This window comes from Aurantimonas sp. A3-2-R12, from assembly GCF_036016755.1.
GTDB classification, from domain to species: domain Bacteria; phylum Pseudomonadota; class Alphaproteobacteria; order Rhizobiales; family Rhizobiaceae; genus Aurantimonas; species Aurantimonas coralicida_A.
In genome coordinates, this window is the sequence record NZ_JAYXIH010000012.1 from 1 (window position 1) to 100,744 (window position 100,744).

Below are 100,744 nucleotides of genomic sequence, written 5' to 3' on the forward strand. Positions count from 1 at the left end.
ATCCGCGCCATCTGGCGCTTGCTCAACAAAAACAAATCACCCATCAAAGCCTCCTTCAATGGAGACCGTGAATCACAGATCAAGAGAAATTAATAGGTCCTGAGCCTAGAGCATCGGGGCCGCGAGGCAGCAGAACGGCGACACCATCGCCTGACTTTGACAGAATCGCGCAAATGGCGGAGGAGACCCCGCCGCTGACTTCACGCCTGCGCGCTTTCGACCGGGGTGATCGCCACACGGTGAGGAGAAGCCCTACCCCCCCTCCGCGTAGAGCACCCGGTGATCCAGCAGATAGCGCGCGAAGAGCGGCAGGCTGGCCGAGCCGATCTCGCGGGCGCTGGAACCGATCGTGCCAGGCCGGATCTCCAGCGGCGTCAAGCCCTTGCGCTTGAGGTTCGCCATCGCCCGTTCGGTTGTCGCGACCAGGCGCGCGCGCACGGCCGGCGGAAAGCCGCCGTCGATGACCGCACATTCGAAATCATAGATCGAACTCGCCGCGACGAAAGCATGGGCGAGCCCCGCCCCGGCGATCGCCAGCCAGCGATCGAGGATGGGGCCAAGCTCGTCCCAGGCCGCGTTGCTTCGCCAGATCGCACTTGGGTCGCCGCCATCCTCGGCGATCATCTTCTCCAGGACAAAGATCGAGGCGACGTTGATCAGTTGGTCGAATCCGCCCGTGTCGGAACCCGTCGCCTTGGCACGGGGCACCGGCATCGGCCCAAGCGCCGCGGCATTGCCGGTCCGACCGGTGACGACATCGCCACCGATGACAAGCCCGCCGCCGACGAAGGCTCCGACGAAGACGTAGAGATAATCCGACGAGCGCGTGGCGCCGAAGACGTTCTCGGCGGCGCAGGCGGCGGTCGCGTCGTTGGCGAGATGAACCGACAGGCCGGTCGCTTCGCCCAAGAGCCCGACAATGTCGGCGCTGCGCCATTCGTCCATAATCGTCGCCGGCGCATCGATTTCGTCGGCCCACGACCACAGCTCGAAGGGCATGGCGACGCCGAGGCCGACGATCCGCGTTCGCAATTCCGGCTCGATCGCGGCGACGACGCGCGCCGCGGCGGCGGCGACGAAGTCCAAGACGGCGTCGAGTTTGGGATAGGCATAGGTGCGGCGCTCGCGCGCTCGTATAGCGCCGACGAAATCCATCAGCACCAGCTCGACCGAGCGCCGGCCGATCTTGACCCCCAGTGAGAACACCCCGTCGGGGTTGAGCCGCATCGGCACCGAGGGCTGGCCCACCCGGCCGCGACGAGGCTTTTCGCGCAGCACCAGATGTTCGGCCTCCAGCGCGCGCATGATCACCGACGCGGTTTGCGGCGACAGGCCGGTGCGCCGGGCGATATCGGCCTTGGCCAGCTCGCCGTGGCGGCGGATCAGCGTCAGCACGGCGCGCTCGTTGTGGGCCCTCAGGCCGGCCTGGTTCGAGCCGCGCATGCGTTCGTCGTGGCGCGTCGGCGCAAGCGTCTCGATAGCGGTAATGTCGTTCATGCGTTCCTCCCCAATCCCGGAATCGATCACGATTCCAAGGACGGCGTCCGCCGCTCTGCGTGCCAACGCGGAGGCAACTGTTCCACTCCAAGGCACTCCGGTCAATAAATAAATCCATCTGATTTATATTCATTGACAAGCCGCGAACCATGGTGTTTCGTGATGGGCGATCGGGCTGTCGAGGAGGCTGCCCGGCCCGCCGACCGGGCGCTACCCGGCGCATTATCATTCAGTTTGGGAGGGTTTGTCCGTGACAATCCGCACGCTTCTCGCATCCACCGCCATCGCCGTCGCAGCCGCCGGCTTCGCCGCTCCAGCCGCCGCGCAGGAAGGCACCAAGGCCTGCCTGATTACCAAGACCGACATCAACCCGTTCTTCGTCAAGATGAAGGAAGGCGCCACCGCCAAGGCCGAGGAGCTCGGCATCGAGCTGTCGACCTTCGCCGGCAAGGTCGACGGCGACCACGAGACCCAGGTCCAGGCGGTCGAAAGCTGCATCGCCGCCGGCGCCAAGGGCATCCTGATCACCGCGTCCGACACCAAGGCGATCACCGACGTGGTCAAGCAGGCCCGCGACCAGGGCGTTCTGGTCATCGCGCTCGATACGCCGCTGGAGCCGATTGATGCGGCCGACGCGACCTTCGCCACCGACAATTTCAAGGCCGGCGAGCTGATCGGCCAGTGGGCCAAGGCAACGCTGGGCGACAAGGCGGTCGACGCCAAGATCGCCCTGCTCGACCTGTCGCCGTCGGCACCGTCGGTCGACGTCCTCCGCGACCAGGGCTTCCTCAAGGGCTTCGGCATCGACATCAAGGACGAGAAGAAGATCGGCGACGAGGACGACCCGCGCATCGTCGGCCATGACGTCACCGCCGGCAACGAGGAAGGTGGCCGCACGGCGATGGAGAACCTTCTGCAGAAGGATCCCGACATCAACGTCGTCTACACGATCAACGAGCCGTCGGCCGCCGGCGCCTACGAGGCGTTGAAATCCTTCGGCAAGACCGAAGGCGTCCTGATCGTCTCCGTCGACGGCGGCTGCCCGGGCGTCAAGAACGTCGAGGAGGGCGTGATCGGCGCCACCTCACAGCAATACCCGCTGGACATGGCGTCCAAGGGCATCGAGGCGATCGCCCAGTTCGCCAAGGACGGCACCGTGCCCAAGCCGAGCGAAGGGCTCGATTTCTTCGACACCGGCGTCAATCTGGTGACGGACAAGGCCGTCGATGGCGTCGAGTCGATCGACGTCAAGGAAGGCACCGATCGCTGCTGGGGCTGATCTTCCAAGTGGGCGGCCCTTCGCGGGCCGTCCACTTGACCCCGCCCGTCCCTCGCGCGTTGATGCGTTAGCGGCCCTGGCCTTCCGGAGCGACACGCCATGACTGAAACCACCGACAAGGGGGCGGATTTCGAATCCTCCCTGAGCCAGAGCGACAGCGCCGTCGCCGCCTTCGGGCATCGCCCGCGCGGCCCGCTCGGCAACCTGCAGCATTTCCTGCACGGCAACCCGACCATGGTGCCGGTCATCGTGCTCTTGCTGTCGGTGTTGGTGTTCGGTCTCGTCTCCGACAATTTCTTTTCCGCCTTCAACCTGTCGCTGATCATGCAGCAGGTGGCGATCGTCGGCATATTGGCGGCGGCGCAGAGCCTCGTCATCCTCACCGCCGGCATCGATTTGTCGGTCGCCGCCGTCATGGTGATGGTTTCGGTGATCATGGGCCGGCTGTCGACCGAGTTCGGCCTGCCGGTGCCGCTGGCGATTCTGGTCGGCCTCGTCGTCGGCGCGCTCACCGGCTTGCTCAACGGCATTTTGGTCACCCGCGTGCGGCTGCCACCCTTCATCACGACGCTGGGCACCTGGAACATCTTTCTGGCGCTGAACTATTATTTCTCCAATCGCGAGACCATCCGCAGCCAGACGCTCGACGCCGACGCGCCGCTCCTGAAGCTGTTCGGCGAACGTTTCACCCTAGGCGGCGCGGTGCTGACCTGGGGCGTCGTCCTGATGATCGCGATCTTCCTGATCCTTTGGTACGTGCTCAACCGCACAGCCTGGGGACGGCATGTCTACGCCATCGGTGACGACAAGGAGGCGGCGGAGCTCTCCGGCATTCGCACCGACCGCACGCTGGTCTCGGTCTATGTCGTCGCCGGCTTCATCTGCGCCATCGCCGCGTGGGCCTCGATCGGCCGCGTCGGCTCGGTCAGCCCCACGTCGTTCTTCGAGGCCAATCTGGAATCGATCACCGCCGTGGTGATCGGCGGCATCTCCCTGTTCGGCGGCCGCGGCTCGATCCTCGGGCCGATGATCGGCGCCCTCATTGTCGGCGTGTTCAACTCCGGCCTGCGGCTCGGCGGTGTCGACGTCTTGTGGCAGGTCTTCGCCACCGGCTGGCTCATCATCATCGCGGTCGCCATCGACCAGTGGATCAGGAAGATCTCCGCATGAGCGCCTCCCAGACTCCCGTCCTGTCGGCCCGCGGCCTCGTCAAGAACTACGGCCGCGTCACCGCTCTCGACCACGCCGATTTCGACCTCTATCCGGGCGAGATCCTGGCGGTCATCGGCGACAACGGCGCCGGCAAGTCGACGCTGATCAAGGCGCTCTCCGGCGCGGTCGTCGTCGACGAAGGCGAAATCCGGCTGAACGGCGAGCCAGTGCGGTTCACCGCGCCAATGCAGGCCCGCGACGCCGGCATCGAGACGGTCTACCAGAATCTCGCGCTGTCGCCGGCCCTGTCGATCGCTGACAACATGTTCTTGGGGCGCGAGATCCGCAAACCCGGCCCGCTCGGCAAATATTTCCGGATGCTCGACCGCGCCGCGATGGAGAAGATCGCCCGCGACAAACTCTCCGAACTCGGGCTGATGACCATCCAGAACATCGCCCAGGCGGTGGAGACCTTGTCCGGTGGTCAGCGCCAGGGCGTCGCGGTTGCAAGGGCCGCGGCCTTCGGCTCCAAGGTGCTGATCCTCGACGAGCCGACGGCGGCGCTCGGCGTCAAGGAATCGCGCAAGGTTCTGGAACTGATCCAGGACGTGCGCTCGCGCGGCATGCCGATCGTGCTGATCTCGCACAACATGCCGCATGTGTTCGAGGTCGCCGACCGGATTCACATCCACCGGTTGGGACGGCGCTTGTGCGTCGTCGACCCGAAGAACGCGACGATGAACGACGCGGTTGCGCTGATGACTGGCGCCAAGCAGCCGGAGCCGGAGATGGCAGCGGCATAATTTCAAGCCGAGATGGTGGCGACCGGCGGCGCGTGACGGGCCGCGGGTCGCTCGCCGTCAGGCCGCGATCATGCCGTTCCTGCGAAGGCCTCTTTCGAGGGTCTTCGCCCGCTGGCGAGCCGGCCCTGAATGAGCCGAATTGCCAGCGTCGCCATCGGCGGTCGTGCGGATTTCGGCCATCATTCGCAACAGCTCGGAGGCCGTGTCCCTGAGCGTGACCGCGACTGCGGCCGCCTGCTCGACCATCGCCGCGTTCTGCTGGGTATGCTGGTCCATCTGCGCGACGGCGGTGTTCACCTCCTTGATGGCGATGGCCTGTTCACTGGACGTGTTGGCGAGATCGGCCACGCCAGCGGTGATCTCCGTGGAGCGTTCGACGATCTTGCCGAGCGCCTCGCCCGTGCCCCCGACCAGCTCGACGCCGCTCGCGATTTCCACCGAACTTGCCGAAATCAGCGTCTTGATCTCCTTGGCGGCCTCCGCCGAACGCTGGGCGAGCCCGCGCACCTCCTGGGCGACCACGGCAAAGCCGCGACCGGCCTCGCCGGCCCGCGCCGCCTCGACCCCGGCGTTCAGCGCCAGAAGATTGGTCTGAAAGGCGATCTCGTCGATCACCCCGATGATCATGCCGATTTCTTTCGACGACTGCTCGATCCGGCCCATCGCCGCGACCGCCTTCTGGACGATCTCTCCGACATTCCGGGCTTCGTTCATCGAACTTTGGACATTCGCCGAAACCTCGGCGGCGCGGCTCGATGCGCCCTGAACCCCAACGGCGAGCTGCTGCAGGGCGGCGGCGGTCTCTTCCAGGCCGGCGGCTTGCTGCTCGGTGCGGCGGGCGAGATCCTCCGATGCGCTGGCGATCTCCCGCGCGCCGGTTTCCACCGCCTCCGCCGATCCGCGCGTTGACGCGACGGTGCCCCCGAACGCCGTGACGGCCTGATTGAAATCGTCCTTCAGCGCCTGAAACTCTTCAGGAAACGCCGCCGTGATCGGTTGGGACAGATCGCCCTCGGCCATCCGCTTCAGCGCCTTGCCCAGTTCGTCGACGACGATGCCGCGAGCCGCGCCACGTTGCAGCTCTTCCTGGATGCTTTTCTCGGACGCCTGCCGAGTGAGGATATCCAGATAGCTGGAGATCGTGCGCTCCATGTCGAGGAGCGCGACTTGGATCAGAGCGTCGATCGAGCCTGTGACCTCCTCTGTCTTGCCTTTGACGAAGAGGCCCTTCGGCCAGAGCTGTGCCAGGGTTCGGCTGGCGAGCGCTCCGAGCAGCGACCCGTAGCCAGCGATGAACTCTTTCGGCTCGAGGCCGATGCGCGCATGGGCCGTGCCGATGCGCTCCGTTCGCGCGACATGGGCGGCTCCGATTTCCCCCTTGGCGAGAGCCAGCCAATGCTCCTTCTGCTTGTCGTAGGCATACTGCAAATGTCGTTCGTCGGTGAAGAACGCCTTCATGGATGAATTGCCACGGATCACCGTGTAGAACTGGTCAAGCGCGCCATCCAGCACGCTCGTGAGAATGGGTTCGATGCGTCGCAACGCGGCGAGGCTTGCGGTGTCCAAGCCCGCGGAGGAGGGCTCATTATTTTTCTGGGAAGTGCTGGCGTTCATATTTTGAGCCTTAGGAGAGGAATTTCTGCCGCGATTGGCTTCCTGACGTTTCCAGCCGGAATCGAACGTCGAATCACGCTATCGCCTCGATATACGTAGCCAGACATCTTTATGAATTCGTTTACCTTGGGGCCCCGGTCGGCGTTTCACTTGAAGATGAGAGATCGACCAGGACACTCGCTATCGCGCTGGAAATCCCGTCCGATTCCATTGGCATTGCAGCGAATTTTTCCTGCTCCGAACGCAATTCGCCAAGCCGGTCCGCGCAGCGGTTTCATCGTCGGACAAGGCATGCGACAATTTGTCGCAGTATTAATGGGCGGAAATCCTTTGAGGAGGGGCGCAGCGAGTTGCCACCGCTTCATCATCGAGACTTCTCAGTCTTTTGCCTATTGCCTCGGATGACATTTCGTCCGTCGACAATATAAACGCCACCTTCGTCTGGCGCTGAATTCCCCCGAACGCCGCCACCTCTCCCGTCCGCTATGAAGCGGCTCTGAAGGAGCGTGTATGACCTACGATCTCTATTATTGGCCGATGATTCCGGGCCGCGGCGAATATGTGCGCCTCGTCCTGGAAGCGGCTGGAGCGCCCTATCGCGACGTGGCGCGGCTGCCGGAAAGCGAAGGCGGCGGTATCGGCGCCATGATGGCGTTTGTCGCCGGCCGCCATGGCCATCGCACCCCGTTCGCGCCGCCTTTCCTTGTGGATGGAGATCTGCTGATTTCGCAAACTACCGAGATTTGTGTCTTTCTCGGCGAGCGTCATGGGCTTGCGCCGAAGGACGAAGCCGACCGGCTGTTTGCCCGCTCGATCGCGCTGACCGCCGCCGATTTCGTCAACGAGGCGCACGACACCCATCATCCGGTCGGCATCGAGGACTATTACGAGGATCAGAAAAGCGAGGCGAAGCGGCGCGCGGCCGGCTTTCGCGACAAACGCATGCCGAAATATCTCGGCTGGTACGAGCGCCTGATCGCCGCCAATCCGGCTGGCTCCGGCTTTCTCGTCGGCGCTGATTTATCCTATGCCGATCTCGGCCTGTTCCAGACCCTTGCCGGCCTCGCCTACGCCTTTCCAAGGCGGATGACGGCACTCGCAGCGGACTGTCCGAAAACCGAGGCGCTGGCAGCGCGGGTCGCCGCGCATCCGGCGGTGGCGGCCTATCTGGCGAGCGAGCGGCGCATCGCCTTCAATGAGGACGGCATCTTTCGCTATTACCTGGAACTCGACGCCGACTGACGCCGGCCCGACGCGCAAACGCCCCGGTACAAGCCCGGGGCGTAAAGCTGCACCACAGCGGAGCGCGGAGTGGGGTGCCCTACAACCTCATCAGTTGGCGAGCTTGGAGGCGAACAGCGCCAGCGCCTTCTGATAGACACCGGCCCGATTCCAGTCGCGCAGCACCGAGAAATTCGGCTGCCCCTCCTGGTATCCGGCGCCCGGCCGCCAGCCATGCTGACGCAGGAAGTTCGCGGTCGAGGCCAGCACGTCGGCCTTCGAATTGATCAGGTCACGCCGGCCGTTGCCGTCGCCGTCGACGGCGAAGCGCAGATAATTCTTGGCCAGGAACTGGGTCTGGCCGATCTCGCCGGCCCAGGCACCACGCATATTCTCCGGCCGCATATCGCCGCGATCGACGATCGCCAGGGCCGCCAGCAGTTCCTCGGTGAAGAAGGCCGAGCGGCGGCAATCATAGGCCAGCGTTGCCAGCGAGCTAAAGATGTTCATGTTGCCGGAATTCGCGCCGAAGCCGGTCTCCATGCCCCAGATCGCGACAATGACTTCCTTCTGGACGCCGTAGCGCTGTTCGATGGAGTTCAACAGGCCGGCATTCTGCTGGATGATCCGCTTGCCCTTCTTGACGAACGAAGCCGGCGCCCGGCGCTGCATGAAGGCGTCGAGCGACAGCTTCATCGAATGCTGGTTGCGATCGAGGCTGATGACCTTGTTGCTGTATTTCGTCGGCATCAGCGCCGAATTGATCGTGCCCCCCGAAATGCCCGCCTTCTGCGCCTCCTGGGCGAATTGCTGCTTCCATTGATCAAACCCGCCGGCCCCGTTGCCGCACTGGGCGGCGAGCGCCGGAGCGGCGGTTACGCCAAGCACCAGTGCCAAAGTCGCGGCGAGCGCCCGGATGGATATCAGTCGAGCCTTCATGGGGTTTTCCTTGTTCAGATGCATTGAAAGCGACAGCCTGGGCCGGCCGCGTCGAGGTTGCGGGGTTGGACGGACAGCGATCCGCCGCTAACGCAAGTGGAGCGCCAAACGGGATTCCGCCGCTATCGTCGCCAAGAAACGTGAAGCCATTGGGTTTCTTACCCTATTAGGCCATCCTTGCGTAGTGCAGGGATGCGACAATGTCCGTCGGCGTAACACTTTGGGTAAACGGATCGTTCCTGCGACACCCGTCCGGGTGATGCGCCCGCGTGCGATTGCGGCTTCGGGAGCAGCGATCGGGCACCGACCGGCGAACGGTCGGCATTGGTCTTGGCGGCGATGGATTGATCCGTCGCCCTTAACGATTTTTTGCCTGACAGTCGGGCATATTGGGCGCATGAGCGACGCCGGCACGCACCCTCCCTCCCCATCCCTCGACGCCCTGCCCGACAGCAAGGAGGCGGAACGCTGGCGTTTCGCCTTGGAAAGCGCCGGGTCTGGAGTCTGGGACGCCGATCTGGTCGCCGGGACTTGCTATTACTCGCCGAGTTGGAAGCAGATGCTGGGCTACGCCGACGACGAGCTCGACGGCGATCCCGATTTGTGGCTGGCTTTGGTGCATCCAGCCGACCGGCAATTGGCGATCGACAGCGGCGAACGCCACATCGCCGGCGACACCGCACGGATCGAGACCGAGTTCCGATTGCGGCACAAGGCCGGCCATTGGGTCTGGGTTCTCGACCGCGGGCAGGTGGTGGAACGCGACAAGCACGGCCGACCGACGCGAATGATCGGCGCCCAGACCGACATCACCGCGCAAAAGAACGTGGAACGCCAATTGGCGCTGCTCAACGAGCGCATTCAACTGGCGCTCGATGCCGGCCGGGTCGGACTGTGGCAGTTTGAGACGGAGAGCGGCCGCCTCCTCTGGGATCAGCGCATACGCGACATCTATGGCATCGGCCCCGGCCCTGCCGAAGTGCCGCGATCGACCTGGCACGATCGCCTTCACCCGGACGATGCTGCCGCGGCTGAGCGCGCCATCGCAATCACGGCCGAAACCGGCGAGCCGATGAAGACCTCCTACCGGATCGTCAAGCCAAACGGCGAGGTGCGGCATCTGCACGCGCTGGCCCGGTTGGTGCACTACGCGGACGCGCCGCCGCTGCTGGTCGGCAGCATCTGGGACATCACCGAGCAGGTGCAGAACGCGGCCGCGCTCGCGGCCGAGAAGGAATGCCTGCGCATCACGCTGCAGTCGATCGGCGACGCGGTCATCAGCACCGACGTCGGAAACCGCATCACCTTTGCCAATCCCGCCGCTGCGCGTTTGCTGCGCAGCGCCCAGTCGACGCTCGTGGGAGCCAATATCGACGACGTCTTTCCTCTGGTCGACGAAGAGACCGAGGCACCGCTCGCCTCCTCGACCCACCGGGCTGTCCTGTCGCGCCGCACCGTCGACCGTGAAGAGAATGCGATGTTCGTGCGAAGCGACGGCAGCGGGCGGGCGGTCCGCGATCTTGCCTCGCCGATCATCGATCCCGACGGTCAGGTGGTCGGCGCGGTTCTGGTAATCCAGGATATCACCAACGCCCGCACGCTGCAGCGCCAGCTCGCCTACGCGGCGCGGCACGATTCCCTGACCGGACTGTTGAACCGGGTGGCGTTCGAGGAGAACCTCCAGGCCGCCATTGGCCGTCGCGACTGCGCGCTCCTCTATCTCGACCTCGACCGTTTCAAGATGATCAACGATACGGTCGGCCATGCGGCGGGCGACGCATTGCTGAAGATGGTCGCGCGCACGCTGACGGGATTTTTGCCGCGCGAGACCGTCGTCGGACGTCTGGGCGGCGACGAATTCGCCGCCGTGGTTCCGGTCGCCGATATGGACGACGCGACGACGATCGCCTCGGGACTGCTCGCCGAAATCCGCACCCGGCGCCTACATTGGGCCGGCAAACACCACGAGATCGGAGCCAGCATCGGTATCGCGGCGATCGATGATCCGGGGCTGGATCTCGAAACCGCCACCGCGCGCGCCGATGCCGCCTGCTACGCCGCGAAATCCGCGGGGCGCAACCGCGTATCCGCCTATTCGGCAAGCGTCGGGGCCGCGCAACGCAACCTGGCTCAGATCCAGGTCGCATCGGGATTGGCCGACGCTCTCGCCGAGCGCCGCCTGGTAGTCTTCGGGCAGGAGGTTCGCGATCTCGAGGCGCCCTCCCAACCGGGTCGCCATATCGAGATCCTTTGTCGAATGATGGCCGCGGACGGCTCGATCATTCCGCCCGGGCAGTTCATTCCGGCCGCGGAGCGATTTGGCCTGATGGGCTCCGTCGACCGCTGGATCATCGAGCATACGCTCGAAACCCATGCCGCCAGCCTGAGGGCGAACGGCTTGTCGGTCGCCATCAATCTGTCGGCCAACACCCTGAGCGACCCCGAGCTTTGGCCGTTCGTCCAGACAATCATCGAACGCACCAAGGTCGAGCCGGCCTGTCTCGTCTTCGAGATCACAGAGACGGCAGCGGTCGACAATTTCGTCGCGGCCGAACGCTTCGTCCGCGACGCCCGCAGGGCCGGTTGCCGCATCAGTCTCGACGATTTCGGCGCGGGCTTGAGTTCCTTCGCCTATCTCAAACGCTTCCGGGTCGACAGCATCAAGATCGACGGCGCCTTTGTCCGGAACCTGGCGAAGAGCCGCTTCGATCGGGCGGTCGTCGCTTCGATCGGCACGATCGCCCACGAGTTGGGCGTCGATGTCATCGCCGAGCGGATCGAGGATGCGGAATCCGTCGCCATTCTGCGATCGCTCGGCATTGGCTATGGCCAGGGATTTTTCTTCCACCGGCCGCAGCCGCTCGACGAGCTCCTTCAGGCGCGACAAACCACATGCGTTCGCAAAGCGAGTTGACGGCCCATCTCGCAGCCGGGATGCGAGGGAGGTGGGCGAACTGGACGGTGGAAGGGATGGTCAACGCGGCGATCGAACCGTCGCACGACCGCATCCCTATGGTCATCATGCTCTAATGCGCGATCAGGACCGGCACGGTGGCCTTGGTCATGATGTGACGCGTCGCGCCGCCGAAGATCATCTGCCGGAGGCGGCTTTGGGTGTAGGCGCCCTTGATCAGGAGATCGCCGCCGAGCGCCTGCACATGCTCTAGCACGGCTGGGCCGGGCGAGGATTCGCTGCCGCGCGTGGTGGCCTCGGCCGGGATCCCCGACCGCGCCAGATTGCGCGCCAAGCTGTCGCCGCTCGGCCCGTCGACGTCCCATCCCTCGACGCTCAGGACGATCACCCGCTGCGCCTTTCGAAGGATCGGCATGGCCAGCGCGACGGTCCTGGCGGTTTCGGTGCTGCCGTTCCAGGCGATCACGACAGTCTTGCCGATCGTCGTCGCCCCCGACGGCGGCACCAGCAAGAGCGGGCGGCCGCTTTCGAAAAGCGCCGCCTCGATAGTCGCGACTCGGGTCGGCTCTCCGGCTACGTTCGGGCGGCCCAGCACAATCAGGTCGAACAGCCGCCCGTAACTGCCGATGTGCATGTCCGTCGCCAAATGCCGACCGGCCCAACCGAAAGAGGGCGCGTTCGAACCGTCACTGTAGGGCGGAACGCCGGCCTGGTTCATGAACTCATCGAATGCGCGTTGCGCCTGGTCCATGAGCTTCTGTTGCGAATCGAGGTCGAGCGTCGGGGCGGCGACGATGAATTCCGCCGAAACGACCTCCGGCAACTCGGGGCGCTGCGCGATGCCCTCGATGTAGCCACCGAACATATCGGCCACGAGACGCGCGGTCTCCAATACCGGCCACATCCGCCCATCCGAATTGACCGGAACGAGAAGGTTCCTCATGGCGCTTGCCATTCAACGCTAGAGCATCGGACCAAAAAGTGGGATCGGTTTTTGGATAACTCCGATGCTCAATCAAGATGTTAGCGCGTCCCTTGTGCGCCCGGATGGACGCACGGCGCGCTAGAGAGCGGGCGAGGTTTGGAATTCGCGGACCATCGATGCCGTCCGACCGGCACGGTTTACCAAAGCGAGATCCAGGAGTGGCTAGGGAGAGCCTTCTACGACTTTAGCGGCTCATCAGCCACTCCCGGAGACCTGTCAGTGAGAAGCCGCTACGCGGGGACCCGAACATCAGCCCCGGCGGTTTTCGCGGCATCGTACATAGGTGGTTCCATGGAGACCTCCCCGGCGTCTTATACGCAAGGAAAGACTACGCCCGCACCTCGCGGCGTCAAGGGAATTTTTCGTCGTTCTGCGCCAACCCGCCACGGCCGATCGTGAGGGCGCCGCGATCCCGCACTCCGGCGCCACATCGCACCATTGGCGAAGGGACGGCCCTCGACCGCGTCGCCGTGGCTGCCAAAATTGCAGCGCATCCCCCATTTGAGGGATGCGACAAAACCATGTCGGTCGTAAAAGAGAGAAGTTCTTCGAGGGGTCATCGACCCCGCGAAAAACTCATCGCTCGCCGTCAACTGCCCCAATAAGCGGCGAGCGATGATTTTGATTTGTGGGTCCGCTCCCGATGGCCGGCCGGGCTCGCCGCCCACCGGCAATGCTCGCGCTCCGATACACATTCAACGACGGCCGCAGCTTCTGGCGAGCGTTGGCGTTCCGGACCGGCTCGCCAGCGTCAGATCATGCGACCGTGAATTGTCCGGCCGCCCGGCGACGCGTAGGATCGCGGCACCGGATTGTCCGGCATGGGGGCTGGGTTCCCATCGCGTTGCGCCTGGCCCCTCCCGACAAGGGAGGTCCGTCGAGATGAAATTCCTCGTTCTTGCCACGGCGGCGGCGATCGGCTTTGCCGCCCCGGCCTTCGCATTCCAGTGTCCCGCCGACATCGCGACCATCGATCAGGCGCTGGCGACCAAGCCGGTGAGCGACGCCGACCGCGCCAAGGTCAACGCGCTCCGTCAAGAGGGCGCACGACTGCATGCGGCCGGCTCGCACGCGCAATCGGTGCAAAAGCTCGCGCAAGCGAAGCAGATCCTGGGCGTCCGCTAGAGCGCCGTGCGTCCATTCGGACGCACAAAGGACGCTCTACCGCTTTGATTGAGCATCGGAATGATCCAAGAACCGGATTCCACTTTTTGGTCCGATGCTCTCGAAACGAGCACGTCCGAATACGGGCGATCGCCCCCGCGGAAAGAGCGGCGCGATACCCGCCATGATCGGAACCTGCGATCGCCTTTTGAGGAAGTTCGCCCGCCGGGCGTATCCGCCGCGCGTCCGCCTTACAGCGGTATCATCCGCTTGTGCTCCAATCGCATGCCTTCCCGCAGCACTTCGATCGGTCCGGGAAACGCGATGACAAAGGCCAAATCGACATTCAGGAACCGCCGGCCGTCGGAGACGGTCTCATAGACCTGGATGTCGAGATCGTCGTCGTCCCCAAGGAAGTCCTTACGGACGAATTCCGCGATCGTGGCCTTGTCCGTGACGTGCTTGACGAGCACGAAGCGCTGCACGTTGTTGGCGGCATGTTTCAGGTCATTGTCGAGGTAGCCGACATAGCCGAAGCCAAACAGGCCGAACACCATCAGGAAGAACGGTACGCTCACCGCCGCGAACTCGATCGAGGTGGTCCCTTGCCGACCCTCGAGGAAACGCCTGACTGGTCCGGCGCGCGTCCCGCTCATTGAACCTTCACGTCGATCTGAGCGCCAAGGTCGACCGCTCCGGCGGTAAAGGTATCGATCCGGTATGAGCCGGCCAGGCGGAGCCACTTCTCCGGATCGGCGCAAGCCGTCTCGCCGCGCCCACCCACCTGCATGACGCCGCTTTCGAAACATGCTTCCGTCGGCTGCACCTCGAACTGCAACACGCCCGTTTCGGCGGCAGTGGTGGTTTTGGGCGAATCGCTCGAAGAAAACGTGGCCATTGACGCGGAATAGCCGTTCTGATTGAGAAATTCGGCCACGCCCTTGGCATCGTCGCCGAGCCGGATAGCGCCCTCGACGGCAATGCGAAGGGCGTCGTCGAGCGAGGCTTGCGCCTCGAAGCGAAGCGCGTAGTCGGCGGTTCCGATCGCCGCGATCGCGAACAACGGCGCCAGAATCGCAAATTCCAGAGCGGCGATCCCAGACTCGTTTCCGCGAAAGCGTTTCGGGCGAAATGCCATCGCTAGTCCGTGATCCATGCGGATCGGTTGACGACCAGGTCGGCCTGTCCTTCGCCGCCGCCGACGCAGGTGCTGTCGAAGAAGCTCGAGCCCTTGTAGGCGATTGACCCGCCGATGATCCGCGTGCAGCTGGCGGCGCTGGTGGCATTGCCGTTGATCTTCACCTCGGACGAAGGGAAATAGATGATCCCTGACAGCGCCACGTCCGCGGTGCCGTTGTGCGTAAAGCCGTCACTGTCACGGCCGAACAGCAGAATATCCTTGAGTGGCCCGGTCTTCGGGGCCGTCAGCTCGACCCGGGCATGACCGTTGATGGAGAGGCTGGCGTTCTTCTCGAAGACCAGCGTCACGCCGTCGCCAGTGACCTCGGTGCCCGAATTCAGCTTGAGATCGCTGGAAAACACGTAGGTGCCGGGCTTGAGGCGCACGGTTCCTGAAAAATCCGAGGCCGAGCAGCGGCCGGGGCGGATGGTCTTCACGATATTCTTCTTCGTGCCTGAAACGCTGATCGAACACGTTCCCGAGACCTGGGGCGTAGCCACGAAAGCCAGCGGGTCGGCGATCGGGGCAATGCCGGTCTGTTCTGCCTCGCACACCGTCTGGTTCGGGTTCACACCCTGGATGCCGCCGACGGTGACCAGGCATTCCATATCGAGCGAAGCGGAGCCGAAACGGTAGATCGAGTTCGTCGCGCGCGAATTCGACGCGGCGACGCAATTGCGCAGCCGCACCTGACCGTTGCCTCCGAAGGAGAGCGCCGGGCCGGTCTGATTGAGCGCGACGAGACAGGCGGACGAGCCGGCGGTGGCTTCCGCCACCGCGCTCTTGGCGATGTCGATGTCCGCATTTCCGAAAACCAGCGAGAAATAGCGCTGCTGCTTCTCCGAGATCTGCACATTCGTCTTGCCGGCGGAATCGAAATCGACATCAACCGTGACAGTATCGGCCGGAAACCCTGCCAGAATGGCTTGCGCGCGGGCACGTTGCCGCACTGTGTCGAGACCGACACCGTCTTTCCTGAGCAGGGCAGAGGAATATGCGACGGCGTCGGTCACCGTCGTGAGCTTCACCTGCCGGGCACGCCACATCGAGGCTTCCACGCCAATAGCCATCATGCCGACCGCCGCGGGCAGAACGAGCGCCCCGATGATGGCAATGGTGCCATCCCGGTTCCCGGCAAAGCGTCGGATCAGTCCGCGCAGCGGCTTCACGTCTATCTCCTGTTTAAATTCAATTCCTTAGCGTGCCAGCAAATTCCTTCCACTCCGTTGACAGAAAGAGTGGCATTTCACCGCAGGGCATGGAGTGAGCGTTAGATCGCCCGCCGCCGCAGCCGCCACCCCCTTGGCGCCAGCGGTCTGCCAGCCGCTACAGCGGAGGAAGCGACACGGCGCGCCGAAGCGCCACGCGACTTTGTCGCAGCCGCTGGCCGCTTCGGTCTGTACCTGGAGCCGGGAGTTTACTCGGGCAATGGTCTCGTCCGCTGACGGAGAACGGCCGATCAGCCGCCGAACAGGCGCCGGAACAAGGACCGGTCGCTCGACCGGCCGGGATTGACGCGGCCTTCCACCGTCACGCCCGGCGGCGGCGGTCCGTCATAAATGACGACACCCTGCCCGCCGACGTCGGCGGGCGGAAGCGGCGCGCCGGCCTGATTGTAATATTGATCCTCGCCGGCTGGCATCTCGGAATCGTAATAGCGGTCCTCACCATAACCACTGTCTGCGGTGAGCGGGGCTTCCGCCTCGCCGATCCGGTAGTCGCCGGGCAGCGGCACGGCCGGCAGGCCTTCATGGGCGGCGGTCATGAAATCGTGCCAGGCCTGCGCGGGCAACGACCCGCCGGTGACCTTCTGCATCTTGGCGCCGTTGTCGTTGCCGAGCCAGACGCCGGTCGTCAAATTAGCCGTGTAGCCGAGGAACCATGCGTCCTTGTAGTCCTGGGTCGTCCCGGTCTTGCCGGCGGCCTGCCATCCCTCGATCGCCGCCTTGCGGCCGGTGCCGCCGGTGACGACGCGGGTGAGCATCGCGTTCATCATCCCGACGATGTCAGCGGAGACGATGATCGGCGGAACCTCGGCGCCGCGCTCCCATAGCACTTTGCCGCTCTCCGTGGTGATGCGGTTGACGAGGTGCGGAGTCGCCCGATAGCCGCCATTGGCGAAGGGCGCGAAGGCGCCGGTGAGTTCCAGCAGCGAGACTTCCGAGGTTCCGAGCGCGATCGAGGCATTGTCGACCATCGGCGACTCGATACCCATGCGCTTGGCGGTCTCGATCACCGCCGGAGCGCCGACATTGTCCACCAGCCGCGCCGCGACCGTGTTCAGCGACTGGCGGAGCGCGTCGGCGACGGTGACCGGGCCACGATAGCGGTTGTCGTAGTTCTGGGGCGTCCAATTGCCGATCTGGACCGGCGCGTCGTCGATCACCGTCTCGGGACGCCAGCCGTTTTCAAGCGCCGTTTCATAGACGAAAGGCTTGAACGATGAGCCCGGCTGACGCTTGGCGTCGACGGCACGGTTGAACTGGCTCTGGGCGTAGTCGCGGCCACCGACCATGGCGCGGATCGCGCCGGTTCCGTCGACGGCGACGAGCGCGCCTTGCGAGACATTCTGCTTGGCGCCGTCGATGGTCTGACGGATGACCTTCTCGGCAGTCCTTTCGAGTCCGAGATCGATCGTCGTCTCGGCGATGACGTCCTCGGTCACATCACCAATGAGATCGCGAATGTCCCGCATGACGAGGTCGGCGGCATAGTGCTCCGCGCCGGTCCAGTAGCTCTTGGCGGTGGTCGGCTGCTGCGCCTTGGCGGCCGCGTATTCGGCCTCGCCGATGAAGCCCGCCGAGCGCATCGCCCCCAGCACCACCTCGGCGCGCGCCTTGGCGGCAGCCGGATCGCGCGCGGGCGACAGACGCGACGGCGCTTTCAACAGCCCGGCGAGAAGCGCCGCCTCACCCAGATCGACCTCGGAAGCCGTTTTGTTGAAATAGCGCCGCGCGGCCGCCTCGACGCCGGTCGCGCCCGAGCCGAAATAAACCCGGTTGAGATACATCTCCAGAATCTGGTTCTTGGTGAACTTGGTCTCCAGCCACAGCGCCAGGATCGCCTCCTGGATCTTGCGCTGAATGGTCTGTTCCGGATTCAGGAAGATGTTCTTGGCCAGCTGCTGGGTCAGGGTGGAGCCGCCCTGCACCGTTTCGCCCGCCGCCAAATTCTCGTTGAAGGCGCGGATGATGCCGACCGGATCGATGCCCCAATGCTCGTAGAAGCGCCGATCCTCGATGGCGATCACCGCCTGCGGAATGTACGGGCTGACTTCGTCGAGCGAGACCGCCTTGCCGCCGGTCAGGCCGCGATTGGCCATCAGTTCGCCGCCGACCGAAACGATTTTGACGTTCGGCGGGCGATCCGGGATCGCCCAGGCTTCCTGCGGCAGCTTGACGGCGAAATAACCGACCACCGCGGCGACGGCGAGGCCGCCGACGAGGCCGAGCATCAGGAACAGCCGGAAGATGTGGCCGAGGAAGCCGCGCCGGCGCCGTCCACCCCCCGACCCGCCGGAACCACCGCCTTTCGACCGCCGCGCGGTCGAAGCCGGCTTGGCCGTGCGGGTTTTGGCACGGGTGGTCTTGTCGCGAAGCTTGCGGCGCGCGTCGTTGCTCGCCATCGGCACGGTTCTGTCGTCGGCGCTGACGTGGAAATCGTCGTCGCCTTCCGGCCCGTCGAAGGTCGGTTCGATACGCTCGTGCCGTCGTGCCATTTAGCCCAAAGCCCTTTCGGCGAAGAGCATGCCGCCGCGGCGACGGCCCACCCTCAATCATCCCCTTACCAGCGGGAATGCAGTCTAATTGCGGCGATTTAACGGGGCGTTAAGCAATTGAAGTCGGGCTCGGACCCCGGCGTCGGCGTCCTGCGGCCTTGCAGCATCGGATCAAAAAGTGGAGTCCGGTTTTTGGATAATTCCGACGCTCAATCAAACTGTTAGAGCGTCCTTCGTGCGTCCGGCGCTTTAGAACAGGTCGAGCGAGAAACGGCGCGAGATGCCGAGACCGAAGGTGTACTGGTTCTCATCGCCGGCCTTGACGATCGGCGAATCCTTGGCGTCGCCGACCAACCGCTCATAGGAGGCGTCGGCATTGAGGAACCAGTCGGGGACCACCTCGTAGCGCGCCGAGGCCGCGACGCCGACGCTCTTGAAGCCGCCTTCGGGCGCATAGGTGGTGAACCGGCCGCCGGAGGCAAAGGCTTCCGACGTCGTGACCCCGAAATAGGCGTCCATGTAGTCGCTGGAGGCAAAGCTCGCGGTCGGACCGGCCTTGAGGATGATCCGCTCGGTCGGCCGCACGATCAGATTGGCGCCGATGTCGCCGACGAGGCCCTCGCCGCCACCGAAGGCGTAGCGCGCAGCGCCATAGATCTCGGCGTTCTCCCATTCATAGCTGGCCTTGAGGCCCAGCTCGTAGGTGGCGTCGACATCGTTCAGTCCGGCGAGTTCGGGGTAATCTGACGCTTCGCGCTCGCCGGTGTAACCGAAGGACGGACCGATGGAAAAACCGCGACCATCCTTGCCGCCGAAGGCGCCGATGCCGGGAATGCTCAGATATTCGACGCTGACGATCGGCACCGGGGTGATCTGATATTCGTCCGAGCCGTCGTATTCCGGCGAGACGAAACCGGAAATGCCGAGCTCGAAAACAAAATCCGCGTCGCCGTAATCATAGGCGGCCGGGGCGAGCGGCGCTGGGTTCGGATCGTAGGGACCGGCGACGTGATCGGCCGCCGTGACAGCGAGGCTCGAGCCGAGAAGAAGGGCGAGCGCCGCAACGCCGGTACGCACGATCATGTCCTGATACTCCAGCCATTCGCGCCTCATTTTGCCGTGGTGGCACCGGGCACGTTATGCCCCTCGTTCATACCCGAAATCCGGCGAGCGACAATGATCTTTGGCCGGTTTCGCACGCCCCCGCGCAGTTTCCGTCGGCGCCGTTGCTGAGTGACCACAGCGGCGGTTCGTCGCGACTCGCTTGATCGGCTCAGCCGCATCCACCACACTCGCGGCGTTCAAGGCGCGGAGACCGATGCGAAGCGAAATTTGCGAAAAGCTGGCGGTCTTCTGTACTGCCCTGTTCGGCTTAGCGACCGCCTCCGCCGGCCCCGCTGCCTTGGCGCTGGGAGGCGCCGCGGTTGTTTTGACCCTGCCCTCGATTCTGCAAAAGCTGCGGCAAGGCGGGCCGGAGCCCCAGGCGATGATGAAGCGGCTTGAACGCCGGATCGCAGCGAACTACCGCGATTGGGCGCGCAATGGCGGCGACATCACCGACGATCAGATTCCACCGATGGAGGCGGCGCTGGCCGCCGTTCTGCCACGGCTCGCCCTTGACCCTCGCCGGGTGATGGACGCCGGCCGGGACAATTCGGGCCTCGCGACAATCGTTCTGACGGAGGCCAGCATTGCGGCTCCGGGCGACCTTGGTTCGGAGATCGACCCGCAACAGAGGATCAACCGCCGCGCGCTCCACGGTCTCGTTGTCCAGACGCTTGCCGCCCTCGACGGCGACCAGGCCTTCGAAGCGACGATGCAGCCCTGGTTCCAGCGCGAAGTGTTCACGCGCTTCGATCGACTTGAAGCCACAATCGAAAGAGTCGCGCTGTCGGCATCTCAGCAAGCTGAACTGGAGGCAGCCAAGGCGCGGGCGGAAACCGAACTCGGGTCGACCCGATCGCTGATCGATGCCTTCCTCCAGACGATCCTCGATCGGAATGTTCCGCCGGATCAGTGGCCGGTAACTCTGATGCGATTGGCGGCGGACTGGAAAAACGCGGGCCAGCGTATCGACGCCCTGTCCGCGTCACAGAACCTCCTGCCCGAACTCGGCGAACTCCGCGAACAGGCTCTGGAGGCCTATCGACAGGAAGACGTTGACCGCGTCTGGTCCATCCTGTCCGAAATCGAAAGCAAGGAAGCCGAGGCCTACGAACGCCTCCTCGCGCACCGGAGCGAGATCGACGCGGAGTTGGATTTGCGCCGCGAAGGTCTGGTCGAGGCGAAACACGGAAAATTGGCGATTGCGCTGTCGACGTTTCGGACCGAGGAGGCGGCGCATCTGCTGGTCGAAATTCTCGATCTCGAAACCGCCGAAGCCGACCGCTTCACCGCCCTCCGCCGCCTGCAGGACGAATGGTACGTGCGCGGCCGCGACAAGGGCCTCAATCTCGATCTCGATATATCGATCGAACTGGCGCGGATCGCGGTCGAGCGGGCCACGAATAGCGATGAACGCGGCGCGGCATTGAGCAATATGGCGATTGCACTTGCCAGCCTCGGCGAGCGTGAGCGCGGCACACAGCGCCTCGAACAGGCCGCCGACGCCTTCAAAGCCGCCCTAGAGGGACGACCCCGCGATCGCATGCCTCTCGGTTGGGCTGGGACCCAGAACAATCTCGGCAACACACTGGCAATCCTCGGCCAGCGCGAGACGGGCACAGAGCGCCTCGAACAGGCCGTCAACGCCTTCCTCGCCGCCCTCGAAGAATATTCCCGCGACCGCGTCCCCCTCGACTGGGCCCGAACCCAGAACAATCTCGGCACCGCGCTCCGGAGTCTCGGCGAGCGGGAGAGCGGCACCGAACGCCTTGAACAGGCCGTCGATGCCTACAACGCCGCCCTTGAAGAACACACCCGCGATCGCGTGCCCCTCGACTGGGCCATGACCCAGAACAATCTCGGCGGTGCGCTAGCGAGCCTCGGCAAGCAGGAGAGCGGCACCGTGCGCCTCGAACAGGCCATCGACGCCTATCGCGCAGCGCTCGAAGAACGCACCCGCGACCGCGCGCCATTCCTGTGGGCACAAACGCAGGAGAATCTGGCCATCGCGTTTTTCTCGCTTTTCCAGAAACCCAACGAGCAAAGCCGATTGCACTCCGCGCTCGACGCCGTCGACGGCGCGCTGGAGGTTTACCGGGAAGCGCAAGCAGCCTTCTACATCGAGAAAGCCGAGCGCCTGCGGGCCTACATCATCGACGCAATGGACAGGGCCGACGACTGAGAGCTGGACGCCCCAACGAAAAGGGCGCGGCACCCCCTCGGCGCCGCGCCCTTCGTCTGTCCCCGCTCGTCACATGGAGCAATGCGCTCCGCGAGTGCGGTATCCCCGTGATCGATTAAAATAGAGCCATTTCGTTAACGGCTCGTTAACCCGCCGCCCCGCCGAGCGCCGCCAGCACCCTCGCCCAGGAGCGCTGGCCCTTGTGGAAAGAGGTCATCTCGTACTTCTCGTTCGGCGAATGGATGCGGTCGTCGCCGCAGCCGAAGCCGATCAACAGCGACTCCATGCCGAGCCTGTCCTTGAACTCGCCGACCACCGGGATCGAGCCGCCCATGCCGATCATCACCGCCTTGTTCGGCCATTCGTCCGACAAGGCGGCCCGCGCCTTTTCGAGCCATGGCGAATCGAACGGCAGCTGGATCGCCGGCGAGCCGCCATGCGGCGAAAATTCCGCCGTGCAATCGGCCGGCAGGCGCGACGTGACGAATTCGCGGAAGGCGGCGCGGAGCTTTTCCGGGTCCTGACGGAACACCAGCCGGAACGAGACTTTCGCGCTCGCCTCCGCCGCGATCACCGTCTTGAAGCCCTCGCCAGTGTAGCCGCCGGACATGCCGTTGAACTCGGCGGTCGGCCGGGCCCAGACCTGCTCCAGCACCGTACGGCCCTTTTCGCCGGCCGGCATCGACAAGCCGACCTGGCCGAGGAAGTCCGTCTCGGAAAAATCGAGGTCGTCCCAGATCGCGCGGACGTCGTCCGGCAGTTCGTCGACGCCGTCGTAGAAGCCGGGGATCGTCACGCGGCCATCGTCATCGTGGATGTCGGCCAGGATTTTCGCCAGCACGCGGATCGGGTTCTGCGCGGCGCCACCGAAATAACCCGAATGAAGGTCGCGGCTCGCCGCCTTGATCGTCACTTCCTCGCCGACAAGGCCGCGCAGGCCGGTCGAGATCGCCGGCGTCTGCCGGTCCCACATATTGGTGTCGCAGACCAGCGCAACGTCGGCCGAAAGTTCCGCCCGGTTGGCGTCGAGAAAAGGGTTGAGCGAGGGCGAGCCGGATTCCTCCTCCCCCTCCAGGAAGATCGTCACCTTGCAGGGCAGCCCGCCGGTCTCGGCCTTGTAGGCCCGGCAGGCCTCGATGAAGGTCATCAGCTGGCCCTTGTCGTCGGCCGAGCCGCGCGCCACAATCCGCTTGGTCCCGTCCGGCATCTCCCGGATCGTCGGCTCGAAAGGCGGGCTTTCCCACAATTCGAGCGGGTCGACCGGCTGGACGTCGTAATGACCGTAGAACAGGACGTGCGGAGCGCCGGAAGGCCCGTCGTGATGGGCGACGACCATCGGATGGCCGTTCGTGTCGCGCACCGAGGCGTCGAAGCCGATCGCGGCGAGATCGCCGGCCAGATACTCCGCGGCCCGCCGGCAATCGGCGGCATAGGCCGGATCGGTCGAGATCGACGGGATTTTCAGAAGGTCGGTGAGGCGCCCGAGCGCCCGGTCGAGATTGAGGTCGAGGCAGGCGAGCACACTGTCGAGATTGGCCATGAGGGGTCCCGTCGTTGGAGAAAGCGCCACGCGGGCGGCTGCCCCTTTCAGGTCACAGCCGGGCGTCGGACGCGGTCGTCTCGGCGCTATCGTTAAGGGAGCGGGACGGTCGGGATCAAGGCCTCAGCCGGAAGCGGCGTCGGGCCTCACTCCACCATCGCGCCGGGGCCGGGCGTCGCGCCGGGCGGGCATTTGCCGAGGATGATCATGCCGAGCACCTCGTCCTTGGTGACATCGCCGGTCTTGGCGCCGCCGACGATCTGGCCGTTCTTCATAACGATCACCCGGTCGGCGAGATCGAAGACGTCGTGGATGTCGTGGCTGATCAGGAAGATGCCGATGCCGTCCTTTTTCAATTCCTTGATCAGTTCGCCGACCTGCGCGGTCTCCTGCGGCCCGAGCGCGGCGGTCGGCTCGTCCATGATCAGGATCTTGGCGTTGAACAGGATCGCCCTTGCGATCGCGACGGACTGCCGCTGGCCGCCGGACAGCGCTTTCACCGGCTCCTTGAAGCGGCGGAAATTCGGATTGAGCCGGCCCATCACCTTGCGGGCCTCGGCCTCCATCGCGGCGTCGTCGAGCGTGCCCCAAGCCGTCAGGATCTCGCGGCCGAGGAAGAGGTTGGCGGCCGCGTCGACATTGTCGGCGAGCGCCAGCGTCTGGTAGATCGTCTCGATGCCGTAGGCCTTGGCGTCGCGCGGGTTGGAGATCGCGGCCTCCTCGCCGCGCACATGGATCGTGCCGGCATCGCGCTTGTAGGCGCCGGAGAGGATCTTGATCAGCGTCGACTTGCCGGCGCCGTTGTGGCCGAGCAACGCAACGACCTCGCCGGGATACAGGTCGACCGAGGCCCCTTCGACCGCGTGAATGCCGCCGAAGGCGATCGAGATGTCGCGCATGTCGATCAGCGCCGGCCCGCTGCGATCGACGGCGCCGGGGTGGCCGGGGCCGTGGTCGGTGATGGCCTCCATCGTCGTGCTCATGCGGCCCTCCTGCGGTAGGTGGTGTCGATCCAGACGGCGATGACGAGGACGATGCCGACGACGATCGACTGCAGCGGCGAATCGACGCCCAAGAGCACCATGCCCGATTGCAGCGACTGCATGACGAGAGCGCCGAGCATCGCGCCGATGATCGTGCCGGCGCCGCCGGCGAGCGAGGTGCCGCCGATCACCGCCGCGGCGATGACATAGAGCTCGTCGAGCGTGCCGAGGGCGTTGGTGGCCGCGTTGAGGCGGGCCGTGGAGATCGCCGCGCCGAGAGCGGCGAGGCCGCCCATCAGCATGAACACCTTCATCAGCACCCAGCGGGTGTTGATGCCGGCCAGTTCCGCGGCTTCCGGATTGCCGCCGATGGCGAAGACATAGCGGCCGAAGCGGGTGCGGCGGGCGACGAAAGTCATGACGATGCCGACCACGATGGCGAGCAGCACCGGCACGGCGACGCCGTAGCCGATCTGCAGTCCGCCCTCGGGCATTTCGATGCCGTTGGCGGTGGCGTAGCGCCGGGCGATCGCCGACGGCCATTTATAGGCATTGACGATGGCGGCGGCGCCGATAATGGCCACGAAGACGATGGCGCCGATGGTCGCCTCCGCCCAGATAGGCCTGAGTGGGAAGCCGAAGCTGAGGCGGCGGCGCCGCGCGAGGACGAGCGAGACGGCGACCACGACGCAGGCGACGAGAGCGAGCACCCAGGTCCAGGTCTCGCCGAGCGAACCGGTGGCGCCGCCGCCCATCAGCCGGAAGGTATCGTCGAGCGGCGCGACCGTCCGGCCGGAGGTCAGCCACCAGGCGCCGCCGCGCCAGACCAAAAGGCCGCCAAGCGTGACGATGAAGGCCGGCACGCCGAGATAGGCGATGACGTAGCCTTGCAGGCCACCGATCACGACGCCGACGAAAATGCCGCCGAGAAGCGTGATGATCCAGACGAAGGGGCTGTCGAAACCGAGGAGACCGGGCAGGATCTGCGCCTGCAGTGCCGCCATCGCCATGCCGGTGAAGCCGAGGATGGAGCCAACCGACAGGTCGATGTTGCGGGTGACGATGACCAGCACCATGCCGGTCGCCATCACCGCGATCGATGAGGTCTGGACCGTGAGATTCCACAAGTTGCGGGGGGTCAGGAAAATGCCGCCGGACAGGACGTGGAAGACCAGCCAGATGACCAGCAGCGCGCCGACCATGCCGAGCATGCGCGTGTCCACCTCGGTGGCGCGGATGAAGCCCTTGAGGCCACCGCCGCCCGGCGTTGCCGCCGCTCCGGCTGTCGTCCCCGATGTCGCTTGGCTCATGGCCGCCTCCCTCGAGCGGCGCCCTGTCGTTGGTCCCTGATGGACACATCGAGGGCTCGGCTCTGCCGAACTGTGCAACGAATTGCGATGGATAGAAAGCTTGGCGCGGCTTTGCCTTGCGCCTTGAACGATCCTTCGAATGGATCGGAGTGGCCGCCGCCCTCACGGGCCGCGGCCACAGGTCGTTTTAGCCGCAGGCCGGAGTCGAGCCGGCTTCGACACCCTGGCAGACGACGTCCTTCGACACCCAGCCGGCATCGATGATCGTCTGGAGGTTGTCCTTGGTGATCGCGACCGGCTTCAGGAAGATCGACTGCATCTCGACCCCCTTCGGTCCGCCGCTGAACGCCTCGACGTCCGCGACTTCGTTCATCGCCGTCCCGTTCGCGAGGTCGAGCGCGATTTCCGCCGCCCGCTTGCCGAGTTCGCGGGAGTCCTTCCAGACCGAGACGGTCTGGGTGCCGCGGGCAATGCGGTTCAAGGCGGCGTGGTCGGCGTCCTGGCCGGAGACCGGAACGGAGCCGGCCAACCCTTGGGCCTCGAGCGCCGCGACGGCGCCGCCGGCGGTGCCGTCGTTGGAGGCGACGACTGCGTCGACCTCGTTGTTGTTGGCGGTCAGGATCTGTTCCATATTCTGCTGGGCGTTGGCCGGCAGCCAGGCGTCGGTATAGGCCTCGCCGACATTCTTGATCATGCCCGAGTCGATGGCGTCCTTGAGGACTTCCATCTGGCCGGAGAACAGGAAGTCCGCGTTGGGATCGGACGACGAGCCCTTGATGAAGGCGTAATTGCCTTCCGGCTGCGCTTTCAGCACTTCCTGGGCCTGGATGCGGCCGACTTCCTTGTTGTCGAAGGTGATGTAGAAAGCGTCCTGATTTTCGATCAGGCGGTCATAGCCGACCACCGGAATGCCGTTGTTGACGGCGCTTTCGACAGCCGGCGCGATGGCGTCGGAATCCTGCGCCAGGATGATCAGCGCGTCGGCGCCCTGGGAAATCAGCGACTCGACGTCGGTGAGCTGCTTGGAAGCCGACGACTGGGCGTCGGCCGAGATGTAAGTGGCGCCGGCAGCTTCCAGCGCTGCCTTGATGGCCGCCTCGTCGGTCTTCCAGCGCTCTTCTTGGAAGTTGGACCAGGACACGCCGACGGTCTTGCCTTCCTGCGCGGAAACCGCGCCCGCGGCAGCCATCGAGAACACCGCGCCGGCTAGCGCGAGCTTCAGAATTTTCATGAAATCCTCCCGGCGCATCGGCGCCCCACGATCAGACCGACCGGACCGTTCTCCCGACCGGTCGAGACTTTTTCCAAGCCTCGTAAAAAATCGTGACAGCAATTCTCATCCGTGTCAACGTGCCATTCGAGGGACCGCACGATCCGACCAAAAGAGCGGAGGCGCGGCTGGGAGGACAGGCAGGAACATGCTCGCGAAAACCGATGCGGACGACGTGCGGGCGCACAATCGCCGCGCCGTCATCGACCATCTTCGACGGACCCCGGTCTCGACGCGCAAGGCGATGAGCGCGGCCACGGGCCTGTCGGTCTCGGCCGCCTCCGCCATTGCGACGACGTTGCTGCGGGCCGGGCTGATCGTCGAAATCGCCGAGGACGAACGCGCCGCGCGGCGCGGCCGGCCGGGCCGAAGTCTGGCACTCGATGGCTCGGCCGCCAGTGTCGCGGTGGCGAAAATCGCCGTCGGCGAGGTGGCCGTTCGCGTTTGCGACTATCGCGGCGAGCTGCTCGGGGAAGCCCGGCGGGAGTGCGATCTCGCCGCTTTCGGTCAGGATGAGATCGTGCGGCTTCTGGCCACGCTGCTCGGCGAAGCAATGCTCGGATTGGCGGGCAATAGGATGCCGCGAAACCTCGTCGTCGCGGTCCAGGGAAAAACCGACAGCAACGCCCGGCGCATTCTCTGGTCGCCCGCCCTGAAAGCCCGCGACCTCGACATCGCCGGCCCGCTCACCGCCCTGACCGGGGTGCCCGTCGGCGTCTTCAACGATTGTTCGCTGATGCCCGAGGCGTTCCGCTGGAAGCCGGATTTCGCACGGCGCGATTTCGCCACGCTTTTCATCGGCGTCGGTGTCGGCATGGGGCTGCGGCTTGGCGGCACCACTTTTCAGGGCCAGCGCTCCTCGGCGGTCGAGTTCGGCCATATCAACCACATTCCCGGCGGCGCCCTCTGTCGCTGCGGCAATCGCGGCTGCATCGAGGCCTATGCCGGCGACTATGCGATCTGGCGGCGAGCGAACGGGCGGCCGGACGAAATCTCGGCGGGCCGGGTCAGCGATGCCGACATGCATCGTCTGGCGGCACTCGCCCGATCGGGCGAGCCCGCCGCGACTCGGGCCTTTGCCGAGGCGGGCACCGCGATCGGTTACGGTCTCGGGCGCATGTTCACGCTGGTCGATCCCTTGCCGGTCGTCTTCACCGGCTCCGGTGCCCACGCCATGGACTTGCTGGAGCCGGCGATCCGCGCCGGCATCCGCGACAGCGCCATCGACGGGGTCGGCGCCGACATCCCCTTCTCGCTGGCGGACGACGTCGACGAACTGATCTTCGGGGCCGCCACCGCCAAGGGGTTGGCGGCGTGCGACGATGAATTCGCCCGTGCCGGCAACGCCGAAACGAGGGAGGCCGCCTGATGCGATCGACGCTTCTCGCGCTGGGTCTGTCGATCGCCTTGGCCCTCCCCGCCTTCGCTGGCGAGCCAGCCTGGCGCGAAACCGCGATCAAGCAGCGGATCGACCCGGCGAGCCTGGCCGGCCCCCTCTCCGCAAAGGCCCTGCGCGACCTTGTGCAAAAAGGCCGCGACCTGTTCGAGGCGCGCTTCACCATCCTCGACGGCGCCGGCCGCCCGAACGCCACCCAGGCGATCGTCCCGACCACCTCCCGTCGTCCCGCCGAGCAAGCCTTTCAACGGCTCGCCGGCCCCGACGCCAATGCCTGCGCCTCCTGCCACAACGAGCCGGTGACCGGCGGGGCCGGCGGTTTCGTCACCAATGTCTTCGTCTCCGAAGGCTTCGAAAGCGCCGATTTCGACACGCTCGATCCGCAATTTTCTAACGAACGCGGCACCAATCATCTGTTTGGCGCCGGCCTTGTCGAGCTGCTCGCCCGCGAGATGACGGCCGACCTCGTGGCAGCGCGGGCGGAGGCACTGCAACAGGCGCGCGCCTCAGGCGAGCCGGTGCGCATGGACCTCGCCTCGAAGGGCGTTGCCTTCGGCCGGATCACGGCGCTTCCCGATGGCTCGGTCGATCTCGCGGAACTCGACGGCGTCGACGCCGACCTCGTCGTGCGACCCTTCACCCAGAAGGGGGTGATGACGTCGCTGCGCCAGTTCACCGTCAATGCGCTCAACCATCATCATGGCATGCAGCCGGACGAGCGCTGGGGCGCCCGCTGGACCGGGTCGGCGGATTTCGACGGCGACGGCGTCGCCGACGAGATCGGCACAGGCGAGGTTTCGGCGCTGGTCGCCTTTCAGGCGAGCCTGCCGCCGCCGCGCGAGACGGCACCGAACGATCCGGCGTGGCGCAAGGCCGCCGCGATCGGACGTCAGCGTTTCGCCGATCTCGGCTGCGAGACCTGCCATCGCCCGACCCTGCCGCTGGAAAGCCTTGCCTTCGCCGACCCCGGCCCGGTGGATATGGCCGGCACGTTGCGCCAGGGCGATGTGGCAAGCCCGGCGGTCTACGATCTCGCGTTGCTCGATTGGGCGAAAACCCTGCCGCGCAACGACAAGGGCGAGATTCAGGTGCCGCTGTTCGGCGATCTCAAACGCCACCGCATCGCCGACACGAGAACCGCGGCGCTCGGCAACGAGACGCTCGCCCAGCGCTTCGTCGAACGCGACGTGTTCATGACCGCCGAGCTTTGGGGGATCGCCGATACGGGCCCTTACGGCCATCGCGGCGACATGACGACGCTGGACAACGTGATCCGCGCCCATGGCGGCGAGGCGGCGGACAGCGCCAAGGCCTATCGCGACTTGCCCGAGGCGGAGCGCTCGGCGCTGATCGCCTGGCTGAAGACCTTGAGGATCGAACCGTGAGCCGCCGCCTCCGGCCCTCGGTAAATGGCCTTGCGAGCGTCCTCGTCGGGTGCCTCCTCGCCTTCCCCGGCCGCGCAGAAGAAGGCACCGCACTCCCCTTTGCGGGCGATACGCCGGTGTTTCAGGAAGAGGCGAAGGCCGCCGGCATCGACCATGTCTATGGCGGGCCGTGGGAGTTCTTCGTCGGCGGTGGCGGCGCGGCCTTCGACTGCAATGGCGACCGCTTCCCGGACGTCTTCCTCGCCGGCGGCAAGGGCGAAGGCGCGTTCTACGTCAACCGATCCGAGGCCGGCGGTCCGCTTTTGTTCGAAAAACGCGCCCAGGATATCGACCCGAAGGACCTTGCCAACGTCACCGGCGCCTATCCGCTCGACATCGACCAGGATGGCCGCGAGGATCTCGTGCTCTTGCGGGTCGGCGGCAATATCCTCTTGAAGGGCGGCCCCGACTGTCGTTTCGACAAGGCGAATTTCGACTGGAAATTCGACGGCGGCCGCGCCTGGACGACGGCGTTCTCCGCGATCGTCGAGCCGGGCGCGCGGTTTCCGACGCTCGCCTTCGGCAATTATGTCGACCGCTCAGCGCCCGGCTCGCCCTGGGGCACCTGCGCCGACAACGTCCTGCTGCGTTCCAAGCAGGGCGAGGCACCGGACTATTCCGAGCCGACGGTTCTGACGCCGGGCTATTGCGCCCTGTCGATGCTGTTCACCGACTGGAACCGCTCGGGCGAGCCGGCGCTCAGGATCACCAACGACCGGCAATATTATCGCGGCGGCGAGGAGCAACTGTGGCGCGTCGAGCCCGGCCGGGCGCCGCGCCACTATCGCAAGGCCGATGGCTGGCAACATTTGACTATCTGGGGCATGGGCATCGCCGAGGGCGACATCGACGGCGACGGCACCCCGGAATACGCCCTGACCTCGATGGGCGACACCAAGCTGCAATTCCTCGACCGCGAATTCGAGGACGCCCCGACCTATCGCGACGAAGCGTATGAGCGCGGCGCGACCGCGCACCGGCCCTACGAGGACGACGCGGGCAAGCCGTCGACCGGCTGGCACGCGGGCTTTGCCGATTTCAACAACGACACCGCGCTCGATCTCTTCATTGCCAAGGGAAATGTCGAGGCGATGCCCGATTTCGCCACCTATGACCCGGACAATCTCCTGATGGGCGGCTTTAACAGCCGCTTCACCGAGCGCGGCGGCGAGGCGGGCCTCGCCCTGCCGACCAAGGGGCGCGGAGCGCTGATCAGCGATTTCAACCTCGACGGCGCGCTGGACCTCCTGGTCGTCAATCGCGGTGACCCGGCGAGCCTGTTCCGCAATCTCGGGGCGAAGACCGATTTCGGCCAACGGCCGCTGGGCAATTTTCTTCAGATCGCGCTTGGCCAGGAGGACGCCAACCGGACAGCGCTTGGCGCGAAGCTCGCGGTCCGCGTCGGCACGAAGACGATCAACCGCACGATTCAGGTTGGCGGCGGCCATGCCGCAGGTACGTCCGGCTTCGTCCATGTCGGCCTCGGCACCGCCGAGCGCGCCGAAGTGCGGGTGCAATGGCCGGATGGCGAATGGAGCCATCCTTACCGGGTCTTCGCCAACAATTTCGTGTTGATCGACCGGGGCGCTGCGGACGCCCGCTATTGGTATCCCGACGCCGACCGCCCGGTCACGCGTCCGGCAAGGGCCGCCGACATCCGCTGAGGAAAACCCTCATTTGCCGAGCGACGGGGCGGTGGCCAGCGACACCGACTTGATCTGGGCAAACAGCTGGTCGCCGACGGCAAGGCCCAGCCGCGCCGCCGAGCGCCGCGTCACCTTGGCGACGAAACTCAACTCCGGCGCTCCGTCGAGGGCGAGCACGAAAGCCAGGCTGGCGGCCGCGGCGGTCGGCTCGACCGCGACGATCCGCACCGCAAGCGTGTTGAGGATGGTCGAAAGGGTCGGGACCTCGCGCGACAGGCTGACGTCGCTGGCCTCGATGCGCAGGCGCCGCAGCCCGCCGATGTCGTCCGGCCCGCAGCCGTCGACGAACACCCGCTGGCCGCCGAGATCGAGTTCGGCCAGCGCGTCCGCCGCGTCAAACGCCACCACCCGCGCCGGCAGCACCGAGGCCGCGTGCGGATCGCGCACGAAGCCGAGACCGGCGTCGGTCAGCGCCATGTTGAGCGGGCCGCTGGCGCGGACCCGGCCGGCTTCGAGCACGACGATCCGGTCGGCGAGACGCTCGACCTCGGAGATATCGTGGCTGATATAGAGGATCGGGATTCGCAGCCGATCGTGCAGCGCCTCGAAATACGGCAGGATCTCATCCTTCGCCATGCGGTCGAGGGCTGCCAGCGGCTCGTCCATCAACAACAGGCGTGGCCGCGACAGGATCGCGCGCCCGAGGGCGACGCGCTGGCGTTCGCCGCCTGACAGCGTCGTCGGTGAGCGGGCGAGCAGCGGACGCAGGCCGAGCAGGCCGACGATCTCGGCGAACCGCCCTTCATCGAGGCCGCCAACGCTGCGTCGCGCGCCATAGACGAGGTTTTTGAAGACCGTCAGATGGGCGAACAGGCTTGCTTCCTGGAAGACGTAGCCGATCTCGCGCCGGTGCGGCGGGCGAAAGGTTCGGGCATCCTGCCAGGTCTCGGAGCCGACCACGACGCGGCCCGTAAGCCGGGTGAGGCCGGCGATGGCCCGGAGCACCGTGGTCTTGCCCGAGCCGGAGGGTCCGAACAGGGCGGTGACGCCGGAGGCGGGCAGATCGAAGGCGACGTCGAGCGCGAACTGCCCCAGCCGGCCCGCAAGCGCGATGTCGATGCGGGGTGTCTCCGCTTTGGAGCCATCATGGGTCGTCACGGCTGCGGTTGCCCCATCCGCCGGCCGATCAGCGTCATGGTCAGGATGACGAGGAAGGAAAACACCAGCATGCCGCCGGCGAGGATATGCGCCTCGGTCCAGCGCAGGGTCTCGACGTAATCATAGATCGCCACCGACAGCACCTTGGTCTCGCCGGGAATGCTGCCGCCGATCATCAGGACGACACCGAACTCGCCGACGGTGTGGGCGAAGCCGAGCACCGCGCCGGTGAGGAAGCCCGGCCGCGCCAGCGGCAGCGCCACCGTCAGGAACCGGTCGAGCGGCGCGGCGCGCAGCGTCGCCGCGACCTCCAGCGGGCGCTCCCCGATCGCCTCGAAGGCGTTGCGGATCGGCTGCACGACGAAGGGCATGGAATAGACCACCGAGCCGATCACCAGCCCCTCGAAGCTGAAGGCGAGCGTTCTCACGCCGAGAAGCCCGCCGAGACCGTCCGGCCCGAGCGCGATAAGAAGATAGAAGCCGAGGACGGTCGGCGGCAGCACCAGCGGCAGCGCGACGAGCGTGCCGACGATCTCTTTCCACCGCGCCCGGGATCGCGCCAGCCACCAGGCGAGCGGCGTGCCGATCAGCAACAGGATCAGCGTTGTCGCGGTCGCGAGCTCGAGGGTCAGAACGACAGCACTGAGGATTTCACCACCTTCGAACACCGCGTCAATCGCCCGTGTCGTAGCCGAACTGGCGAATGATCGCAGCCGCTTCCGGCCCCTTCAGGAAATCCAGAAACGCTTTCGCGGTTTCGCTCTTACGACCGGTTTCGAGCAGCACCGCGTCCTGCCGGATCGGCGGGTAAAGATCGGCTGGAACCTCCCAGAGAGAGCCGTTTTCGTTGCCGGCGACCTGCGCCAGGGCGACGAAGCCGAGTTCGGCATTGCCTGTCTGAACAAACTGGAAGGTTTGGGCGATATTGGTGCCCTGGACGAACTTCGGCTCCAGCGCGTCGTAGACGCCGAGTGCCCGCATCGCCGCAACGGCGGCAGCCCCATAGGGAGCGGTCAGGGGATTGGCGATGGCGATCCTGTCGAAATCCCCGGCTTTCAGCGTCTCCTCGCCGGTGACCCGGTCCGGATCGGCGCTGTAGAGCACAATTTTGCCGATGGCGTAGGTGAAGACCGTACCCGGAACGCCCAGCTTCTCCGCCACCGCCTTTTTCGGTCGCGCGTCGTCGGCGGCCAGAAACACCGCGAACGGCGCGTTCTGGGAAATCTGCGTATAGAGCGTACCGGTCGAGCCGAAGCTGAGTTCCGCCGTGTCGCCGGTCTTCGCCGCAAAGGCGGTGGCGATCGCCTTGGCCGCCTCGGTGAAGTTCGCCGTCACCGCGACGCGCACCGTCGCGGCATGCGCAAAAGACGGCACGCACAGCACGACGAAAAGACCAGCGACGGCAAAAAGGCAGTTCCAGCGACGCAAGCGACATCCTTTGCTTGGGCATGAGGTCAGCCGGACCATAAACGCCCGAACCGCGGCCCGCCAGAGCGCCCGCGCCCTCAGCGAGTGGCGAGCGCCTGGTCGATCTCGGCCGCCGTCGGCATCGCCGATTGAGCCCCGACCCGGCGACAGGCGAGCGACCCCGCGACGACCGCACGTTCAGCCGCGGCTTCGGTCGACAGCCCCTCGCCGAGACCCGCGGCGAACACGCCGACGAAGGTATCGCCGGCACCGGTCGTATCGATCGGCTCCACCGCCAGTGCCGGAATCGGGTGAATGGCTTCGCCCTCGGCGACCAGCGCGCCCTTGGCTCCCAGCGTGGCGATGACAACGAGGTCGAAGCGGGCGGCGAGAGCGGTCGCCAGCGCGCCGGGCTCGTCCCCGCCGATTCCGGACAGTCCGGCGGCGGCGGCAAGTTCGCTCTCGTTGACGATGAGATAGTCGGCCGGCGCCAGCAGCCGCGCCAAATCGTCGGCATCGAGTTGGGCGGGCACGGGAGCCAGATTGACCACCACGCGCCCGCCTTTGGCTCGGGCTCGCTCCGCCGCCACAAAACTCGCGGCGAGCGGCGTTTCCATTTGCAGCACCAGCACGCTGGACGGGTCGAGCAGACCGTCCGGCAGCGCCGACGCGTCGAGACGGGCATTGGCGCCGCTCGCCACCGTGATGGCATTTTCGCCGCCGCTGTCGATGCTGATGAAGGCGCAGCCGGTCCGAGCTGGCGCCGTCTGCAGGCCGGTAACGTCGATGCCCTCATTGGCCAGATTGCCGGTGACCGCCCTGCCCAGTTCGTCGTCCCCGACTGCGCCGACCATCGCGACGCGGTTGGCCGCGCCGAGAACGCGCGCGGCGGCGACCGCCTGGTTGGCACCCTTGCCGCCGAACAACTGTTCGTAGTCGGGGGCAAGCACCGTCTCGCCCGGACGCGCGATCGCCGCGACCCGGCAGACCAGATCGACGTTCAGCGAGCCGAAGACGAGGACGGACGCGGCTTTTAAATCCCGGTCAGCTTGATCGGCCATGGCCTGTTCCTTCGCTCGCATCGTTCGAGGAAACGCCGAGAGAGGCAAACGCGTCACCCATCAACCGGTAGCCTGAGCCGCATGGGAAAACCCGCCGCGTCATGCCGGGCTCAGTTCCCGCCCCCGGGATGCCGGTGGATCGGATCGACCCAATAGACCTCCTCCGGCCGCTCGACCGGATCGACGTCGGTGATGTTGACGACCACCGCCTCGTTGTCGGAGCGCACGAGCACGCATTCGAGCGGATTTTCGGGATCGGCGTTGATCTCCTGATGCGGCACGTAGGGTGGCACGAAGATGAAGTCGCCAGCGGCCGCTTCCGCCACGAATTCCAGCCGTTCGCCCCAGCGCATGCGGGCCTTGCCGCGCAAGACGAAGATGACGCTTTCCAGCGCACCGTGATGATGGACGCCGGTCTTGGCGTCGGGCTCGATGGTGACCGTGCCAGCCCAGATTTTCTGTGCTCCGACGCGGGCGTGATTGATGGCAGCTTGGCGAAACATGCCGGGCGTCTGCGCCGTATTGGAATCGAGTTGATCGCCCTTGATGACGCGGACCCCGTCATTCTTCCAGCGGGGCTCGTCGGAGAGATGTGGAGTATCGGTCATACGGCTCGCCATCGAAAGTGAGAAAAGGCCATCTGCCGACGCTAGCGCGAAGCGGGCCGGCGCAAAAGCCTCTGGCCAAGGAGAAACCGTTGGTCCGGATTTGAATCGAAAAGTACCGGCCGAGACCAGACGCGGTCCCCCGCCGGTGCTTGAATGAGCGCCTCGGCTCAGGCGGCGAGCTTGCCGCGGATCGGATAGTCGTTTTCGAGGATGAAGCCGAGCCCCTTCTTCAAGCCGTCCAGCGTCGGGCGGGCAAAGGGAATGCTCTGGAAATGCAGCGCATAGATCGTGCCATCGGGGTAGATCATCGCGATGCCGGGCTCGGCGAAACGCGCCGGCTCGGAATCCTTCTCCTTGGCGGAAATGAACAGCCCCCATTCGCGGGCGCTTTCCTCGGTCAGACCGTAGCCGATCGGCAGATCGGCGATCTTCCACTCCTGCTTCTGCCGTTCGGCCCGCTCCTTCGAATCCATCGACACGGCATGAACCGAGACGCCGATCGCCGCGAACGCGGCGCGCTTTTCGTTCAGTTCTTCCATCTGCGTCTTGCAGATCGGGCAATGAACACCGCGATAGAAGAACACCAGCGACATCTTTGCGGGTTTATCGGCGGCCAGATCGAAGGCGGGACCGCCAAGAACCTCCACAGCCAGCTTCGGAGCCTTGTCGCCTGGAATGGGGGTGGTGTGTCGCATGATATCGTCCTTCGGTTTCAGATGAATCTTGGGATTGTCGTCCCCAGGAATGCCGCCGAAGCGCTGGGGTTGCGTGTCACTTTTTCGTGCGGTCCGGTTTAAGCCCCGCGGCGCCCCGCTCCCGCGCTGTTCGATTTCGGCATCGTAGGCGACCGTCCACCCCGTGAAGGGTGCGGCGAATTAATTTTCCCCACCTCGACGTTACAAATCTCGCCCCCGCCGCGAAGAACCATCGAGCGTGCAGGTTTCTTGCCGCGCCGAACACGTCGGTGCGGCAAACCGGGCTGGCACCGCTCGCACGATCTTTCGGGGATCGGCCTCGGAGTCGGAAGAAGGTGGAGGAACTCATGAAATTTCGTTCGAAGCTGGTTGGAAGCCTCGTCGTCGCCTCGGCGCTGACCATGGCTGTGGCCCAGGCGCAGACCCCGCCGTTTGGCCAGGAAGAAGACACCGCCTATGCCCAGAAGGTCTGGGCGGCGATGGAACAGCTGAATCTCGCCGGCGACGGCGCCATTCACGCCTTTCCCTATGCCGGCACCGACCCGCACGGCATGATGCTCGAGACCTTCTATCTCAACGCCGAGATCGACGGTCAGGCCGGCTCGCTGGTGGTTAAGAACAATTACGGCCCCGAAGGCGTGACCGCCGACCAGGTCCTGGCCGACCCGGGCGGGCATCTCGGTGCGGTCACGGTCATGTTCAAGCGCGAGGCCGGTTACGACGCGGAGAACAAGGATTGGTTCTACGCCAAATATCTGCCGGACGGTTCGCTGGACAAGAACCCGAAGGGGATGGAACTGGCCGGCCGGGTCGCCAAGGGCAACGCCGAGGCTGGCTGCATCGCCTGCCATTCGGGCGCACCGGGCGAGGACTTTCTGTTCACCACCGACCGCACCGACTGGTAGCAAGCTAATCCCGAAGCGCGATCACCGTCAGCGGTTCGCGCTTCGGCTTGCCCCGTCAGCCCTTCGCGGACGCTGGTTCGGTCAGCCCGAACTCGGCGAGGACCCGCTCGGTGTCCTCCCCGAGGGCCGGCACCTTGCCGAATTCCGGAAGCGTGTCGTCGATGAGGAAGCCCGGCGCCAGCATGGTGACCGGGCCTGTCGGCGTATCGACCGTCACCGTCCGGTTCTGGGCGTGGTTCTTCAAATCTTCCATGTCGGACAACCGGCCATAGGCGATCTGCGCCGCCTCGAGGCGCGCGGCCATGGCGTCGCGATCATGGCGAGCGAAGATGCACTGGATGATCGCCTCCAGCGCCGGCCGGTTGGCGACGCGCTGGTTGTTCGAGGCAAACCGTTCATCGGTGGCCAATTCAGGTTGCTCCAAGGCCTTGGCGCAGAGATTGACCCATTCGCGCTCGTTCTGGATCGACAACAGGATGGCGCGGCCGTCGGAGCATTCGTACACCCCGTAAGGGGCGATGGTCGGGTGGCGGAGGCCGTTGCGGGGCGGCGTCAGGCCGCCATAGACATATTGCAGATAGGGGACATTCATCCAGTCGGAGAGGGCGTGGAACAGCGACAGCGAGATGTGCCGCCCGGCGCCGGTCCGCTCGCGGGCGTAGAGCGCCTGCATGATGCTGGATAGCGCGGTCATCCCGGCGGCGATGTCGCAGACCGAAACGCCGACCCGCGCCGGCCCGTGTTCGTTGCCGGTGACGGAGGAAAGGCCCGTCTCCGCCTGCACCAGAAGGTCATAGGCCTTCAGATGTGCGAGCGGGCCGTCGTCGCCATAGCCGGAAATCGAGCAGGTGATCAGCCGCGGATAACGCGCCCGCAGTTCACCCACGTCGAAGCCGAGCCGCGAAATCACGCCGGGGGCGAGATTCTGGATGAAGATATCGGCCTTACCGATCAGCCCGGCGAGGCGTTCGCGATCTGTCGCATCCTTGAGGTCGAGCCGGACCGATTCCTTGCCGCGATTGAGCCAGACGAAATAGGCGCTCTCGCCGTGGACGAAGCTGTCATAGCCGCGAGCGAAATCGCCCTCCGGGCGCTCGATCTTCAACACCCGCGCACCGGCGTCGGCGAGTCGCCCCGAGACATAGGGCGCGGCGACGGCCTGCTCGACGGAAACGACGAGAACGCCGGCGAGATCATTGTTCATTCAGGGGCTCCGCTTCGCTGCGTGATGGCCGGGTGATCACTTTCAGCCGATTGTCGCGCCGCGTTTTACTGAACCGCGGTGATATCGGCCAGAGCCGATAGCACTGGCCGACCCCAACTGGCGAGCCGAGGGGCACGGCGCTGGATCAATTCGGCTTCGGCGCTTGACCCGCGCGACAATGCCAATAAACCGACAAGCTTACGATTGTCGCGCCGGAACGAAGCGAGCGGGCCGCGCGACGATGCCTGGGAGGGCGCGAACATGAGCGACGAAACGAGAATCCTCGCGACATTCGTCGCCAAGCTGGCCTTCGACGCGATTCCGCCGGAGGTCGCCCTGCGCGCGCGCCATCTGGCGCTCGATCTGACGGGCAGCATCGTGCGGGCCCATGCCGAATCGGAATCCACCCCGAGCCTCTATGCGACGCTGGACGAACTCGGGCTCGGCGGGCCGGGCGCTGCCACCGTGGTCGGCACCGGACGCCGGCTGGCGCCACCGGTCGCGGCTCTGGTCAACGGCATGCTCGGCCATTCCCTCGATTTCGACGACACCCACGCCGATTCCTCGCTGCATCCCTCCGCGCCGGTGGTTCCGGCGGCGCTCGCGGTCGGCGAGATGGTCGGAGCGAGCGGCGCCGAGATCGTCACGGCGATCGTCGCCGGTTACGAGGTCTGCTGCCGGCTCGGCAACGCGCTCGATCCGACCAGCCATTACGCGCGCGGCTTTCATCCCACCGCCACCGCCGGCACCTTCGGCGCGGCGGCGGCTGCCGCGCGGCTCTTCGGCCTCGACGCGGACGGTGTCGCCAGCGCCTTCGGCGTTTCGGGCAGCCAGGCAGCCGGCTCGCTGCAATTCCTCGTCAACGGCGCTTGGAACAAGCGCTGGCAGGTCGGCGCGGCGGCGATGAACGGCGTCTTCGCGGCGACATTGGCCAAGAACGGCTTGAAGGCGGCATCCGCCCCGATCGAGGGCCGGCACGGTCTCTTGGTCGGCTACACCGACGCCGCCGATCCGGCCAAGGCAGTGGCGGGCCTCGGTTCGGTCTGGGAAACCATGAAGATCGGCATGAAGCCCTACCCCTCCTGCCGCTACACCCATGCCGCGCTCGACGGGTTGCTCGCGTTGCGGCGAGAGGAGGGGCTCACCGCTGCAGACGTCCGCTCCGTGACGGTCGGGCTGCACCGCAACGGCATCACGCTGACCGGCGATCCCCTGCCGGAAAAGCGCCGGGTGCGCACCATCGTCGACGGCCAGTTCTCCATGCCCTTCGTTGCCAGCGTGGCGCTCGACCAGGGCTCGTTCGGCTGGGACGATTATCGGCGGATCGGCGATCCGGCGCTCGACGCGCTGTCGGACCGGATCGACGTCGTGCGCGACGAGAGCCTGGAAGGGCTGGCGCATCCCTTCGGCGCAACGCTGAGCGTCGAAACCGCCAGCGGATTGCTCGAGCGACACATTCCCGACCCGTCCGGCGAGCCGGCGACCTTTCCGGACGCCAAGGCCATCCGCGCCAAGTTCATGGCGCTCGCCGAACCGGTTCTCGGCGACGACGCGTGGCGTCTGGCCGACCGATTCGAAGGGCTCGACCGGCTTCCGTCGCTCGGCGCAATGCCGCGTTCCAGCGAGGCGGCGGCGTGAGCGCTTCCCCCATCACCGAGGACGATTTCATCCGTTCGGTCGCGGATGCGCTGCAATATATCGCGGTCTATCACCCGCCGGATTTCATCGCCCATCTCGCCGAGGCGTATCAGCGCGAGGAAAGCGCCTCGGCGAAGAACGCCATGGCGCAGATCCTGGTCAATTCCCGCATGGCCGCGCTCGGCGGGCGGCCGATGTGCCAGGACACCGGCACGGTCAACGTCTTCGTCAAATTCGGCATGGAGGCGCGCCTGGCTACTACGCGCCCGCTCACCGAACTCGTCAACGAGGCGGTGGCGATCGCCTATACCGACGCGGCGAACCCATTGCGCCCGTCGATCCTCGACGATCCGATCTTCGAGCGGAAGAACACCGGCACCAACGCGCCCGCCGTCACCCACGTCGAACTCGTGGCCGGCAACGAGATCGCGGTGACCGTGGCGGCCAAGGGCGGCGGCTCGGAAAACAAGGCGCGTTTCGCCGCGCTCAACCCGGGCGACTCGGTCGTCGACTGGGTGCTGAAGACGGTCGAGGGGCTCGGCGCCGGCTGGTGTCCGCCGGGCATTCTGGGCATCGGCGTCGGCGGCACCGCCGAAAAGGCGATGCTGCTGGCCAAGCAATCGCTGATGGCGCCGATCGACATGACGGCGCTGATTGCCCGCGGCCCGGCCTCGAAGCTGGAGGAACTGCGGATCGAGCTCTACGAGAAGGTCAACGCGCTCGGCATCGGCCCGCAGGGGCTCGGTGGCCTGACCACGGTGCTCGACGTCAAGATCGCGACCTATCCCGTTCATGCCGCGTCGAAGCCGGTCGGGCTGGTCCCGCAATGCGCCGCCGACCGGCATCTGAGCTTCACGCTCGACGGCACCGGCCCGGCGGAATTCACGCCGCCGGCGATCGATCTGTGGCCCGACATCGCCCTCGGCCAGGGGGACGCGTCCGTGCGCCGCGTCGACCTCGACACGCTGACGCGCCAGGACGTCGCCGGCTGGCGGGCCGGCGAGACGCTGCTCCTGTCCGGCCGGCTTTTGACCGGGCGCGACGCCGCCCACAAGCGGATGATCGCGATGCTCGATCGCGGCGAAAAACTCCCCGTCGATCTCAATGGCCGTGCGATCTACTATGTCGGACCGGTGGACGCGGTGCGCGACGAGGTCGTGGGACCGGCCGGCCCGACGACCTCGACCCGCATGGACCCGTATACGGACCAATTGCTGGAGGCGACCGGCCTCCTGGTGATGATCGGCAAGGCCGAGCGCGGTGCGGCCGCAATCGACAGCATAAGGCGGCACGGCGCCGCCTATCTCATCGCCGTCGGCGGCGCGGCCTATCTCGTCTCCAAGGCAATCCGCTCCTCGCGCATCCTCGCCTTCGAGGATCTTGGCATGGAAGCGATCCGTGAATTCGTGGTCGAGGACATGCCGGTGACCGTCGCGGTCGATGCCGGCGGCACCTCGATCCACACCACCGGGCCGGCGCGATGGAAGCGGCCGGAGATCCGCGTTTCCGGCCGAACGGTTTAACTGCGGGCGTCGGCCAATCCCTGCCCACTCTCGCCGGGCAGACCCCCGGCCCGCCGCGATCGTATTGAGGGAGAAACGATGACTGACCCTATCGATATCGACCATCTGAAAAGCTGGATCGGCCGCACCGAGGAAGCGAGCGACCATATCGACACACGGTTGGTCCGCTCGTTCCTGGCCACGCTCGACCGTGAACCGGGAGACGTGTCCGAGGGCGACCCGGCCCCCCTCTGCCTGCATTGGTGCCTCGCGCCGCCGGTTGTGCCCAACTCCGCCACCGGGCCGGACGGACACCCGGCGCGCGGCGGTTTCCTGCCACCGGTGCCGCTGCCTCGACGCATGTGGGCGGGCGGCGAACTGCGTTTTCTGACCCCGCTCGTCGTCGGCGACCGGGTCACGCGCCGCTCGCGCATCGAGGCCGTCGAACTCAAGCTGGGTCGCTCAGGCCCCTTATGCTTCGTGACAGTCCGGCACGACATTCTCGCCTCCGCCGTCGTCGCTCTCGAGGAGCGCCAGGACATCGTCTACCGCGCGGCCGAGACCGGTGGCGCCACGCCGGCGGCCCGCCCCGAAGCGGCCGAGTCGCCGAAGGCGGACGTCAGTCACGCCTTCGAGCCGAGCCCACTGGCCCTGTTTCGCTATTCGGCCCTGACCTTCAACGGTCATCGCATCCATTACGACCGGCGCTATTGCATCGAGGAGGAGAACTATCCCGGCCTTGTCGTACATGGACCGCTGCAGGCGACGCTGCTGGCGCATCTGGCCGCCGAGACGCTCGGCCGAACGCCGGCGGTGTTTTCCTATCGCGGCGTCAAGCCGCTGTTCGACGGCAAGACGATGGGTCTCAATGCACGGCGCGATGGGGATGGCTGCGAACTCTGGTCGAGCGGTGCCGACGGCATCAGGCGCATGCAGGCCACGGCCTCGATATAACCGGCTACGCCTCGGTCGTCCGGATCGACGGCGCCTCAGTCCGCCATAGTCTCCTGCTCGATCTCCAGTGCCGGCTTCGCCCGCCGCTTGCGGAACGCGAAATAGACCGCCGCGAGCAGGAAGAACGCCGTCACCGTATAGAGCCCGATCGAAATCCCGCTGCCGACGAGGATCGACGGATCGCCGCCCGAGATCGACAGCGCCCGCCGCAGCATGCTTTCCATTTCGCCGCCGAGCAGAAGCCCGAGCACGACCGGAACCACCGAGATATCGAGCTTGCGCAGGATGAAGCCGAGCACGCCGAAGCCGACCATGACTTGCAGGTCGAAGGTGGAGTGGCTGATCGAATAGATGCCGACGAAGGAGATCATCACCACGAACGGCATCAACGCCCACATCGGGATCGCCAGCATCCGGGTGAACAGGCCGACCAGCGGCAGATTGAGGATCAGCAGGAACACGTTCGCCATGAACAGTGCCGCGATCAGGCCCCAGACAATGTCCGGCTGGTTCTGGAACAGGAGCGGTCCCGGCGTGATGTTCAGCGAGATCAGCAGCGCCAGGAGCACCGCCGTCGTGCCGGAGCCCGGTACGCCGAGCGCCAGCATCGGCACCAGCGCTCCGCCGGCCGCCGCGTTGTTGCCGGCCTCCGGCGCCGCGACCCCGCGCGGATCGCCCTTGCCGAACGTATCGTTGCTGTTCGAATAGCGCTTTTCCAGCGTGTAGGCGATGAACGAGCCGAGCGAAGCACCCGCCCCCGGCAGGATGCCGGCGACGAAGCCGAGGCCGGAGCCGCGCAACATCGCCCCCAGTGATTGGCGGATGTCGGCCCAGCGGGCAAAGGCGCGTTTGACCGGAATCGCGCCGGAATGACCTCCGATCCCGTGTTCCAAAAGGATCAACGCCTCGGAAATGGCGAACAGGCCGACGATAGCGATAATGGCATGGAAGCCGTCATAAAGGTGGAAGCTGCCGAAGGTATAGCGCGGCACGGCGCTTTGCGGGTCGATCCCGACCGTTCCCAGCATCAGTCCGATCCCGGCCGCCAGTAGCGTTTTGGCCGGGTTGGCGCCGGTGATGCCGCCGATCGTGGCGAAAGCCATGACATAGAGCGCGAAATATTCGGCCGGGCCGAAGCGGATGGCGAACTGCACCAAAAGCGGCGCGAACAGCACCAGGCCGATGGTCGAGGCCACCGCGCCGACGAAGGAAGCGATGCCGGAGATCGCCAGAGCCTCCGGCGCCTTGCCGTTCTTGGCCATCGGGTAGCCGTCGAGGCAGGTCATCATCGCCGGTTCGTCGCCGGGAATGTTCAGCATGATGGAGGAGATGCGGCCGCCATACATGCAGCCGTAATAGACGCAGGCCAGAAGAATGAGCGCCGAGCCCGGCGGCAATTGCAGCGAGAACGCCAGCGGGATGAGGATCGCCACGCCGTTGACCGGGCCGAGGCCCGGCAGCGCGCCGATGATCGTGCCGATGAAGCAGCCGAACAGGGCGAGGCCGATATTCGTCGGCGTCAGGGCGACCGCAAAGCCGTCGGCGAGAAATCCAAGAATTTCCACGTGATCTCCTTGGCACCGGTCAAGCGGTGACTAGCCGAAAAGCGGTCCCATCGGCAGCGGCAGGCCGAAAACGCCGTCGAACAGAAAGAACAGACCGAAACCGATCACCAATCCGGTGAGTACCGATTGCAACCAGCTTCCGCCGAGAATCCGCGCCAGAAATACCGCGGCGACGCTTGTCGACAGCGGAAAGCCCGCCGGTTCGAGAACGAACGGATAGGCGATGAGGACCGCCAGCATCGCGAACTGGCCCCAGACATGCGGCCAGCGGAACCAGACCGGGTCGGGGTCCGGCTTGATGATCAGGAACGCCGCGAACAGACCAAGCGGCACGGCGACCATGCGGGGAAACAGGCTGGGACCGGCGGGATCGCCATAGGCGACGACATAGCCGCCGGCGGCGATCCAGTACCAGATCGCGAGGGCGAGCAGTATCGCCCCCGCGATGCGGTCACTGAGACGAAGGCTCATGGCCGTCTACTGGATGACACCGATGGCCTTCGAGATTTCCGCGGCCTTGTCCTTCGACTCGCGCACGAAGGCATCGAATTCCTTGCCGCCGCGCCAGATCGGGGTCAGGCCCGACTCGGTCGCCGCCGTCTGCCAACCGTCCGAATCGTAAAGCGTCTTCATCTTCTCGACCCAGAAATCATAGGCTTCGTCGGGAACCCCGCCGCCCATGTAGAAACCGCGCCAGTTGTAGCCGACGGCCTCGATGCCCTGCTCCTTGGCGGTGGCGATATCAGGATAGGCGGGCAGCCTGTCGTCGGACATGACCGCCAAAGCCTTGGCGTCGCCCGACTGGATGAAGCCGCCGATCTCGCCGATGTCTGTGAGGACGACGTCGATATGGCCGCCGAGCAACTGGGTGACGGCGTCACCGCCACCGGAGAATTCGACCCAGCGGATGTCCTTCAACTGGTCAGTCGGAACGCCGGCTTCCTGCGCCAGGATCAGGAACCGCAGATGGTCCCAGCCGCCGATCGAGGACGATCCACCGACCACGACACCGGCCGGGTCTTCCTTGACGGCGGCGAGGACGGCTTCGAGCGAGTCGTATTCGGAGTCCTTGTTGACCAGCACCGTGCCGACATCGGCGCCGAGCATGCCCAGCCAGCGCATCTGGTCGATGCCGGCCGGATATTTGTCCTGGGCGATCTGGGTGATGCCGACGGTCGATGTCGCAACGATCAGATTCGGGTCGTCATTGCGCTTCGATGCGACATTGGCGAAGGCCACAGCGCCGACGGCGCCCGGCATGTTGGTCACCTGGACGGCGCCCGGAACGAGGCCTTCTTCCTGCAGCAGGCGGCCGACGGTCCGGCAGGTGAAGTCCCAGCCCCCGCCGGGATTGGCCGGTGCGATGCACTCGACATTCGACGGCTCGAACGCCGCCGCCGGTAAGGCGATCGACGCCACGGCCGCGACCATCAGCAAACGTTTCAAAAACATACTCATCCTCCCTCTGGCGACGGTTCTTGCGTCCCCCGCCCTGTTGTCGGCCGCAAGAGATCGCGCCGTCACCGACATTTACCCTTGCGTGCCTTTGTTAGTGGATGACACCGAAGTATTCGGCCGGTCAAGGCCGGACGCGATGTCATCTGTGCTGCGCCGCGAAAAGAGGGCATGCTGCAATGCAGCGCAATATTTCAAAATTTACTTTCGACTGACCCTTCGCGTATGGGAACCGTAATGCCAACGAAACAAAACAGGAGCGGGATGATGGCCGAAGCAGGCAATGTGTTGCCCATGCCGGTGCGCGCTGGGAGCCGGATCGAGATTTGCGAGGTCGGCCCCCGCGACGGCTTCCAGATCGAAAAGCCCTTCATCCCGACGGAACGCAAGATCGAGATCGTCAACGGCCTGATCGATGCCGGCTTGCGCAAGGTGCAGGTGACCTCTTTCGTCTCGCCGCGCGCGGTGCCGCAGCTGGCCGATGCCGCCGAAGTCCTGGCCGGCATCGACAAGAAGCCAGGGGTGATCTTGACGGCGCTGGTGCCGAACGCCCGCGGCGCCGAACGAGCGGCGGAGACGCAGCTCGACGTCATGGGGCTGTTCTGCTCGGCCTCCGAAGCGCACAGCCGCAAGAACGTCAACGCCTCGATCGACGAGACGCTCGCGCGGTTTCCGCCGGTGGTCGAAATCGCCACGGCGGCGGGCAAGCGGGTCCAGGGCGGCGTCGCCACCGCCTTCGGCTGCCCCTTCGAGGGCGACGTGCCGCCGGAATCCGTCGTGCGGATCGCGCGCTTCTACCGCGATCTCGGCATCGTCGATCTCAATCTCGGCGACACCACCGGCATGGCGACGCCGACGACGGTCAAGGCATTGCTGGCGGCGCTGCGGGAGGGCGTGCCGGAGATGAAAATCACGCTGCATTTCCACAACACGCGCGGCGTCGGCCTCGCCAATGTCATGGTCGGCCTTTCCGAAGGCGTCAACCGTTACGATTCCTCCATCGGCGGGCTCGGCGGCTGTCCCTTCGCGGCGGGGGCGACGGGCAACATCTGCACCGAGGATCTGGTCTATCTGCTCCAGGAAAGCGGTTATGAGACCGGCGTCGATCTCAAACGCCTGATCGCGGTCGCCAAGCGGACCGAGACGATCCTTGGCCGGGAATTGCCGGGCCAGGTGATGAAGGCCGGGCCGCGTTTGACCCGGCACGGCGTCGACGACGTCTCTACGGCGGCGGGCTGAGAAGCATGGAGCAACCGCTTGCCGGTATTCGCGTCGTCGATCTGACGCGCATTCTCTCCGGACCGTTCTGTTCAATGATCCTCGGCGATCTCGGCGCCGATGTCGTCAAGATCGAAACGCCGGGTTCGGGCGATCATGTGCGTGGCCAGGGCGCGATCATCGATGGTCTGTCCTGGTATTTCGCCAGCTTCAACCGCAACAAGCGCTCGATCACGCTGGATTTGAAGCGCGAGGAGGGCAAGGCCGTCCTGCGCAGGCTTCTGACCGAGGCCGACGTGCTGGTCGAGAATTTCCGGCCCGGCGTGCTCGCCGCGATGGGGCTCGACCGCTCCGGGCTCGACGCCATCAATCCGCGGCTCGTCGTAGGCTCGGTCAACGGCTACGGCACGACCGGCCCCTATAGCGAGCGACCGGCCTTCGATTTCATCACCCAGGCGATGTCGGGCTTCATGGCGGTGAACGGAACCCTGGAAGGCGGGCCGATCCGCGCCGCACCGCCGCTGACCGATCTCATCGCCGGCCTCTACACCGCGCTTGGTATCGTTGCGGCTTTGCGCGTGCGCGACCGGGACGGCGCCGGCCAGGCGGTCGAATCCTCGATGATGAACGGCATGATCTCGATGATGGCCTATCTGTCCGCCGCCCAACTCGCCACCGGTCAGACGCCGCCACCGACCGGCAACGACCACCCGATCGCCTCGCCCTATGGGCTGTTCCAGGCGTCCGACGGTCCGGTGGCGGTGGCCGCGTCGACCGCGCCGATCCTGCGGCGGTTCATGGAGACGACCGGGCTTTCGGCGATGCTGGAGGATTGGCGCTTCGACACCAATGCCAAGCGGGTCGAGCGCCGCGCCGAGGTCAACGCGATGATCGACGACGCCATGCGTCACGAGAGCCAAGCGATCTGGATCGAGCGGTTGAACGCCGCCGGCGTGCCCTGCGGTCGGGTGCAGACACTAGCGGAGGTGTTCGAGGACCCGCAGGTGCGGGAGCAGGAGATGGTCCTCGCCATCGATCATCCGGGTCATGGCACGGTCAAGATGACCGGCTTTCCGATCAAATTCTCGGACACGCCCTGCGTCATCCGCCATCCGGCGCCGGATCTCGGCGCGGATACCGACACGGTTCTCGCCGAGGCGGGCTATTCGTCCGCCGAGATCGCGGCACTGCGGGACGACGACGTGATCTGAAGGCCGCGCGAATGAAAACGGCCGCGCACCCTTTCGGACGCGCGGCCGATTCACGTGAAACAATGGCTACCCTTAGAGCAGGCCGGCTTCCTTGTAATAGCGCTCGGCGCCCGGATGCAGAGCGACCGGCAGGTTCTTCGCCGCCTTCGCCGGGTCGATCGACTTCGCTGCATTGTGGGCGGCGACCAGCTCCGGCAGGTTCTCGATCAGCTGCTTGGTCATCTGGTAGACCAGTTCCTCGTCGACGTCGCTCGAGGTAACCAGGATGTTGGTGATCGCCAGCGTCGGCACGGCTGCGTCCTGGCCATCATAGGTGCCCGCCGGAATTTCGGCTGCCTGGAACGGCGCGCCGAGTTTTTCGGCGATCTCGGCCGGAACCGCGACGACCGTGATCGGCAGCGACGAGGCGAGGTCGCGGATCGAGGCAACGCCGAGGCCGGCCGACTGGAGCGTCGCGTCGAGCTGGCGGTTCTTGATCAGCTCGACCGACTCGGCGAAAGGCAGATATTCGGTCTTGCCGAGATCCTCATAGCTCATGCCCGCAGCCGAGAAGATCGCGCGGGCGTTGAGCTCGGTGCCGGACGCCGGTGCGCCAACCGACAGCGCCTTGCCCTTCAGGCCTGCCAGATCGGTGATGCCGGAATCCTTGGAGGCGACGATCTGGACGTAGTTGGGGTAGATCGCGGCAATCGCGCGCAGCTTTTCCACCGGCTGCTGGAAGCCGGCATCGGCGTTGCCTTCGGCGGCGGCCTTGACGGAGTCGCCGAGCGCGAAGGCGATTTCCCCACGACCCTGTGCAATCAGATTGATGTTTTCGACCGAGGCCTTGGTCGACTGGACCTGGGTCTTTACCCCCTCGATCTTGTCGCCATAGACCTTGGCCAGCGCAACGCCGAGCGGATAGTAGACGCCGGACGTGCCGCCGGTCAGTACGTTGATGAACTGCTGGGCCGAGGCGGCGGCCGGCGCCATGGCCAGGCCCGCGACGAGCGCCGAGGCGGCGAGACGGTTGAATAACTTCATGAAGTGTCCTCCCAAAAAGGGCCGAGGCGGCCCCGTCGCCGATTTGTATCAGCCGACGAGGAAACCTCAAGGGCGGCGGAGAGGACAGGCCCACTCCCCCTTTGGGAACGGGGTGCGTCCTTGTGCGCCCTCCGTCGAATTGACTTCGCGCTTTTCATGTCGGATGTCCTCCCGCAGCGCACTATTGGAGAAACCGCATGTCCGACATGATCGACGTCCACGACCTCAAGGTTGCGGCCATCCTGAAGAATTTCATCGACACGGAAGCTTTGCCGGACACCGGGATCGCGCCGGATGTCTTCTGGAAGGGGACGTCGGACATCCTCAACGGCCTGGCGCCGCGCAATCGGGAGTTGCTGCGGATCCGCGAGGACATGCAAGCCAAGATCGACGACTGGCACCGCGAACGCCGCGGCAAGACGATCGACATGAAGGAATACAAGGCGTTCCTGAGCGATCTCGGCTATCTCGTGCCGGAAGGTCCGGACTTTGCCATCGAGACCGACAACGTCGATCCGGAAATCGCGCTGATCCCCGGTCCGCAGCTCGTCGTGCCGCTGATGAACGCGCGCTACACGCTGAACGCGGCCAATGCCCGCTGGGCCTCGCTCTATGACGCGCTCTACGGCACCGACGCGATGGGCGATCTGCCCGAAAGCAAGGGCTACGACCGGGCGCGAGGCGCGCGCGTCGTCACCTGGGCCAAGAGCTTCCTCGACGGCCTGGCGCCGCTCGACCGGATCTCGCATATCGACGTGAAGGCCTATTCGGTCGAGGACGGCACGCTGGTCGCCACCTTCAACGGCGGCAAGCAGGCGCGGCTAAAGAACCCGGCCGCCTTCGCCGGCTATCGCGGCGACGCCGCGACCCCGACGGCGCTGCTGTTCAAGCACAACGGCCTGCATCTGGAAGTGACCATCGACGCGACCAACCGCATCGGCAAGAACGACCCGGCGAACGTCGCCGACATGGTGATGGAATCGGCGATCACCACGATCTGTGACTGCGAGGATTCGATCGCCGCCGTCGACGCCGAGGACAAGACCGCCGTCTATCGCAACTGGCTCGGCCTGATGAAGGGCGACCTTGAGGACAGCTTCGAGAAGGGCGGCGAGACGGTGACGCGGCGACTCAACCCGGATCGCGACTATGTCGGCGCCGACGGCGCGGCCCTCAGCCTGCCGGGGCGATCGCTGCTCCTGATCCGCAATGTCGGCCACCTGATGACCAACCCGGCCATCCAGCTCAAGGACGGCAGCGAGGTGCCGGAGGGCATCATGGACGCGGTGATCACCGCGATGATCGCCATGCACGACCTCAAGAAGACCGCCGGCATCCGCAATTCGCGTGCCGGCTCGATCTACATCGTCAAGCCGAAGATGCACGGGCCGGACGAGGTCGCCTTCTCCGACGAGATCTTCGCCCGGGTCGAGGATCTGCTCGGCATGGCCCGCTACACGCTGAAGATGGGCATCATGGACGAGGAGCGCCGCACCACGGTCAACCTCAAGGAGTGCATCCGCGCGGCCAAGCATCGGGTGTTCTTCATCAACACCGGCTTCCTCGACCGCACCGGCGACGAGATTCACACCTCGATGGAAGCCGGGCCGATGGTCCGCAAGACCGTGATGAAGGACCGCACCTGGATCAAGGCCTATGAGGACTGGAACGTCGATGTGGGTCTTGCCTGCGGCCTGACCGGCAAGGCGCAGATCGGCAAGGGCATGTGGGCGATGCCGGCAAGGATGCACGACATGCTGGCCCAGAAGATCGCCCATCCGCAGGCCGGCGCAAACACCGCCTGGGTGCCGAGCCCGACTGCCGCGACCCTGCACGCGACGCACTACCACAAGGTCGACGTCCTCGCCTGGCAGGAGGCGATCGCCAGGAAGGGCAGCCGGGCGGTCCTCTCCGACATCCTCACCATCCCACTCTCCAACCGCGCCAATTGGCCCGAGGAGCAGATCCGGGGCGAACTGGAGAACAATGCGCAGGGCATCCTCGGCTACGTCGTGCGCTGGATCGACCAGGGCGTCGGCTGCTCGACCGTGCCTGACATCAACGATGTCGGCCTGATGGAGGACCGCGCCACCTGCCGCATCTCCTCCCAACACATCGCCAACTGGCTGCATCACGGCGTCGTCTCCAAGGAGGAGGTGATGGAAGCGATGAAGAAGATGGCCAGAAAGGTCGACGAGCAGAACGCCGACGATCCGGCCTACCAGCCGATGGCGGAAAATTTCGACGGCTCGATCGCCTTCAAGGCGGCCTGCGACCTGGTCTTCGAGGGGCGGGAACAGCCCTCCGGCTATACCGAACCAGTCTTGCATCGCCGCCGGCTGGAGAAGAAGGCGCAAGCGGCGGGATAGCCCTGCCGCTACCGGCCGCACATAGCCCTGGAGTCAGGGCCGAGAAAGAAAAGAGACCCGTCTGGTGACGGGCCTCTCCACTGCCGGCGGATTTCCGGTTGAACGGGGACGGAATCCAGACGATCGCGCCGGTTCGAGGGGGCGTGCCCCCTCGCTTTTGCCTGGACGCGTCGCTTAGTTGGACTGCGTCGGCAGGCTCTGCTGCACGGCCTGGTTCAGAGCGTCGTTGGTGCTCTGGGCATCGCAGGACTTGTCGCCCTTGTCGTTGCTGCTGGCGATCGCATTGACCTCCAGTTCGCAAACCGCGGCGGCGACGCTGATCGGCACCTGAACGGAACCGACATCGATAACGTCCTGCGCCTGCACGGTCAGATCGTTGAGGGCCGAGAGATCGTTGGCGATGTTCTGCGCGATGTCGTTGTTGCTGATATCGACGACGACGAGGCCTTTGCCGCCGCCGGCATCGATCTTGTTGTTGCCGGCGTTCGTTGAATTGGCCTGGGCAAAGGCCGAGCCGCCCATGGCGAGCGCGACGACGGTGGCGAGTGCTGTGGTCTTGAACATTGTAAGCTCCATTCCTCGAGTTGAGCTGTCCCTGTCGGCACCTCTAACCAACTGATTGCAGGAGCGTTCCCGGCATTGAGCCAAAAAATCACACCGCCGTGATATGACCCCCTTACGGTCACCGAGGCGGCGTATTTTTGCCGCCCATGCGGCCTTTTACGGCATCCTTGAAGGGCCTGTAGTCGAGCGTCGAAGTAGGGTCTGGGGCCACAGGGGCGGCGCCGCCGCGTCCAGCCTGTCCTGCCGCGCCCTGGATGAAGTTTCACCCGGCGCCCATGAAAAAGCCGCCGGAGGGACGCCCTCCGGCGGCTGTTCGCTTCATGGGAGCGGCGCGGAGATTGGCCGCGCCGCGGCCGGCAAAACCCTATCGGCGGCTGCGCGGCTTCGCCGCTGCGCTGGCGCCGGCCGCGCGCCGGGCACGGCGATTCGGGCCTGCCGCCTTGGCGGGGTTGGATTTGGCGAGCGCCGGTTCGCTTTTTTGCGGTGCAGATACGCGCTGGGCGGCCGTCTTGGCCGCAGCTGGCTTCGGAGCCTGGGTATCGCCGCCTTTGTTCGGCGTCTCCTGCTGAAGCTTGGGGGCGGAGTTGGCAGCGGCTTTCACCGGCTGGGTCTTCGCCGGGCTGGCCGCAGGCGTCTCGGCGCCGGGCTTGGGCGCCGACGCTTCAGCGAAGAGGTTCGGCTCTGAATCATTCGCCGCCCGTTTCGCTTTCGAGCCCGACGCTTTGGATGTCTGATCCTTCGGCTTTTTGGCTGTCTTGGCGGCAGGCGTTGTCTTTCCCGCATCTCTTACCGATGACGCAGCCTTGGTGTTGGCCGCGGCAGCGTTTGCGTTGTCGGCAGACCGTCCAGCCTTGGTCTTCGCCGCCTTGCCGGCCTTGGCTGTCTTGTCGGCCTTCGCCTTTGTCTCAGGAGCCGGCGTCGCCGCCGTCTGCACATCGTCGGCGGCGGCCAGCTTGGCGACCTCGGCCTCGCCGATGATGGTCTTGCTGAGTTTTTCAGCCTTTGCCTCCCGCTCGGCGACGGCGCCCTCGCGCCGCGGCGCCACATCCTTGTGCGGCTGGGTCGCGTTGGCGTGGGTGGTCCCGTGCGTCAGCGCGAAATCGACGATGCGCGGGCAAATCTCGGCGCGGAAGCGCGAGCCGTTGAAGACGCCGTAATGACCGACCTTCGGCTGCACGTAATGGACGCGCATGTCGGCCGGGATGTTCGAGCAGAGCCGCTGCGCCGCCTCGGTCTGGCCGACGCCGGAAATGTCGTCGTTCTCGCCCTCGACGGTGAGCAGCGCCGTGCGCTTGATCTTGGTCAGGTCGATGCGCTTGCCGCGATGCATCATCTCGCCCTTCGGCAGCGAATGTTTGATGAACACCTCGTCGACGGTCTGCAGATAGAACTCGGCGGTGAGATCCATCACCGCGTTATATTCGTCGTAGAATTCACGGTGCTTGTCGGCTGAATCGCCGTCGTCCTTGACCAAGTGCCAGAAGAACTCCTTGTGGGCGGTCATGTGCCGGTCGAGATTCATCGACATGAAGCCGGTCAGCTGCAGGAAGCCCGGATAAACGGGCCGCGTGAAGCCCAGCTGCGGAAACGGCACCGTCATGATGACGTTGTCGCGGAACCAGTCGATGCCCTTTTCCTCGGCCAGCCGGTTGACCGCGGTCGGGTTGATGCGCGTATCGATCGGACCGCCCATCAGCGTCATCGTCGCCGGGGCACAATCGTCCTCGTCCGCTTCCATCAGCGCCGTCGCCATCATCACAGGAACGGCCGGCTGGCAGACGCCGATGATATGGGTGTCGGGTCCGAGGAATTGGAGCATCTCGATGAGATAGTCGACATAGTCGTCGAGGTCGAAACGACCGGCGGTCACCGGAACATGACGGGCGTCGTTCCAGTCGGTGATGTAGACGTCGCCATAGGGAAGAAGCGCTTCCACCGTGCCGCGCAGCAGGGTCGCATAATGGCCCGACATCGGGGCGACAAGCAGAAACCGGGGGTCCTTGGCGTGCCGCTTGGGCAGTTCGCGGTCGAAATGCAGTAGCCGGCCGAACGGCTTCTCCCAGACCACCTTGTCCTGCACCGGCACGCGTTGACCGGCGACGAAGGTTTCGTCGAGGCCGAATTCCGGTTTGCCATAGACCCGCGTAGTCCGCTCGAACAGCTCGGCCGCCGCCGCGATAGAGCGCCCGGCCGTGGTCTGCGACAGTGGATTGAGCGGGTTTTGGTAAAACAGCCGGGTCACGTCGGCCATGGCCCGAAGCGGCGTAAGCGCCGCGTGGTTCCATTCATAAAAATGATACAACATCAACTCCCGCTATGCCTTCCTGAATGAATTAGCAAATTTTGCTGCAATGCACAAATAGGGAGCCGAGGTCGATTTTAACACCGGCACATGGCTGCTATAGCCATTTGATGAGCACCCTTTGGGCGTCGATGCCCGCTTCCTCCAGCATCTCGTCCACTCGCTGATTCGCCAGTATAGCCGGGTGTCGCTTGCGCGAGACCGTTATGAAACCGTTACGTTCATAGAGCGCCGCTTGACGGCAGTTGTCGACAGTAGCTGGTATGCCAACGGCCCGATGGTCAAACCACCGTGCCCTCTGCGTCACAGCGGCGATGAGGGCGCTGGCGATGCCCCGGCCTCGGTGCGGCGTTAGGACGCGGTGATCGGCGAGCCAATAGAGATCCCCCCGCTCTTGCGCCGCGGCGTAGCCGACGGGTTGGCCGTCGCGCTTGGCCGCGGCGACGAAAATTTCGTGGGACAGCAGGAATCGGACGAAATCCGGCAGCGTTGATGGCTCCGCTGGTATTTCGTTCGAAGGCTCCGGCGGCCGGGTGGCTGCCTCCTGGCGGATCGCCAGCAATGAATCGGCCTCGCCGGGCTCCATCATGCGAATGCGGTAGCCTTTCGGCGCCAGACCCTTGAATGCTTTGCGCCCCGGCTTCTTGCCCATGGCTTCCCGTGCCGGAGAGCGGCCGCTAGATCACATCAAATCGGATCGATCTTATCCGATTTCCTACGACGCGATCGATTTCCGTTGCCGAGCCCGCCAACCGTGTGGTCGGCTTCGAGCTCCCAAGCGGTCTTTGGTTGATAGCTTACGTCATTCTGGTTTTAGACTTTGAGCCGAAACATATGGGTTGCGAATGTCTTGTCGGACAGGCGGCGAAGCAGAGCGCCAATTGCTGCAGTTGCCACCAGGGCAAAAGCGAGCCTCCCGGCAAGAACGCCGTAAACATCAGCGCCCAGTGAGATGACGATGATGGTGTCCTCGATCACGCTATGCGCGAAGCCCATGAGCACGCATGATAGAAATATCTGACGCGGTTGTATTGTACCCGATTGGGCTTCACGGATCAGAAGGCCCGCTCCGTAGGAAATTCCCAGAAACAAACCGACAGCGGTGAGATGTCCGGCTTCACCCCGGATACCGGCAAGGCGCAACAGCGGTGAAAGCGCGGTCATCATCAATTCCAGCACGCCGGTCACCTTAAGGATTTCAAGGCCCCAAGACAGGGCAACGAGGATGATGAGCATCCAGACCATGGTCTCGCCGAGACCACGGAAAAAATCAGCCCAATCGGGTGTGGCGCTCATCGGCATCCAGGTCGGGTTGACCGGAGCCGCCAAATAGCCCGTGGCAACCAGAAAATGGTGCAGCAGAAAAGCGTAGAGCAGGCCACCTGAAATGCGCAGCGTGGTCGATACGATCATGCCCGGGCCGGCCTTCTGAATGATCTTCTGCTCGATCGGCAGACCGTGTGCGAACAGGATGAGGGCCGAGAAAACCGTTACATCCGCCACGCTGAGCGAGGACACAGGAACCAGAGTGAAAATGAGCGGGACAGCGCCCCATATTCCGACGAGCATTGCCGTCAGCCAAGCCAGACCCAGTTCCTGGGGTAGCCCGACGAGGTTCATGACAGGCTCGAAAACCGGTGCCACCGCCTTGATCACCCCCATCCTCGACAACAGTTCGGTGATGATGGTGATGGGAACCCATGATCCGGGCAAGCATCCAGTAAATTTCAAGCGATTCCGGTGTTTTACGCAGGATGGTCATCACGAACGGCATCAGAGGCTCCTTTGAGGTTGCCTCAATTTTCCTAACCCGAGCAGCTTCGAACTTGTGGTCAAAAACTGCATCTAGATGCAATTTTATTGCAAGAGGACTGATGGCGGATAGTCTGCGAGAATGGATCGGATCGACCGGAAACTTCTGAATCTTATGCAGCGCGACGCGTCGCGCACAAATGTCGACATGGCCGACGCGGTCGGCCTGTCACCGTCCAGTTGCCTGCGCCGCCTGCAGCGGCTGCGCAAATCGGGCGTGATCGACCGAACTGTCGCGATCCTGAATCCCGCCAAGGCCGGACGCGTGATCAAGGCACTGGTTACGGTCGAACTGAAGCTGCACGGCGAGCAGCACATGCGTCGCTTTCTGGACATGGCAGTCACGGAAGAGGCCGTTTCACAGGCCTATGCTGTTACCGGCGAAACCGATGTCGTGCTGATGCTGCGCCTGCACGATATGGAAGAGTTCGACACTCTCTGCGACAGGCTGTTCCGCGATCAGACCAATGTCGCGCGCTTCTTCACAATGATCGTCATCCGGAGCGCCAAAGAGGAAACGGCAATTCGGCTTTGAGCGCGCGCCGCTGGCTTTAGAACGAACGGCAGTTCCGTCCGCAGAGCGGACCAACACGATGTGCGGACATCTCTGTGAAATGGCTTATGCGGGATACTGCCCTAGCCGTCGTAACCCTCGACAATGATCGTGTCGGCCTCGGCATATTGCTGCCGGAGCGGCTTGACCTGAAGTCACTCCAGGTCGGTAGTCTTCTCAAGGCAGATGGATCTCGGGACCTTGAATGACATGAAAATCGCGGAAGTGGCTGCGAAATGCGGCTTGAGCATCGACACAATACGATATTACGAGAAGGCTGGCATTTGCCCTGCCGTCCGCCGGGGGTCTGATGGAAAGCGACGCTTCTCACCGGAGGACGTGGATTGGCTGACCCTTCTCGCATCCCTTCGCGAAACAGGGATGCCGACCAAGGCGATGAAACACTTCGCCGGGCTCTACCAGCAGGGAGACGGGACAGTCTCCGAGCGGAAGACGATGCTCCTTGAGCACGAGAAGCGTCTGCAGGTCCAACAAGCATTACTCGCGAAGTGCAGAAAGCTGCTGACCCATAAGCTCGCGCGATATGACGACATACTGGGAGGCAAATCATGAAAATCATCGTTGTGGGAGCCGAGGGAGATATCGGCGAAGCAGCCTGCGAGGAACTCGGCAGACGACACGATCTCGTCCGCGTGGGCCGTTCGAGCGGAGAGATTCAGGTCGATATGTCTGACCGTTCGTCCGTCGATGAGATGTATGCACGCGTCGGCACGGTGGACGCGGTTGTCTCGACAGCGGGGGATGTGCATTTCGCGCCGCTTGGTGAACATACCGCGGAAACGCTCATGCTTGGCCTGCGTCAAAAGGTGATGGGACAGATCAACCTTGTCCTTGCCGGATTGAAATCGGTTGTGGAAGGTGGGTCTTTCACACTGACGAGCGGCGTGCTCGATCGCGACCCAATCCGAACGGGCGTAGGTGCCGCGACGGCGAACGGAGCGCTCGGTGGATTAGTCGTCGGGGCGGCCATTGAGATGCCCCGCCGACTGAGGATCAATGTCGTCAGTCCCGGTCTATTGGATGTCTCGGTGCCGCGATATGGACAGTGGTTTCCGGGCCACGACCCGGTTTCGTCTGAGCGCGTCGGACGTGCCTATGCGAAGAGCGTCGATGGCGCGATCACCGGCCAGGTCATCATCGTCGATTAGCCCTACACTGCGGTCCTGACGTAGCCTCGATCAAAAGCGGACTTTGACGGACTTCCGCTTCGCCCACGCAGAGCGGATCACCACGATGTGCGGACATCTCCGTGAAATAGCTTGTGCGGGATACCGGCGGAAAGCCGGTTCCCGCTTTTCGTCATCCTGATCTAGCCGTCGTAACCCTCGACGATGATCATCTCCGCCTCGGCATAGCGCTGCCGGATCGCTTTGGCCTTCTGGTATTGCTCGCTGTGGTAGCAGGCTTTCGCGGTCTCGACGCTGTCGAAGGCGATGACGACGTTGCGGCTCCGCGCGGTGCCCTCGAGTGCCTCGAACGGCCCGCCGCGGGCAAGGAATGTCGCGCCATATTCGCGGAACGCCGGCGCGGCGGCCTCGACGTAACCCTTGTAGCCCTCGGGGTCGCGCACGTCGACGCGTGCGATCCAGTAGCCCTTTGCCATCAGTCTCTCTCCCTTTGTGCGCTTGGCCCCTCCGGCCGGCGCGTTGCTGCGAAGCTTCCTTACGCCCTGGAGGCGAGCGCCGCCGCCATCTCGTCGAGGATCGCCGTGGCGGCCTCGCGCGGGTTTGCGGCCGCAACGATCGGCCGGGCGACGACGAGGTGCGAGGCACCCGCGTGAAGCGCGTCGGCGGGTGTCGAAACCCGCTTCTGGTCTCCTGCGGGCGCGCCCGATGGCCGGATGCCGGGCGTTACGATCACCATCTGTGGCCCGATCAGCGCGCGCATCTCGGCCGCCTCGTGCGCCGCCGACACGATGCCGCCCATGCCGATATCCCTGGCCTGCCCGGCCCGCAGCCGCACGAGGTCCGAGACGCCGTGGGCGTAACCGGCCGTCGTCAGATCGGCGTCGTCGAGCGAGGTCAGCACCGTGACGCCGAGCAGCGTCAAATCCGTGCCCTTCGCCGCGTCGACGGCGGCCTGCATGGCGTGCGGATAGGCGTGAATCGTCAGCATCGAGGCGCCGAGCGCGAGCGCGCTGTCGACCCCCTTGGCCACCGTGTTGGGAATGTCGAGGAGCTTCAGGTCCAGAAACACCCGCTTGCCGGAATTGGCAAGGTCCGTGACCAGCGGCAGCCCGCCCGCATAGGCGAGTTGATAGCCGATCTTGTACCAAGAGACGGCGTCGCCGAGCGTCTCGACGATCCGCTCCGCCTCGGCGCGGGTCGAGACGTCGAGCCCGACGATCAGCCGGTCGCGCGCCGCGTTGCTGGCGTTCGCATCGCTCAATGGGCTTCCTCCCAATTGCCGGCGGCCTTGGCGTCGACCTCGATCGGCACGGTGAGTTCGACGCGCGGCAGCGCCGCCCCCTCCATCACCTGCTTGATGACGGGCAGGCTCGCCTCGACCTGATCCTCGTCGACCTCGAAGATCAGTTCGTCATGCACCTGCAAAAGCATCTGCGCCGACAGGCCGGCGGCGGCGAGCGCCGGCTCCATGCGGATCATGGCGCGGCGGATGATGTCGGCGGCGGTGCCCTGGATCGGCGCGTTGATCGCGGCGCGCTCGCTGAAGGCACGCACCGAGGGGTTCGGCCCCCTGATGTCGGGATAATGCGCCCTCCGGCCGAACAGCGTCTCGACGTAGCCGTGTTCCTTGGCGAAGGTCTTGGTCGCGTCCATGTAGTCCCGAATGCCTGGAAAGCGCTCGAAATAGCGCTTGATGTAGAGCCCGGCCTCCTCGCGCGGGATCGACAGCTGATTAGCCAGCCCGAAGGCCGAGATGCCGTAGATGATGCCGAAATTGATCGCCTTGGCGCGCCGCCGCACCATCGGGTCCATGCCCTCGACCGGCAGGCCGAACATTTCCGACGCGGTCATGGCGTGGATGTCGAGCCCCTCGCGAAACGCCTCCTTCAACTGCGGAATGTCGGCGATATGGGCAAGGATGCGCAGCTCGATCTGGCTGTAGTCGGCCGACACCAGCTTCTTGCCCTTGGGCGCGACGAAGGCGGTGCGGATCGCCCGTCCCTCCTCGGTCCGCACCGGGATGTTCTGCAAATTCGGCTCGGAGGAGGAGAGCCGCCCCGTCGTCGTCGAGGCCATGGCATAGGAGGTGTGGATGCGCCCCTGATCGTCCATATGCGCCGGCAGCGTGTCGGTGTAGGTGCCTTTCAGCTTGCTGAGCTGGCGCCAGTCGACGATGCGGCGCGGCAATTCGTGGCCCTCGGCCGCCAGTTCCTCCAGCACCCGCGCGTCGGTCGACCACTGCCCGCTCTTGGTCTTCTTGCCGCCGGGCAGGCTCAGTTTGCCGAACAGGATTTCGCCGAGCTGCTTGGGCGAGCCCGGATTGAACGCCTCGCCCGCCATCTCGGCGATTTCGGCTTCGAGCCCCGCCTGCTTCTGGGCGAAGCGGCCCGACAGGCGCGACAGGATCTGCCGGTCGGTCTTGATGCCGCGCTGCTCCATGCGCGCCAGTACCGGCACCAGCGGCCGCTCGAGCCGCTCATAGACCGAGGCGAGGCCCTCGGCGACGAGGCGTGGCTTCAAGACCTGCCACAGGCGCAGCGTGACGTCCGCGTCCTCGGCCGCGTATTCGGTGACCTTGTCGATCGGGCAGGCGGCGATCGCCTTGGCGCCTTTGCCGGAACCGCAGAGCTCCTTGTAGGACACCGGCTTGTGGCCGAGGAAGCGCTCCGACAATTCGTCCATGCCGTGCCCGTCCAGCGAGGACGAGGCGTCGAGGGCGTAGGAGATCAGCATCGTGTCGTCGAAGGATTCGACCGCGATGCCATGCTGGAGCAGGACGAGGTAGTCGTATTTGAAGTTCTGGCCGATCTTCAGGATCGATGGGTCCTCGAGCACCGGCTTGAGGATTGCCAGCGCTTCATCGAGCGGCAGCTGCGGGCCGATCTCGTCTTCCGCCGTCTTCTCGGACAGAAGATCCGCCTCGCCGGAGGGCGAGATATGGCCGAGCGGCAGATAGGCGGCGCGGCCCGGACGTGTGGCGAAGGAGACGCCGACGAGGTCGCAATTCATCGCCGAAAGCGAGCTGGTCTCGGTGTCGAAGGCGAGAATCCCGGCCTCGCGCGCCTCCCTCATCCAGGCTTGAAGCGTCGTCGCGTCGCGGATCGTCACATAGGTGGAGCGGTCGAACGTAGCCGAGGTGGCCGCCGCCTTCCGGCTTTCGACGAGGCCCGACGGCGTCAACGGTAGCCGCGCGTCACCATCGCCATACGGCGCGGACGGATCGAGGTCGGGACCGCGCGCCGGACCCGTGACCGTGATCGCGGCGGTCTCGACCTCGGCGGCATTGGTGTCGAGCCGCGCGGCGACGCGCCGGGTCAGCGTCGTGAACTCCATCGCCTTGAGGAATGAAATCAGCTTCTCGCCGTCGGGCTCGTGGATGAACAGGTCGTCGAGCGGGGTATCGAGCGGCGTCGCCTCATCAAGTGTCACCAGACGCCGCGACAGCCGCGCCTGCTCGGCGAATGCGATCAGGTTTTCCCGCCGCTTGGTCTGCTTGATCTCCGGCGCACGGGCGAGCAACGTTTCGAGGTCGCCATATTCATCGAGCAGCTGCGCGGCCGTCTTCGGGCCGATGCCCGGCACGCCCGGCACGTTGTCGGACGTGTCGCCGACCAGCGCTTGCAGCTCGATCATCTTGTCCGGATAGACGCCGAATTTCTCCTTCACTTCCTCCGGCCCGAGGCGCTTGTCCTTCATCTGGTCGTAGAGAATCACGCACGGCCCGACGAGCTGCATCAGATCCTTGTCGGACGACACGATGGTGACATCGCCGCCGGCTTCCAGCGCATGGCGCGTGTAGGTCGCGATCAGATCGTCGGCCTCAAAACCCTGCTTTTCGATGCAGGGCAGATCGAAGGCCCGCACCGCCTCGCGGATCAGCGAGAACTGCGGCACGAGGTCTTCCGGCGGCGCCTCGCGATTGGCCTTGTACTGGTCGTAGAGCTCGTTGCGGAAGGTCTTTGAGGAGTGGTCGAAGATCACCGCGAAATGGGTCGGCGCGACGCCAACGGACGTGTCGCGCGATTCCTCGACCAGCTTCCACAGCATATTGCAGAAGCCGGAGACCGCGCCGACCGGCAGTCCGTCGGATTTGCGGGTTAGCGGCGGCAGCGCGTGATAGGCCCGGAAGATGTAGGCCGAGCCGTCGACGAGGAAGAGATGATCGCCTTTTTGCATGGGCCGGAGATAGCTTGGCGCCGGGTCCAAGTCCATCGTTACATCGGCGTCTCCGCGAAGGCCGCGCGGGGCCAGAACGAGGCACTCCCATCGCCGCCCTCCTGACCCTGCGGGGGCGCCAAATCATAAGCTTCACTTGCGCTTGCAACGACGTCTTGTTTGTTACAAAAAATTCAGGTTGCCATCACAGGTATTTTACGCGCATGCGGGCGCGCGGCCTTGATTTATTTCCACCCGAGTCGCATTTTAACTTAGGCGATGCCTCAAGGTGTCGCGTTCGGCCGAAGCACGTCCCCCGCTTTAAGCCGAATAGAGAGCGATGCGGCCCTCTTCCCCCTCTCCAGGGCGCGCGCTCGCTGAAAGCGAGAGAGTCGTTGCGGTGTATCCCCCTCCAGGCCGCGGCGGCTCTCTTTGCGTTTGGGATTACGTTACGTCATTATCCATCTGGCCAAGCCGCAAATCGTCACCACCATCCTGGCCATACGTCGGTTTTCGCATAAATTCTCTGCCGGCCCGTCGCGAGCCCCGGAATCGCACCCCTATCCCGCCATCGCCGCCTTCAACGCCGGATAAAGCGCGCGATAGCGATGCCATGCGGCCTCGTAACTCCCCGTCATATCGCTCTCCGGCGCGAAACGCCGAGCAATCGGCGGCTCACGCATGATGGATTTCGCCTCCGCGCCCGTCGCCGCGCACAGGCCGAGCCGCGCGGCGCCGAAAGCCGCGCCGAAATCGCCGGCTTCCGGCAGCGCAATCTCGCTGCCCAGCACCGTCGCCATCAGTTTCAGCCAATAGGCCGAGCGCGAGCCGGCACCCACGGCGACCAACCGCTCCGGCTGCGCCCCCACGCCACCCGCTTCCAGGCAATCGCGCATGGAGAAGGCGACGCCTTCGAGCACCGCCCGCGTCATCGCCTCACGGTCGGTGCCCGCCTCCAGCCCGGCGAAGACGCCTCTGATGTCCGAATCATTGTGCGGCGTCCGCTCGCCCGACAGATAAGGCAGAAAGACCAGCCGTCCGGGCTCGGCAAGGTCCTCGCCAAGCGCGCCGGTCAGTGTCTCCGGCTTTTCCTGTAAGAGCTGCGACAGCCACTCGACCGACCCCGCGGCCGACAGCGTCACGCCCATCTGGTGCCAGAGGCCGGGGATGGCGTGGCAAAAGGTGTGCAGCGCCGTTTCCGGCGCCGGTGCGTAGCCCGCCGTCGCGGTGAACAAGACGCCGGAGGTGCCGAGCGACAGAAAGCCGGTGCCGGGTTCCGCGACGCCGACGCCGCAGGCCGACGCGGCGTTGTCGCCGCCACCGCCGGCGACGACCGTACCCGCCTTCATCCCGAAGGAGGCGGCGAGTTCCGGCCTGAGCCCGCCCGAAACCTCGGTGCCCTCGACGAGACGCGGCATGTGGGAAAGCGACAGGCCGGTCTTCTCCAGCATGCGGGTCGACCAGTGGCGCTTGCCGGTGTCGAGCCATGACGTGCCGGCGGCATCCGACATCTCGGACACCGTCTCGCCGGTGAGCCAGAGCCGCAGAGTGTCCTTCGGCAGCAGCACTTTTCGAACCTTGGCGAAAATCTCCGGCTCGTGGCGCGCGACCCAGACGAGCTTCGGCGCAGTGAAGCCGGGAAAGACGATGTTTCCGGTGATCGCGCGCGATTCCGCGTCGTCGAGTTCGCGCGCTTCTTCGTGGCTGCGCGTGTCGTTCCAGAGGATGCAGGGGCGCAGAACCCGGTCGTCCTCGCCCAGCAGCGTCGCGCCGTGCATATGGCCCGAGAGCCCGATGCCGGCAACCGCGGCAAGCTCCTCCGGGTGCTCGGCTTTCAGCTTCGCCAGGACCTCTTCGCAGGCCGCTATCCAGCTTGCCGGGTTCTGCTCCGACCAGCCGAAGCGCGGCCGCTCGACCGTGAGCGGCACGGAGACGGATGCGATGGCGCGCTGATCCGCGTCGATCAAAAGCGCCTTCAGCGAGGATGTGCCCAGGTCGAGGCCGAGGTAATTCCGCATAAGACTTCACTCTTTCCTGCTCGCGGACGCCGCACCCGCCGCCGCTTTCGTCAGAAACGATACCAGAGGGCGGTGATCAAGCCCCGTTCCTTGATCGCGTTGGTGCCTGCCACGGTCGCAAAGCCGCCCGCCTGCAACGACCATTGCTCGTTGAAATCGTAGACCATCGAGAGTTGCGCCTTGTGATAGGCATAGTTCTCGACATCCGCGTCGCTCCGGGCCGAGAACGTTGCAAAACCCTGGGCGAGTAGCAGGATGTTCGACCACGGCCGGATGCCGAGGGTGAGGTCGAGCTTCACTTCGTCCGGCCCGTCGCCGACCCGGTAGCGATAGGCTGCTTGCGCGTCGACGAAAACGGGATAGTCGCCGAGGGTGAAGCCGTAGCCGGCCAACGCCCGGACCTCGATCTGCGGCGAGTCCCAACCAAAGGTGTCCACTGCCGCGTCGGCCGCGCCAAAGGCATCCTCGACCCGCGCCGAAATCTGGCCGGAGGCGACGAAGCCGCCGGCCTCGTAGAGGCGCAGACGACCCCCGATCCCCACATGCGACAGCGCCGGCCGCGCGAATGGCAGATCGCCCTCGCGCTCGGCGCCGAACTCGCCCTCGCCGAGCAGCGTGAATGTCTCCGTGAGGCCGTATTCGACGAGGACCGCGACCGCGCCTTTCTCGAATTCGGGCCGCGCGGCGGGATATCCATCCGCGTCGAAGGTTTCACTGGCTTGCGAATAGAGGCCGGTGACGATCGCCTGCCCCGTGCCTTCTTCCCGCGTCCAGGCCCCAGCGTGCGCGGGACCGCTTGCGCCGACGAGGAGCGAGGCGGACACGACAAGGGGCACAAACGCTGGCCAGAGGCCGCCGACGCGACTCCGTTCGGCGACGCTCCAGACGGCGCGTCGCGCAAAATCCCCCTTCACCGCCGGCATCAGTGCCCCACCGCATCCGTCGAAGAGTTTAGAAAGAGACTGCGAATGGTTGCAAACGGATTCTAAGCTCGGCGAACGATCGCGGGATTTCACCGCGCGGCCCCGCCGTTTCGCGGCGGCTAATCGCGGCGGCGAAGCAGCGCCATCTGATCGCGCACGTAGCGCCGCATCAGCTCGGGCGCGGATGCGCCGAACATGCGGATGCGGCCGGTATGGGCGAGGAGCAGCAGGCCGGCGGCATGGGCGAAGATCTCCACGGTCAGCCGGTTCGCTTGGTACCGTTCGGCGCCCATCGCCTCCGCCGCCCGCCCGATCGGCGCCAGCGCGGCGCCGAGACGGGCATTCAGTCGCTCGTCGCGCGTCGCGCCGAGCCCCTGCGGCTTCATGCCGCCGCGCAGGAGGTAAAAGCCGAGGTCGAGATCGCGGGGATTTTCGGCGTAGAAGCCGAAAAAGGCCATCGCGGCGGCTTCAAGTTCGTCTTCGGGCCGACCCAGCCCTTCCACGGCGGCATCAACGGTCTCCCCCAGCCGCCGCAGCGAGGCTTCCAGCACCTCGGCATAGATCGCTTCCTTGGAATCGAAGTGGAAATAAAGGGCGGCCGGGGTGTAGCCTGCGGCCTTGGCGATGGAGCGCAGGCTGGCGCCGTCGAGGCCATCGGCCTCGAACACCCGGCGTGCCGCATCGAGAATGAGTTCGCGCTTCATCTCGCCGATGGCCCGGCGCCGATCCGCTTGCCCGTTGCCCATCGCGATTTCGTCCTCTGATCTTACATTTGACATTTTTTCTAACAGTGTTCAAATCTGGCTGCAATACACGATGAGGAGATCCGCCATGATGATGTCGTCCGCCGAGTTTCGCGAGTCCCTCCGCCGTTACAATCCGCGCGTCTTCGTCAATGGCGAGCGTGTGGCGAGCGTCGCCGACGCACCATCGCTGCGGCCCGGGATCAATGCCATCGGCGTCACTTACGACATGGCGCTCAAGGAAAAGCATGCGGCGCTGATGACCGCCCGGCAAGCGACCTCCGGCAAGACCGTCAACCGGATGTTGCATATCAACGAGACATCCACCGACCTGCTCTACAAGCTCGAGGCCGTCCGGCTCGTCTGCCAGGAATCCGGCTGCGCCCAGCGCTACCTCGTCCATGACGCGCTGAACGGCCTGTGGCAGGCGACCAAGCGGGCCGATGCCGAGCACGGGACGGATTATTTCGAGCGCTTCCTCGCCTATCTCCATCGCGTCCAGGACGAGGACCTGACGCTTGGCATCGCCATGACCGACGCCAAGGGCGATCGGTCCAAGCGGCCCGGCGATCAGGCCAATCCCGACGTCTATGTGCACGTCAAGGAGCGACGCTCCGACGGCATCGTGATCTCAGGCACCAAGGCGATCGTCACCGGCGCGCCCTACGTCCACGAATTCCTTGTCATGCCCTGCCGGACCCACCGGCCGGAGGACGCGGCCTGTGCCGTTGCCTGCGCCGTGCCGGTGGACGCGGAAGGCGTCACCATCGTCGCGCGGCCCGCCGGTCGTCCAGGCGAGGCGGCGGCAAAATTTTCCGGCACCTATGGCCAATCCACCGGCGTCGTCATCTTCGAGGACGTGTTCGTGCCGCACGAGCGTGTGTTCATGGACGGCGAAACCGTCGAGGCCGGTTATCTCACCACCTCCTACGCCACCCATCACCGGCATTCGTGCATCGGCGCGCGGGCGGGCTTTGGCGACCTCCTGATCGGCGCCGGCGCCCTGATGACCGAGGAGAACGGCCTCGACCCGGACAAGCACGGGCATATCCGCGAGGCCATGGTCGAACTCATCACCATCACCGAGAGCTTTTATGCCTGCGGCGTCGCCGCCTCGGTCTACGGCGTCAAGGACGGCTCCGGCAACATCATGCCCGACCCGATGTTCTCCAATGTCGGCAAGCTGCTGCTGGCGACCAAGATCTACGACATGCACCGCGTCGCCCATTACGTTTCCGGCGGGCTGATCGTCGCCTTGCCGGGTCCGGACGAGGACCACAATCCGGAGACCAAGGCCTCGCTCTCGGCTGTCCTTGCCGGCCGGCCGGACATTCCGGCCGAACAACGGCTGGAGGTCGCGCGGCTGATCGAGGATCTGACCGCCTCGCATCAGGGCGGCTGGTATTCCGTCATCTCGCTGCATGGCGGCGGCTCGCCGGAAGCGATGAAACGCGAGATCTGGCGCAACTATCCGGTGCTGGAGAAGGTCGAACTGGTGGAGCGGCTGCTCGGCCGCGGCGTTCTCGACGAGGGCCAGCGGGTGTCGAAGCAGCCCGGCCGTTGCTGCGCCACCGGATGCGAGGTGCCTGAACCGCCGACGGTCGCCCGCGCCGAAAGCAGCATTTCCGTTCCGGCCGCCGCCGAGTAGACTGCCGCCCGAGGAAAAGCGTGGGCGGCCGCGGCGACGCTGGCCGCGCCGCGATCGGGAGGGACAGTCATGGCGAGCCGCTACCACGAGGTTTATGATTCCTGGCGCAAGGACCCGGCAGGGTTCTGGATGAAGGCCGCGCGGGATCTCGCCTGGACGAAGGAGCCGACCCGCGCGCTCGACGCCGATGCCGGGGTCTATGGCCGCTGGTTTCCCGACGGCGAATGCAACACCTGCTTCAACGCTCTCGACCGCCATGTCGAAGCAGGCCGCGGCGACCAGGCGGCGATCATCCACGACAGCCCCGTCACCGGCACCAAGCGGCGCATCACCTATGGCGAGCTCCTGCGCGAGGTGAAGGCCCTGGCGGCGAGCCTGACCGATCTCGGCGTCGAGAAGGGCGACCGGGTGATCATCTACATGCCGATGATCCCGGAAACGATCGTCGCCATGCTGGCCTGCGCCCGGCTCGGCGCGATCCATTCGGTGGTGTTTGGCGGTTTTGCGGCGCGCGAGCTCGCTACCCGCATCGACGACGCCACCCCGAAGCTGATCCTGTCGGCCTCCTGCGGCATCGAGCCGACCCGGCAGGTCGAATACAAGCCGCTGCTCGACAAGGCGATCGAACTGGCGACGCACAAGCCGCAAGCAACGATCGTCCTGCAGCGGCCCGAACGCACCTGCACTATGGTCGAGGGCCGCGACCACGACTGGGCCGCCTCGCGCGACAAGGCCTTCGCCGAGATCGAGGCTGGCCGCGACGTGCCTTGCGTTCCCGTCAAGGCGACCGACCCGCTCTATATCCTCTACACCTCCGGCACGACCGGAAAGCCCAAGGGGGTCGTGCGCGACAATGGCGGCCACATGGTCGCGCTCCACTGGTCGATGGACGCGATCTTCGGCACCAAGGCCGGCGAGGTGTTCTGGGCGGCATCCGACGTCGGCTGGGTCGTCGGCCATTCCTATATCGCTTACGCGCCACTGCTGAAGGGCTGCACGACGGTTCTCTACGAAGGCAAGCCGATCGGAACGCCCGACGCCGGCGCCTTCTGGCGGGTCGTCGCCGAGCACGGGGTCAAGGTGCTGTTCACCGCGCCGACGGCGATCCGCGGCATCCGCAAGGAAGACCCCGACGGGGCGCTGGCCGCGCAGTATGATCTGTCGCAATTCGAGGCGCTGTTCCTGGCCGGCGAACGCGCCGACCCGGATACGCTGATCTGGGCGGAAAAGACCCTCGACCGTCCGGTGATCGACCATTGGTGGCAAACCGAATCCGGCTGGCCGATCGCCGCCAATCCCAAGGGCCTTGGCCTGCTGCCGATCAAGCGCGGCAGCCCCGGCGTCGCCATGCCCGGCTACGAAATCCATGTGCTGAACGAGGCGGGCAAGGAGGCCGCGCCCAATGAAATGGGCGCAATCGCGGTGAAGCTGCCGCTGCCGCCGGGCGCGCTGCCGACACTGTGGCACGCCGAGGACCGCTTCCGCGACGGCTATCTGTCGGCCTTTCCCGGCTATTACTCCACCTCCGACGGCGGGTTCATTGACGAGGAAGGCTATCTCTACGTCATGGGCCGCACCGACGACGTGATCAATGTCGCCGGCCATCGCCTGTCGACGGGCGAGATGGAGGAGGCGGTCGCCGGCCATCCGGCGGTCGCCGAATGCGCCGTCATCGGCATGCGCGATGAACTGAAGGGCGAGCTTCCCTGCGGCTTCGTCGTTCTCAAGAACGCCAACGGCCAGGACCGCGCCGAAATCGAGCGCGAACTCGTCGCCATCGTGCGCGACCGCATCGGCCCGGTCGCCGCCTTCAAACGGGTCGTCATCGTCGACAAGCTGCCGAAGACGCGCTCCGGCAAGGTGCTGCGCCGCACGATGAAGGCGATCGTCGACCACGACGCCTTCGACATGCCGGCGACGATCGAGGATGCCAGCGCCATCGACGACGTCAAGCGCGCGGTGGGGTGAGGGATCTGCCGGCCCCGAACAAGCGGCGGACCTTGCAAGGCCTCGCATCTGTATATACTTTCTTGATATGAATATACAGTGCGGAGATTTGATGATGGCGCTTTACATCCGGGACCCTGAAGTCGACGAACTCGCCAGGAAGCTTCGCGCCATGACCGGGGCCAAGAGCAAGACGGACGCCGTCCGACGGGCGCTGCGGAACGAGTTGCGCCGGGCGCGCCGGCCCGAGCGGTTCGACGACCGGAACGCCAAAGTGATGGTGATGGCTGATGCCCTTGGCTCGTCGCAAACGCTTCCCTTCGACATGAAGGCCTTCACCGACGCGATGTGGGACGACGCCTGATGATGATCGACGCCTCGGCGATCGTGGCGATTCTCAACCGCGAGCCCGACGCGGAGAGATTGAAGCGCGCGATCGAAGAGGCGGACTCGCCCCTGTACACCTCGCCCCTTGCGCTGTTCGAGGCGACGCTCGGCCTGGCCCGCGCCAAATCCGATCCGCGCCGCCGCCCGACGGCGGAAGAGATCGCCGCGGCGGACATCGTCGTGCTTGAATTTGTCAAAGCCAACACGCTCGAGGTCGTGGCCGTCGGCCCACAAACGGCGGCGCGCGCCCTGCGGGCGGCTGCGACTTACGGCAAGATCGTCGGCCACCCGGCGGATCTGAATTTCGGCGACTGCTTCATCTACGCCAGCGCCAAGGAAATCGGCGCGCGCCTTCTCTACACCGGCAACGACTTCGCGAAGACCGACCTTGCATGATCTTCGCCGAAGACACCGCCACCGCCCCCGGTTCCTCTTCGCCCCGTTTCCGGCTAGAAGCCCGGCGCGGCCCATAAGCACGGGTTCCGGAGACCGCTCATGAATGATGCAGCACTGCCCCAGGACAATGGCGAGACCCAGGCGCGCCTGCTCGCCCAGGCCCTGCCCTTCATGCAGGCATACGAGAACAAGACCGTCGTGGTGAAATATGGCGGCCACGCCATGGGCGATCCGGAACTGGGCCAGGCGTTTGCCCGCGACATCGCGCTCTTGAAGCAATCCGGCGTCAACCCGATCGTCGTCCATGGCGGCGGCCCGCAGATTGGCCGGATGCTAACCCAGATGGGCATCGAATCGCGCTTCGAGGGCGGCCTTCGCGTCACCGACGAGGAAACGGTGAAGATCGTCGAGATGGTCCTCGCCGGCTCGATCAACAAGGAGATCGTCGCCCTGATCAACGCCGAGGGCGAATGGGCGATTGGCCTGTGCGGCAAGGACGGCAACATGGTCTTCGCCGAAAAGGCCCGCAAGACCGTCGTCGATCCCGACTCGAACATCGAGCGGGTGCTCGATCTCGGCTTTGTCGGCGAACCGGTCGAGGTCGACCGCACGCTGCTCGACCTCTTGGCCCGCTCCGAAATGATCCCGGTGATCGCGCCGGTCGCCCCCGGCCGCGACGGCGCCACCTACAACATCAACGCCGACACCTTCGCCGGCGCCATCGCCGGCGCGCTGGAAGCCTCGCGCCTGTTGTTCCTCACCGACGTTCCCGGCGTCCTCGACAAATCCGGTCAGTTGATCAAGGAGCTGTCGGTGGCGGAGGCGAAGAACCTGATCCGTGACGGCACCATTTCCGGCGGCATGATCCCCAAGGTCGAAACCTGCATCGAGGCGATCGAGCGCGGCGTCGAGGGGGTGGTCATCCTCAACGGCAAGAAACGCCACGCCGTCCTGCTGGAACTTTTGACCGAGCACGGGGCGGGCACGCTGATCGTGCGGTGACGGGCATCCGGCCGGGCAGAAAATGCTCGGATCAGCACCGCCGCCTTGGTCGCACGGCAGCATGTCCCAAGATGCAAATCCTCGCCATACAAGCACTGGCGTTGTAGACTGACGGTCTGGCAAACCGGCGGACAACCAAAAATCGGGCTGTTCATCCGGTCGCCGATCGACCAGAACGCCGTATCCGCTTTCGGCCGGCATGGGTCGCGGGCCGGATCGGCGGCAAATTCGACATAGACGAAAAGGAGCCACGATGGCGAGAAAGCCCAATTTCGATTTCGAGCGTCAGGAACGCGATAAAGCCAAGGCTGCCAAGAAGGCCGCGAAGGCCGAGGCCAAGGCCGCCGCCAAGGAGCAGGCAGCCCCCACTCCAGTGCCCCCGGAACCGCGGGACTGATCCTTTCGTCCGCCATCCATCGGGGTACAGATCTTCAGGGACGAAGGTCTGCCCATCGCAAGTCGGGTCGGAACGACGCTGAACACCGCCGCGGACATGCGGGTGTGAGCGGCGGAACGGCCGGCAACCTCCAGGTCGGGATCAACGCGGTGCAGCTGGAACTGGCGACGCCATACCCTCCGCAGGACTTCCTTGCTTGTCAGTTCGAGATCGGTCGCGGACGACATCGGGCAAACCGATGATCGATCCAGTCGCGCCTGTCCGAAACGATCCGCTTTTCGACCTGGGCTGGTCCGCGTTCTTTTCAGAACAGCTCACATCGGATGACGAGGGTCTCCAGCCGGTGCGCGTCGCGAAGGTTCATCGCTCGCGCATCACCGCCCTGTCACCAACAGGTCCTCTCGAGCCGGTGCTGCCGGCCGACCTCCCGATCAGCCACTTTGCGGTCGGCGACTTCGTGCTGGTCGATCCCGAGACGCTCCTCGTCCGGCGCCGCCTCGACCGCCGGTCGATCCTCCAGCGCCGGGTGTCGGGCACGCATGTCCCGCAATGTGCCGGCGCCAACATCGACACGCTGTTCATCGTCACGTCGTGCGATGCCGATTTCAATCCGGCCCGGCTCGAGCGTTATCTGGCCGTGGCCAACCAGGCCGCAACGGAGCCGGTCATCCTGTTGACGAAGGCGGATCTCGCAACGGACCCGGAAGCCTTCCATCGCCAGGCCAGCGCGTTGCAGCGCGATCTCGACGTGGTGATCGTCAATCCCAAGGCAAGCGAGGCGGCGCTAGCGCTGGCGCCGTGGTGCGCACGCGGACAGACGGTGGCGGTCGTCGGATCATCGGGTGTCGGCAAATCGACGCTGGTGAATACGCTGGTCGGATCGGATGCGGCGGTGCCGCAACTGACCGGCGCCGTCCGCGAACATGATTCCAAGGGACGGCACACGACCACCGCGCGCTCGCTTCATGCGATCGCGGGCGGCGGCTGGGTGATCGATACGCCAGGGATCAGGACGCTACAGGTCAGCGACGTCGCCGACGGTCTCGACCGACTGTTCGCGGAGATCACCGAGCGCGCGCCGCTTTGCCGATTCAGCGACTGCACCCATGCGCACGAGCCGCAATGCGCCGTTCAGGCCAGCGTCATCGCCGGCGACATCGATCCCGAACGGCTGGCACGCTGGCGCAAGCTGAAAGACGAGAACGCCGACAATGACCAAGCCGAGACGAGTTGGGCCGGCCGCTCCGGGGGCGGGCGCAAGAAGCGACGTTGACCCGCGTTAGCGACAGGTCCGGCCAGCTCGTTAGGGAGCTGTCGGGGGCGGAGGCGAAGAATTCGATCGGCGACGGGACGATGTCCGGCGGCATGATTCCCAAGGTCGAGACCTGCATCGCGGCGATGGAGCTCGATGATCCTCAACGGCACGAAACGGCAAGCTGTCCTGCTGGAGCTCTTGACCGAGCACGGGGCGGGGACGTTGATCGTGCGGTGAGCTGAAACCGGCGTCGGGCCCCACCAGCGAGGTTGCCTTGAGGGATAATCACACCACGTGATATCTTAATGGCGCGTGCATCGTACTAAGCTTTGCGTCACGTCTTCACGCTCTATTAGGCAAACGAGGGCACAGTCCTGACGAATGGAGGCCAATGCCATTGCGCGCCCTCTTGCTGGTCGACGCTGGCTTTTGGCGCTAGACGTTAACCGTCGCCCGATGAGTATTGCCTTCAGCCAAGAATTGAGCTGAACTCGATTTCCGAAACCCTGGAGCCGATGGTGATAGATTTCGTCGAATATCGCTTCCGAATAATTGGCCCTTCGCCGGAAACGCTGCCCATGGGACGGTTGGCCGCCTACATGGCTGAACTGGCGCGCCTTTTAGGATCTGAAGAGAAGATCCATTTCGATCGGATTGAAAACCGCAGCGTCGGCGTGGTCGCGCGCGTGCCTCCCGAGGAGATCGCTACCGTTTCTCCTCGCGTGCGAGCGGCGGCCCATAACGATGAACAAGCGGACGCGGCGGTTCCGTTTCGCCAGTTGAACAAACTCTTGGGGGAGGACGGATGGAAGGCTGAGTTGCCTTTGCCTCAATGTGGCGAGGTCATTCAGTTTCCCGGCACCTCCAAAAACGAAAAAGCGCTGAAGAGGGTCCAGCAGCCGACGACAATTCGTGGTCGACTGATTCGTATCGAGGGTTCGGGCGATGTCGTGAAGATCGGCTTAGAAATAGATGGTCGCCTTTCGGCACGCGTATCTTTCCCGGCAGCCAGTGTTCAGGATCTTGCGCGCCATTTCCATCACCATGTCAGCGTGACAGGCGATGGCCGTTGGAAGCGTGACGACGATGGACAGTGGTCCCTGGAAGATCTGAAGGCGGTATCGTTCGAACCTTTGGACGATAGCCCGCTCAGCACAGTGCTTGATCGATTGCGGAACCTGATGCCTGCCGGGGAAGGCGCCAAAATCATCAAGGCTGTCGATGAGCTACGACACTGATGGTCGTCGTCGATACAAATTTCCTCGTTTTGATGATCGACCCTAGCAGCACTCAGAACACAAACAACCGCGTCGATCGCGTCCGGCACTTCATTGCCGAGACATCCAATACTGGCGAGGTTGTCGTTATTCCATCGCCGGTTTTGGCCGAACTTGTTGCAGGTCGGACCAGTCGGGTTGAGGAAATTGTCGAGACGATCCGCCAGTTCCGCGTGATGGAGATTCAGGCGTTCGATACCGTAATTGCCATCGAGACCGGCGAACGGATTGCTGCGGTTCAGGCTCGGATACCAGAAGACCAGCGCCTTCCCGGATGGAAAGTGGCGATGAAGTACGATGCGATGGTTGCAGCCACCGCTCTCGTTCGCGGAGCTCGGGCGATCATCACGACAGATGATGGGTTCGGAAAATATCTGGAAGGCTCGTCGATTTCTATGCTTCGGATCGATGAACTTCCGATGCCGCCGGAAGATCCTCAAGGGGATATGCTCCGAATTCTGCCTTGACGCTCATAAAAACTGCGGGACGACCAACCCCATCACAGAGCCGCCGCCGCTCTCGCCCTACGTCGCAGCCCCCAATAACACCACGATCCCGCCGACGATCAGTACGCAGCCGGCGAGTTCCAGCCGGGTGATCGTCTCGCGAAACCAGAACACCGACGAGGCATAGGTGAAGACCAGCTCGATCTGGCCGAGCGCGCGGACATAGGCGACCTTTTCCAGCGTCATAGCCGTGAACCAGCCGGCCGAGCCGCAGACGCCGACGATCCCGACGAGGAGGGCGGGCCGCCAGGCGCGCGCGACGGCCTTCAGCTCGGCGCGGTCCCTGAGAGCCATCCAGGCAAGCATCGCCAGCGTCTGGATGCCCGTCGCGAAGGCCAGCGTCATCGCGGCCCGCATCGCCACCCCGCCATCGCCAAGCGACAGCGACGCCCACCGAAAGCAGACCGCCGAGACGCCGAACAGCGCGCCGGAGAGGAGCCCGATCCCGGCTTCTCGCGAAACGAGACCGTCGGCGATGGCGCTCCAGCCGCGCCGGCCGCCTGCCCCGCGTCCGGCGACCGAAATCAGCCCGACCCCGAACACGCCGACCACGATGGCGACGAAGGCCAGCGGCGCGATGGCCTCGCCGAGGATCAACAGGCCGAACAGCGCCGCCTGCATCGGCTCGGTCTTGGAGTAGGCCGTGCCGACCATGAAGTTGCGGAATGAAAACAGATAGACGAGCAGGAAGGTGGCGAGGATCTGCGCGATCCCCCCGACGGCGACGGCAAACAGGAACGTTGCGTTCGGCGGCGGGAAGCCCGTGCCGAGAAGGACGCGCAGGGCGAAGACATAAAGGACGGCGAAGGGAAAACCGAAGCCGAACCGCGCGAAGGTCGCCCCGGTCGTGCCCATCCGACCCTTCAACTGCCGTTGCAGCGCCGAGCGCAGATTTTGCAGGAAGGCGGCGGTGATGGTAATCGGAATCCAGAGCGGCACAGGCGATCCGTCAGCTTTGTCTCAACGCCCCTCGCTCTCCTATTCGGCGACGCTTGGCAAGGCGGCCGATTGCTCGAACCTCTGGACATCATGACCGCGCACACAGCCATCCGTCAGACCGCCGACGCGACGCCGCAGGATTTCGCCGACATCCGCGACTGGGTCTTCGATCTCGACAACACGCTCTACCCGCGCCACACGAACCTGTTCGCGCAGATCGATCAGCGCATGACCGCCTTCGTCTCGGACTTCCTGTCCCTGCCCAAGGACGAGGCTCGGGTGGTTCAGAAGGATTTCTACCGCCGCTACGGCACCACGTTGCGCGGGCTGATGCAGGAGCACGCCGTCGATCCCGACGCCTTCCTGCAATATGTCCATGACATCGACTATTCGTGGCTCAGCCCCGACCCCGCGCTCGGGGACGAGATCAAGGCGCTACCGGGGCGCAAGTTCATCTTCACCAATGGCGACCGCGGCCACGCCGAGCGCACGGCGCAACAACTCGGCATTCTCGATCATTTCGAGGACATCTTCGATCTGGTCGCCGCCGGGCTCGTTCCGAAGCCCGCCTCCGAGACCTACGACAAGTTCATGGGATTGCACCGGATCGACGCCGACCGCGCGGTCATGTTCGAGGATCTGGCACGGAATCTGGAGGTGCCGAAGAGGCTCGGCATGCGCACCGTGCTGATCGTGCCGCGCAATCTGGAAGAAACCTTCGGCGACGTCTGGGAGCACGAAGGCCGCGACGGCGAACACATAGACTACGTCACGGACGATCTGGCGACGTTCCTGCGCTCGGTGCGCTGACCCGTCAGGTCAGTTGCCGAGCAACGAACGGCCTTTCCTGACGAGGCTGGCACCCCGGGCGAGCGCGGCCTTCCGCATCAACGCGATGTCGTAGGGACCAGCCGCTTGAGCGGGCCGATCCTCGTGGATCGTCCTTGGTGCCATTTCCTTGGGACGGGCGGCCAAACCGGCTTTCACCGCCTCGCGATCCGCCCTGCTGCGGGCGTCGCTGTCACTGCTTTCCCGCGCGGGAGATGTATCAGTGCCAATGGACTGGGGCGTGTCCCGGTCCTGCTGCTCGCGCATCATTGACGGGTCTGTGTCGAGATCGGGCATTGGAGTCTCCTCAATTCCGGTGGGACGGCCTTCGAGGGCGTCCCGAGCTTCGAGGGGGAAACGCCTGTATTTCCAAAGTAGTTCCCGCCTCGGCTGCCCGATCGCGGCGACAAACGACGCCCCTAGGGACGATGGCGGGTTTTGCGGGAATCACGCTATGGAAAGCGGCAGGACGTCGCCCTCAGCTGCCGACGCAGAGGATTGGCAGGATCGAATCCTTCACCTCGGCGGTCGCATCCGGCACGCTGGCGAGCGGCTCTGACGCATCGGCGGTCTCGAAAGCGATGTCGTTGGCATGGAGGAAGGCGATCGCGGCATCCGGGCGGATGGCGAAATTGATCGACTGGGGGATGTCGCCGGTGGCGTCGGCGACGGCGACCGCGTTTAGTTTGGCGGTGACCACCCCGACGACGCGGCCGGCGAGGTCGACCAGGGGTCCGCCGGAGTTTCCGGGCTGCACCGCGGCGGAAATCTGCAAATAGCGCGGGTCGTTCATCAGGCCGAGCAACGACGACACGTTGCCGCGCGTCACGTTGAGCGAGTCTGCAAGGATCGAGCGCAGCGGATATCCGAGCGCCAGAATGTCCTCGCCGAGACGCGGCTTGCCCGCCGAGATTTCCAGCGGCTCACCGAGCGCTCCGTCGACCTTGATCAGGGCGAGATCGTTGTCCGTGTCGATAATAGTCTGGCTGGCCGCGCCGAGATCGCCGACGAGAACTGTTCTGCAGGCCTTCACGACATGCGCATTGGTCAGGAGCCAGCCGTCACGCGACACAACGAAGCCCGTGCCGGCCATGTCGAATTCCTGCGCGCCCGGCTGCATCGCACCTGAGCCGGTCTCGCCGGGAAGCTCGAAAACATGCGGGCGGTTCGGATCGGAATAGGCCATGGCGTAGCGGGCCTCCGGCGCGCCGACGGCACGCTTGCGCGCCAGCATCGAGGAGAATGGTTTCGCCTCGTTCGACGCGACCAGCGGCGCCTGCGGCTCGCCGGCAAAGGGTTCGAAGAGGTTCGACGCGACCACCGCATAGGGCGCCATACGCCCTGCCTCACCGTTGGTATAGGAGATCGAAAGGCCGCGCAGATCACCGTCCCGGCCCGCGAAGCGCATCACGTAGCTGCGGCCCGATTCCTGACCACGCAGAACGAACCACAGACCGCCGAACTCGGCGTCGCTGACCGAACGCGTTTCCGTCGCCTGGCTCAGGACATCGAAGAGCCCCTTGAGGGTCTGTCCGGTGTCGGCGATGCGCACGGTTTCGATTTCGACAGCATCATCGGCGGAGCGCCACAGATTGCCGACCTCGGTGGCGCCGAAGTCACGCACCATTTCCAGAGGCAGCGCGGCGCGGGCGCCGGTCGCGGCATCATCGACCAGCGTCATGCCGAGAGCCTTCTCGGCGTCGTCCGACCGCGCGATCAAAAGTTCCAGCATCGCTTCGTCGATGATACCGCTTGGCGTCATTCCAAGCCGCGCCTGAAAGTCGCGGATTGCGCGGAGCGACGCGGCATCGATGACCCCGTCGAATGCGCCGACATAGTCACCGGTCCAGGCGAGACGAATCTGCAGGCCCTTGCGGAAATCGGCATCGGTCTGCTCGTTATAGGCGATCGACAACTCGGACACTTGGGCGACGGCCGTCAGCGGCGCCAGAGGCGCGATGGCCAAGGCTATTCCCGCTAACAGAACCTTCGTGAAGCGCCGCATGTCATTCCCCTCGCGTCCGGTGACACAAAAGAAACGCGAGAAGGTCGGATTCGATCCCGACCAAATTCATTTTTTCTTAATAAAGCATGTCCGAGACCTTTCCACTTTGAGGAAAAGCTCTAGTCGCGCCGCTTGCGTCACTCGGCAGGCACCCGCGCCCTGACAGGGTTCAAGGTCTCCGCCTCGCCGAGGTCGACGGCCTCGATCCGCTCACCGCGCCGGATCAGTTTCTCGGTCGAGACGAGGATCTGATCGACGTCACGACCGGCTTGACCGAAATGGGTCTTCAATGCGGCGACGCGGGCGTCAAGCCGGGTCAGATCCTCCGTCAGGTGCCGTACCTCTTGTTGAATACGGCCGGCCTCGGCGCGCATCCGCGCATCCTTGAGGATCGCCTGAACGACCTGGATCGACAACAGCAGCAGCGACGGCGACACGATGACGACCCGCGCCCGATAGGCTTTCTGGACGACGTCCTCGAACCGCTCATGCAGTTCGGCGAAGATCGTCTCCGAAGGCACGAACAGGAACGCGGTATCCTGCGTCTCGCCGGGGATCAGATACTTGCCGGCGATCGCCTTGACGTGGACATCCATGTCGCGCCGCAGCCGGCTTGCGGCGAAGTCGCGGGCATCGTCGCTCTCGGCGTCGCGCAGCGCGCTGTAGGCCTCGAGCGGAAACTTCGCGTCGATAGCAAGCGAGGGCGCGCCATTCGGCATCTTGATCAGGCAGTCGGGGCGCTTGCCGTTGGAGAGCGTCGCCTGGAATGAGTAGGCGGCGCTCGGCAGTGCGTCGGCGACGATCGCCTGCATCCGGCCCTCGCCAAAGGCGCCGCGCGTCTGCTTGTTGGCAAGGATGTCCTGCAACCGAACCACCTCGCCGGCCAAATTCCGGATTTCGCCCTGGGCGCGATCGATCACCGCGAGACGCTCGGACAGGGCGGACAGCGACGCGTTCGTCGTGGTGGTGGTCTGGAGGATCGACTGCCCGACCCGCGAGGTAAGCCCGTCGAAGCGCTCGGCGAGCGTGCGAGTGAGGTCCGCCTGCCGGGCGCCGAAGATCTCGGCCATCGTCTGCATCCGACCGGTGATTTCGGACTGGGATTTCAGCACCGCGTCCAGTCGATCGGACGATTCCGCCTCGCGGCTTTCCACCAGCTCCAGTGCCTCCCGCGCCGCGCGGCGGGCGCGCAGCCAGAGGACGAGGAGGAGCAACAGCAGGCCCGCCAGAACCAGGGCAAAGACCGGGACTGCATGGTCGCCGATCGTGATGATGGGCGTCGTGAGAAGGGCGGCAAGAGCGTCGCTGTCCATGGTCCGACCCTAGATTCGATTCGTTAACGAATTGGACCAAAGCACGAACATTGCTGCGCTGGAAGTATCAACGGCGCATGGAAGCCCGTCCGCATGTCGGCACCGCACCGATTGACCGCGATTGTGTCAGCGATTACCTCAGCGGCCATGACGATCAAGCCTCTCATCATTCTGCCGGATCCGATCCTGCGCCAGCCCTCAAAACCCGTCGAAACGGTTGGCGACCGCGTCAAGCGGCTGGCCGACGATATGCTGGACACGATGTACGACGCGCCCGGCATCGGGCTCGCCGCGATCCAGGTGGGCGAACCGCTTCGCCTGCTGGTCATCGACGTGTCAAAGGAGGAGGACGACAAGGCGCCGCAGGTGTTTCTAAATCCCGAGATTCTGGCCGAGTCCGACGACCGCAATGTCTATGAGGAAGGTTGCCTGTCGATCCCGGACTATTATGCCGAGGTCGAGCGGTCCGCCGAGGTGACGGTCCGCTATCTCGGCCTCGACGGCAAGATGCACGAAGAGACGGCGGACGGCATCCTGGCCACCTGCCTCTTGCACGAGATCGACCATCTCAACGGCGTCCTGTTCATCGACCACATCTCCAAGCTGAAGCGCGACATGGTGGTGAAGAAGTTCACCAAGGCGGCCCGCAAGGCGATCGTGTGAGCCGGCGATGACGCTGCGCGTCGTCTTCATGGGGACGCCCGCCTTCGCCGTCCCGACCTTGCGCGCCATCCACGCCGCCGAACATGACATCGCCGCCGTCTACACCCAGCCGCCGCGCAAGGCCGGGCGCCGGGGCCTGACGTTGACCCCTTCCCCCGTCCAGACCGAAGCCGAACGGCTGGGGCTGGACGTTCGCACGCCGCTGAACTTCAAGGACGAGGCGGAGATCACGGCCTTCACGGCACTGGAGGCAGACGTCGCAATCGTCGTCGCCTATGGCCTGTTGCTGCCGCGTCCGATTCTCGACGCGCCGCGCCACGGCTGTCTCAATGGTCACGGCTCGCTGCTGCCGCGCTGGCGCGGCGCCGCGCCGATCCAGCGGGCGATCGAGGCTGGCGACGCCGCCACCGGCATGATGGTGATGCGCATGGAACTCGGCCTCGATACCGGCCCGGTGGCGCTGGCCGCCGAGACGCCGATCGGCCAGACCGAAACGGCGGGCGAATTACACGACCGGCTCGCGGCGATCTCGGCCGATCTGATGGCCGAGGCGCTCGAAAAGCTCGAAGCCGGTACGCTGACCTTCGAGGACCAGAACGCGATCGCCGCGCGGACGGGGCGTGCGCCGCTCTACGCCAGGAAGATCGACAAGGCCGAGGCCGCGCTCGACTTTACCGGTGAAGCCCAACCGATCGCGGCCAAGATCAACGCCTTCTCGCCGTTTCCGGGCGCCTGGACGACGCTGTCGTTCGGCGGCAAGCCAGAGCGGGTGAAGATCCTGCGTGCCTCGGCCGAGACGGGCGCGGGCGCGCCGGGCACGGTGCTGGACGGCCACCTGCTCGTCGCCTGCGGTTCGGGGGCGGTGCGTCTTCTCGAACTGCAACGCGCCGGCGGCAAGCCGATGGCGGCGGACGACCTTTTGCGGGGATCGCCCGTGCCGGCCGGCAGCGTCGCCGGCACCGCCTGATGCCCCGATACAAGCTCACCATCGAGTACAACGGCAAGCCCTATTGCGGCTGGCAGCGCCAAACCAGCGATCCCTCGGTGCAGGAGGCCGTCGAGACCGCCATTGCCGGTTTTTCCGGCGAGCCTGCTGTGCTGTTCGGCGCCGGGCGGACCGACGCCGGCGTTCATGCCACCGGACAGGTGGCGCATCTGGATCTGTCGCGCGAATGGGACTGCGACGTCATACGCGACGCGCTCAACGCCCATTTGCGCCGCGAGGCCGTCGCGATCCTCGACGTCGAGCGCGTTGATGAGGATTTCGACGCCCGCTTTTCCGCCCGCAAGCGGCATTATCTCTACCGCATCTTCAACCGTCGGCCGCCGCCCGTGCTGCTCGCCGGCCAGGTCTGGTGGGTTTCCAAGCCGCTCGACGTGGACGCGATGCATCACGCCGCCCAGTGTCTCGTCGGCACCCACGATTTCAACACCTTCCGCTCCGCCCATTGTCAGGCCAAGAACCCGATCCGCACGCTCGAACGCCTCGACGTCCTCAAGGGACCCGGCGACGAGATCCACATCCACGCCATGGCCCAGTCGTTCCTGCACAACCAGATCCGCTCCTTCGCCGGCACGCTGAAGCTTGTCGGCGAACACCGCTGGAGCGAGGAAGACCTCGTCACCGCGCTGAAATCGCGTGACCGCACCCGCTGCGGCCCGGTGGCGCCGGCCGACGGGCTGTATCTGACGCGGATTGAATATGGCACGGCGCCGAAGCGCACACTGCCGCCTTATCCCGGCTAATATGGCCTGATCAGATCAGCGGAATGCCGGTCAGGTCCATCACCGCGCCATAGCTGACCAGGGCAGCGACAATCATCAAAATGGTGACCGCCACGGCGCCGCCCAGATCCTTGCCGGTGGCAAAGAAGATCAGCCGCACGGTGAGCGCGATCGAGGCGAGGGTGACGAGCGCGCCGAGCAGTGCCGTTCCGCCACCCATGCCGACCAACAGCACGATCAGCCAATAGGGCGCGAACACCCAAGCGAGCATGGCACCGCCCCAATTGGTGGCGACCACCAGCGGCACGATCTTGCGGGAATAGCCGATCGGCTTGGCGACCAGCATCAGGACGAGGATCGGCAGCACCCATGCGAGAACATCGGCCAAGGCGTGCGCGCCATAGACGGCGACCGGCCCCATGTCGGTGGCCCGGCCCTCGCCCTGGACCGATTCGAACTCGATCCATGACAGCGCGATCGGCGGCAGCGCCACCACGATGGCCGAAAAGGACTGCCAGAAGCCGTCGGCGGACAGATCGAGGCGCTTCAGCCCCTCGGCCCGGCCGGCCATCAGCAAGGCGGCGCCCGAGAAAAAGCGGACGATATCGTCGATGCTCGGCACCAAGTCAGGCGTGGGCGGCGAACCAGCGGGCGATGAAAGCTTCATAAATCCTCGTCAGTTCCTCGAGGTCGGACAGGGCCACCCGTTCATTGGCCATGTGCATAGTCTTGCCGACAAGACCAAATTCCACAACCGGGCAATAATCCTTGATGAAACGCGCGTCCGACGTTCCTCCCGATGTCGAGAGTTCCGGCTGACGCCCGGTGACATCAGCGATCGCGTCGATCAGCGACTGGGTCAGGGCATCGTCCCGCGTCAGGAACGCTTCGGCCGGACGCTCGCGCCATACGATCTCGACCGCCGCCGCCTCGCGGCCGGGACGGAACCGCTGCGAAGCCGTGGCTGCTTCGATGCGCCGCGTCAGTTCCTCCTTTAGGCTCTCCGGCGTCCAGCGGTCGCTGAAGCGGACATTGAAGAACAGGCGCGCGCGCGCCGGAATGACGTTGACCGACGGATTGCCGGTATCGATCGAGGTAATTTCGAGGTTCGAGGCCGGGAAGCGCTCGGAGCCCGCGTCCAGCGGCTCTGCCATCAGCACCTCGGCGATCGCAACGACCGCGCGCACCGGGTTGTCCGCCAGATGCGGATAGGCGACGTGGCCCTGCCGGCCGGTGACCAGCACCTCCGCCGAGAGCGAGCCGCGCCGGCCGACCTTGATCATGTCGCCGAGCGCTTCGCGGTTGGTCGGCTCACCGACCAGACAGGCGTTGAAATCTTCGCCTCTCGCCTTGGCCCATTCCAGAAGCTTCACCGTGCCGTTCACCGCCGGTCCTTCCTCGTCGCCGGTGATCAGCAGCGAGACGCGGCCAGCCGGGGCGCCGTGATGGGCGACATGGCGCCCATAGGCGGCGACGAAAGCGGCGATGCCGCCCTTCATGTCGACCGCGCCGCGCCCATAAAGCTCGCCATCGACGATCGCCGCCGAAAACGGGCCTTCCCGCCAATCGCTTATCTCGCCCGGCGGCACCACGTCGGTGTGCCCGGCAAAGACGAGATGCGGGCCGGACGCTCCGGCGCGGGCGAAGAGGTTTTCGACATCGGGCGTACCCTCACCGGAAAACACTGGGCGCTCGACCGCGAATCCAAGCGGCGTCAGCATGGCTTCGAGCGCGGCCAGCGCGCCGCCTTCGTCGGGGGTCACCGACGGGCAGCGGATCAGGCACGAGAGAATGTCGACGGGATCGGTCATCTTTGTCATGGCCGCGTCAGATAGACCAATTGATGCAGGCTCGCCACAGGCACGCGATAAGTCACCGTCACAGCTGCGGAAGATCGAGCAAAGAATGGTTTCGCCACCTTTCCGCCGCGAAGCGGACCAACGGACTGGGCGCGGCCGGTTTGTTGAGAGAAAAGTGCATGCGAGTGTCGGAGTTCATGATCCCAGCGACAAGGCGCGCCGTCACGGCGTCGACGTTCGCGATCGTCGCCATTGCGAGCCTTTCCGGTTGCGTCGCCGGCGGCTCGCCGCTGGCTACCGCCCTTGAGTCCGCACAGACCGATACGGCAACCGAGGCGGAGGTCGCCGCCCTTGCCACTGGAGTCGCCCCGTCCGACGGGGACGTGAAGATCGCGGCCCGCGAGGCGAAGCAAGCCACCGAGCGCGGCACGATCTCCGGCAGCGCCTCGCTCGACCGGATGATCGAAGAACACGCGCGCGAAAATGGTATCCCGCCGGCATTGGCCTATGCGGTCGTGCGCGTCGAAAGCCGCTACAATCCGAAGGCGCGCGGCGCCGGCGGCGTCTACGGCCTCAGTCAGATCAAGCCGGCGACGGCCCGCAGCATGGGCTTTTCCGGATCGGCCAACGCGCTCTTCGACCCGGACACCAACCTCACCTACGGCATGAAATATCTGAAGGGCGCTTGGGAACAGGGCGGCCGCGACGTCTGCAAGGCGTCGATGAAATACAAGGGCGGGCTGCGCACGACCCGCATGAGCGCCTCGGCCGCCCGCTACTGCTCCGCCGTCAAGGCGCATATGGCCGAGATCGTCAAACGGCGGCGGATGCCGGCTGTGGTCGAGGCGCCTGCCGAAGAGCCGGGCCTTATCGGAACGCTCGTCGCCGCCGTGACACCGTCGGAGGAGCCGTCAACGTCTACGAAGACGAGGGTTCGTGCCGTTTCAGCCAAGCCTGCCCAGATAGCGGTGCCGGAGAAGGTGGCCGATCAGGTCGTCGTCGCCACCGCGCCTGCCCCAGCGCCACGGGCCGAAAGCGCGTCGGCACCCGGCGGCCAGGCCTCGGTTTCAGGGGACGGTGAGGCCAAGGGCGGCCGCATCGCCGCCGCTGACGCAACAGTGGTCGCGGACGACGCCGCGCTCGCCGATCGCATGGCCGGCACCGCCGACAAATAGCGTTGACTCAGTCGCGGTCGATGACGACCAGCATCGGCCCGAGCCGGTCGCGGCGGTAGTCGATGCCGGAACCGGGATAGTAGAGGCTCGACACCTTGCCGTCGAAGAACAGCGCATCGCGGCAGCCGAGCCGGTCCCGGAAGAACGTCGCGAAATCCCAGAAATTCACCGGCTTGCGGGACAGGACGAGGCGTACCGTCCGGCCGTCCTCGCTGGCGCAGACGCCGTTGCGAACGTAGCGGCTGTCGGAGCCGTCGATGAAACGGGGATGTAGCCGGCCGTCGATCAAGAGCATCGGCCCCGACTGTGTGGCGAGCTCCGGCGTGTGGTTGCCGGAGAGATAGCGCTCCGTATCGCGGACGTAAGCCTTGCCGTTCTCGATGAAGAACACCCCGTTCGGCTGCATCGAGAAATTGCCGCTGCCGGTGCCGCGCACCGCCTGCTTCAACACGCGCCCGTCCTGCACGGCAAGGCCCACCGCGCGGCGATCCTCGTGATACATGCCGGCGTTCATGATCAGCCGCAGGCGCCGGTCGCCGACGCTCGCCGCCGCCTTGGCAAAGGTCTCGTAAGGCTGTCCCGCCGCGTCCTCGGACCGCAGCATCACCGCGTAGCGGTCGAGCGGGACGTCGCAGACGATGTAATCGACGCCCCCGGCGGTTTCGGTCCGGCAGAGACCCTGATGGTCCGGCGGAATCGCCGGCGCCGGCTGCAACCAGCCGAACAGGCCGCCGAGCGCGGCGAGCGACAACGGCCAGAAGGATTGCAGTCTCGCCATCTCATCCTCGCTCAGGCCCGGGCTGATGCAGTCCGGCTAGTGCATCAGACTAAAAAGTGGAATCCGGTTTTGGATTATTCCGATGCTCAATCAAAATGTTAGAGCGTGCTTTGTGCGCCCGAACGGACGCACGGCACTCTACCCGCGTCAGTTGCGCAGCAGCTCGTTGATCGAGGTCTTCGAGCGCGTGCGCTCGTCGACCCGCTTGACGATGACGGCGCAATAAAGGCTCGGGCCGGGCTCGCCATTGCCCATCGGCTTGCCGGGCAGCGCGCCGGCGACGACCACCGAATAGGGCGGCACCTCCCCATAGCTGATCTCGCCTGTGGCCCGGTCGACGATCTTGGTCGACTGGCCGATGAATACGCCCATGCCGAGCACGGCACCCTCGCGCACGATGCAGCCCTCGACCACCTCGGAGCGCGCGCCGATAAAGCAATTGTCCTCGATGATCGTCGGACCGGCCTGCATCGGCTCCAGCACGCCGCCGATGCCGACACCGCCCGACAGATGCACGTTCTTGCCGATCTGGGCGCAGGAGCCGACGGTCGCCCAGCCGTCGACCATCGTACCCTCGTCGACATAGGCGCCGAGATTGACGAAGGACGGCATCAAGACGACGTCCTTGCCGATATGGGCCGAGCGCCGCACGATGGCACCGGGAACCGCCCTGAGACCTGCCGCGCGGAAGCGCGTTTCGTCCCAGCCGGCGAATTTCGACGGCACCTTGTCCCACCAGGTCGCCCCGCCGGGGCCACCCTCGATGACCTGCATGTCGTTGAGCCGGAACGACAACAGCACCGCCTTCTTCAACCACTGATGCACCGTCCACTGACCATCGCCGCCACGGGTTGCGACGCGGGCCTCGCCACGGTCGAGCAGGTCGAGTGCCGCGTCGACGGCGTCGCGAATCTCGCCCGTGGTCGATGCCGAGACGCTGTCGCGGTCCTCGAAGGCTCGTTCGATCGTGGTTTCGAGAGCGGCGCGGTCGGGCGCGGTCATCGGCAAAACTCCTGAAAATCGGGGGGGCTTCAGGGCCTCAAGACCCTGTCCAAATCGGCGCGGACCCTAGTTGAAGGGGGTGAAGCGGTCAATGAAACCGCACGGGCAAACCGAACGAGGCCTCGATAATGCAGCAACCACCCCGCGACCAGCATGGCTGGGATCCGTTTCCAAGTTCGCAGCGGGACAAGGAGGCCACCAAGGACCAGGAGCACACGCCGCAGACGCTGTCGCCGACCTACCGCCTCGCCTTCGACGACGCCGACTTCCTGACCCGCGAGGAATTGCGCGGCGTGCGCCTGCAACTCGAGATGATGAAGCCCGAGATGGCGCTGATCGAGGCGGGCATCCTGTCCACGGTCGTCCTGTTCGGCGGCGCCCGCATCCCCGAGCCCGGCACCGATGCCTGGGCGGCCAAGAACGACACCCAGAAGCGCAATCTCGAAGCCAACGCCCGCTTCTATGACGAGGCGCGCAATTTCGCGCAATTGGCCTCACAGCACTCGGCGGACAGTTCCGGCGGCAAGGAATTCGTCATCGTCACCGGCGGCGGCCCCGGCATCATGGAGGCCGGCAATCGCGGCGCTGCGGATGTCGATGCAGTGTCGATCGCGCTCAACATCACCCTGCCGCACGAGCAGGCGCCGAACCATTTCGCCACGCCCGATCTGTCCTTCAACTTCCACTATTTTGCGATCCGCAAGATGCACTTCCTGCTGCGGGCGAAGGCGATGGCGATCTTCCCGGGCGGCTTCGGCACCATGGACGAGCTGTTCGAGGCCCTGACGCTGATCCAGACCCAGCGGATGCAGCGCATCCCGGTGATCCTGTTCGGCGAGGAATTCTGGCGGCGGGTGATCAATTTCGAGGCGCTGGCCGAGGAAGGCACCATCGCACCCGAGGATCTCGACCTCATCACTTTCGCCGATACGGCGGAAGACGGCTGGAAGGCGATCCGGACGTTTTACGAGTTCTGAGGAGAATGCGAGACGCCGGCGGAGTGCCGCTCACGCAACCTCCGCCGGTCAGTCGACGCTCGCGCCCATCTGCGCGCGCAACTCGGCGCAGCGGTCGCTGACATTTTGGCGTGGCGTGAAAATGGTGAAGTCAAAGGGAGCCGGCGCCGCCGGCGTCAGTCCATAGTCAGCAGGCTGGCCTTCGCCCTCGGCGACTTCGACCATCTGCACCGACACCGCGCGCGATTGCGGCTCGCGCTCGGCCAGGATCACCGGCACCGCCCAGTCATTGCGGACATGACCGGAACCGGCGATCAGCACCGCGCTGCCGGTCTCGCCGGCTGCGCCGATCATGGCCTCTGCCAATGCCCCGTCACGGGCCCGTTGCACCAGCGTCATCGGCGCGATGGCACCGTCCGGCATCAACCCGCAATGGGCCTCGCGGATCGTTTCGGCCAGTTCCGCCGACTGCGCCGCCGGCATTTGATCGTCGAGGCTCCACCGCCGCACATTGGCGTCCGTGAGCGCCGTAACGCCGTCCTCGGCGATCGCCCTGACGGTCTCGCGATCGAGATTGCCCGCGCGGATCGGCAGATCGTTCGCCACCGCGGAGTCGAAGATTGGCCGATACAGCGAGAAGTCCGGCCAGCCCCGTTCGGACCATTGGAGACGCTCGGCCAGCGTTGCGAGATCCTTGTCATCGCCAGCCTCGAACCCCGCCAGAATGTCGGCGAAGCCCTGCGGGATCATTTCGAAGACCACCGAGGGCTTGGCGCCCAGCTTCGCCAGTCCGCCGATAATGTCGGACTGGATCAGATGATGATCGGGATTGTCGTGGATCTCGCCGAGCAGCACGTAGCGGGCACCGTGCGCCGCGCCCAACAGCGCGTCCTGGCTGGACGGCGTGCCATCGGCGCCGAAGACCTGGCCGACCAGCGGGTTGTCGGCGAAATAGGCGGACTGCCAGGCGGACCGAGCGGGTTCGACCGGTTTGTCGAGCATCGCGGGCTGGCGATCCGCCGAAGCGTCCCCGGCCGCCTCGGCGATCTTCAGAGCTTTGGCCTTGGCGTCGCCGGCAGCGGCCAGACGCTGCAGCGAGCGCGCCGCTTTCGGCACCGCCTGAGCGGGCAGAAGGCTGTTCGCGGGGATCGTCTCCACGGCGTCGTCGCCGTCCCCATCGAAGGGTTCGACCGTCGCCACGGCGACGTCGGAAAACGGGTCGTCGCCATCACGACGATAGGAAACCTCGACCCGAGCTTCGCGCGCCGGCGGCACGAATTCGGCCGTCTTCGCGGCTTCGCTGGGGACCGTCGGCGTCACGCGGTCGGCGGTCCCGACAAAAACAGTGCCAAGACCTGCGAGCAGCACGATGCTGGATGGAACCCAGACGGAACGGTTCAAACGGCTTTCCCCCATGCTGATGGAACGCCCGCGAATCGCGCCGCCATCGATCAGCAAGTGATCGGCACAGGATGTGGCGAAACTATTGCGGCAGCCACCCTTTCAAGGGAAAAGCGCCGGAAAACGCTACTCAATTGCCGAATTCTTAGGATTTGCGTCAGCTTACCCTGCCGGAGAGGGGCAGACGGTCCGATTCTCGTGTCGGACCGTCTGCGTCGCCTCCCCAGGCAACTCCCGCCGCGTGGCACTGCGAATAGACTTCGCGTGCCCTCCTCGGGTTCCGCAGGATTGGCATACAGAGCGGTCCGCAGACGCGATAGGGACACGCCGCAACACCCCGATGCTTTCGACCCACATCCTCAACGAAGGCTTAAATTAGCTGTGGATGACCTTGGTGGTCGTCACAATTTTGCGGCTATCGCTTGGCTAGGCCAACAGGTCTCCGGCAAGCCCGCGCGGGCCTCGAAATCGCCGATCGCGCGTCGGGTCTTGAAGCCGGCGAGCCCATCGGCGCCGCCGACGTCGTAGCCCTTTGCCTCCAGCTTTGTCTGCATCCGCGCGACGTCTCCGCGCGTCATGCGATCGGTCTTCGCCCACCGCCCTTGCAGCGATCCCGCGCCTTGCATCCTGTCGGCGACATGGCCGACGAACAAGGCGTAGAGGTCGGAGTTGTTATACGCCTTGATGACGTAGAAGTTCGGCGTTGCGATAAAGGCGGGGCCGAAGCGCCCGGCCGGCATCATCAAATGCCCCTGCTCCGTCACCTCCTGCGGCGGAAACGGACGGCCGGAGACGCGTGTCACGCCGGCGGCGACGAACTCGGCGATCGGACGGCCGCGATCCGGCCCCTCATTGGCGCAGGAAACGCTAGCCGGCACGACGGCCTCGAAGCCCCAGTCCCGGTCCGGTTGCCAGCCGCTCTGACGCAGATAATTCGCGATCGAGGCCAGCGTGTCGGGCACTGAATTCCAGATGTCCTTCTTGCCGTCGCCGTCAAAATCCACCGCTAAAGTGAGGAATTTCGACGGCATGAATTGCGGCTGGCCGAGCGCCCCGGCCCAGGACGATTTCATCTGCGACGCGCTGAGATGTCCGTCCGCGACGATGTCGAGCGCCGCAAGGAGTTCGTCCCGAAACAGCGCCTTGCGCCGCGACAGATAGGCCTTGGTGCCAAGCACTTCGAAGGCGTTTTCCGGGATCTTCGCGTTGCCGAAGGCCGATTCGCGGCCCCAGATCGCGACGATGATCGGCGCCGGCACGCCGTAGCGCGCCTCGATCCTGTCGAGCACCGGCTTGTGTCGGGCGAGGAGCTTGCGCCCGGTCGCGGCATTGGCGGCGACGGCCCGCTCCGACAGATAGTCCGCGCCGCTCTTGAACTCGGCCTGGAAGTTTATCTCCGCGACGGTCTGCTTAGACCCGGGAAGCTGGAGATCCGGCAGCTTCAAATTCGGCGTTACGCCCTTGAACGCCGCCTCGAACACGGGGCGCGGCACCCCCCGCGCCTTGGCCGCCGGCCAGATATCGGCTTCGAGGAAGGCGCGGAAGCCGTCGGTCACCGCGTCGGCGCGGGCCGAAGCGGGGGCGCTGAACAAAAGGGCAAAGACAAGAAGGAACAGGGCGTGGAGCATATCGAAAGCCTAAAAACGCGAATGAATTGTGGGCGTCGTCGACGCGCGCGGTTCCTGATGAAACCGGCTGCGCCGCAGGTCAGCTCAAGCCGGGTTGTACCGCTGCACGGTGATTGTCCCCTCACGCGAACGCATGGTGTGGGCGTCGTGCCATGCCTGCATCCGCAGCAGCGTATCCATCGACACGCCGAACGCCTTCTCGATCCGCAGGGCCATTTCCGGCGACAGAGCCGCTTTGCCATTGACGAGATCGGACACGGTTGCCCGCCGCACGTCCAACACCTCCGCCGCCCTGGCGACGTTGAGACCAAGCGGTTCCAGCACCTCCTCGCGGATGAATGCCCCCGGGTGGGACGGCTCCATAGCAAGCAGATTGCCGTTCGGGCCGAGCATCCGCATCAATCGGTCCAAGCGCAAAAAGGGATCGGCAAGCCTACTATAAGTTTCCTATACTCGTTTCGTAAACAGCCGTACCTTCATAGTTATCGCGTAGCGTGAGCTTAAAATGTGTTCGAGAGTCTTTTACTAATTGATGCTCCATGTCCGAAATGAACATTATTTTTCCCTCGATCGGCGTGCGGCTAACCTCGACCTCTTTAATTTTTTCAAAGAGCGAATCCTCTCGCCTGATTATCACGGTTGGGTTGCCAGTTAGCCGAATATGGCTCCCAAAATCTCTAGGCTTCAGTGTTTCTGGGGGATTATTCTGAATGAGAACATCCAGCTCCGCCGTAACCACGATTCCATCCCCACCCATATTCCAAAGCGATACATCTAGAATAATTCCGGTCTGCTGCCGCCCGGAAAAATCAGTCGTAAAGATATTCGTTCCCATAATTAGAAAACGGAATTTAGGGGGAGTACTACCCGATTTATCTTTTATATCTTCAGAAATCGCGTGATTTGACGAAATTCTAGCTATATCTTCATCCTTTTTTGAAAGGCGGTCGTTCAATAAATCTATTCTGGACTGGAGTGTGTTACTTCGCTCAAAATGCAAAAATCTTCCAAGAGCAAAGCCTGCGCCGCCAAAAAGTATAGCAAATGCTACAAAGACCCAGGGTGCGGCACTCACCGCATCCCAGTTATCTTCGAGGAAACTTATAATATCCATGCGCGATTTATATCACGCGCTCTGAGTTTGCAAAAGATAATCAGCTAATTAAAACAGGAGACATTAATCAATATAATTGCGGTCGTATGCGCCCCTAAAGCACCGCCCGCGACCGCATCGCCGCCGCCAGCGTGCCTTCGTCCAGATAGTCGAGCTCGCCGCCGACCGGCACGCCATGGGCGAGCCGCGTGACCTTCACGTCGAGGCCCTCCAGCTGGTCCATCAAATAATGCGCCGTGGTCTGGCCCTCAACGGTGGCGTTGACCGCCAGCACCAGTTCCTTGACGCCGCCGCGATGCACCCGCTCGACCAGCTGGCGGATGGTCAGATCGTCCGGGCCGATGCCATCGAGCGGCGACAACACGCCGCCGAGCACATGATAGGCCGCGTTGAGCGCCTTCGCCCGCTCCAGCGCCCAGAGATCGGACACGTCCTCGACGACGATGACCGTCGTCTGGTCGCGCGCCGTATCGAGGCAGATCGTGCAGGGATCATGCGTATCGATATTGCCGCAGGCCGAGCAGACCGTGACCTTGTCCAGCGCCTCGGCCATCGCCGTCGTCAGCGGCGCCAGCAGCTGTTCGCGGCGCTTGACGAGGTGCAGTGCGGCGCGGCGGGCCGAGCGAGGGCCGAGGCCCGGCAGTTTGGCGAGCAGCTGGATCAGCCGCTCGATCTCCGGGCCCGCGATAGTTTTCGCCATGAGGAAGATGCGTCCTTTCTAGAACGGCAGCTTCATGCCGGCGGGAAGTTCGAGCCCGGCGGTCAATTCCTGGGTCTTTTCCTGGATCGCCACGTCGAGCTTGCCCTTGGCGTCGTTGTGGGCGGCNCAGCTTCATGCCGGCGGGAAGTTCGAGCCCGGCGGTCAATTCCTGGGTCTTTTCCTGGATCGCCACGTCGAGCTTGCCCTTGGCGTCGTTGTGGGCGGCGATGACCAGATCCTCGACGATGTCCTTCTCGTCGTCCTTCAACAGCGACGGGTCGATGGCCAGCGCCTGCATCTCGCCCTTGCCGCTCAGCGTGACGGACACGACGCCGCCGCCGGACTGGCCGGTGACGGTGATCCGCGCGATGTCCTCCTGAAGGCCCGCCATCTTTTCCTGCATGGCCTTGGCCTGCTTCATCATGCCCATCAGATCTTTCATGCCGTTCTTCTCCTAATCGTCATCGTCGTCCGAACGCTCGGACGGATCGTCCAATATGTCGTCATCGGAAACCTCGGCGGAAAGGTCCGCGGCGAGATCGACCGCCGCAGCGTCGCCGCGCAGCCGGACATCCAGCACCTTGGCGCCGGGAAACGCCGCCAGCACCGCCGCCACCTCCGGATCGGCCGCCGCGTCAGATAACAGCGTATCGCGCCGCGCGGTCGCCGTTTCCTCGAGCGTCGGCTGCCCCTCGCCGCTGGAGATCGTCACGACCCAGCGCCGCCCGGTCCATTCATGCAGCTTGCGCGAAAGATCGGTGACGAGGGCGCGCGGCGCCTCCGGCGTGAGCGCCACTTCGATCCGGCCCGGCTCCAGCTTGACCAGCCGCAGATAGCGGCGGATCGACACCTGCATCAAGGAATCGCGTTTGTCCTCGGCCAGCGCCACGAGGGCTTCCAGCGACCCGATCTCGACCTCGGGCGGAGCCGTCGTCGGTGCAGGGGCGGGCGCCGCCTGACGCGACGCCTGACCAGATGGCGCGAGCGACAGGCGCGGACGGGGCGGGGCGCCATTGCCGGCAAAGGCCGTCGTTCGATCCGTCTGGCGTTCGGATGCACCCGGCGACGACAGCGCCACACCCACCGCCGGCGCGGCTTGCGCGTGTGCCTGCGCTCCGTCGCCGCCGCTCTTGCCGCCGGCCGGCGGCGGCAGGCCCGCGAGGCGGCCCTCGCGGATCAACCGGACCAGGTCGTCCGGGGACGGCAAATCCGCCGCATGGGCGATCCGGATCAGCGCCATTTCCGCCGCCTGGCGCGGCGATGTGGCGTTGCGCGCCTCGTCCAGCGCCTTCAAGAGCATCTGCCAGACCTGGCCGAGGGTCCGGATCGAGAGCGTCTTGGAAAATTCGAGCCCCCTTTCCGCCTCCATCGGCGACAGCGCAGCATCCTCGGCGGCTTCCGGCACGTAGCGCAGCGTCGTCACCAGATGGGTGAAATCGGCGAGATCGGCGAGGATAACCACCGGATCAGCGCCGGCGACATATTGCTCGCGCAGCTCCGACAGCGCCGCGCGGCCATCGCCCTTCATCAACATCTGGAACAGGTCGATGATACGGACCCGGTCGGCCAGCCCCAGCATGTCGCGCACGGCATCCTCCGTGACCGCACCGGCGCCATGGGCGATCGCCTGATCGGTCAGCGACAGCGCGTCGCGCACCGAGCCCTCGGCCGCGCGGGCGATCAGCCGCAGCGCGTCGTCGTCGACCGCCACGGCTTCGGATTCGGCGATGCGCTGGAGATGCGCCATCAGCGTCGCCGAATCGACGCGTCTCAGATCAAAGCGCTGGCAACGCGACAGGACCGTAATCGGAACCTTGCGGATCTCGGTGGTCGCGAAGACGAATTTCACATGTTCCGGCGGCTCCTCCAGCGTCTTCAACAGGCCGTTGAAGGCCTGGTTCGACAGCATGTGGACTTCGTCGATGATGTAGACCTTGTAGCGCGCCGAGACCGGGCGGTAGCGCACCTGGGCAATGATCTCGCGCACATCGTCGATGCCGGTGTGGGAGGCGGCGTCCATCTCGACCACGTCGACATGCCGGCCCTCCATGATCGCCTGACAGTGAACGCCGAGCCCTTGCATGTGGATCGTCGGTTGGTCGATGGCGTCGGTCTCGTAATTCAGCGCGCGCGCCAGAATGCGGGCGGTCGTCGTCTTGCCGACGCCGCGCACGCCGGTGAGCATCCACGCCTGGGCGATGCGGCCGGTGTCGAAGGCATTGGTGAGGGTGCGCACCATCGGCTGCTGACCGATCAGGTCGTCGAAGGAGCGGGGACGGTATTTGCGCGCCAGAACGCGATAGGGCGTCGCCTGTTCCGAGGCCGTTGCGGCCGGGGTATCATCGGCCATCACGCCTCCTTCCCGCCGGCCGAAAGGCCAGCGACGGCAGAGTGTGGGCGGACGAAAAACGGCATGGCGCGACCCTGGACGGAATGCGGCGGTTGGTGGGCCGTTTCTCCGACGTATGACGCCCCGACGCAAGCCATTCGATGCCGAAGCGGACGGTTCCAACGATCAGTGGGAATTCCCGGGGTGCGCCGCGAGCGCGCCCGGCGTATATCGTTCCCGCCCCCTGGTCACCAATGATTCGAGAAAGAGTTTACCCATGGCACTCGCGCAATATCAGAAGATGCGCCGGCTGAGCCTGGCCGTGCTGTTGCTCGGGGCCTTGATCCTTCTGCTGTTCGTCGGGGCAAGCGAAAACGATGAAATTCACGACGTGGTCGAGGCGATCGGCCTCAGCTTCATCGTTATTGGCGTCGTCGGGCGGATCTGGTGCACGCTCTATATCGGCGGCCGGAAATCGGCGGAAATCGTCACCACCGGACCTTATTCGGTTTCCCGCAACCCGCTCTACGTGTTTTCGAGCATTGCGGCCGCGGGAGTCGGCGCGCAGACTGGCAGCGTCACCATCGCGATTCTGTTTCTCATCGGTTGCGCAGCCGCCTTCCAGGTCGTCATCGCGCGCGAGGAATCATTCCTGAAGGGCGAATTTGGCCCGTCCTACGGCCGGTATCTGGCCACCGTGCCCCGCTTCCTGCCGAAGCCGTCGCTGTTTCGGGACGAGGAAGAACTGCAGGTCCGCACCAAGCTGATCTACCGGACACTGACCGACGGCCTGGTCTTCTTCGTCGCCATGCCCGTCTTCGAGCTGGTCGAAATTGGGCAGCAGAGCGGCTGGCTACCGATTCTCCTGCGGCTGCCATAGGCGCGCGCCTGCGCCCGACCGGGCAACCGACCGCGTCAAAGCATCGCGATTTCGAGAAGAAGGTGGGAGGCTGGCACGATGACCCGTGCCGTGGCTCGTTGGGGCTGCTTCCTTCCGGACCTGACCCGGTTGGCGAGTGGCTCGTCCACCACCAACCTCCCGGCCTCCATATCGGCGATCGGCGCCCTAATTGCAAGACGGGTGCCCAGCGAAGATAAGGATCTCAAAATATGCGAGCCTTCGAACTCGACCCTCGTCTTGCCAGCGACACGACGATGATCGGCCGACTCGGGCTCTGCGAATTGCGCCTGATGAATGATCGCCGGTGGCCTTGGCTGCTGCTGGTGCCGCAGCGCGACGGCGTCACCGAGTTCCACGACCTCACCCCCCTCGACCAGACCATGCTGACCTTCGAGACCGGACTCGTTTCCAAGGCGCTGAAGAACCTCACGGGCGCCGCCAAGATCAACATCGGCGCGCTCGGCAATATCGTTCCGATGTTCCACCTGCACATCGTGGCGCGGAGTGACGGCGACCCGAACTGGCCGGGGCCGGTATGGGGATACGGCACGGCCGAGACCTACGAAGCGGCGGCGGCCGACCGATTCGCGGCCGATATCCGGCAAGCGGTTCTGCCTGCATGAAGGACGACAGCGAACAAGCGCCCGCGCAGGAACTGAGCGGGCTGACCGGGTTCGCCGGAAACCGCCTGTGGCGCGACGGCGAACGGCGCAATGGCGACAGTCTCGCCGCGGCATTGGAACATCCAGACGCCCGCATCTTCCTGACCCACGACGGCCAGTGGCTCTGCCGCACCGACGGTGCCGCGCCGGACCCGAGCTTTGCCAAACCCGCCGCTATCGAATGTCGCGCGAACCTCGACGATTGCGTCCTGCTCGGCTTCGACCCGGCAGGCCGGCCATCGCTCGCCGCCGCGATCGACGGCGCGCCTGCCCCCGCCGACGATCTCGCGCTGATCGGACTTCGCTCGATCGCCATGCAGGCGTTCCTCGATCCCGATACCGAGGGGCAGCTTGGGCAGGCGGCGCACCTCCTCGGCTGGCACGCCAGGAACCGGTTCTGCGCTCGCTGCGGCAAACCGACTGCGGTGGAGGCGGCCGGCTATCGGCGTCGCTGCACCAGCTGCGGCGACGTCGTCTTCCCGCGCACGGACCCGGTGACGATCATGCTCGTTCACGACGGCGACGGGCGTTGCGTGCTCGGCCGCCAGCCGCATTTTCCGGAGAATTTCTGGTCCTGCCTCGCTGGTTTCGTCGAAGCCGGTGAAACCGTCGAAGCCGCCGTCCGACGCGAAACCCTCGAGGAATCAGGTCTGACGGTCGGCTCCGTGCGCTATCTCGCGTCGCAGCCCTGGCCGTTTCCCGGCAGCCTGATGATCGGCTGCATCGCCCATGCGACCAGCCGCGACATCGATTTCGACGCCGACGAGTTGGAAGCCTGTCGCTGGTTCGCGCGCGACGAGGTCCAGGCGATGCTGGCGGGTGAGCATTTTGACGCGCTCGCGGTGCCGCAGCGCTTCGCCATCGCCCATCACCTGATCAAGGCCTTTGCCGACGACGCCCTTTGACGCCGCGTGCCTAACCTATGGGGACCTATTGGCTCGATGGCGCTCCATTACCGTAGAGTCGCTCCGGCGCGGCCTCGTAGACGCCCATGATCTTGACGTCGTGGGTGAAGAACGACAGCTCCTCGAACGCCAGGCGAAGCGACTCGTCCTGCGGATGGCCTTCGACGTCGGCGTAGAACTGCGTGGCGATGAAATGCCCGCCGATCTGGTAGCTCTCCAGCTTGGTCATGTTGACGCCGTTGGTCGCGAAACCGCCGAGCGCCTTGTAGAGCGAGGCCGGCAGATTGCGGACCTCGAACACGAAAGTCGTCACCGTGCGCCCGCCCTGGGCGGCCCAGAGATCGGCTTCCTGTGCGCCAGGTTGCGACAGGATGACGAAGCGGGTGATGTTGTTGGCCGAATCCTCGACGTTGCGTTCGAGGATATCGAGCCCGTAACGGGTGGCTGCCAGCTCCGGCGCCAGCGCCGCCATCGTCCGGTCGCCGGCTTCCGAGACCTCCCGCGCTGCACCCGCCGTATCGCCGGAAACCACCGGCTTCCAGCCATTGCCGCGGATATATTTCCGACACTGGCCGAGCGCATGAATATGGCTCTGGACGCCGCGGATTTCGTCCCGCCCGACGCCGGGCAGGGTCATCAGCTGGAAATGGATCGGCATGAAATATTCGCCGACGATCTGCAGGCCCGAATCGGGCATCAGATGATGAATGTCCGCGACCCGTCCGGCCAGCGTATTCTCGATCGGGATCATCGCCAGCGCCGCCTCGCCGGAGCGCACGGCGTCGAACGCGTCGTCGAAGGATGGACAGGGCAGCGGCGTCATCTCCGGATGGACGACATGGCAGGCCATGTCGGAATTCGCCCCCGGTTCGCCCTGGAACGCGATTCGTTTCGTCGCAGCTTCGCTCACGCTCCAACTCCATACATTGTCCGCGCCCGGTTCAAATCGTCCTGCCCGTCGACACCCAGCGGCACCGCATCGACGATCTCCGCGTCGATACGCATGCCATCCTCGAGCGCCCGCAATTGCTCCAGCCGCTCGCGGATCTCCAGCGTCGAAGGCGGAAGCCGGACGAAACGCTCTAGGCCGGCTCGCCGGTAAGCGTAGAGACCGACATGGTGATAGAGCGGCCCCTCGCCCCAGGGCGCCGTGGCGCGGGTGAAATACAGCGCTTTCAACCGGGTCGGCCCGATCGGCGAGCCGACCAGCTTGACCACGTTGGGATTGGTCTTTTCCGCTTCGTCGCGAATCGCCACGCACAACGTCGCAACGTCGCAGCGCGGGTCCTCGAACGGCGCGAGAACCTGACGAATCGCTTCCGGCTCGATGGTCGGAAGATCGCCCTGCACATTCACCACCGTCTCGACGACGCCGTCGGGATCGAGTCGCGTCAGCGCTTCGAAGATGCGGTCGGAGCCCGACGGGTGCTCGGGCGAGGTCATCACCGCCTCGTGCCCGGCGGCCATAACGGCGGCCCTTATCTCCTCGGCATCGGTCGCCACGACGACCCGGCCGATGCCGGCCGCCTCGGCCCGCTCGGCGACGCGCACCACCATCGGCCGACCGGCGATATCGGCGAGCGCCTTTTTCGGCAGCCGGGTGGAGCCGAGGCGCGCGGGGATGAGCACGAGAATCGTCATGGGCTCCGCATGAACCGAAAAGATGGGCGTGCGGACGCTGAAATTGCACCCGCACGGCGAAAAAGGCACCGAAACCGCCTCTTACAGCTGTTGCCATCAAACCGCAAAGGACCTAGGTTCCGCGCGTTTTTCGCCAGTGGATTGTGGCGGCGTCGCGCCGTCTTTGCAGAGGGACCGTCCCACCAATGAATTCCTTCGAGTTCAACAAGATCGTCGGTGCTGTACTCGCGACGATCTTCGTCCTGTTTGGCGGGAGTATCCTCGCCGAGGGGCTCTTCCACTCCGAGGCCCCCGAGACCCCCGGCTACGAGATCGTCGCGGCCGAAGCGGACGCCGGCGGCGCCGAAGGCGGCGCGGCCAAGGCCGAGGAGACGCCGATCGCCACGCTTCTGCAGACCGCGGACGCCGAGGCGGGCGCCGGACAATTCAAGAAATGCGCCGCCTGCCATACGGCTGAAAAGGGCGGCGCCAACAAGGTTGGGCCGCATCTCTGGGACGTCGTCAACCGTCCGATCGCCTCGATTTCCGATTTCGCCTATTCGGCCGGGATGACCGAGTTCTCGCAGGGTGGTTCGGTCAACTGGGATTACGAACATCTCAATGGCTTCCTGAAGAACCCGAAAGGTTATGTGTCCGGCACCGCGATGGGTTTCGCCGGCCTCAGGGATCCCGAGGCCCGCGCCGAGCTGATCGCCTATCTGCGCACGCTTGCCGACAGTCCGGCGCCGCTGCCGGAGGCGCCGGCCGAGGCCGCCGCGCCGGCAGAGGCAGCAGCCGAGGGTGCCGCCCCGGCTGAAACCGCCGCGGCCGATCCCGCGACGACGACCCAACCAGAGGCCGCGACCGCCGACGCCCAGGCCCAGGCGCCGGCGGTGACCGACACGAACGCGGCGCAGGCCGAACCTGGTGCCGAGGCCGCGCCGACCCAGGCGGCCGAGAGCGAGGCTCAGGCGCCGGCGGCGGAAAAGCCAGCCGAAGCCGCGCCTGCCGAAACCGCCGCACAGCCGGCGGCCGAATCGGCTCCCGCAGCGGAACAACCGGCCCCGCCGGAAGCCGCGGCACCAGCCGCCCCGGCAGCCGCCGCGCCAGCGCAAACGGCTTCGGTGTCCGGTGATCCCGAGGCCGGCGAAAAAGCGTTCCGCAAATGTGCGGCCTGCCATGCGGTCGGCGAAGGCGCGAAGAACAAGATCGGTCCCGAACTGAACGGCATCGTTGGCGAAAAGATCGCCGCCGTCGAGGGATACAAATTCTCCCCGGCTCTGACCGAATATGCGGCCGAGCATCCCACCTGGACGGTCGAGGAACTGACCGCCTGGCTAACCGACCCGAAGGGCACCGTGCCGGGCACGAAAATGTCCTTCGCCGGCATCAAGAAGCCGGAGGATGTCGCCGATATCATCGCCTATCTGGCGAGCTTCGACGAGAACGGCGCCCAGACCGGAAACTGACCGCCGCGCTCCAGCCGTGATGACAGACGAATCCAGGAAAGGCCCCGGTGCGAACCGGGGCCTTTTTGATGGGGGCGCTGTCCGCCGACGCCCCCGATCGGTCGCAAGACGGCGTCATTCCATGACAGTGGATTCGACCCCATTGGGTTGTTTTTCTGTCTCTCGCAAACGAGGTGCGCCCACATTCAGGGCGGGTATTGCTGGGCCAAAAACCCCGATGCAACCCTTCCGCGAAACGCCGAATATCGCTGTCCAGAAGACATCAGAACGCCGGACCCTGCGACAAAACCGGAGCCGTTCTCAGCGCTGAACGCTGAGGTTTACGTAAGAGCACGTGCCACGTTTTATCGCTCAACGATCGAACCGGCCGTCCATCAGTAGCTTTCGCGCGGTGCGAGCTCGTGCATTACCCGCCCGTGCGTCCCGTTTTACTTCTTCCCAATTGCGAGGGAGGTACTCATACCAACGGGCGCTGATCAAGACCCATGCGCCCACTCTCGCATTCCGATGGACGTGATTTTCCAGGGCTGATCGACGAGCTTGTTCCAAGCTGCGCAGCAGTGGG

88 protein-coding genes, 1 other RNA gene and 3 pseudogenes are annotated in these 100,744 nt (G+C 65.1%); 40 read left to right on the top strand and 52 right to left on the bottom strand.

Annotated elements, in window-relative coordinates:
• Positions 1–252: 252 nt before the first annotated feature.
• Complete coding sequence (locus tag VSX60_RS08170; protein ID WP_327623662.1) at positions 253–1,497, bottom strand: ROK family transcriptional regulator; 1,245 nt, start codon at positions 1,495–1,497, stop codon at positions 253–255.
• A 250-nt stretch (positions 1,498–1,747) separates the two neighbouring features.
• Between VSX60_RS08170 and VSX60_RS08175 the strand changes: the two genes are divergently transcribed.
• The 3 genes from VSX60_RS08175 (at position 1,748) to VSX60_RS08185 (ending at position 4,731) form a co-directional block, all read left to right on the top strand.
• Positions 1,748–2,776 (top strand): sugar ABC transporter substrate-binding protein, encoded by a 1,029-nt coding sequence (locus VSX60_RS08175; protein WP_442873070.1) that lies wholly within the window; start codon positions 1,748–1,750, stop codon positions 2,774–2,776.
• Between the two features lie 99 nt (positions 2,777–2,875).
• A complete protein-coding gene (locus VSX60_RS08180; RefSeq protein WP_327623663.1) occupies positions 2,876–3,946 on the top strand; it encodes an ABC transporter permease in 1,071 nt (356 codons plus the stop codon).
• Positions 3,943–4,731, top strand: a complete 789-nt coding sequence (locus VSX60_RS08185; RefSeq protein WP_327623664.1) for an ATP-binding cassette domain-containing protein — start codon at positions 3,943–3,945, stop codon at positions 4,729–4,731. The genes VSX60_RS08180 and VSX60_RS08185 overlap by 4 nt, the downstream gene beginning before the upstream one ends.
• Positions 4,732–4,788: 57 nt before the next feature.
• On the opposite strand, the gene VSX60_RS08190 is transcribed toward VSX60_RS08185, so the two are convergent.
• Entirely contained in the window at positions 4,789–6,345 is a 1,557-nt protein-coding gene (locus VSX60_RS08190; protein ID WP_327623665.1) for a methyl-accepting chemotaxis protein, read from the bottom strand.
• Positions 6,346–6,855: 510 nt separating this feature from the next.
• Between VSX60_RS08190 and VSX60_RS08195 the strand changes: the two genes are divergently transcribed.
• On the top strand, positions 6,856–7,587 hold the full coding sequence (locus VSX60_RS08195; protein WP_327623666.1) for a glutathione S-transferase: 732 nt from the start codon (positions 6,856–6,858) through the stop codon (positions 7,585–7,587).
• Between the two features lie 90 nt (positions 7,588–7,677).
• Here VSX60_RS08195 and VSX60_RS08200 read toward each other — a convergent pair whose 3' ends face one another.
• Positions 7,678–8,505, bottom strand: coding sequence for a lytic murein transglycosylase (locus tag VSX60_RS08200; protein WP_327623667.1), 828 nt, complete (start codon positions 8,503–8,505; stop codon positions 7,678–7,680).
• A gap of 397 nt (positions 8,506–8,902) precedes the next feature.
• On the opposite strand from VSX60_RS08200, the gene VSX60_RS08205 reads away from it, so the two are divergent.
• The gene (locus VSX60_RS08205) at positions 8,903–11,419 is read left to right on the top strand and encodes an EAL domain-containing protein (protein ID WP_327623668.1); all 2,517 of its coding nucleotides are present in this window, start codon (positions 8,903–8,905) and stop codon (positions 11,417–11,419) included.
• Positions 11,420–11,531: 112 nt separating this feature from the next.
• Here VSX60_RS08205 and VSX60_RS08210 read toward each other — a convergent pair whose 3' ends face one another.
• Entirely contained in the window at positions 11,532–12,362 is an 831-nt protein-coding gene (locus tag VSX60_RS08210; protein WP_327623669.1) for a universal stress protein, read from the bottom strand.
• A gap of 924 nt (positions 12,363–13,286) precedes the next feature.
• On the opposite strand from VSX60_RS08210, the gene VSX60_RS08215 reads away from it, so the two are divergent.
• Entirely contained in the window at positions 13,287–13,529 is a 243-nt protein-coding gene (locus tag VSX60_RS08215; RefSeq protein WP_327623670.1) for a hypothetical protein, read from the top strand.
• 230 nt (positions 13,530–13,759) lie between these two features.
• On the opposite strand, the gene VSX60_RS08220 is transcribed toward VSX60_RS08215, so the two are convergent.
• From VSX60_RS08220 to VSX60_RS08240, 5 genes are all read right to left on the bottom strand, one after another.
• A complete protein-coding gene (locus VSX60_RS08220; RefSeq protein ID WP_327623671.1) occupies positions 13,760–14,164 on the bottom strand; it encodes a TadE/TadG family type IV pilus assembly protein in 405 nt (134 codons plus the stop codon).
• Positions 14,161–14,646, bottom strand: a complete 486-nt coding sequence (locus VSX60_RS08225) for a TadE/TadG family type IV pilus assembly protein (protein WP_327623672.1) — start codon at positions 14,644–14,646, stop codon at positions 14,161–14,163. Before VSX60_RS08225 ends, VSX60_RS08220 begins: the two co-directional genes overlap by 4 nt.
• Positions 14,647–14,648: 2 nt before the next feature.
• Positions 14,649–15,857, bottom strand: coding sequence for a TadE/TadG family type IV pilus assembly protein (locus VSX60_RS08230; RefSeq protein ID WP_327623673.1), 1,209 nt, complete (start codon positions 15,855–15,857; stop codon positions 14,649–14,651).
• Positions 15,858–16,147: 290 nt separating this feature from the next.
• Complete coding sequence (locus tag VSX60_RS08235; RefSeq protein ID WP_327623674.1) at positions 16,148–18,406, bottom strand: transglycosylase domain-containing protein; 2,259 nt, start codon at positions 18,404–18,406, stop codon at positions 16,148–16,150.
• A 249-nt stretch (positions 18,407–18,655) separates the two neighbouring features.
• Entirely contained in the window at positions 18,656–19,489 is an 834-nt protein-coding gene (locus VSX60_RS08240; RefSeq protein WP_327623675.1) for a MipA/OmpV family protein, read from the bottom strand.
• Positions 19,490–19,724: 235 nt separating this feature from the next.
• On the opposite strand from VSX60_RS08240, the gene VSX60_RS08245 reads away from it, so the two are divergent.
• Positions 19,725–21,692, top strand: a complete 1,968-nt coding sequence (locus tag VSX60_RS08245; RefSeq protein ID WP_327623676.1) for a tetratricopeptide repeat protein — start codon at positions 19,725–19,727, stop codon at positions 21,690–21,692.
• A gap of 145 nt (positions 21,693–21,837) precedes the next feature.
• Here the strand turns inward: VSX60_RS08245 and VSX60_RS08250 are convergent, their stop codons facing one another.
• From VSX60_RS08250 to xylF, 4 genes are all read right to left on the bottom strand, one after another.
• The gene (locus VSX60_RS08250; RefSeq protein WP_327623677.1) at positions 21,838–23,232 is read right to left on the bottom strand and encodes a dipeptidase; all 1,395 of its coding nucleotides are present in this window, start codon (positions 23,230–23,232) and stop codon (positions 21,838–21,840) included.
• A 146-nt stretch (positions 23,233–23,378) separates the two neighbouring features.
• Entirely contained in the window at positions 23,379–24,203 is an 825-nt protein-coding gene (locus VSX60_RS08255; protein ID WP_442872864.1) for an ATP-binding cassette domain-containing protein, read from the bottom strand.
• A gap of 8 nt (positions 24,204–24,211) precedes the next feature.
• Positions 24,212–25,525: a sugar ABC transporter permease gene (locus tag VSX60_RS08260; RefSeq protein ID WP_327623679.1), complete on the bottom strand. Its 1,314-nt coding sequence runs from the start codon at positions 25,523–25,525 to the stop codon at positions 24,212–24,214.
• A gap of 187 nt (positions 25,526–25,712) precedes the next feature.
• On the bottom strand, positions 25,713–26,756 hold the full coding sequence (xylF, locus tag VSX60_RS08265; protein ID WP_327623680.1) for a D-xylose ABC transporter substrate-binding protein: 1,044 nt from the start codon (positions 26,754–26,756) through the stop codon (positions 25,713–25,715).
• Between the two features lie 187 nt (positions 26,757–26,943).
• On the opposite strand from xylF, the gene VSX60_RS08270 reads away from it, so the two are divergent.
• Genes VSX60_RS08270 through VSX60_RS08280 form a run of 3 tightly spaced genes read left to right on the top strand, consistent with a single transcriptional unit; the run spans position 26,944 to position 31,279 of the window.
• The gene (locus VSX60_RS08270; protein ID WP_327623681.1) at positions 26,944–28,164 is read left to right on the top strand and encodes an ROK family protein; all 1,221 of its coding nucleotides are present in this window, start codon (positions 26,944–26,946) and stop codon (positions 28,162–28,164) included.
• A complete protein-coding gene (locus VSX60_RS08275) occupies positions 28,164–29,576 on the top strand; it encodes a di-heme oxidoredictase family protein (RefSeq protein WP_327623682.1) in 1,413 nt (470 codons plus the stop codon). The genes VSX60_RS08270 and VSX60_RS08275 overlap by 1 nt, the downstream gene beginning before the upstream one ends.
• A complete protein-coding gene (locus VSX60_RS08280; protein WP_327623683.1) occupies positions 29,573–31,279 on the top strand; it encodes a CRTAC1 family protein in 1,707 nt (568 codons plus the stop codon). Before VSX60_RS08275 ends, VSX60_RS08280 begins: the two co-directional genes overlap by 4 nt.
• Before the next feature lie 9 nt (positions 31,280–31,288).
• On the opposite strand, the gene modC is transcribed toward VSX60_RS08280, so the two are convergent.
• The 6 genes from modC to VSX60_RS08310 all read right to left on the bottom strand — a co-directional run bounded on the left by modC (position 31,289) and on the right by VSX60_RS08310 (position 36,190).
• Positions 31,289–32,419 carry a molybdenum ABC transporter ATP-binding protein gene (gene modC, locus VSX60_RS08285; protein ID WP_327623684.1) on the bottom strand — a complete coding sequence of 377 codons (1,131 nt, stop codon included), beginning with the start codon at positions 32,417–32,419 and terminating at the stop codon, positions 31,289–31,291.
• Positions 32,416–33,087 carry a molybdate ABC transporter permease subunit gene (gene modB / locus VSX60_RS08290; RefSeq protein ID WP_327623685.1) on the bottom strand — a complete coding sequence of 224 codons (672 nt, stop codon included), beginning with the start codon at positions 33,085–33,087 and terminating at the stop codon, positions 32,416–32,418. The genes modC and modB overlap by 4 nt, the downstream gene beginning before the upstream one ends.
• 4 nt (positions 33,088–33,091) lie before the next feature.
• Positions 33,092–33,886 carry a molybdate ABC transporter substrate-binding protein gene (gene modA / locus VSX60_RS08295; RefSeq protein WP_442873071.1) on the bottom strand — a complete coding sequence of 265 codons (795 nt, stop codon included), beginning with the start codon at positions 33,884–33,886 and terminating at the stop codon, positions 33,092–33,094.
• A 38-nt stretch (positions 33,887–33,924) separates the two neighbouring features.
• A complete protein-coding gene (locus VSX60_RS08300; protein WP_327623687.1) occupies positions 33,925–34,887 on the bottom strand; it encodes a ribokinase in 963 nt (320 codons plus the stop codon).
• A 110-nt stretch (positions 34,888–34,997) separates the two neighbouring features.
• Positions 34,998–35,495, bottom strand: coding sequence for a cupin domain-containing protein (locus VSX60_RS08305; RefSeq protein WP_327623688.1), 498 nt, complete (start codon positions 35,493–35,495; stop codon positions 34,998–35,000).
• Between the two features lie 167 nt (positions 35,496–35,662).
• Positions 35,663–36,190: a redoxin domain-containing protein gene (locus VSX60_RS08310; protein WP_327623689.1), complete on the bottom strand. Its 528-nt coding sequence runs from the start codon at positions 36,188–36,190 to the stop codon at positions 35,663–35,665.
• Positions 36,191–36,537: 347 nt separating this feature from the next.
• On the opposite strand from VSX60_RS08310, the gene VSX60_RS08315 reads away from it, so the two are divergent.
• Positions 36,538–37,095, top strand: coding sequence for a cytochrome P460 family protein (locus VSX60_RS08315; protein ID WP_327623690.1), 558 nt, complete (start codon positions 36,538–36,540; stop codon positions 37,093–37,095).
• A 55-nt stretch (positions 37,096–37,150) separates the two neighbouring features.
• Here the strand turns inward: VSX60_RS08315 and VSX60_RS08320 are convergent, their stop codons facing one another.
• Entirely contained in the window at positions 37,151–38,299 is a 1,149-nt protein-coding gene (locus tag VSX60_RS08320) for a CaiB/BaiF CoA transferase family protein (protein ID WP_327623691.1), read from the bottom strand.
• Positions 38,300–38,560: 261 nt separating this feature from the next.
• Here VSX60_RS08320 and VSX60_RS08325 point away from each other — a divergent pair, with 261 nt between their 5' ends.
• The 3 genes from VSX60_RS08325 (at position 38,561) to VSX60_RS08335 (ending at position 42,393) form a co-directional block, all read left to right on the top strand.
• Complete coding sequence (locus VSX60_RS08325) at positions 38,561–39,937, top strand: MmgE/PrpD family protein (protein ID WP_327623692.1); 1,377 nt, start codon at positions 38,561–38,563, stop codon at positions 39,935–39,937.
• The gene (locus VSX60_RS08330; RefSeq protein WP_327623693.1) at positions 39,934–41,460 is read left to right on the top strand and encodes a fumarate hydratase; all 1,527 of its coding nucleotides are present in this window, start codon (positions 39,934–39,936) and stop codon (positions 41,458–41,460) included. Before VSX60_RS08325 ends, VSX60_RS08330 begins: the two co-directional genes overlap by 4 nt.
• Before the next feature lie 78 nt (positions 41,461–41,538).
• Positions 41,539–42,393, top strand: a complete 855-nt coding sequence (locus VSX60_RS08335; RefSeq protein WP_327623694.1) for an FAS1-like dehydratase domain-containing protein — start codon at positions 41,539–41,541, stop codon at positions 42,391–42,393.
• Positions 42,394–42,428: 35 nt separating this feature from the next.
• Here VSX60_RS08335 and VSX60_RS08340 read toward each other — a convergent pair whose 3' ends face one another.
• The 3 genes from VSX60_RS08340 to VSX60_RS08350 are packed head-to-tail and all read right to left on the bottom strand — an operon-like array spanning position 42,429 to position 45,410.
• The gene (locus VSX60_RS08340; protein ID WP_327623695.1) at positions 42,429–43,958 is read right to left on the bottom strand and encodes a tripartite tricarboxylate transporter permease; all 1,530 of its coding nucleotides are present in this window, start codon (positions 43,956–43,958) and stop codon (positions 42,429–42,431) included.
• A gap of 30 nt (positions 43,959–43,988) precedes the next feature.
• Complete coding sequence (locus tag VSX60_RS08345) at positions 43,989–44,429, bottom strand: tripartite tricarboxylate transporter TctB family protein (RefSeq protein WP_327623696.1); 441 nt, start codon at positions 44,427–44,429, stop codon at positions 43,989–43,991.
• A gap of 6 nt (positions 44,430–44,435) precedes the next feature.
• Positions 44,436–45,410, bottom strand: a complete 975-nt coding sequence (locus tag VSX60_RS08350; protein ID WP_327623697.1) for a Bug family tripartite tricarboxylate transporter substrate binding protein — start codon at positions 45,408–45,410, stop codon at positions 44,436–44,438.
• Positions 45,411–45,680: 270 nt separating this feature from the next.
• On the opposite strand from VSX60_RS08350, the gene VSX60_RS08355 reads away from it, so the two are divergent.
• Positions 45,681–46,652 (top strand): hydroxymethylglutaryl-CoA lyase, encoded by a 972-nt coding sequence (locus tag VSX60_RS08355; RefSeq protein ID WP_327623698.1) that lies wholly within the window; start codon positions 45,681–45,683, stop codon positions 46,650–46,652.
• 5 nt (positions 46,653–46,657) lie between these two features.
• Entirely contained in the window at positions 46,658–47,842 is a 1,185-nt protein-coding gene (locus VSX60_RS08360) for a CaiB/BaiF CoA transferase family protein (protein ID WP_327623699.1), read from the top strand.
• Positions 47,843–47,914: 72 nt separating this feature from the next.
• On the opposite strand, the gene VSX60_RS08365 is transcribed toward VSX60_RS08360, so the two are convergent.
• The gene (locus VSX60_RS08365) at positions 47,915–48,865 is read right to left on the bottom strand and encodes a TAXI family TRAP transporter solute-binding subunit (RefSeq protein WP_327623700.1); all 951 of its coding nucleotides are present in this window, start codon (positions 48,863–48,865) and stop codon (positions 47,915–47,917) included.
• Positions 48,866–49,062: 197 nt separating this feature from the next.
• On the opposite strand from VSX60_RS08365, the gene VSX60_RS08370 reads away from it, so the two are divergent.
• Complete coding sequence (locus VSX60_RS08370; protein WP_327623701.1) at positions 49,063–51,234, top strand: malate synthase G; 2,172 nt, start codon at positions 49,063–49,065, stop codon at positions 51,232–51,234.
• Between the two features lie 174 nt (positions 51,235–51,408).
• On the opposite strand, the gene VSX60_RS08375 is transcribed toward VSX60_RS08370, so the two are convergent.
• The 4 genes and pseudogenes from VSX60_RS08375 to VSX60_RS08390 all read right to left on the bottom strand — a co-directional run bounded on the left by VSX60_RS08375 (position 51,409) and on the right by VSX60_RS08390 (position 55,874).
• A complete protein-coding gene (locus VSX60_RS08375; protein ID WP_327623702.1) occupies positions 51,409–51,798 on the bottom strand; it encodes a hypothetical protein in 390 nt (129 codons plus the stop codon).
• A gap of 364 nt (positions 51,799–52,162) precedes the next feature.
• A complete protein-coding gene (locus VSX60_RS08380; RefSeq protein ID WP_327623703.1) occupies positions 52,163–54,103 on the bottom strand; it encodes a polyhydroxyalkanoate depolymerase in 1,941 nt (646 codons plus the stop codon).
• 94 nt (positions 54,104–54,197) lie between these two features.
• Positions 54,198–54,752 carry a GNAT family N-acetyltransferase gene (locus VSX60_RS08385; RefSeq protein ID WP_327623704.1) on the bottom strand — a complete coding sequence of 185 codons (555 nt, stop codon included), beginning with the start codon at positions 54,750–54,752 and terminating at the stop codon, positions 54,198–54,200.
• 161 nt (positions 54,753–54,913) lie between these two features.
• Positions 54,914–55,874 (bottom strand): annotated as a pseudogene (locus tag VSX60_RS08390) (nucleoside recognition domain-containing protein).
• A gap of 120 nt (positions 55,875–55,994) precedes the next feature.
• Here VSX60_RS08390 and VSX60_RS08395 point away from each other — a divergent pair.
• The 3 genes from VSX60_RS08395 to VSX60_RS08405 all read left to right on the top strand — a co-directional run bounded on the left by VSX60_RS08395 (position 55,995) and on the right by VSX60_RS08405 (position 57,634).
• Positions 55,995–56,447, top strand: a complete 453-nt coding sequence (locus tag VSX60_RS08395) for an Lrp/AsnC family transcriptional regulator (protein ID WP_327623705.1) — start codon at positions 55,995–55,997, stop codon at positions 56,445–56,447.
• A gap of 228 nt (positions 56,448–56,675) precedes the next feature.
• The gene (locus VSX60_RS08400; protein WP_327623746.1) at positions 56,676–57,038 is read left to right on the top strand and encodes a MerR family transcriptional regulator; all 363 of its coding nucleotides are present in this window, start codon (positions 56,676–56,678) and stop codon (positions 57,036–57,038) included.
• Positions 57,035–57,634, top strand: coding sequence for a short chain dehydrogenase (locus tag VSX60_RS08405; protein ID WP_327623706.1), 600 nt, complete (start codon positions 57,035–57,037; stop codon positions 57,632–57,634). The genes VSX60_RS08400 and VSX60_RS08405 overlap by 4 nt, the downstream gene beginning before the upstream one ends.
• A gap of 161 nt (positions 57,635–57,795) precedes the next feature.
• Here VSX60_RS08405 and VSX60_RS08410 read toward each other — a convergent pair whose 3' ends face one another.
• The 6 genes from VSX60_RS08410 to VSX60_RS08435 all read right to left on the bottom strand — a co-directional run bounded on the left by VSX60_RS08410 (position 57,796) and on the right by VSX60_RS08435 (position 65,455).
• Positions 57,796–58,089, bottom strand: coding sequence for a DUF1330 domain-containing protein (locus VSX60_RS08410; RefSeq protein WP_327623707.1), 294 nt, complete (start codon positions 58,087–58,089; stop codon positions 57,796–57,798).
• Positions 58,090–58,148: 59 nt separating this feature from the next.
• Complete coding sequence (gene pyrF / locus VSX60_RS08415) at positions 58,149–58,874, bottom strand: orotidine-5'-phosphate decarboxylase (protein ID WP_327623708.1); 726 nt, start codon at positions 58,872–58,874, stop codon at positions 58,149–58,151.
• A complete protein-coding gene (gene polA, locus VSX60_RS08420; protein WP_327623747.1) occupies positions 58,871–61,789 on the bottom strand; it encodes a DNA polymerase I in 2,919 nt (972 codons plus the stop codon). The genes pyrF and polA overlap by 4 nt, the downstream gene beginning before the upstream one ends.
• Positions 61,790–62,328: 539 nt before the next feature.
• Positions 62,329–63,786, bottom strand: coding sequence for a xylulokinase (gene xylB, locus VSX60_RS08425; protein WP_327623709.1), 1,458 nt, complete (start codon positions 63,784–63,786; stop codon positions 62,329–62,331).
• Positions 63,787–63,836: 50 nt separating this feature from the next.
• Positions 63,837–64,709: a hypothetical protein gene (locus tag VSX60_RS08430; RefSeq protein ID WP_327623710.1), complete on the bottom strand. Its 873-nt coding sequence runs from the start codon at positions 64,707–64,709 to the stop codon at positions 63,837–63,839.
• A gap of 119 nt (positions 64,710–64,828) precedes the next feature.
• Positions 64,829–65,455, bottom strand: a complete 627-nt coding sequence (locus VSX60_RS08435) for a TetR/AcrR family transcriptional regulator (protein ID WP_327623711.1) — start codon at positions 65,453–65,455, stop codon at positions 64,829–64,831.
• Between the two features lie 85 nt (positions 65,456–65,540).
• Between VSX60_RS08435 and VSX60_RS08440 the strand changes: the two genes are divergently transcribed.
• The 10 genes and pseudogenes from VSX60_RS08440 (at position 65,541) to VSX60_RS08485 (ending at position 74,228) form a co-directional block, all read left to right on the top strand.
• The gene (locus tag VSX60_RS08440) at positions 65,541–67,100 is read left to right on the top strand and encodes a 4-hydroxyphenylacetate 3-hydroxylase family protein (protein WP_327623712.1); all 1,560 of its coding nucleotides are present in this window, start codon (positions 65,541–65,543) and stop codon (positions 67,098–67,100) included.
• 69 nt (positions 67,101–67,169) lie between these two features.
• Positions 67,170–69,068, top strand: a complete 1,899-nt coding sequence (locus VSX60_RS08445; RefSeq protein WP_327623713.1) for a propionyl-CoA synthetase — start codon at positions 67,170–67,172, stop codon at positions 69,066–69,068.
• Between the two features lie 94 nt (positions 69,069–69,162).
• The gene (locus VSX60_RS08450) at positions 69,163–69,411 is read left to right on the top strand and encodes a type II toxin-antitoxin system VapB family antitoxin (RefSeq protein ID WP_327623714.1); all 249 of its coding nucleotides are present in this window, start codon (positions 69,163–69,165) and stop codon (positions 69,409–69,411) included.
• A 2-nt stretch (positions 69,412–69,413) separates the two neighbouring features.
• Positions 69,414–69,830: a type II toxin-antitoxin system VapC family toxin gene (locus VSX60_RS08455; protein ID WP_327623748.1), complete on the top strand. Its 417-nt coding sequence runs from the start codon at positions 69,414–69,416 to the stop codon at positions 69,828–69,830.
• Between the two features lie 99 nt (positions 69,831–69,929).
• The gene (gene argB, locus VSX60_RS08460) at positions 69,930–70,832 is read left to right on the top strand and encodes an acetylglutamate kinase (protein ID WP_327623715.1); all 903 of its coding nucleotides are present in this window, start codon (positions 69,930–69,932) and stop codon (positions 70,830–70,832) included.
• Positions 70,833–71,085: 253 nt separating this feature from the next.
• The gene (locus VSX60_RS08465; protein WP_327623716.1) at positions 71,086–71,229 is read left to right on the top strand and encodes a hypothetical protein; all 144 of its coding nucleotides are present in this window, start codon (positions 71,086–71,088) and stop codon (positions 71,227–71,229) included.
• Positions 71,230–71,467: 238 nt separating this feature from the next.
• Complete coding sequence (rsgA, locus tag VSX60_RS08470; RefSeq protein ID WP_327623717.1) at positions 71,468–72,502, top strand: ribosome small subunit-dependent GTPase A; 1,035 nt, start codon at positions 71,468–71,470, stop codon at positions 72,500–72,502.
• 5 nt (positions 72,503–72,507) lie between these two features.
• A pseudogene (locus VSX60_RS08475) lies at positions 72,508–72,721 on the top strand (acetylglutamate kinase); the annotation flags it as partial.
• A gap of 281 nt (positions 72,722–73,002) precedes the next feature.
• The gene (locus tag VSX60_RS08480) at positions 73,003–73,722 is read left to right on the top strand and encodes a hypothetical protein (protein WP_327623718.1); all 720 of its coding nucleotides are present in this window, start codon (positions 73,003–73,005) and stop codon (positions 73,720–73,722) included.
• Positions 73,722–74,228: a type II toxin-antitoxin system VapC family toxin gene (locus VSX60_RS08485; RefSeq protein WP_327623719.1), complete on the top strand. Its 507-nt coding sequence runs from the start codon at positions 73,722–73,724 to the stop codon at positions 74,226–74,228. Before VSX60_RS08480 ends, VSX60_RS08485 begins: the two co-directional genes overlap by 1 nt.
• Before the next feature lie 57 nt (positions 74,229–74,285).
• Here VSX60_RS08485 and VSX60_RS08490 read toward each other — a convergent pair whose 3' ends face one another.
• Complete coding sequence (locus VSX60_RS08490; RefSeq protein WP_327623720.1) at positions 74,286–75,206, bottom strand: DMT family transporter; 921 nt, start codon at positions 75,204–75,206, stop codon at positions 74,286–74,288.
• A gap of 90 nt (positions 75,207–75,296) precedes the next feature.
• Here VSX60_RS08490 and VSX60_RS08495 point away from each other — a divergent pair, with 90 nt between their 5' ends.
• Positions 75,297–76,016 carry a pyrimidine 5'-nucleotidase gene (locus tag VSX60_RS08495; RefSeq protein WP_327623749.1) on the top strand — a complete coding sequence of 240 codons (720 nt, stop codon included), beginning with the start codon at positions 75,297–75,299 and terminating at the stop codon, positions 76,014–76,016.
• 9 nt (positions 76,017–76,025) lie between these two features.
• Here VSX60_RS08495 and VSX60_RS08500 read toward each other — a convergent pair whose 3' ends face one another.
• The 3 genes from VSX60_RS08500 to VSX60_RS08510 all read right to left on the bottom strand — a co-directional run bounded on the left by VSX60_RS08500 (position 76,026) and on the right by VSX60_RS08510 (position 79,352).
• Complete coding sequence (locus VSX60_RS08500; RefSeq protein ID WP_327623721.1) at positions 76,026–76,331, bottom strand: hypothetical protein; 306 nt, start codon at positions 76,329–76,331, stop codon at positions 76,026–76,028.
• Positions 76,332–76,512: 181 nt separating this feature from the next.
• Positions 76,513–78,000, bottom strand: coding sequence for a serine protease (locus VSX60_RS08505; protein ID WP_327623722.1), 1,488 nt, complete (start codon positions 77,998–78,000; stop codon positions 76,513–76,515).
• Between the two features lie 176 nt (positions 78,001–78,176).
• Positions 78,177–79,352, bottom strand: a complete 1,176-nt coding sequence (locus tag VSX60_RS08510; RefSeq protein ID WP_327623723.1) for a DNA recombination protein RmuC — start codon at positions 79,350–79,352, stop codon at positions 78,177–78,179.
• Between the two features lie 147 nt (positions 79,353–79,499).
• On the opposite strand from VSX60_RS08510, the gene def reads away from it, so the two are divergent.
• The 3 genes from def to truA are packed head-to-tail and all read left to right on the top strand — an operon-like array spanning position 79,500 to position 81,761.
• Entirely contained in the window at positions 79,500–80,015 is a 516-nt protein-coding gene (def, locus tag VSX60_RS08515) for a peptide deformylase (protein ID WP_327623724.1), read from the top strand.
• A 7-nt stretch (positions 80,016–80,022) separates the two neighbouring features.
• Positions 80,023–80,982: a methionyl-tRNA formyltransferase gene (fmt, locus tag VSX60_RS08520; protein WP_327623725.1), complete on the top strand. Its 960-nt coding sequence runs from the start codon at positions 80,023–80,025 to the stop codon at positions 80,980–80,982.
• Positions 80,982–81,761, top strand: a complete 780-nt coding sequence (truA, locus tag VSX60_RS08525) for a tRNA pseudouridine(38-40) synthase TruA (RefSeq protein ID WP_327623726.1) — start codon at positions 80,982–80,984, stop codon at positions 81,759–81,761. Before fmt ends, truA begins: the two co-directional genes overlap by 1 nt.
• Positions 81,762–81,771: 10 nt before the next feature.
• On the opposite strand, the gene VSX60_RS08530 is transcribed toward truA, so the two are convergent.
• The gene (locus VSX60_RS08530; RefSeq protein ID WP_327623727.1) at positions 81,772–82,362 is read right to left on the bottom strand and encodes a hypothetical protein; all 591 of its coding nucleotides are present in this window, start codon (positions 82,360–82,362) and stop codon (positions 81,772–81,774) included.
• A gap of 4 nt (positions 82,363–82,366) precedes the next feature.
• Positions 82,367–83,560 carry a succinyl-diaminopimelate desuccinylase gene (gene dapE, locus VSX60_RS08535; protein ID WP_327623728.1) on the bottom strand — a complete coding sequence of 398 codons (1,194 nt, stop codon included), beginning with the start codon at positions 83,558–83,560 and terminating at the stop codon, positions 82,367–82,369.
• A 176-nt stretch (positions 83,561–83,736) separates the two neighbouring features.
• Between dapE and VSX60_RS08540 the strand changes: the two genes are divergently transcribed.
• Positions 83,737–84,714, top strand: a complete 978-nt coding sequence (locus VSX60_RS08540; RefSeq protein ID WP_327623729.1) for a lytic transglycosylase domain-containing protein — start codon at positions 83,737–83,739, stop codon at positions 84,712–84,714.
• A gap of 7 nt (positions 84,715–84,721) precedes the next feature.
• Here the strand turns inward: VSX60_RS08540 and VSX60_RS08545 are convergent, their stop codons facing one another.
• Positions 84,722–85,492: a phosphodiester glycosidase family protein gene (locus VSX60_RS08545; protein WP_327623730.1), complete on the bottom strand. Its 771-nt coding sequence runs from the start codon at positions 85,490–85,492 to the stop codon at positions 84,722–84,724.
• A 147-nt stretch (positions 85,493–85,639) separates the two neighbouring features.
• Positions 85,640–86,494 (bottom strand): 2,3,4,5-tetrahydropyridine-2,6-dicarboxylate N-succinyltransferase, encoded by an 855-nt coding sequence (gene dapD / locus VSX60_RS08550; RefSeq protein ID WP_327623731.1) that lies wholly within the window; start codon positions 86,492–86,494, stop codon positions 85,640–85,642.
• 128 nt (positions 86,495–86,622) lie between these two features.
• On the opposite strand from dapD, the gene VSX60_RS08555 reads away from it, so the two are divergent.
• A complete protein-coding gene (locus VSX60_RS08555; protein ID WP_327623732.1) occupies positions 86,623–87,471 on the top strand; it encodes an LOG family protein in 849 nt (282 codons plus the stop codon).
• A 48-nt stretch (positions 87,472–87,519) separates the two neighbouring features.
• Here VSX60_RS08555 and VSX60_RS08560 read toward each other — a convergent pair whose 3' ends face one another.
• The 7 genes and pseudogenes from VSX60_RS08560 to VSX60_RS08595 form a co-directional block, all read right to left on the bottom strand.
• Positions 87,520–88,851, bottom strand: coding sequence for a ChaN family lipoprotein (locus VSX60_RS08560; RefSeq protein WP_327623733.1), 1,332 nt, complete (start codon positions 88,849–88,851; stop codon positions 87,520–87,522).
• Between the two features lie 401 nt (positions 88,852–89,252).
• Positions 89,253–90,479: a lytic murein transglycosylase gene (locus tag VSX60_RS08565; RefSeq protein ID WP_327623734.1), complete on the bottom strand. Its 1,227-nt coding sequence runs from the start codon at positions 90,477–90,479 to the stop codon at positions 89,253–89,255.
• An 84-nt stretch (positions 90,480–90,563) separates the two neighbouring features.
• Complete coding sequence (locus VSX60_RS08570; protein WP_327623735.1) at positions 90,564–90,878, bottom strand: HigA family addiction module antitoxin; 315 nt, start codon at positions 90,876–90,878, stop codon at positions 90,564–90,566.
• 37 nt (positions 90,879–90,915) lie between these two features.
• Complete coding sequence (locus tag VSX60_RS08575; protein ID WP_327623736.1) at positions 90,916–91,593, bottom strand: hypothetical protein; 678 nt, start codon at positions 91,591–91,593, stop codon at positions 90,916–90,918.
• A 94-nt stretch (positions 91,594–91,687) separates the two neighbouring features.
• Positions 91,688–92,293 (bottom strand): recombination mediator RecR, encoded by a 606-nt coding sequence (gene recR, locus VSX60_RS08580; RefSeq protein WP_327623737.1) that lies wholly within the window; start codon positions 92,291–92,293, stop codon positions 91,688–91,690.
• Between the two features lie 127 nt (positions 92,294–92,420).
• Positions 92,421–92,735, bottom strand: a pseudogene (locus VSX60_RS08590) (YbaB/EbfC family nucleoid-associated protein); the annotation flags it as partial.
• A 12-nt stretch (positions 92,736–92,747) separates the two neighbouring features.
• The gene (locus VSX60_RS08595) at positions 92,748–94,643 is read right to left on the bottom strand and encodes a DNA polymerase III subunit gamma/tau (protein WP_327623738.1); all 1,896 of its coding nucleotides are present in this window, start codon (positions 94,641–94,643) and stop codon (positions 92,748–92,750) included.
• A 256-nt stretch (positions 94,644–94,899) separates the two neighbouring features.
• On the opposite strand from VSX60_RS08595, the gene VSX60_RS08600 reads away from it, so the two are divergent.
• Positions 94,900–95,502: a methyltransferase family protein gene (locus VSX60_RS08600; RefSeq protein ID WP_327623739.1), complete on the top strand. Its 603-nt coding sequence runs from the start codon at positions 94,900–94,902 to the stop codon at positions 95,500–95,502.
• A 62-nt stretch (positions 95,503–95,564) separates the two neighbouring features.
• On the opposite strand, the gene ffs is transcribed toward VSX60_RS08600, so the two are convergent.
• Positions 95,565–95,662, bottom strand: an RNA gene (gene ffs / locus VSX60_RS08605) — signal recognition particle sRNA small type.
• Positions 95,663–95,732: 70 nt separating this feature from the next.
• Here ffs and VSX60_RS08610 point away from each other — a divergent pair.
• Together VSX60_RS08610 and nudC are read left to right on the top strand one after the other, a co-directional pair.
• Complete coding sequence (locus VSX60_RS08610; protein ID WP_327623740.1) at positions 95,733–96,146, top strand: HIT family protein; 414 nt, start codon at positions 95,733–95,735, stop codon at positions 96,144–96,146.
• Complete coding sequence (nudC, locus tag VSX60_RS08615; RefSeq protein WP_327623741.1) at positions 96,143–97,090, top strand: NAD(+) diphosphatase; 948 nt, start codon at positions 96,143–96,145, stop codon at positions 97,088–97,090. The genes VSX60_RS08610 and nudC overlap by 4 nt, the downstream gene beginning before the upstream one ends.
• 25 nt (positions 97,091–97,115) lie before the next feature.
• On the opposite strand, the gene VSX60_RS08620 is transcribed toward nudC, so the two are convergent.
• Positions 97,116–97,940, bottom strand: coding sequence for a prephenate dehydratase (locus tag VSX60_RS08620; RefSeq protein WP_442873072.1), 825 nt, complete (start codon positions 97,938–97,940; stop codon positions 97,116–97,118).
• 56 nt (positions 97,941–97,996) lie between these two features.
• Positions 97,997–98,731, bottom strand: coding sequence for a 3-deoxy-manno-octulosonate cytidylyltransferase (locus VSX60_RS08625; RefSeq protein ID WP_327623743.1), 735 nt, complete (start codon positions 98,729–98,731; stop codon positions 97,997–97,999).
• 185 nt (positions 98,732–98,916) lie between these two features.
• On the opposite strand from VSX60_RS08625, the gene VSX60_RS08630 reads away from it, so the two are divergent.
• On the top strand, positions 98,917–100,179 hold the full coding sequence (locus VSX60_RS08630) for a c-type cytochrome (RefSeq protein ID WP_327623744.1): 1,263 nt from the start codon (positions 98,917–98,919) through the stop codon (positions 100,177–100,179).
• Positions 100,180–100,744 lie beyond the last annotated feature (565 nt).

Bases quoted from the DNA above. Each gene is read 5' to 3' on its own strand.
- VSX60_RS08170 (WP_327623662.1), bottom strand. From the start codon at position 1,497: ATGAACGACATTACCGCTATCGAGACGCTTGCGCCGACGCGCCACGAC.
- VSX60_RS08180 (WP_327623663.1), top strand. From the start codon at position 2,876: ATGACTGAAACCACCGACAAGGGGGCGGATTTCGAATCCTCCCTGAGC.
- VSX60_RS08185 (WP_327623664.1), top strand. From the start codon at position 3,943: ATGAGCGCCTCCCAGACTCCCGTCCTGTCGGCCCGCGGCCTCGTCAAG.
- VSX60_RS08190 (WP_327623665.1), bottom strand. From the start codon at position 6,345: ATGAACGCCAGCACTTCCCAGAAAAATAATGAGCCCTCCTCCGCGGGC.
- VSX60_RS08195 (WP_327623666.1), top strand. From the start codon at position 6,856: ATGACCTACGATCTCTATTATTGGCCGATGATTCCGGGCCGCGGCGAA.
- VSX60_RS08200 (WP_327623667.1), bottom strand. From the start codon at position 8,505: ATGAAGGCTCGACTGATATCCATCCGGGCGCTCGCCGCGACTTTGGCA.
- VSX60_RS08205 (WP_327623668.1), top strand. From the start codon at position 8,903: ATGAGCGACGCCGGCACGCACCCTCCCTCCCCATCCCTCGACGCCCTG.
- VSX60_RS08210 (WP_327623669.1), bottom strand. From the start codon at position 12,362: ATGAGGAACCTTCTCGTTCCGGTCAATTCGGATGGGCGGATGTGGCCG.
- VSX60_RS08215 (WP_327623670.1), top strand. From the start codon at position 13,287: ATGAAATTCCTCGTTCTTGCCACGGCGGCGGCGATCGGCTTTGCCGCC.
- VSX60_RS08220 (WP_327623671.1), bottom strand. From the start codon at position 14,164: ATGAGCGGGACGCGCGCCGGACCAGTCAGGCGTTTCCTCGAGGGTCGG.
- VSX60_RS08225 (WP_327623672.1), bottom strand. From the start codon at position 14,646: ATGGCATTTCGCCCGAAACGCTTTCGCGGAAACGAGTCTGGGATCGCC.
- VSX60_RS08235 (WP_327623674.1), bottom strand. From the start codon at position 18,406: ATGGCACGACGGCACGAGCGTATCGAACCGACCTTCGACGGGCCGGAA.
- VSX60_RS08240 (WP_327623675.1), bottom strand. From the start codon at position 19,489: ATGATCGTGCGTACCGGCGTTGCGGCGCTCGCCCTTCTTCTCGGCTCG.
- VSX60_RS08245 (WP_327623676.1), top strand. From the start codon at position 19,725: ATGCGAAGCGAAATTTGCGAAAAGCTGGCGGTCTTCTGTACTGCCCTG.
- VSX60_RS08250 (WP_327623677.1), bottom strand. From the start codon at position 23,232: ATGGCCAATCTCGACAGTGTGCTCGCCTGCCTCGACCTCAATCTCGAC.
- VSX60_RS08255 (WP_442872864.1), bottom strand. From the start codon at position 24,203: ATGGAGGCCATCACCGACCACGGCCCCGGCCACCCCGGCGCCGTCGAT.
- VSX60_RS08260 (WP_327623679.1), bottom strand. From the start codon at position 25,525: ATGAGCCAAGCGACATCGGGGACGACAGCCGGAGCGGCGGCAACGCCG.
- xylF (WP_327623680.1), bottom strand. From the start codon at position 26,756: ATGAAAATTCTGAAGCTCGCGCTAGCCGGCGCGGTGTTCTCGATGGCT.
- VSX60_RS08270 (WP_327623681.1), top strand. From the start codon at position 26,944: ATGCTCGCGAAAACCGATGCGGACGACGTGCGGGCGCACAATCGCCGC.
- VSX60_RS08275 (WP_327623682.1), top strand. From the start codon at position 28,164: ATGCGATCGACGCTTCTCGCGCTGGGTCTGTCGATCGCCTTGGCCCTC.
- modA (WP_442873071.1), bottom strand. From the start codon at position 33,886: ATGGTCCGGCTGACCTCATGCCCAAGCAAAGGATGTCGCTTGCGTCGC.
- VSX60_RS08300 (WP_327623687.1), bottom strand. From the start codon at position 34,887: ATGGCCGATCAAGCTGACCGGGATTTAAAAGCCGCGTCCGTCCTCGTC.
- VSX60_RS08305 (WP_327623688.1), bottom strand. From the start codon at position 35,495: ATGACCGATACTCCACATCTCTCCGACGAGCCCCGCTGGAAGAATGAC.
- VSX60_RS08310 (WP_327623689.1), bottom strand. From the start codon at position 36,190: ATGCGACACACCACCCCCATTCCAGGCGACAAGGCTCCGAAGCTGGCT.
- VSX60_RS08315 (WP_327623690.1), top strand. From the start codon at position 36,538: ATGAAATTTCGTTCGAAGCTGGTTGGAAGCCTCGTCGTCGCCTCGGCG.
- VSX60_RS08320 (WP_327623691.1), bottom strand. From the start codon at position 38,299: ATGAACAATGATCTCGCCGGCGTTCTCGTCGTTTCCGTCGAGCAGGCC.
- VSX60_RS08325 (WP_327623692.1), top strand. From the start codon at position 38,561: ATGAGCGACGAAACGAGAATCCTCGCGACATTCGTCGCCAAGCTGGCC.
- VSX60_RS08335 (WP_327623694.1), top strand. From the start codon at position 41,539: ATGACTGACCCTATCGATATCGACCATCTGAAAAGCTGGATCGGCCGC.
- VSX60_RS08345 (WP_327623696.1), bottom strand. From the start codon at position 44,429: ATGAGCCTTCGTCTCAGTGACCGCATCGCGGGGGCGATACTGCTCGCC.
- VSX60_RS08350 (WP_327623697.1), bottom strand. From the start codon at position 45,410: ATGTTTTTGAAACGTTTGCTGATGGTCGCGGCCGTGGCGTCGATCGCC.
- VSX60_RS08355 (WP_327623698.1), top strand. From the start codon at position 45,681: ATGGCCGAAGCAGGCAATGTGTTGCCCATGCCGGTGCGCGCTGGGAGC.
- VSX60_RS08360 (WP_327623699.1), top strand. From the start codon at position 46,658: ATGGAGCAACCGCTTGCCGGTATTCGCGTCGTCGATCTGACGCGCATT.
- VSX60_RS08365 (WP_327623700.1), bottom strand. From the start codon at position 48,865: ATGAAGTTATTCAACCGTCTCGCCGCCTCGGCGCTCGTCGCGGGCCTG.
- VSX60_RS08370 (WP_327623701.1), top strand. From the start codon at position 49,063: ATGTCCGACATGATCGACGTCCACGACCTCAAGGTTGCGGCCATCCTG.
- VSX60_RS08375 (WP_327623702.1), bottom strand. From the start codon at position 51,798: ATGTTCAAGACCACAGCACTCGCCACCGTCGTCGCGCTCGCCATGGGC.
- VSX60_RS08380 (WP_327623703.1), bottom strand. From the start codon at position 54,103: ATGTTGTATCATTTTTATGAATGGAACCACGCGGCGCTTACGCCGCTT.
- VSX60_RS08385 (WP_327623704.1), bottom strand. From the start codon at position 54,752: ATGGGCAAGAAGCCGGGGCGCAAAGCATTCAAGGGTCTGGCGCCGAAA.
- VSX60_RS08395 (WP_327623705.1), top strand. From the start codon at position 55,995: ATGGATCGGATCGACCGGAAACTTCTGAATCTTATGCAGCGCGACGCG.
- VSX60_RS08400 (WP_327623746.1), top strand. From the start codon at position 56,676: ATGAAAATCGCGGAAGTGGCTGCGAAATGCGGCTTGAGCATCGACACA.
- VSX60_RS08405 (WP_327623706.1), top strand. From the start codon at position 57,035: ATGAAAATCATCGTTGTGGGAGCCGAGGGAGATATCGGCGAAGCAGCC.
- VSX60_RS08410 (WP_327623707.1), bottom strand. From the start codon at position 58,089: ATGGCAAAGGGCTACTGGATCGCACGCGTCGACGTGCGCGACCCCGAG.
- polA (WP_327623747.1), bottom strand. From the start codon at position 61,789: ATGCAAAAAGGCGATCATCTCTTCCTCGTCGACGGCTCGGCCTACATC.
- xylB (WP_327623709.1), bottom strand. From the start codon at position 63,786: ATGCGGAATTACCTCGGCCTCGACCTGGGCACATCCTCGCTGAAGGCG.
- VSX60_RS08430 (WP_327623710.1), bottom strand. From the start codon at position 64,709: ATGCCGGCGGTGAAGGGGGATTTTGCGCGACGCGCCGTCTGGAGCGTC.
- VSX60_RS08435 (WP_327623711.1), bottom strand. From the start codon at position 65,455: ATGGGCAACGGGCAAGCGGATCGGCGCCGGGCCATCGGCGAGATGAAG.
- VSX60_RS08440 (WP_327623712.1), top strand. From the start codon at position 65,541: ATGATGATGTCGTCCGCCGAGTTTCGCGAGTCCCTCCGCCGTTACAAT.
- VSX60_RS08445 (WP_327623713.1), top strand. From the start codon at position 67,170: ATGGCGAGCCGCTACCACGAGGTTTATGATTCCTGGCGCAAGGACCCG.
- VSX60_RS08450 (WP_327623714.1), top strand. From the start codon at position 69,163: ATGGCGCTTTACATCCGGGACCCTGAAGTCGACGAACTCGCCAGGAAG.
- VSX60_RS08455 (WP_327623748.1), top strand. From the start codon at position 69,414: ATGATCGACGCCTCGGCGATCGTGGCGATTCTCAACCGCGAGCCCGAC.
- argB (WP_327623715.1), top strand. From the start codon at position 69,930: ATGAATGATGCAGCACTGCCCCAGGACAATGGCGAGACCCAGGCGCGC.
- VSX60_RS08465 (WP_327623716.1), top strand. From the start codon at position 71,086: ATGGCGAGAAAGCCCAATTTCGATTTCGAGCGTCAGGAACGCGATAAA.
- rsgA (WP_327623717.1), top strand. From the start codon at position 71,468: ATGATCGATCCAGTCGCGCCTGTCCGAAACGATCCGCTTTTCGACCTG.
- VSX60_RS08485 (WP_327623719.1), top strand. From the start codon at position 73,722: ATGGTCGTCGTCGATACAAATTTCCTCGTTTTGATGATCGACCCTAGC.
- VSX60_RS08495 (WP_327623749.1), top strand. From the start codon at position 75,297: ATGACCGCGCACACAGCCATCCGTCAGACCGCCGACGCGACGCCGCAG.
- VSX60_RS08500 (WP_327623721.1), bottom strand. From the start codon at position 76,331: ATGCCCGATCTCGACACAGACCCGTCAATGATGCGCGAGCAGCAGGAC.
- VSX60_RS08510 (WP_327623723.1), bottom strand. From the start codon at position 79,352: ATGGACAGCGACGCTCTTGCCGCCCTTCTCACGACGCCCATCATCACG.
- def (WP_327623724.1), top strand. From the start codon at position 79,500: ATGACGATCAAGCCTCTCATCATTCTGCCGGATCCGATCCTGCGCCAG.
- fmt (WP_327623725.1), top strand. From the start codon at position 80,023: ATGACGCTGCGCGTCGTCTTCATGGGGACGCCCGCCTTCGCCGTCCCG.
- truA (WP_327623726.1), top strand. From the start codon at position 80,982: ATGCCCCGATACAAGCTCACCATCGAGTACAACGGCAAGCCCTATTGC.
- dapE (WP_327623728.1), bottom strand. From the start codon at position 83,560: ATGACAAAGATGACCGATCCCGTCGACATTCTCTCGTGCCTGATCCGC.
- VSX60_RS08540 (WP_327623729.1), top strand. From the start codon at position 83,737: ATGATCCCAGCGACAAGGCGCGCCGTCACGGCGTCGACGTTCGCGATC.
- VSX60_RS08545 (WP_327623730.1), bottom strand. From the start codon at position 85,492: ATGGCGAGACTGCAATCCTTCTGGCCGTTGTCGCTCGCCGCGCTCGGC.
- dapD (WP_327623731.1), bottom strand. From the start codon at position 86,494: ATGACCGCGCCCGACCGCGCCGCTCTCGAAACCACGATCGAACGAGCC.
- VSX60_RS08555 (WP_327623732.1), top strand. From the start codon at position 86,623: ATGCAGCAACCACCCCGCGACCAGCATGGCTGGGATCCGTTTCCAAGT.
- VSX60_RS08565 (WP_327623734.1), bottom strand. From the start codon at position 90,479: ATGCTCCACGCCCTGTTCCTTCTTGTCTTTGCCCTTTTGTTCAGCGCC.
- VSX60_RS08570 (WP_327623735.1), bottom strand. From the start codon at position 90,878: ATGCGGATGCTCGGCCCGAACGGCAATCTGCTTGCTATGGAGCCGTCC.
- VSX60_RS08575 (WP_327623736.1), bottom strand. From the start codon at position 91,593: ATGGATATTATAAGTTTCCTCGAAGATAACTGGGATGCGGTGAGTGCC.
- recR (WP_327623737.1), bottom strand. From the start codon at position 92,293: ATGGCGAAAACTATCGCGGGCCCGGAGATCGAGCGGCTGATCCAGCTG.
- VSX60_RS08595 (WP_327623738.1), bottom strand. From the start codon at position 94,643: ATGGCCGATGATACCCCGGCCGCAACGGCCTCGGAACAGGCGACGCCC.
- VSX60_RS08600 (WP_327623739.1), top strand. From the start codon at position 94,900: ATGGCACTCGCGCAATATCAGAAGATGCGCCGGCTGAGCCTGGCCGTG.
- VSX60_RS08610 (WP_327623740.1), top strand. From the start codon at position 95,733: ATGCGAGCCTTCGAACTCGACCCTCGTCTTGCCAGCGACACGACGATG.
- nudC (WP_327623741.1), top strand. From the start codon at position 96,143: ATGAAGGACGACAGCGAACAAGCGCCCGCGCAGGAACTGAGCGGGCTG.
- VSX60_RS08620 (WP_442873072.1), bottom strand. From the start codon at position 97,940: ATGGCCTGCCATGTCGTCCATCCGGAGATGACGCCGCTGCCCTGTCCA.
- VSX60_RS08625 (WP_327623743.1), bottom strand. From the start codon at position 98,731: ATGACGATTCTCGTGCTCATCCCCGCGCGCCTCGGCTCCACCCGGCTG.
- VSX60_RS08630 (WP_327623744.1), top strand. From the start codon at position 98,917: ATGAATTCCTTCGAGTTCAACAAGATCGTCGGTGCTGTACTCGCGACG.